At 68.6% G+C, this 112,592-nt stretch carries 106 protein-coding genes and 1 tRNA gene (1 of these 107 running past the window's edge); 63 read left to right on the top strand and 44 right to left on the bottom strand.

The window, feature by feature from the left end; translation table 11 throughout:
- Together glsA and WFH23_RS08485 are read left to right on the top strand one after the other, a co-directional pair.
- Positions 1–510, top strand: partial view of a glutaminase A gene (gene glsA, locus WFH23_RS08490; RefSeq protein ID WP_336662210.1) — the 3' portion only. 501 nt of this gene lie to the left of the window's left edge; only the last 510 of its 1,011 coding nucleotides appear in the window; the start codon falls outside the window, past its left edge; it ends in the stop codon at positions 508–510.
- The gene (locus WFH23_RS08485) at positions 507–2,138 is read left to right on the top strand and encodes an MFS transporter (protein ID WP_336662209.1); all 1,632 of its coding nucleotides are present in this window, start codon (positions 507–509) and stop codon (positions 2,136–2,138) included. The genes glsA and WFH23_RS08485 overlap by 4 nt, the downstream gene beginning before the upstream one ends.
- Before the next feature lie 30 nt (positions 2,139–2,168).
- Here the strand turns inward: WFH23_RS08485 and WFH23_RS08480 are convergent, their stop codons facing one another.
- Positions 2,169–3,761 (bottom strand): SDR family NAD(P)-dependent oxidoreductase, encoded by a 1,593-nt coding sequence (locus WFH23_RS08480; protein ID WP_442918727.1) that lies wholly within the window; start codon positions 3,759–3,761, stop codon positions 2,169–2,171.
- Positions 3,762–3,865: 104 nt separating this feature from the next.
- On the opposite strand from WFH23_RS08480, the gene WFH23_RS08475 reads away from it, so the two are divergent.
- The 4 genes from WFH23_RS08475 to WFH23_RS08460 are packed head-to-tail and all read left to right on the top strand — an operon-like array spanning position 3,866 to position 8,227.
- Positions 3,866–5,359 carry an APC family permease gene (locus WFH23_RS08475; RefSeq protein WP_336662207.1) on the top strand — a complete coding sequence of 498 codons (1,494 nt, stop codon included), beginning with the start codon at positions 3,866–3,868 and terminating at the stop codon, positions 5,357–5,359.
- The gene (locus tag WFH23_RS08470; protein ID WP_336662206.1) at positions 5,359–6,015 is read left to right on the top strand and encodes a TetR/AcrR family transcriptional regulator; all 657 of its coding nucleotides are present in this window, start codon (positions 5,359–5,361) and stop codon (positions 6,013–6,015) included. The genes WFH23_RS08475 and WFH23_RS08470 overlap by 1 nt, the downstream gene beginning before the upstream one ends.
- Positions 6,012–7,160 (top strand): P1 family peptidase, encoded by a 1,149-nt coding sequence (locus tag WFH23_RS08465; RefSeq protein ID WP_090145704.1) that lies wholly within the window; start codon positions 6,012–6,014, stop codon positions 7,158–7,160. Before WFH23_RS08470 ends, WFH23_RS08465 begins: the two co-directional genes overlap by 4 nt.
- Positions 7,160–8,227, top strand: a complete 1,068-nt coding sequence (locus WFH23_RS08460; protein WP_336662205.1) for a PQQ-dependent sugar dehydrogenase — start codon at positions 7,160–7,162, stop codon at positions 8,225–8,227. Before WFH23_RS08465 ends, WFH23_RS08460 begins: the two co-directional genes overlap by 1 nt.
- Before the next feature lies 1 nt (position 8,228).
- Here the strand turns inward: WFH23_RS08460 and WFH23_RS08455 are convergent, their stop codons facing one another.
- From WFH23_RS08455 to WFH23_RS08440, 4 genes are all read right to left on the bottom strand, one after another.
- On the bottom strand, positions 8,229–8,846 hold the full coding sequence (locus tag WFH23_RS08455; protein ID WP_336662204.1) for a TetR/AcrR family transcriptional regulator: 618 nt from the start codon (positions 8,844–8,846) through the stop codon (positions 8,229–8,231).
- Between the two features lie 130 nt (positions 8,847–8,976).
- The gene (locus WFH23_RS08450) at positions 8,977–9,762 is read right to left on the bottom strand and encodes an MBL fold metallo-hydrolase (protein WP_336662203.1); all 786 of its coding nucleotides are present in this window, start codon (positions 9,760–9,762) and stop codon (positions 8,977–8,979) included.
- Positions 9,755–10,324 (bottom strand): hypothetical protein, encoded by a 570-nt coding sequence (locus WFH23_RS08445; protein ID WP_336662202.1) that lies wholly within the window; start codon positions 10,322–10,324, stop codon positions 9,755–9,757. The genes WFH23_RS08450 and WFH23_RS08445 overlap by 8 nt, the downstream gene beginning before the upstream one ends.
- A 3-nt stretch (positions 10,325–10,327) precedes the next feature.
- Positions 10,328–11,476: a zinc-dependent alcohol dehydrogenase gene (locus tag WFH23_RS08440; protein WP_211649620.1), complete on the bottom strand. Its 1,149-nt coding sequence runs from the start codon at positions 11,474–11,476 to the stop codon at positions 10,328–10,330.
- A gap of 265 nt (positions 11,477–11,741) precedes the next feature.
- On the opposite strand from WFH23_RS08440, the gene WFH23_RS08435 reads away from it, so the two are divergent.
- On the top strand, positions 11,742–12,365 hold the full coding sequence (locus tag WFH23_RS08435) for a TetR family transcriptional regulator (protein ID WP_176698234.1): 624 nt from the start codon (positions 11,742–11,744) through the stop codon (positions 12,363–12,365).
- 10 nt (positions 12,366–12,375) lie between these two features.
- Here WFH23_RS08435 and WFH23_RS08430 read toward each other — a convergent pair whose 3' ends face one another.
- The 5 genes from WFH23_RS08430 to WFH23_RS08410 form a co-directional block, all read right to left on the bottom strand.
- The gene (locus WFH23_RS08430) at positions 12,376–13,560 is read right to left on the bottom strand and encodes a MarP family serine protease (RefSeq protein WP_336662201.1); all 1,185 of its coding nucleotides are present in this window, start codon (positions 13,558–13,560) and stop codon (positions 12,376–12,378) included.
- Between the two features lie 429 nt (positions 13,561–13,989).
- Positions 13,990–14,202 (bottom strand): heavy-metal-associated domain-containing protein, encoded by a 213-nt coding sequence (locus WFH23_RS08425; protein ID WP_090145687.1) that lies wholly within the window; start codon positions 14,200–14,202, stop codon positions 13,990–13,992.
- Between the two features lie 79 nt (positions 14,203–14,281).
- Entirely contained in the window at positions 14,282–14,911 is a 630-nt protein-coding gene (locus WFH23_RS08420; protein WP_336662200.1) for a Pr6Pr family membrane protein, read from the bottom strand.
- Positions 14,908–16,053, bottom strand: coding sequence for an AAA family ATPase (locus tag WFH23_RS08415; protein ID WP_336662199.1), 1,146 nt, complete (start codon positions 16,051–16,053; stop codon positions 14,908–14,910). Before WFH23_RS08415 ends, WFH23_RS08420 begins: the two co-directional genes overlap by 4 nt.
- Before the next feature lie 35 nt (positions 16,054–16,088).
- Positions 16,089–16,670, bottom strand: a complete 582-nt coding sequence (locus WFH23_RS08410) for a TetR/AcrR family transcriptional regulator (protein ID WP_336662198.1) — start codon at positions 16,668–16,670, stop codon at positions 16,089–16,091.
- 121 nt (positions 16,671–16,791) lie between these two features.
- Between WFH23_RS08410 and WFH23_RS08405 the strand changes: the two genes are divergently transcribed.
- On the top strand, positions 16,792–17,802 hold the full coding sequence (locus WFH23_RS08405) for an NADP-dependent oxidoreductase (RefSeq protein WP_336662196.1): 1,011 nt from the start codon (positions 16,792–16,794) through the stop codon (positions 17,800–17,802).
- Positions 17,803–18,093: 291 nt separating this feature from the next.
- Here WFH23_RS08405 and WFH23_RS08400 read toward each other — a convergent pair whose 3' ends face one another.
- Positions 18,094–18,768 carry a fasciclin domain-containing protein gene (locus tag WFH23_RS08400; protein ID WP_090145672.1) on the bottom strand — a complete coding sequence of 225 codons (675 nt, stop codon included), beginning with the start codon at positions 18,766–18,768 and terminating at the stop codon, positions 18,094–18,096.
- A 290-nt stretch (positions 18,769–19,058) separates the two neighbouring features.
- Here WFH23_RS08400 and WFH23_RS08395 point away from each other — a divergent pair, with 290 nt between their 5' ends.
- The 3 genes from WFH23_RS08395 (at position 19,059) to WFH23_RS08385 (ending at position 22,258) form a co-directional block, all read left to right on the top strand.
- On the top strand, positions 19,059–20,780 hold the full coding sequence (locus tag WFH23_RS08395; RefSeq protein ID WP_336662195.1) for a cytochrome c biogenesis protein CcdA: 1,722 nt from the start codon (positions 19,059–19,061) through the stop codon (positions 20,778–20,780).
- A 78-nt stretch (positions 20,781–20,858) separates the two neighbouring features.
- Positions 20,859–21,446, top strand: a complete 588-nt coding sequence (sigK, locus tag WFH23_RS08390) for an ECF RNA polymerase sigma factor SigK (RefSeq protein ID WP_090147257.1) — start codon at positions 20,859–20,861, stop codon at positions 21,444–21,446.
- Positions 21,443–22,258 carry an anti-sigma factor gene (locus WFH23_RS08385; RefSeq protein WP_200330835.1) on the top strand — a complete coding sequence of 272 codons (816 nt, stop codon included), beginning with the start codon at positions 21,443–21,445 and terminating at the stop codon, positions 22,256–22,258. The genes sigK and WFH23_RS08385 overlap by 4 nt, the downstream gene beginning before the upstream one ends.
- 135 nt (positions 22,259–22,393) lie before the next feature.
- Here WFH23_RS08385 and WFH23_RS08380 read toward each other — a convergent pair whose 3' ends face one another.
- Positions 22,394–23,440, bottom strand: coding sequence for a hemolysin family protein (locus tag WFH23_RS08380; protein ID WP_336662194.1), 1,047 nt, complete (start codon positions 23,438–23,440; stop codon positions 22,394–22,396).
- Positions 23,437–24,852, bottom strand: coding sequence for a hemolysin family protein (locus tag WFH23_RS08375; protein WP_336662193.1), 1,416 nt, complete (start codon positions 24,850–24,852; stop codon positions 23,437–23,439). Before WFH23_RS08375 ends, WFH23_RS08380 begins: the two co-directional genes overlap by 4 nt.
- A gap of 236 nt (positions 24,853–25,088) precedes the next feature.
- On the opposite strand from WFH23_RS08375, the gene WFH23_RS08370 reads away from it, so the two are divergent.
- Positions 25,089–25,739, top strand: a complete 651-nt coding sequence (locus tag WFH23_RS08370; protein ID WP_090145662.1) for a flavodoxin family protein — start codon at positions 25,089–25,091, stop codon at positions 25,737–25,739.
- Here the strand turns inward: WFH23_RS08370 and WFH23_RS08365 are convergent.
- Entirely contained in the window at positions 25,727–25,891 is a 165-nt protein-coding gene (locus WFH23_RS08365; RefSeq protein ID WP_176698233.1) for a hypothetical protein, read from the bottom strand. The two genes, WFH23_RS08370 and WFH23_RS08365, sit on opposite strands and share 13 nt — an antisense overlap.
- Before the next feature lie 174 nt (positions 25,892–26,065).
- Here WFH23_RS08365 and WFH23_RS08360 point away from each other — a divergent pair, with 174 nt between their 5' ends.
- The 3 genes from WFH23_RS08360 (at position 26,066) to WFH23_RS08350 (ending at position 28,812) form a co-directional block, all read left to right on the top strand.
- Positions 26,066–27,442, top strand: coding sequence for an NAD-dependent succinate-semialdehyde dehydrogenase (locus WFH23_RS08360; protein ID WP_336662192.1), 1,377 nt, complete (start codon positions 26,066–26,068; stop codon positions 27,440–27,442).
- A gap of 79 nt (positions 27,443–27,521) precedes the next feature.
- Complete coding sequence (locus WFH23_RS08355; RefSeq protein WP_090145658.1) at positions 27,522–27,998, top strand: hypothetical protein; 477 nt, start codon at positions 27,522–27,524, stop codon at positions 27,996–27,998.
- A gap of 28 nt (positions 27,999–28,026) precedes the next feature.
- Entirely contained in the window at positions 28,027–28,812 is a 786-nt protein-coding gene (locus WFH23_RS08350; RefSeq protein ID WP_336662191.1) for an alpha/beta fold hydrolase, read from the top strand.
- Positions 28,813–28,830: 18 nt separating this feature from the next.
- Here the strand turns inward: WFH23_RS08350 and WFH23_RS08345 are convergent, their stop codons facing one another.
- Genes WFH23_RS08345 through WFH23_RS08335 form a run of 3 tightly spaced genes read right to left on the bottom strand, consistent with a single transcriptional unit; the run spans position 28,831 to position 32,976 of the window.
- Positions 28,831–30,987 carry an iron ABC transporter permease gene (locus WFH23_RS08345; protein WP_336662190.1) on the bottom strand — a complete coding sequence of 719 codons (2,157 nt, stop codon included), beginning with the start codon at positions 30,985–30,987 and terminating at the stop codon, positions 28,831–28,833.
- A 16-nt stretch (positions 30,988–31,003) separates the two neighbouring features.
- Positions 31,004–32,056, bottom strand: coding sequence for an ABC transporter substrate-binding protein (locus tag WFH23_RS08340; RefSeq protein ID WP_090145653.1), 1,053 nt, complete (start codon positions 32,054–32,056; stop codon positions 31,004–31,006).
- Positions 32,053–32,976 (bottom strand): ABC transporter ATP-binding protein, encoded by a 924-nt coding sequence (locus WFH23_RS08335; RefSeq protein WP_336662189.1) that lies wholly within the window; start codon positions 32,974–32,976, stop codon positions 32,053–32,055. Before WFH23_RS08335 ends, WFH23_RS08340 begins: the two co-directional genes overlap by 4 nt.
- Positions 32,977–33,187: 211 nt before the next feature.
- On the opposite strand from WFH23_RS08335, the gene WFH23_RS08330 reads away from it, so the two are divergent.
- Positions 33,188–33,634: an MmcQ/YjbR family DNA-binding protein gene (locus WFH23_RS08330; protein ID WP_090145645.1), complete on the top strand. Its 447-nt coding sequence runs from the start codon at positions 33,188–33,190 to the stop codon at positions 33,632–33,634.
- 11 nt (positions 33,635–33,645) lie between these two features.
- On the opposite strand, the gene WFH23_RS08325 is transcribed toward WFH23_RS08330, so the two are convergent.
- The 4 genes from WFH23_RS08325 to WFH23_RS08310 form a co-directional block, all read right to left on the bottom strand.
- Positions 33,646–35,790 carry a YncE family protein gene (locus WFH23_RS08325; RefSeq protein WP_336662188.1) on the bottom strand — a complete coding sequence of 715 codons (2,145 nt, stop codon included), beginning with the start codon at positions 35,788–35,790 and terminating at the stop codon, positions 33,646–33,648.
- Positions 35,791–35,902: 112 nt separating this feature from the next.
- Positions 35,903–36,814 (bottom strand): methyltransferase family protein, encoded by a 912-nt coding sequence (locus tag WFH23_RS08320; RefSeq protein WP_336662187.1) that lies wholly within the window; start codon positions 36,812–36,814, stop codon positions 35,903–35,905.
- Positions 36,815–36,884: 70 nt separating this feature from the next.
- Positions 36,885–39,113 (bottom strand): acyltransferase family protein, encoded by a 2,229-nt coding sequence (locus tag WFH23_RS08315; RefSeq protein WP_336662186.1) that lies wholly within the window; start codon positions 39,111–39,113, stop codon positions 36,885–36,887.
- Positions 39,114–39,193: 80 nt separating this feature from the next.
- Positions 39,194–41,770, bottom strand: a complete 2,577-nt coding sequence (locus WFH23_RS08310; protein WP_336662185.1) for a LuxR C-terminal-related transcriptional regulator — start codon at positions 41,768–41,770, stop codon at positions 39,194–39,196.
- Positions 41,771–42,052: 282 nt separating this feature from the next.
- Between WFH23_RS08310 and WFH23_RS08305 the strand changes: the two genes are divergently transcribed.
- The 4 genes from WFH23_RS08305 (at position 42,053) to WFH23_RS08290 (ending at position 48,175) form a co-directional block, all read left to right on the top strand.
- The gene (locus WFH23_RS08305) at positions 42,053–42,952 is read left to right on the top strand and encodes an ABC transporter substrate-binding protein (protein ID WP_090145636.1); all 900 of its coding nucleotides are present in this window, start codon (positions 42,053–42,055) and stop codon (positions 42,950–42,952) included.
- Positions 42,953–42,963: 11 nt separating this feature from the next.
- Complete coding sequence (locus WFH23_RS08300) at positions 42,964–43,992, top strand: amino acid ABC transporter permease (protein WP_090145634.1); 1,029 nt, start codon at positions 42,964–42,966, stop codon at positions 43,990–43,992.
- Positions 43,989–44,768: an amino acid ABC transporter ATP-binding protein gene (locus WFH23_RS08295; protein WP_283242027.1), complete on the top strand. Its 780-nt coding sequence runs from the start codon at positions 43,989–43,991 to the stop codon at positions 44,766–44,768. Before WFH23_RS08300 ends, WFH23_RS08295 begins: the two co-directional genes overlap by 4 nt.
- A gap of 152 nt (positions 44,769–44,920) precedes the next feature.
- The gene (locus WFH23_RS08290) at positions 44,921–48,175 is read left to right on the top strand and encodes a M14 family zinc carboxypeptidase (RefSeq protein ID WP_336662184.1); all 3,255 of its coding nucleotides are present in this window, start codon (positions 44,921–44,923) and stop codon (positions 48,173–48,175) included.
- A gap of 57 nt (positions 48,176–48,232) precedes the next feature.
- On the opposite strand, the gene tagD is transcribed toward WFH23_RS08290, so the two are convergent.
- From tagD to WFH23_RS08270, 4 genes are read right to left on the bottom strand one after another with little or no spacing between them, the layout of a single operon-like run.
- Positions 48,233–48,631, bottom strand: a complete 399-nt coding sequence (tagD, locus tag WFH23_RS08285) for a glycerol-3-phosphate cytidylyltransferase (protein WP_090145630.1) — start codon at positions 48,629–48,631, stop codon at positions 48,233–48,235.
- Between the two features lie 35 nt (positions 48,632–48,666).
- Positions 48,667–48,882 carry an SCO4848 family membrane protein gene (locus WFH23_RS08280; RefSeq protein WP_200330861.1) on the bottom strand — a complete coding sequence of 72 codons (216 nt, stop codon included), beginning with the start codon at positions 48,880–48,882 and terminating at the stop codon, positions 48,667–48,669.
- Positions 48,883–48,938: 56 nt separating this feature from the next.
- Positions 48,939–50,126, bottom strand: coding sequence for an MFS transporter (locus WFH23_RS08275; RefSeq protein ID WP_336662183.1), 1,188 nt, complete (start codon positions 50,124–50,126; stop codon positions 48,939–48,941).
- Positions 50,113–50,796: a FadR/GntR family transcriptional regulator gene (locus tag WFH23_RS08270; protein ID WP_336662182.1), complete on the bottom strand. Its 684-nt coding sequence runs from the start codon at positions 50,794–50,796 to the stop codon at positions 50,113–50,115. Before WFH23_RS08270 ends, WFH23_RS08275 begins: the two co-directional genes overlap by 14 nt.
- A 100-nt stretch (positions 50,797–50,896) precedes the next feature.
- On the opposite strand from WFH23_RS08270, the gene WFH23_RS08265 reads away from it, so the two are divergent.
- The 7 genes from WFH23_RS08265 to WFH23_RS08235 all read left to right on the top strand — a co-directional run bounded on the left by WFH23_RS08265 (position 50,897) and on the right by WFH23_RS08235 (position 58,745).
- Positions 50,897–51,946 (top strand): amidohydrolase family protein, encoded by a 1,050-nt coding sequence (locus WFH23_RS08265; RefSeq protein ID WP_211649591.1) that lies wholly within the window; start codon positions 50,897–50,899, stop codon positions 51,944–51,946.
- Between the two features lie 83 nt (positions 51,947–52,029).
- Positions 52,030–53,679 (top strand): ABC transporter substrate-binding protein, encoded by a 1,650-nt coding sequence (locus WFH23_RS08260; protein ID WP_336662181.1) that lies wholly within the window; start codon positions 52,030–52,032, stop codon positions 53,677–53,679.
- A gap of 3 nt (positions 53,680–53,682) precedes the next feature.
- Positions 53,683–54,633, top strand: coding sequence for an ABC transporter permease (locus tag WFH23_RS08255; protein WP_336662180.1), 951 nt, complete (start codon positions 53,683–53,685; stop codon positions 54,631–54,633).
- Positions 54,630–55,514, top strand: a complete 885-nt coding sequence (locus WFH23_RS08250; protein ID WP_090145618.1) for an ABC transporter permease — start codon at positions 54,630–54,632, stop codon at positions 55,512–55,514. The genes WFH23_RS08255 and WFH23_RS08250 overlap by 4 nt, the downstream gene beginning before the upstream one ends.
- The gene (locus WFH23_RS08245; RefSeq protein WP_234037130.1) at positions 55,511–56,368 is read left to right on the top strand and encodes an ABC transporter ATP-binding protein; all 858 of its coding nucleotides are present in this window, start codon (positions 55,511–55,513) and stop codon (positions 56,366–56,368) included. Before WFH23_RS08250 ends, WFH23_RS08245 begins: the two co-directional genes overlap by 4 nt.
- The gene (locus WFH23_RS08240) at positions 56,365–57,201 is read left to right on the top strand and encodes an ATP-binding cassette domain-containing protein (RefSeq protein WP_090145615.1); all 837 of its coding nucleotides are present in this window, start codon (positions 56,365–56,367) and stop codon (positions 57,199–57,201) included. Before WFH23_RS08245 ends, WFH23_RS08240 begins: the two co-directional genes overlap by 4 nt.
- Positions 57,198–58,745 carry a chlorohydrolase family protein gene (locus WFH23_RS08235; protein WP_336662179.1) on the top strand — a complete coding sequence of 516 codons (1,548 nt, stop codon included), beginning with the start codon at positions 57,198–57,200 and terminating at the stop codon, positions 58,743–58,745. The genes WFH23_RS08240 and WFH23_RS08235 overlap by 4 nt, the downstream gene beginning before the upstream one ends.
- Before the next feature lie 121 nt (positions 58,746–58,866).
- Here WFH23_RS08235 and WFH23_RS08230 read toward each other — a convergent pair whose 3' ends face one another.
- The gene (locus WFH23_RS08230) at positions 58,867–60,498 is read right to left on the bottom strand and encodes a PucR family transcriptional regulator (protein ID WP_336662178.1); all 1,632 of its coding nucleotides are present in this window, start codon (positions 60,496–60,498) and stop codon (positions 58,867–58,869) included.
- A 51-nt stretch (positions 60,499–60,549) separates the two neighbouring features.
- Between WFH23_RS08230 and lysA the strand changes: the two genes are divergently transcribed.
- From lysA to WFH23_RS08205, 5 genes are all read left to right on the top strand, one after another.
- The gene (lysA, locus tag WFH23_RS08225) at positions 60,550–61,926 is read left to right on the top strand and encodes a diaminopimelate decarboxylase (protein WP_336662177.1); all 1,377 of its coding nucleotides are present in this window, start codon (positions 60,550–60,552) and stop codon (positions 61,924–61,926) included.
- 70 nt (positions 61,927–61,996) lie between these two features.
- Positions 61,997–62,956 (top strand): ABC transporter substrate-binding protein, encoded by a 960-nt coding sequence (locus WFH23_RS08220; RefSeq protein WP_336662176.1) that lies wholly within the window; start codon positions 61,997–61,999, stop codon positions 62,954–62,956.
- A gap of 8 nt (positions 62,957–62,964) precedes the next feature.
- Positions 62,965–63,918 (top strand): amino acid ABC transporter permease, encoded by a 954-nt coding sequence (locus tag WFH23_RS08215; protein WP_336662175.1) that lies wholly within the window; start codon positions 62,965–62,967, stop codon positions 63,916–63,918.
- Positions 63,911–64,726 (top strand): amino acid ABC transporter ATP-binding protein, encoded by an 816-nt coding sequence (locus tag WFH23_RS08210; RefSeq protein ID WP_336662174.1) that lies wholly within the window; start codon positions 63,911–63,913, stop codon positions 64,724–64,726. Before WFH23_RS08215 ends, WFH23_RS08210 begins: the two co-directional genes overlap by 8 nt.
- 50 nt (positions 64,727–64,776) lie before the next feature.
- Positions 64,777–65,184 carry an acyl-CoA thioesterase gene (locus tag WFH23_RS08205; protein WP_090145610.1) on the top strand — a complete coding sequence of 136 codons (408 nt, stop codon included), beginning with the start codon at positions 64,777–64,779 and terminating at the stop codon, positions 65,182–65,184.
- A gap of 6 nt (positions 65,185–65,190) precedes the next feature.
- On the opposite strand, the gene WFH23_RS08200 is transcribed toward WFH23_RS08205, so the two are convergent.
- The 3 genes from WFH23_RS08200 to WFH23_RS08190 form a co-directional block, all read right to left on the bottom strand.
- Entirely contained in the window at positions 65,191–65,661 is a 471-nt protein-coding gene (locus WFH23_RS08200; RefSeq protein ID WP_336662173.1) for a GNAT family N-acetyltransferase, read from the bottom strand.
- Positions 65,658–65,963 carry a cupin domain-containing protein gene (locus WFH23_RS08195; RefSeq protein WP_090145604.1) on the bottom strand — a complete coding sequence of 102 codons (306 nt, stop codon included), beginning with the start codon at positions 65,961–65,963 and terminating at the stop codon, positions 65,658–65,660. Before WFH23_RS08195 ends, WFH23_RS08200 begins: the two co-directional genes overlap by 4 nt.
- 65 nt (positions 65,964–66,028) lie before the next feature.
- Entirely contained in the window at positions 66,029–67,240 is a 1,212-nt protein-coding gene (locus WFH23_RS08190) for a PucR family transcriptional regulator (RefSeq protein ID WP_336662172.1), read from the bottom strand.
- 172 nt (positions 67,241–67,412) lie between these two features.
- Here WFH23_RS08190 and WFH23_RS08185 point away from each other — a divergent pair, with 172 nt between their 5' ends.
- The 3 genes from WFH23_RS08185 (at position 67,413) to WFH23_RS08175 (ending at position 73,049) form a co-directional block, all read left to right on the top strand.
- A complete protein-coding gene (locus WFH23_RS08185; protein ID WP_090145598.1) occupies positions 67,413–69,455 on the top strand; it encodes a hydantoinase/oxoprolinase family protein in 2,043 nt (680 codons plus the stop codon).
- Positions 69,452–71,455: a hydantoinase B/oxoprolinase family protein gene (locus tag WFH23_RS08180; protein ID WP_090145595.1), complete on the top strand. Its 2,004-nt coding sequence runs from the start codon at positions 69,452–69,454 to the stop codon at positions 71,453–71,455. The genes WFH23_RS08185 and WFH23_RS08180 overlap by 4 nt, the downstream gene beginning before the upstream one ends.
- Before the next feature lie 199 nt (positions 71,456–71,654).
- Positions 71,655–73,049 carry a permease gene (locus WFH23_RS08175; RefSeq protein ID WP_090147237.1) on the top strand — a complete coding sequence of 465 codons (1,395 nt, stop codon included), beginning with the start codon at positions 71,655–71,657 and terminating at the stop codon, positions 73,047–73,049.
- A 108-nt stretch (positions 73,050–73,157) separates the two neighbouring features.
- On the opposite strand, the gene WFH23_RS08170 is transcribed toward WFH23_RS08175, so the two are convergent.
- Positions 73,158–74,624, bottom strand: a complete 1,467-nt coding sequence (locus WFH23_RS08170) for a helix-turn-helix domain-containing protein (protein ID WP_176698232.1) — start codon at positions 74,622–74,624, stop codon at positions 73,158–73,160.
- Positions 74,625–74,716: 92 nt separating this feature from the next.
- Here WFH23_RS08170 and pxpA point away from each other — a divergent pair, with 92 nt between their 5' ends.
- The 7 genes from pxpA (at position 74,717) to WFH23_RS08135 (ending at position 79,929) form a co-directional block, all read left to right on the top strand.
- Positions 74,717–75,451 (top strand): 5-oxoprolinase subunit PxpA, encoded by a 735-nt coding sequence (gene pxpA, locus WFH23_RS08165; RefSeq protein ID WP_090145589.1) that lies wholly within the window; start codon positions 74,717–74,719, stop codon positions 75,449–75,451.
- A 95-nt stretch (positions 75,452–75,546) separates the two neighbouring features.
- On the top strand, positions 75,547–75,783 hold the full coding sequence (locus tag WFH23_RS08160; RefSeq protein WP_090145587.1) for an acetyl-CoA carboxylase: 237 nt from the start codon (positions 75,547–75,549) through the stop codon (positions 75,781–75,783).
- A gap of 50 nt (positions 75,784–75,833) precedes the next feature.
- Complete coding sequence (locus tag WFH23_RS08155; RefSeq protein ID WP_211649576.1) at positions 75,834–77,189, top strand: acetyl-CoA carboxylase biotin carboxylase subunit; 1,356 nt, start codon at positions 75,834–75,836, stop codon at positions 77,187–77,189.
- A complete protein-coding gene (locus WFH23_RS08150) occupies positions 77,186–78,079 on the top strand; it encodes a 5-oxoprolinase subunit B family protein (RefSeq protein ID WP_336662171.1) in 894 nt (297 codons plus the stop codon). The genes WFH23_RS08155 and WFH23_RS08150 overlap by 4 nt, the downstream gene beginning before the upstream one ends.
- On the top strand, positions 78,069–79,034 hold the full coding sequence (locus WFH23_RS08145; RefSeq protein ID WP_336662170.1) for a biotin-dependent carboxyltransferase family protein: 966 nt from the start codon (positions 78,069–78,071) through the stop codon (positions 79,032–79,034). The genes WFH23_RS08150 and WFH23_RS08145 overlap by 11 nt, the downstream gene beginning before the upstream one ends.
- A gap of 10 nt (positions 79,035–79,044) precedes the next feature.
- The gene (locus WFH23_RS08140) at positions 79,045–79,239 is read left to right on the top strand and encodes a tautomerase family protein (RefSeq protein WP_090145576.1); all 195 of its coding nucleotides are present in this window, start codon (positions 79,045–79,047) and stop codon (positions 79,237–79,239) included.
- A 120-nt stretch (positions 79,240–79,359) separates the two neighbouring features.
- Positions 79,360–79,929: a DUF308 domain-containing protein gene (locus tag WFH23_RS08135; protein WP_090145573.1), complete on the top strand. Its 570-nt coding sequence runs from the start codon at positions 79,360–79,362 to the stop codon at positions 79,927–79,929.
- Between the two features lie 12 nt (positions 79,930–79,941).
- On the opposite strand, the gene WFH23_RS08130 is transcribed toward WFH23_RS08135, so the two are convergent.
- Genes WFH23_RS08130 through WFH23_RS08115 form a run of 4 tightly spaced genes read right to left on the bottom strand, consistent with a single transcriptional unit; the run spans position 79,942 to position 82,456 of the window.
- On the bottom strand, positions 79,942–80,403 hold the full coding sequence (locus WFH23_RS08130) for an SseB family protein (protein WP_090145566.1): 462 nt from the start codon (positions 80,401–80,403) through the stop codon (positions 79,942–79,944).
- Positions 80,404–80,421: 18 nt separating this feature from the next.
- Entirely contained in the window at positions 80,422–81,105 is a 684-nt protein-coding gene (locus WFH23_RS08125) for an energy-coupling factor transporter transmembrane component T family protein (RefSeq protein ID WP_336662169.1), read from the bottom strand.
- Positions 81,102–81,851 carry an energy-coupling factor ABC transporter ATP-binding protein gene (locus WFH23_RS08120; protein ID WP_336662168.1) on the bottom strand — a complete coding sequence of 250 codons (750 nt, stop codon included), beginning with the start codon at positions 81,849–81,851 and terminating at the stop codon, positions 81,102–81,104. The genes WFH23_RS08125 and WFH23_RS08120 overlap by 4 nt, the downstream gene beginning before the upstream one ends.
- Positions 81,848–82,456: a biotin transporter BioY gene (locus WFH23_RS08115; protein WP_090145561.1), complete on the bottom strand. Its 609-nt coding sequence runs from the start codon at positions 82,454–82,456 to the stop codon at positions 81,848–81,850. The genes WFH23_RS08120 and WFH23_RS08115 overlap by 4 nt, the downstream gene beginning before the upstream one ends.
- 125 nt (positions 82,457–82,581) lie before the next feature.
- Here WFH23_RS08115 and WFH23_RS08110 point away from each other — a divergent pair, with 125 nt between their 5' ends.
- The 6 genes from WFH23_RS08110 to WFH23_RS08085 all read left to right on the top strand — a co-directional run bounded on the left by WFH23_RS08110 (position 82,582) and on the right by WFH23_RS08085 (position 85,184).
- A complete protein-coding gene (locus WFH23_RS08110; protein WP_336662167.1) occupies positions 82,582–83,220 on the top strand; it encodes a TetR family transcriptional regulator in 639 nt (212 codons plus the stop codon).
- The gene (locus tag WFH23_RS08105; protein WP_090145556.1) at positions 83,220–83,987 is read left to right on the top strand and encodes an alpha/beta fold hydrolase; all 768 of its coding nucleotides are present in this window, start codon (positions 83,220–83,222) and stop codon (positions 83,985–83,987) included. Before WFH23_RS08110 ends, WFH23_RS08105 begins: the two co-directional genes overlap by 1 nt.
- A gap of 35 nt (positions 83,988–84,022) precedes the next feature.
- Positions 84,023–84,310 (top strand): hypothetical protein, encoded by a 288-nt coding sequence (locus WFH23_RS08100; RefSeq protein WP_200330892.1) that lies wholly within the window; start codon positions 84,023–84,025, stop codon positions 84,308–84,310.
- Between the two features lie 20 nt (positions 84,311–84,330).
- Positions 84,331–84,627 (top strand): hypothetical protein, encoded by a 297-nt coding sequence (locus WFH23_RS08095; RefSeq protein ID WP_211649563.1) that lies wholly within the window; start codon positions 84,331–84,333, stop codon positions 84,625–84,627.
- Positions 84,628–84,788: 161 nt separating this feature from the next.
- Positions 84,789–84,935 (top strand): hypothetical protein, encoded by a 147-nt coding sequence (locus tag WFH23_RS08090; RefSeq protein ID WP_336662166.1) that lies wholly within the window; start codon positions 84,789–84,791, stop codon positions 84,933–84,935.
- 45 nt (positions 84,936–84,980) lie between these two features.
- Positions 84,981–85,184 carry a hypothetical protein gene (locus WFH23_RS08085; protein ID WP_090145551.1) on the top strand — a complete coding sequence of 68 codons (204 nt, stop codon included), beginning with the start codon at positions 84,981–84,983 and terminating at the stop codon, positions 85,182–85,184.
- Between the two features lie 98 nt (positions 85,185–85,282).
- Here the strand turns inward: WFH23_RS08085 and WFH23_RS08080 are convergent, their stop codons facing one another.
- A complete protein-coding gene (locus tag WFH23_RS08080; RefSeq protein WP_090145549.1) occupies positions 85,283–85,612 on the bottom strand; it encodes a DUF7882 family protein in 330 nt (109 codons plus the stop codon).
- 143 nt (positions 85,613–85,755) lie between these two features.
- Positions 85,756–85,923 carry a hypothetical protein gene (locus WFH23_RS08075; RefSeq protein ID WP_176698230.1) on the bottom strand — a complete coding sequence of 56 codons (168 nt, stop codon included), beginning with the start codon at positions 85,921–85,923 and terminating at the stop codon, positions 85,756–85,758.
- A gap of 295 nt (positions 85,924–86,218) precedes the next feature.
- Between WFH23_RS08075 and WFH23_RS08070 the strand changes: the two genes are divergently transcribed.
- Positions 86,219–86,647, top strand: a complete 429-nt coding sequence (locus WFH23_RS08070; protein ID WP_336662165.1) for a hypothetical protein — start codon at positions 86,219–86,221, stop codon at positions 86,645–86,647.
- A gap of 41 nt (positions 86,648–86,688) precedes the next feature.
- Here WFH23_RS08070 and nucS read toward each other — a convergent pair whose 3' ends face one another.
- From nucS to WFH23_RS08055, 3 genes are all read right to left on the bottom strand, one after another.
- Positions 86,689–87,381, bottom strand: a complete 693-nt coding sequence (gene nucS, locus WFH23_RS08065; RefSeq protein ID WP_090145545.1) for an endonuclease NucS — start codon at positions 87,379–87,381, stop codon at positions 86,689–86,691.
- A 24-nt stretch (positions 87,382–87,405) separates the two neighbouring features.
- Complete coding sequence (locus WFH23_RS08060) at positions 87,406–88,659, bottom strand: MFS transporter (protein WP_090145544.1); 1,254 nt, start codon at positions 88,657–88,659, stop codon at positions 87,406–87,408.
- A 78-nt stretch (positions 88,660–88,737) separates the two neighbouring features.
- Positions 88,738–90,078 (bottom strand): MATE family efflux transporter, encoded by a 1,341-nt coding sequence (locus tag WFH23_RS08055; RefSeq protein WP_336662164.1) that lies wholly within the window; start codon positions 90,076–90,078, stop codon positions 88,738–88,740.
- 47 nt (positions 90,079–90,125) lie between these two features.
- On the opposite strand from WFH23_RS08055, the gene WFH23_RS08050 reads away from it, so the two are divergent.
- Positions 90,126–92,102 (top strand): M13 family metallopeptidase, encoded by a 1,977-nt coding sequence (locus WFH23_RS08050; protein ID WP_336662163.1) that lies wholly within the window; start codon positions 90,126–90,128, stop codon positions 92,100–92,102.
- Positions 92,103–92,120: 18 nt separating this feature from the next.
- Here WFH23_RS08050 and WFH23_RS08045 read toward each other — a convergent pair whose 3' ends face one another.
- Positions 92,121–93,014, bottom strand: a complete 894-nt coding sequence (locus tag WFH23_RS08045) for a hypothetical protein (protein WP_141653184.1) — start codon at positions 93,012–93,014, stop codon at positions 92,121–92,123.
- A gap of 268 nt (positions 93,015–93,282) precedes the next feature.
- Here WFH23_RS08045 and WFH23_RS08040 point away from each other — a divergent pair, with 268 nt between their 5' ends.
- The 6 genes from WFH23_RS08040 to WFH23_RS08015 all read left to right on the top strand — a co-directional run bounded on the left by WFH23_RS08040 (position 93,283) and on the right by WFH23_RS08015 (position 99,134).
- On the top strand, positions 93,283–94,053 hold the full coding sequence (locus WFH23_RS08040; RefSeq protein WP_336662162.1) for a DUF1684 domain-containing protein: 771 nt from the start codon (positions 93,283–93,285) through the stop codon (positions 94,051–94,053).
- A gap of 44 nt (positions 94,054–94,097) precedes the next feature.
- A complete protein-coding gene (locus tag WFH23_RS08035; RefSeq protein WP_336662161.1) occupies positions 94,098–95,603 on the top strand; it encodes an ABC transporter substrate-binding protein in 1,506 nt (501 codons plus the stop codon).
- Between the two features lie 99 nt (positions 95,604–95,702).
- A complete protein-coding gene (locus WFH23_RS08030; protein ID WP_336662160.1) occupies positions 95,703–96,665 on the top strand; it encodes an ABC transporter permease in 963 nt (320 codons plus the stop codon).
- Entirely contained in the window at positions 96,662–97,564 is a 903-nt protein-coding gene (locus WFH23_RS08025) for an ABC transporter permease (protein ID WP_200330910.1), read from the top strand. Before WFH23_RS08030 ends, WFH23_RS08025 begins: the two co-directional genes overlap by 4 nt.
- Entirely contained in the window at positions 97,561–98,379 is an 819-nt protein-coding gene (locus WFH23_RS08020) for an ABC transporter ATP-binding protein (RefSeq protein ID WP_336662158.1), read from the top strand. The genes WFH23_RS08025 and WFH23_RS08020 overlap by 4 nt, the downstream gene beginning before the upstream one ends.
- On the top strand, positions 98,376–99,134 hold the full coding sequence (locus tag WFH23_RS08015) for an ABC transporter ATP-binding protein (protein ID WP_200330914.1): 759 nt from the start codon (positions 98,376–98,378) through the stop codon (positions 99,132–99,134). The genes WFH23_RS08020 and WFH23_RS08015 overlap by 4 nt, the downstream gene beginning before the upstream one ends.
- 172 nt (positions 99,135–99,306) lie before the next feature.
- On the opposite strand, the gene WFH23_RS08010 is transcribed toward WFH23_RS08015, so the two are convergent.
- Positions 99,307–100,242, bottom strand: a complete 936-nt coding sequence (locus WFH23_RS08010; RefSeq protein ID WP_336662157.1) for a tRNA uridine(34) hydroxylase — start codon at positions 100,240–100,242, stop codon at positions 99,307–99,309.
- A gap of 102 nt (positions 100,243–100,344) precedes the next feature.
- Between WFH23_RS08010 and WFH23_RS08005 the strand changes: the two genes are divergently transcribed.
- Positions 100,345–101,208: a MerR family transcriptional regulator gene (locus tag WFH23_RS08005; protein ID WP_336662156.1), complete on the top strand. Its 864-nt coding sequence runs from the start codon at positions 100,345–100,347 to the stop codon at positions 101,206–101,208.
- An 11-nt stretch (positions 101,209–101,219) separates the two neighbouring features.
- Here WFH23_RS08005 and WFH23_RS08000 read toward each other — a convergent pair whose 3' ends face one another.
- Positions 101,220–102,785, bottom strand: a complete 1,566-nt coding sequence (locus WFH23_RS08000; protein WP_336662155.1) for a carboxylesterase/lipase family protein — start codon at positions 102,783–102,785, stop codon at positions 101,220–101,222.
- A gap of 8 nt (positions 102,786–102,793) precedes the next feature.
- Positions 102,794–103,597: a FadR/GntR family transcriptional regulator gene (locus tag WFH23_RS07995; protein ID WP_090147232.1), complete on the bottom strand. Its 804-nt coding sequence runs from the start codon at positions 103,595–103,597 to the stop codon at positions 102,794–102,796.
- Between the two features lie 159 nt (positions 103,598–103,756).
- Between WFH23_RS07995 and WFH23_RS07990 the strand changes: the two genes are divergently transcribed.
- The 5 genes from WFH23_RS07990 (at position 103,757) to WFH23_RS07970 (ending at position 111,324) form a co-directional block, all read left to right on the top strand.
- Entirely contained in the window at positions 103,757–104,326 is a 570-nt protein-coding gene (locus WFH23_RS07990) for a YbhB/YbcL family Raf kinase inhibitor-like protein (RefSeq protein ID WP_336662154.1), read from the top strand.
- A 169-nt stretch (positions 104,327–104,495) separates the two neighbouring features.
- Positions 104,496–105,503 (top strand): ABC transporter substrate-binding protein, encoded by a 1,008-nt coding sequence (locus WFH23_RS07985; RefSeq protein ID WP_336662153.1) that lies wholly within the window; start codon positions 104,496–104,498, stop codon positions 105,501–105,503.
- Positions 105,504–105,563: 60 nt separating this feature from the next.
- On the top strand, positions 105,564–106,619 hold the full coding sequence (locus tag WFH23_RS07980; RefSeq protein WP_200330922.1) for an ABC transporter permease: 1,056 nt from the start codon (positions 105,564–105,566) through the stop codon (positions 106,617–106,619).
- Between the two features lie 4 nt (positions 106,620–106,623).
- Positions 106,624–107,415, top strand: coding sequence for an ATP-binding cassette domain-containing protein (locus WFH23_RS07975; protein ID WP_090145511.1), 792 nt, complete (start codon positions 106,624–106,626; stop codon positions 107,413–107,415).
- 114 nt (positions 107,416–107,529) lie between these two features.
- Positions 107,530–111,324: an aldehyde dehydrogenase family protein gene (locus WFH23_RS07970; RefSeq protein WP_336662151.1), complete on the top strand. Its 3,795-nt coding sequence runs from the start codon at positions 107,530–107,532 to the stop codon at positions 111,322–111,324.
- A gap of 4 nt (positions 111,325–111,328) precedes the next feature.
- Here the strand turns inward: WFH23_RS07970 and WFH23_RS07965 are convergent, their stop codons facing one another.
- The gene (locus tag WFH23_RS07965) at positions 111,329–111,790 is read right to left on the bottom strand and encodes a GNAT family N-acetyltransferase (protein ID WP_090147226.1); all 462 of its coding nucleotides are present in this window, start codon (positions 111,788–111,790) and stop codon (positions 111,329–111,331) included.
- Between the two features lie 116 nt (positions 111,791–111,906).
- On the opposite strand from WFH23_RS07965, the gene WFH23_RS07960 reads away from it, so the two are divergent.
- Positions 111,907–111,991, top strand: a tRNA-Tyr gene (locus tag WFH23_RS07960).
- Positions 111,992–112,592: the final 601 nt, after the last annotated feature.

Here is a 112,592-nt window from a genome sequence, read left to right as displayed (position 1 = left end):
CTCGCCGTCGACACCGAGGTCTACGAGTCGGAGATGCGGACGAATACGCGGAACCGGGCGATCGCGCGGCTCCTCGAAGGGTACGGGCGGCTCGAGCGGGACCCCGCCGCCATCGTCGACATGTACACGCGCCAGTGCGCGCTGGTGGTGACCGCTCATGACCTCGCGGTGATGGGCGCCACCCTCGCCGACGGCGGAGTGAACCCGATCACGGGCGTGCGCGTGGTGGCGGAGGAAGTCGCGCGGGATACCCTCACCGTGCTCGCCTCGTGCGGCATGTACGAGCGATCTGGCGAGTGGCTCTTCGAGATCGGCCTCCCGGCGAAATCGGGGGTCTCCGGCGGCATCGTCGCGATCTCGCCGGGAAAGGGCGCGCTCGGCTCGTTCTCGCCGCCGCTCGACCCGGCGGGCAACAGCGTGCGGGGGCAGCGGGCGTGCGCGTTCCTCTCTCGCGCGCTCGGCCTCAACCTTTTCGCGAGCGGGGTGTCACGAATGGAGACCGCAGGATGAGCAATTCGCAGCAGCTGAAGAACGGCGCGGCGGTCGACGAGCGCCGCTCGTGGACGCCGATGATCGGTCTCTTCCTCGCCCAGGTGCTGATGTCGTTCAACGTCGCAGCGCTTCCGATCTCGCTCGGCGGGTTCGTCGAGGATTTCGGCGTGCCGCCGACGACGGCGAGCACCACGATCGTCGTCTACGGGCTGGCGGTCGCCGCCCTGGTGATGACGGGGGCGAAGCTGGGCCAACGCGTCGGATGGGTGCTCATCTTCCGCATCGTCGTGGTGGCGTTCGCCGGTTCGTCGCTGCTCATGATCTTCGCGCCGACCATCGGGTGGGCGATCGCGGGGCAGGTGCTCGCCGGCGCTTCCGCCGCGATCATCGTGCCGTCGCTCGTGGCGCTCATCGCCGAGAACTATCGCGGCGATCAGCAGGCGACGGCGGTGGGTTCGCTGGGCTCCGCTCGCGCCTTCTCGGGCGTGAGCGCCTTCTTGATCGGCGGTACGCTCGGAACGCTGGTCGGATGGCGCCCGGTGTTCCTGATCACGCTGGCTCTGGCCGTCGCCGTGTTCGCCCTGAGCTTCGGTCTGCGCTCCGATCGGGGCAATCGCGCCGTGCGCATCGACCTCATCGCCTCGGTGCTGATCGGTGCGGCGATCGTGATGCTGACGCTCGGCTTCAACAACCTCAACGGGTGGGGGGTGCTGGCGGCGCGCGACACGGCGCCGTTCTCGATTCTCGGGCTCTCTCCGGCGCCCGTGCTCGTCGTGCTGGGCGTGATCTTCGGGCAGCTGTTCTTCATGTGGACGAGGCGTCGCACCCGCAGGGGGAGGACGCCGCTCGTCGACCTCAGCGTGCTCGACCGGCCCGAGGAGCGCGCGGCGATCTACGCGATGTTCATCATCGTGCTCATGGAGGCGGCGGTGAACTTCACGCTGCCGACCTATATCCAGGTGGTGCAGGGGCGAACGCCGTTCGACACCTCGCTCGCGATGATGCCCTTCAACTTGACGGTGTTCATCACGGCGACCCTCATCGTGCGCTTCTACACCCGGTTCACGCCGCGCACGATCGCGTTGTTCTCCTTTGCGCTGACCACCGTCGCCCTCGTGTGGCTCGCCTTCGTCGTCACGAACAACTGGGAGACGATTCCGACGATTCTCGGCCTCATCGTCTTCGGGATCGGCCAGGGCGCGCTCGTCACGCTCGTGTTCAACGTGCTCGTCACGTCGGTGCCGAAGGAGCTGGCCGGAGATGTCGGCTCGGTCCGCGGCACGACGCAGAATCTGGCATCGGCGGTGGGCACGGCGGTGATGGGCGCGGTGCTGGTGACACTGCTCACGACGGGGGTGACGCAGGCGGTCGAGGATCACCCGGAGCTTCCCGCTGAGCTCGTCGAGCAGGTGGATCTCGACTCGGTCAACTTCGTCGGGAACGACGAGTTGCGCGACGTGCTGGCTTCGACGACGGCGACGCCCGCGCAGATCGACGCTGCGGTCGCGTTGAACGAGGATCAGCGTCTGCGCACGCTGAAGCTCGGCTTCCTCATTCTCGCGGGGATCAGTGCGGTCGCTGCGCTCCCGGCGTCGCGTCTGCCGAACTACAAGCCCGACGAGATTCCGGATCCCGAGACCGAGTAGCGCTGCACGTCGATCGGCGTGCGGCTCGGCTCACCAGGGGCTGGGCGCGTAGTCCTTCAAGAAGCATCCGTAGAGATCCTCGCCCGCCTCGCCCCGAACGATCGGATCGTAGACTCGCGCTGCGCCGTCGACCAGGTCGAGCGGGGCGTGGAAGCCCTCCTCGGCGAGGCGGACCTTCGTGAAGTGCGGGCGCTCGTCGGTGATCCAGCCGGTGTCGACGGCGGTCATGAGAATGCCGTCGGTCTGGAACATCTCCTCCGCGCTCGTGCGCGTCAGCATGTTGAGGGCGGCCTTCGCCATGTTGGTGTGCGGGTGCCCCGGTCCCTTGTAGCGGCGCGAGAACTGCCCTTCCATCGCCGACACGTTCACCACGTACGTGCGGCGTGCTGCAGCTGCGACCATCGACGCGCGCAGGCGGCTGATCAGCAGGAAGGGCGCGGTTGTGTTGCAGAGCTGCACCTCGAGCATCTCGAGCGGATCGACCTGCTGCACGTGCTGCACCCAGCTGTTCACATGGCTGACGTCGGGCACGAGGCCGCCGGCATCGATCGCTGATCCGTCAGCGTGCTTCGCGAGCGACGAGGCGCCAGCCGACAGCGCGAGCGCGCTGAGCTCATCTCCGGTGAGCTGCTGCGAGAGCCCCTCTGCGATCGTGCCGACGAGGCCTCGCGGGCCCTCGGCAGCGTGCACCTCTGCATCGACCGACGCCTCGAGTGCGCGCGGGTGCAGCTGCGCGGACTTGCCGAGTACTCGCATCTCGGGCAGCGCCCCCTCGGGCAGCGGCTCCGACTCGGCCTCGGCGAGCAGCGAGTACGATCCGGGTGAGCGTCGCACCGTCTGCGCCGCGTTGTTGATGAGGATGTCGAGCGGGCCCTGCGCCGCGACCGAGTCGGCGAGCGCGATGACCTGAGCCGGGTCGCGCAGGTCGATGCCGACGACCTGCAATCGATGGAGCCAGTCGGCGGAATCGGGGAGCGAGGCGAACCTGCGCGCGGCATCGCGGGGGAAGCGCGTGGTGATGGTGGTGTGGGCGCCGTCGCGCAGGAGGCGGAGCGCGATGTGCATGCCGATCTTCGCTCGCCCGCCGGTGAGCAGCGCGCGCTTGCCCGAGAGGTCGGCGCTCGCGGTGCGCTTCGCGTGGCTGAAGCGCGCGCACTCGGGGCAGAGCTGGTGGTAGAACGCATCGACGCGGGTGTAGGGCTGCTTGCAGATGTAGCAGTTGCGCGGCTTGATCAGCTCGCCCGCGATCGGCGACTCGCTGCTCGACGAGAGCGGGAGGCCCCGGGTCTCATCGTCGATGCGGTCGGGGGCCCCGGTCGCCGTCGCGGCGATCACGGCGCGGTCGGCGGCGGCGACCGTTTCACGATTCTGACGTCTCCGCTGGTCCTTCACCGATTTGAACATGGTGGAGGTGGCGCGGCGCACTGCGAGGAAATCCGGGTGATCGGCCGGGAGCTCGTGCACCGCGCCGATCACGCGCAGCGCGGTCGCGAGCTCCTGCGGGTCGACGCCGAGCTCGGCGGAGGAGTCTGCCGAATCGGTCGTGGGTTCTGTCACCGGGTCAATGTTACGGCACGTGAGACGGCCCAGAACTGAACATGAGTAATAATCATCAATGCGCATTGAAGAACTGATTCTCAGCAATTTCCTCGAAAAGTGATACAGTCGTTCAGAAATCTCGAGCGTCAAGGGCGCTCGGTACTCGCACCGAAACAAAGGAGTTTCTCGTGTCACCAGATCTGCACCCCTCCCCAACGCACGACATCGGGGACGGCACCCTCGCCAAGGGAAAACTCGGCACCCTCGACATCGTCTTCTTCGTCGTCTCGGCAGCGGCTCCGCTCACCGTCGCGGTGAGCTCGGCTCCGCTCGCGTTCCTCGTCGGCGGGATCGGGGCGCCGGGCGCGATGCTGGCGAGCGGCGTGGTGCTGATCCTCTTCGCGATCGGCTTCACCGCGATGTCGCGATACGTGCGCAACACCGGCGCCTTCTACGCCTATGCTGCGGCGGGGCTCGGCAAACCGATCGGCGTCGGCGTCGCCTTCATCACGATCGTCTCGTACGCCTTCCTGTGCATCTGCTTCTACGCGCTGCTGGGCTTCTTCGCGCAACTCACCTTCGCGCACCTGCTGGGCCTCGACCTCCACTGGGGCGTGTGGTCGATCGCTTCCGTGCTCGCGGTCGGCGTGCTCGGCTATCGCCGGATCGACGTCGGCGCCAAAGTGCTCGCCGTGCTCCTCACCGCCGAGATCGCTATTCTCCTCGTGATCTCGCTCGCCGCGATCATGCAGAACGGGGCGAACATCGGAGCTGCGACCGCCGCTTCGTTCGACCCCCGGAACGTGCTCTTCGCCTCGGGCGCGAGTGCGCTCTTCGTCTTCGGCTTCGGAGCGTTTCTCGGGTTCGAAGGCACCGTGATCTACGCGGAGGAGGCGAAACAGCCGAGACGAACCGTACCGCGGGCGACGTACGTTGCGATCGCCTTTCTCGCCGTGTTCTACGCGTTCACCTTCTGGTCGCTCACCGTCGCATTCGGCGTCGACGGCATCATCGAGCTCGCGCAGTCGGAGAACTTCGAGGAGATGATGTTCCTCGCCGGCGAGAGCGCGCTCGGCGCCTGGGCGGGCGTGACCGTCGAAGTGCTCATCGTGACGAGCTTCTTCGCCTGCACGCTCGCATTCCACAACGCCTGCTCCCGCTACCTCTTCTCCCTCGGCCGCGAACGACTCCTGCCCGCGATGTTCGCCCGCACGCATCCCCGCATGCGCTCGCCGTACGTCGCGAGCGTCGTGCTCACCGCGATCAGCCTCGCTGCGATCCTCGCGGCCGCACTGACAGGGGCCGACCCGTTCCTCGGCATCGGGCTCTGGACCTATGCGATCGGCGTGGCCGGCCTCGTCTTCTCGCAGGGAATCGCCGCGGTCTCCGTCGTCGGGTTCTTCTGGAAGGACCGTCGCGGGCACGGCGTTTGGGAAGTGGTCGTCGCGCCGATCCTCGGGGCCGTCGGCCTGCTCGCAGCCTTCCTCGTCATCGCCACGCACTTCGACCTCGTCTCCGGCGTCGAAGGCCCGATCAACGGGCTCATGCTCGCCTGCGTGCCCCTGGTGTTCATCGCGGGCGTCGTCGTCGCTATCGTGATGAGACGGCGTTCGCCGGAGAAGTACGCGGCGCTGACCCAGTCGGTCAGCGTGGTGCCCCCAGCAGAAACGGAGTCCGACTGATGGCAGCAGCGAAGACCGCGCAGCGACGTCGCGATCTACTCGAGGCGACGTCGCGCATCATCAGCGAGCGCGGACTGTCGGGCGTCAGCGTGCGCGCGGTCGCCGAACGCGCGCAGGTGAGCGCCGGGAGCGTGCTCTACCACTTCGAGAGTTTCGATCAGCTCGTCGAAGCCGCCGTGCGCGGGGCGATCAGAGAGTTCATCGACACCCGCCGCGCCGTCGCCGAGGGGCACCGCGACCCGATCGATCGCCTGCGTGCGACCATCCACGCGGGCATTCCCGAGCGCATCAGCGACGACCTGCGCGTCGTCTACGAGGCCTCGGCGGTCGTCCGCGAGCAGCCGCGCTTTCGGCTGGACATCGCGCTGCTCCTCGAACGGCAGGTCGCGCTCTACACCTCGATCATCGATGTCGGTGTCGCGCTCGGCGCATTCTCACCGCGCATGGAGGTCCCGGCGATCGCAGCCAATCTCGTCGCACTCGAGGACGCATACGACCTGTACCTGCTCGATCCCGACAATTGGCAGCGCGAGACGTACCTCAGCAACACCCTGCAGTTCGCCGAGATCGCGCTCGGCTGCCGGCTCTCGGGCGAACCGCCCACCGCCTCCACCGCTATGCCTACCGCGGCCACCGATCCCGAGGAGACCGAATGACGACATCCGCCGAACCGCGCCGTGCGCGCGACCTGGGCGTGCCCCTCGATGGCGAGCCCGGGCGCTGGAACGCAATCACCGACGTGCCCGGTGTGACGGTCGGGTACACGACCCTCGTCGCCGACGACCCGGCGGTCACGCGCACAGGAGTCACCGCCATCCTGCCGCGCGGCGCCGATCTGGCCGGGGCGCCGTGCGCCGCAGGCGTCGCCGTGCTCAACGGGAACGGCGAACTCACGGGTCGCAGTTGGATCGAGGAGGCCGGCCAGCTGCAGACGCCCATCGCGATCACGAACTCCCACGCCGTCGGCGCGGTGCATCAGGGCGTCGATCAGTGGCTGGCTCAGCATCAGCCGGCCGTTGCCGCGCAGTGGATGCTCCCCGTCGTCGGCGAGACGTGGGACGGGTACCTGAACTCGATCAACGCCGGGAGCGTGCGGCCAGAGCACGCGCATGCCGCCCTCGATGCGGCGGCCTCCGGAGCGATCGCAGAGGGCAACGTCGGCGGGGGCACCGGGATGAACTGCTACGGATTCAAGGGCGGAACTGGCACGGCATCCCGGCTCGTGCCCGCGGGCGAGCGCACCTGGACGGTGGGGGTGCTGCTGCAGGCGAATTTCGGATCGCGACGCGAACTCCGTGTCGTGGGCCGGCCACTGGGGCGCGATTCCGAGGCTCCGTGCCCGATGGAGACGAGCGGGTGGTTCGAGGGCGAGGTCGCGGCCGCCGGCGGCACCGCTCGCGGGCCGGCGGTGCCGGGAGCCGGGAGCGTGATCGTCGTGGTTGCGACCGACGCCCCGCTGCTGCCCGACCAGTGCCGCGCACTCGCGCGCCGCGTCCCCCTCGGCCTCGCGCGCACGGGCACCACGGGAAGCCACTTCTCCGGCGACATCTTCCTCGCATTCTCGACGGCGAACAGCGGCGGGCTGGGCTCCCGGATGGGCACTCCGGCCGGAACCGTTGAATCGATCGAGCACGTCAGCTGGGGCGCGATCGACGGGCTCTACACGGCGGTCGTCGAGGCGACGGAGGAAGCCGTGCTCAACGCGCTCGTCGCTGCTCGCGACATGGTCGGCCGCGACGGCCACGCCAGCTTCGCACTGCCGCACGACGAGGTGCGCGACGCGTTCGCGTCGGCGAGCTGATGCCGCAGCCCTGGCCGCGACCCGCGCAGATGCGCAGACTGAGCGCGCTCGCCGCCGGTTGCCTCGCGATCGTGCTGCTCGGCGGGTGCGCCGGCACGCAGAGCGATGCGCCAGGGACCTCCGAGCCGAGCCGAGAGGTGATCGCGAGCGGGCTCGAGGCGCCGTGGTCGATCGCCTTCATCGCCTCGACGCCGATCGTGAGCGAACGCGACAGCGGCCGGATCCTCGCGCTCGACACTGCCGGAGCGACGAGCGAGCTCGCAACGATCGCCGGGGTCGGCGCGGGCGGGGAGGGCGGTCTGCTCGGGCTCGCGGCGAACGAGCGCGCGCTCTACGCATACGTGACCGCGGGCGACGAGAACCGCATCCTGCGTTTCGCGCTGCTCGACGGCGACGACGGGCGTGCGCTCGGCGATCCCGACGTCGTGCTCGACGGGATTCCGGCAGCAGGCACCCACAACGGCGGCCGACTCGCCTTCGGCCCCGACGGCATGCTCTACGCGACGACCGGCGACGCCGGTGTTCCCAGTGCTGCGCAGGATCCCGAGTCGCTCGCCGGGAAGATCCTTCGGATGGAGCCCGACGGCACGCTTCCCGCCGACAATCCCGTTGCGGGGTCGCCGGTCTGGAGCCTCGGGCACCGCAACCCGCAGGGCATCGCCTGGGCCCCGGACGGCACGATGCTGGCTTCGGAGTTCGGGCAGAACACCTGGGACGAGCTCAACGTGATCGAACCCGGAGGGAACTACGGGTGGCCAGAGGTCGAGGGTGCAGCGGAAGATCCCGAGTTCGTCGATCCCGTGCAGCAGTGGCAGCCCGCCGACGCGAGTCCGAGCGGCATCGCGGTGCACGACGGGAGCGTGTGGATCGCGAATCTGCGGGGCGAGTCCATCCGCGAGGTGCCCCTGGATGATCTGACGGCGTCGAAGCTGCACGATGCCGGCGCGCTCGGGCGGATGCGCGATGTCGTGGTCGCGCCGTCGGGCGAGCTCTGGGCCGTGACGAACAACACCGACGGTCGAGGTGCTCCGCGTGATGGGGACGATCGCATCGTCGTACTGGAGTGACCTACGCGGGATCTGGGGCGGCTGGGGCGACTGCGGCGTCGCGCGGCACATCGCGCAGCAGGGCGCCGAGCAGGCGGATCCCGCCGCGGAGCGTCTCGGTGTCAGCGCTGAAATGCCCGAACCACGTGCCGATGATCGTGGTGTGCACCAGCGTGACGAGTGCCGCGAACCCGCCCGGGAGCTGCGCATCCGCGCCGTCGCGCCAGGGCTCCAGCAGTTGCACGGCCTGCGCCCGAATCTGTTCGTGATTCGCATCGGCCAGTCCCGTTCCGCCCCGGCGCACAGAATGCGCGAGGATTTCGAACATCGCGAGATGGTCTTCGAGCGGCATCTCGATGGTCCGATCGAACAGCCACCCGATCTGCGCACCGAGATCGAACCCCGAGCCAGGGGTGCCGAGACCGGCATCCGTCGCGTGCTGCACGTGAGCGGCCACGGCGTCGAGGAGGGCCTCCTTGCTGGCGAACCAGTAGTGCACGCTTCCCAGCGGTGTTCCAGCCACTTCGGCGACACGGCGAGTGGTGACCCCCGCGAGGCCGTGCTGAGCGATGACGCTGATGGTCGCCTCGATGAGCGTGCGGCGCGTGTCGTTGGTGCGCCTGTGCGATTCTCGGTTCACCGGGTCAGTGTACGTACTTTCTGACGCGTTTCGAGGAGCGCACGCAGGTGATCGCGCACGAATCGGGGCCACGAGGGGCGCGGTGCTCCTGAATCGACAATGGAAACGCCGCCCTGTTGCTGAATCCCGCTCAGTCCACGCCGACCCGTCTGGCCTCCGATACCGCTCGCGCGGCTCCCCGAACGTCGGGCGCACCGTGCCCGGGGAGGAGCAGTGCGGCCCGCGTGCGCGCCAGGTCGTCGAGCGAGCGGAAGCCGAGATCGGCGTCCGCGGTCGCAGCCCGTGCGACCGTCCGCGGGCCGCGCTTCCCCGTGTAGGGGTCGTACGTGACGAGCGCGTCGCCCGTGAACAGCACGTCGACGGGTGCGCCCCCCTGCGAGCTCGAGTACCGAAGTGCGCAGTGCCCGAACGTGTGGCCGGGGCTGAACACGGAAGCGAAGCGACCCAGTGCGCCCGAACTCCCCGAGAGATCACCATCCGAGTCGACCCCGCGCACGCCCAGGGCGCCGGCCCCCACCATGCGGGCGAGCCCCGGGAGGGACGCCGGATACCGCAGCGGATACTTCAGCCGGACCGACTCGTGCGCGTACCGGTAGGGATGACGCAGCAGGGGCGCGTCGGCGTCGTGCACCAGGACGGGAACCCCATGCTCGCGCTGCAGGGTGCGGCAGAGCCCGACGTGATCGAAGTGCGCGTGCGTCAGCAGCACCGCCGTGAGGTCGCCGGGGCGGTGCCCGAATCGGGTGAGAGCCTTCCGCACGAGGCTCCAGCTGCCCGGCAGGCCGGCATCGACCAGCACCGGCCCGTCTGCGGCGTCCACGAGGTAGCAGTTGACATTGGCCCGCGTGATCATCGCGATGTCGTCGGTGACGAGGCGCACGCCGTCGCGCGGCGGCACCATCCCGGCCTCACCCACGCCGTCGTCCTCGAGTGAGCAGGGAGACGACGACCGCGGCCCAGACGACCCACGGGCCTGCCACGATGATGGGGTCGAGCCAGGCGTGCCGAAGATCGACGCGACCCCGCCCGAGGCGCGAGCGGACCGGGCGGCGGCGGGACTCGCTGAGCACGCCGGTCTGCGTGACCGGATTGTCGGGTCGCGCAGAGGCGAAGGAGCGCAGGTGCGCTGCGACGGCATCGACGCGGTCCCCGAGCACGAGCAGGAGCCAGCGGGTGTTCTTCCCCTCTCCGAACCGGCGATACGCCAGCCGTCGGATGACGCCCGACGCGCCGTGCAACGGCTGCGCGGTGCCGAACACCGGGGGCAGCATCTCATGCTCGATCGACCGCTCGCGGTCGCCGCGCTCGCGCTGGCGGTCGGGGAAGTCCCAGTGCGCACCGGTGGCCTCCGGTGCGGCGGTATCCATGGGCCAGGAGGGGCGGAGCGCGGTATCGAGATCGGCTCCCCAGCCGGGGATGCGAGCTCGCAGCGCCTCCGACGAGGGTGCGCGGTTCGGGTGATCGGCGCGATAGGGCATGGCTTACTCCGTTCCGGGGATGATCGCGGGCTTGATGCAGTCGTCGAGCTTCGAGGAGAACATGTGATACCCCTCGCCGATGTGCTCGAGGGGGAGTCGGTGCGTGAGCAATTCGCCAGGGCGCACATCGCCGTTCCGGATGTGCTCGAGCAGGCGCGGCCACTGCCGTTTCACGGGCGCCTGGTTCGCTCGGATGGTCACTCCCTTGTTCATCGCGTCTCCGAAGCGGATGGCGGACGGGAGCGGACCGTACGCGCCGAGCACGGCGACGCGGCCGCCCTTGCGCACCGAGTCGATCGCCCAGTTGAGCGCAACGGGGGAGCCCCCCTGCAACTTGAGCTTCGCGGAGGTGATGTGCTGCAGTGCGCTGCCATCCGCCTCGGCGCCGACCGCGTCGATGACGACGTCGGCCCCGAGCCCGTCGGTGAGTCGCTTCATCTCGACGACCAGGTCGCGATGCTCGCCGATTGCGACGGTTTCGGCGAACGCGAACGTTCGTGCCTTCTCGAGTCGGTAGTCGAGGTGGTCGACCACGATGACGCGACCCGCCCCCATGAACCACGCAGAGCGGGCGGCCGCGAGCCCGACGGGGCCGGCTCCGAGCACGACGACGGTCTCGCGTTCTGCGATCTCGCCGAGCTGCGCGCCGAAGTAGCCGGTCGAGAACGCGTCGGTCAGCATCAGGGCGTCGTCCTCGTCCAGCCAGTCGGGCATGATCATGGGTCCCACATCGGCGAACGGGACTCGCACGAGTTCGGCCTGGCCGCCGTCGTAGCCGCCGGCGGAGTGCGAGTACCCGTAGATGCCGCCGATCGCGGTCGCATTCGGGTTCACGTTGTGGCAGTTCGACAGCAGACCGCGGGAGCAGAAGTAGCAGGAGCCGCACGAGATGTTGAACGGCACCATGACGCGATCGCCGCGCGAGAGGTGACGCACCGATGACCCCACCTCCTCGACGACCCCGACGATCTCGTGGCCGAAGGTGTGACCGATCCGCGTATCTGGGATCAGTCCGTGGTACAGGTGCAGGTCGGACCCGCAGATCGCGGCCCGGGTCACGCGGACGATGGCATCGTTGGGGTGCTCGATTCTCGGTTCGGGCTTGTTCTCGACCCGCACCTTGTACGGCCCCCGATAGGTCATTGCTCTCACGTCATGCCTCCGCTCTCGTGTCGTTCCTGCACCTTCCACCTTGAAAGGTCTCCGCGTGAAGGGTGAGTGCCTTGCCAGTGCGAGTCGCGTGTAGTAGATCGTCGAAGTCGCGGCAGAGCTGATGCGCGGAACCCGGCACTCGCCGGCGTGCCGCGGCGCGGTGGTTTTCGACACGCATACCGATGGGCCGTATTCGTGGTCGCGGCGGCTATCTTGGAACCGGTTCGGCTGTTCGAGCCGAGGCAGGGATACCGAGGGGGCGCCGTTGGCACCACACATCGAGGGAGCTGGCACGAAGCAGCAGCGCGGCATCGAGACGCGTATGGCGCTGCTCGAAGCATCAGGGCGGGTCTTCTCGAGGCTCTCCTACGATCAGGCCAAGCTCAAAGACATCTCCGATGAGGCCGGCGCGAGTCAGGGGTCCATCTACTTTCACTTCGGCAACAAGTACGACATCGCGGAGGCCGTGCTCGCGGTGCAGCAGGAACGCATGCGCGCCGCACTCGATGAGGAGCTCGCGGTCGGCCGCAACGGTTACGACACGGTCATCGTCATGCTCCGGCGTCTCGCGGATCTCATGGCGACCGACCGACTCGTGCAGGCGGGCCTGCAGCTCGTCGACTCCCTGCCGGAGGCGCTCCGCGATCACGGTCACAACTCGTACGTCACCTGGCAGGGCAATGGCACGATGCTGATCGAACAGGGCATTCGCGACGGATCGATCACCTCGACCGAGTCGCCGCGACTGCTCGCCGAGATCATCAACGAGCTGTACGTCGGAGCGCAGATGATGGCGGGCATGGCGGATCGCTGGGGGTCCCTGCCCGACCGCGTCGACCGCTTCCTGCCCTTCGTGAAGCTGCTCCTCCGGCCGGAGCCCGAGCGCTGAGCCCGCGGCGTCAGTCGGAGAGGCAGGCCCCGGTCGATACCGGCGCCGTCGCCGTCTCGAGCGTCGCGAGCACGGGGAGCAGTTCGGCGAGGGTCATCGCGTAGCCCACACTCGCCCGCTCCGTGTCTCTCGCGAAGACGACTCCCGCGACGCCGCCCTCCTCGGTCAGGAGGGGGCCTCCCGAATTGCCGGGCCGCACATCGGCCGAGAGCACGTGGATCGAGCGCGGCGTCGACGACGTGCCGTAGATGTCCGCGATCGGAGCGTCGCGCGTCGCGAGCACTCCGGCGCCGACCGTCGTGAACGGGCCGCCGTACGGGTAGCCCTGCACCGCACCTCCGCTTCCCGGCACGAGCGAATCGTCGAGTGGAAGCGGGCCGGCGTCGACGTCCGCAGCGATCACCGCGAGATCGTCGATCGGATCGAAGTACACGACCCGGCCGTCGCGCGCCGGTTCGCCCGGCAGCTCCACGAGCGGGGTCTCGATGCCGGCGACGACGTGGGCGTTCGTGACGATGCGATCCTCTGCGACGACGAAGCCGGTGCCCGTCGGCATCGTGCCGCACCCGTATGCGAGACCCGAGATGCGTGCGACCGAGGCGGCCGAGGCGGCGAGTGCTGGGTCGTCGGTGTCGATGGTCGCCGCGGGGGTTTCCGTGCTCAAGTCTGAGTCGAGCAGTGTATCGACCGTCGGGATCACGGTGTCGCCGAGCACCGCCGCGTGCAAGCGGGCGGCAGCGTCGGTGAGCGGTTTCGGCGTCCACTGCTGCAGCGTGCGCAGCACCGTCGAGGAGGCGACCGCTGATGAGACGCCCGGCACGCCCGATGCTGTGATGGCGGCGCCGATGAGGGCCACTGCGGTGACCGAGGCGACGAGGCCGAGCGCCCCGCCGAGCAGGCGTTCGATCGCGCGCAGCTTGAGCCGGTCTGCACCGCGGCGCAGGAAGGAGCCGATCACGGAGCCGAGCCAGGCGCCGAGGGCGAGCAGCAGAATCGCCGAACCGATCACCGCGCTGCTGCGCCAGCCGTTCTCGGGCAGTTCGCGGGCGACGATCGGCAGCAACCAGGGCGAGACCGCCGCGCCCGCGACGAGACCGGCGAGCGCACCGACCACGGAGAAGAATCCCGAACGCACACCGGCGAGCGTGGAGACGATGAGCACGACCACGATGATGATGTCGACGATCGGCAGCACCCGGCCTCGTTCCTCTTCACGCTCGGGCCGCCTGCCCGTTGCTTCTCGGGAACTGTACTGACACGGCCTGGGAGCGCTCCGCAGAATCGCTGAGCACTCCCCGCGGGCTCTCGGTGAGAGATCGTGCTTCGGTGAGACGCCATCAGGGTTTCCAGCCTCACCGAAGTCCGTCTGCTCACCGAGTCCCGTCTGCTCACCGAGTCCCGTCTGCTCACCGAGTCCCGTCTACTCCCCGGCGCCGTCGACACCGGCTGCGTCAGCTTCTTCCCGATGCGCATGACGCAGGAGGCGCACGTCGTCCCGCCGATCTTGAGATCGTACGAGGTCGGGGAGAGGCTGTTCAGCAGGGTCATGGGGAGGTTCTCTCGAGGAGAGCGAGGTGCAGCCGACTGGGTCTGCCCGCGGGCCGCAGCACGTACCTGGCGCGGCTCAGGCGAGTTGCGCGGTGTACCCGGCTTCGTCGACGGCCGCGAGTACGGCAGCGGTGTCGACCGGGTCTCCTGCGGTCGTGACGCTGAGCTGACCGGAGGCCGCGCTCACCGAGATGCCGGTGACTCCAGCGATCTCGCCGACTTCCGATCGCACTGCGCGCTCGCAGTGATCGCAGGTCATTCCGGTGACGGTGAATGCAGTCGTAGCCATGCGTATGCTCCTTCGAGGTGAGGGACGGAGTGCTCCTTCACATCGACAGTATACCCTCTGGGGGTATGTTGCAAGGGTGTCAGGAGTCCATCCGGAGCGCGCGGCGGCCCGCCGAGAGCCGGACGCGGCTCAGCGACCAGACCAGCGCGCCGCTCGCGAGCAGCGCGATTAGCAGCCCCAGGATCGTGCCGACGAGAGCTCCCCCGCCGCGCTCCGGGAGGAGAAACCCGTACGGCACCCACCCGTCGGTCGCGCCGCGCACCAGTACGACCCCGATCCACGCGAGCGGATACGGCAGCACCAGCCATAACCGGCGCCACGGGAGCGGCGGGCGATCGCCGACGCCGATCCAGTCGAGCAGGAGGAGCGCCGGGAACACGATGTGCAGCACGGCGCTGACCCACGGAGGCGCCGCACCGGTGCCCGGTACGAGTGCGTTGTAGATCACGCCGACGATGAGCATGCACGTGACGGCGACCCCGCGCGCCGTCGCGGCCCAGCGCGGTGCTGGGCGCTTCCGCGCTCCGCTGCTACCGAGTGCGATGAGCAGGATGGCGGAGAGCAGGCTCGTGAGGTTCGTGAAGTAGCCGAAGAAATCGAATGGGTTCATGCCACCGACGCCCTGCAGGTACGTGGTGCAGAGAATGACGATGACGATCGCGCCGACGGCGATGCGCGCCCAGGCGACGGTCACGGGTGCCCGGCTCATCGCTTCGGCCATTCCCAGCGCGGCACGTCGAGCAGACCCTGGCCCGCGACTTCCGTGCCGTCCCCGTCGGAGACGAGTTCGATGGCGGAACCCGCGTCTTCGAGCGTACGGCGCAGTACGCTCGAGTGGGTGACGACGACGACCTGCGTGCGGTTCGCCGCGGTCGCGATCAGCGAGGCGAGCGCCGGGATCAGGCTTTCGTGGAGCGATGCCTCCGGTTCGTTGACGACGATCAGTGGCGGCGGATCGGCCGGCAGCAGCGCCGCGCAGAGCAGCAGGTATCGCAGGGTGCCGTCGGAGAGCTCCGCCGTCGAGAGCGGCCGGAGGAGGCCGGGCTGACTGAGCATGAGGCGGAACACGCCGCTGACGACGTCGATCGAGACGCGCGACCCCGGAAACGCGTCGGAGACGGCATTGGTCAGATCGTGATCCTGCGCCGCCTCGATCGCGGTCGCCCAGACCGCGGCCAGATCGGCACCGTCATCGCTGAGCCACCGCGTGCGCGTGCCGACCTGCGGAGCGCGGGCCGGGGCGTCACGGTCGGTGCGGAAGTGATCGTAGAAGCGCCATTGCGCCATGCGGTGCCGCAGGCGGAGCGTGTCGGGCAGTGCGGTCGCGTCCTCGAGATCGAGCAGCACGCTCTGCCCGGGGCCGAGGGTCTGCTGCAGCACGCGCCATCCGTCGTCTCGCACGCGCACCGCCGCACGCGTGCGATCGACGATGACGGATGCCGGCCGGGCGAACGGCCCGACGAAGACCTGCTCCCGCTTCACCTCCGGATCCTGCGTGAAGAAGCTGCGGCCGCGGTCGAGCTGCGGCAGGCCGAGATCGGTGAGGTAGCCGAACTCATCCGATCCGAAGCCCAGCCTGAGGGAGACCGGGCGCCCCGGGGAGGCGCCCTTGATCGGACCCGATGCGCGACGCGATACCTCTGGACCCGCCCAGAGCACGCTCGCGAGCCCGCCTTCCCGGGCGATCGACCCCACGATGCGACCCTCGCCGGCTGCCGCGAGCAGACGCAGCGCCCGGTACAGATTGGACTTGCCGGTGCCGTTCGCTCCCGAGACGATCGTGAGCCGGTCGAGTGGCACGATCAGGTCGACGAGCGATCGGTACCCCGAGACCGCGAATGTGGTGAGCATGGCTGCATTCTTGCAGCGGCCCCCGACAATCGCCGCTACGCCGCCGCGATGAGGGCGAGCGCCGTATCCACGGCCGCGGTCGCACTGCTCCGGTCGATGCGAGCGAGCGCGAGTGCCGCCACCACCTGGCCGGTGCAGGCGTCGGCGAGGCGATCCGCCGCACCCGGGTCGAGGCGGGGGAGCCGGGCGGTGATGCCGCGCTTGAGGGCTGCGCGCAGTTCGTCGCGGTACGCCGAGACCGATGCGGCGACCGCCGCGTCTTCGCCGATCGGAGCGCCGGCCGTGTTGATGAGCATGCACCCGCTGCGCGCGGCGAGCGACGCGGGATCCGCGAAGGCGTCGCGCAGTCCTGCCAGGTAGCCGATGACGGCATCGGGTGAGACCGGCGCTGCCGTCAACGGCTCCAGGCGGGGGCGGATGACGTCGTCGAGGTACTGCTCCACGGCAGCGTCGAAGAGTCCGCGCTTCGAGCCGAAACTGTTGTAGATGCTCGAGCGCCGCAGCCCGGTGGCCCGTTCGAGGTCGGCGATCCCGGCGCCCTCGTAGCCGGTCGTCCAGAAGGCGTCCATCGCGGCGCGCACGACTGCGTCGCGGTCGAAGGAAGCTGTACGTGCCATGAGTGCGCCTTTCAGGACTGATCGTTCCAGTATATATTGGAACGACTGTTCCATATAGCCCGGTTCGTTCCGAGCCGGCATCCGAGGGCGCAGGATCGCCCGCACACTCTGGAGGTTCCACGTGACCGCACCCGTCAGCACACAGATTCAGCTCGTCTCCCGCCCGAGCGGTTGGCCAACGCACGACGACTTCCGCACCGTGCAGGTCGAACTCGGCGAACTGCAGCCGGGCGAGGTGCGCGTGCGCAACGGGTTCGTGTCGGTCGATCCTTACATGCGCGGCCGCATGAACGACGCGCGCAGCTACGTCGCGCCGTACGCGCTCGGCGAGCAGATCCAGGGCGGCGCCATCGGCCGAGTCGTGGCCTCCGCCTCTGACGAGGTGCCAGAGGGCGCGGTCGTGCTCCACCAGCACGGGTGGTCGGACCTGGTGCAGGCAGACGCAGCGACGTTCCGCGTCGTCCCGGAGATCGACGGGGTGCCGCTCTCATTGCGCCTCCACATCATGGGAATGACGGGCCTCACGGCGTACGTCGGTCTCACCGCCATCGCCGGCCTGCGCGAAGGCGAGACCGTCTTCATCTCGGGCGCCGCGGGAGCGGTCGGCACAGCGGCGGGCCAGATCGCGAAGCTCCTCGGAGCGGCGCGGGTGATCGGCTCGGCGGGATCCGCTGAGAAGGTGGCGCTGCTCACCGAGAAGTACGGATACGACGCGGCCTTCAACTACAAGGACGGCGACGTGCGCGGCCAACTCGCCGCCGCAGCTCCCGACGGCATCGACGTCTTCTTCGACAACGTGGGGGGCGACCACCTCGAAGCGGCGCTCGATGCGTTCAACGACGACGGCCGCGCGGCGCTCTGCGGCGCGATCGCCGAGTACAACACCTCGGAGACCACCCCGGGGCCCGACAACATGGCGAATCTCATCACACGCGCCCTGAAGCTCGAGGGCTTCACCGTCGGCAAGCATCTGCAGCACGCGCCCGAGTTCCAGCAGCGGATGGGCGAATGGTTCGCCGCTGGGAAGATCGCGTACGACGAGACGATCGTCGACGGCATCGACCACACCGTCGACGCGTTCCTCGACATGATGCGCGGCGCGAACGTGGGCAAGATGCTCGTGCGCGTGTAAGGCGGCGAGATCCGCCGCGGGCATCTCTCCGAGCGAGCGATCAGCTCGAAAGCGCAGTTGATGCTCGCCGCTCAGTGCGAACGGTGCCGGATCGCGCTCTCGCGTCCGTCCCCATCCGCCGTCCGCAGACGACGCAGCGCCCGGACCCCATCCTCGGGGCCCGGGCGCTGCGTGTCACTGCGAACAACAATGTGCCCGCCTCTCCTGTGCGAGCGACGGACACATTGGCCTTGCGGGCGATCGAGCCGCGACTGCGCTGGCTCTCACGCCGGGATTACTGCACCGGCGAGATTACTTGGCCGGGGGCATCAGAACGGTGTCGACCAGGTACACGGTCGCGTTCGCGGTCTGGACTCCGCCGCAGATGATGTTCGAGTCGTTGACCATCATCTCGTCACCCGAGCCGGTCACCTCGAGGTCAGCGCCCTGCACAGTGGTGTGCATGCCTGCGATGTCAGCCGGCTCGATCTGGCCGGGCACCACGTGGTAGGTGAGGATGCTGCTGAGCAGGTCGCTATCGGTCTTCAGCGTATCGATGGTGCCGGCGTCGATCTTCGCGAAGGCGTCATCCACCGGTGCGAACACGGTGAACTCGTCGCCGTTCAGGGTGTCGACGAGGTCGACGTCAGGGTTCAGCTGACCGCTGACCGCCGAGACGAGCGTCTTCAGCATCGGGTTGTTGGATGCCGCGACTGCGACCGGATCCTGCGACATGCCCTGGATCGAGCCGTCGCCCTCTGGCACTGCCTCAGCGTATGCCGCGCAGCCGGGGCCGACCAGGTTCGCTGCCGGATCCATGGCGTCCGACGACTCCGCCGGCTCCTCCATGGGGGTCTCTTCCATCTGCTCCGTGGTCTGGTCTTCGGCGGCTTCGTCCGACGCTCCCATGGAGCAGCCGGTGAGCATTGCGGCGCCGACAAGCGTCATTGCGAACGCGGCGCCGAGGGTCTTCTTCTTGGTGAACATGGTTCCTCCTCGAGATGAGATCCGCAGATTTCCGCGGCTTGTAAACGTCTTCGGAGCCCTCCCGCGGTCGGATGGGAAATTGATCGAAAAAGTTTTCCGGGTGCCTTCGCGGTGTCGTGTCCGTGCGTGGGATCGCGGGAGCGTGCGCGCCCTCGCGCGCGCCCGCGCGCGGACAAGAACTGCTGGCCCGGCATCCGCAGTGGGGCCCGCACGAGACCCGAGCTCTCCTGGCCTCCGACCCATCCGATCGGCGCTCCGCTCCGAAGTACCTCGCAATAGGAAGGCTTCTCATGGACATCGTGCTTATCGGTCTGCTCGGCGGACTCATCACCGGCATCTCGCCGTGCATTCTCCCGGTACTGCCGGTGATCTTCCTGACGGCCGGCGCCCAGCCGGCCGCGCCGGGGAAGGCGCCGGAGGTCATTCCAGCGAAGCGCAGCCGCCCGTTCTGGATCATCGCGGGGCTCGTGCTGAGCTTCTCAGTGGTGACGCTGCTCGGGTCGGTGCTGCTCGGGCTGTTGAACATTCCGCAGAGCGCGATCCGCTGGGCCGGCGTCGCCGTTCTGCTGATCATCGGCGTCGGCATGCTCTTCCCCGGGTTCGAGCAGCTGCTCGAGAAGCCGTTCCAGCGGCTGCCCCGCCGCAAGGTCGGCGAGGGAGGCAACGGGTTCGGCATGGGTCTCGCGCTCGGAACGGTATTCGTGCCGTGCGCCGGCCCCGTGCTCGCTGCGATCATCGTGGCGGGTGCGACCGGCCAGATCGGCATCGAGACCGTCCTGCTCACCTTCTCCTTCGCGATCGGCGTCGCGCTGCCGCTGCTCGTCTTCGCGCTCGCAGGCAGCAAGGTCGCCCAGCGCATCCGAGGCTTCCGCAAGCGGGAGCGCACGCTGCGCATCGTCGGCGGCGTCGCCCTGATCGCCCTCGCCGTCGGGCTCGCGTTCAACGTGCCGCAGGCGCTGCAGCGTCTGCTGCCCGATTACACGGCCGGCATCCAGAAGGATCTGGCCGAGAGCGACGCCGGCAAGAGCGCCCTGAATCTGGGCGGTCTCGTCACCGACGAGAACCGCGATCTCGACAAGTGCGCGAACGACGCCGACGAGCTCGCGTCGTGCGGCAAGGCGCCCTCGATCAAGGGCATCGACACCTGGTTGAACACGGAGGGCGGCGAGGCGCTCGATCTCGACGAGTTGAAGGGCGAGGTCGTGCTCATCGACTTCTGGGCTTACTCCTGCATCAACTGCCAGCGCTCGATCCCGCACGTGGTCGCCTGGGATGAGGCGTACGGCGACAAGGGACTGAAGGTGATCGGCGTCCACTCGCCCGAGTACGCATTCGAGAAGGAGCAGTCGAACGTCGAGGCCGGCATGAAGGACTTCGGCATCGAGTACGCGGTCGCCATGGACAACAATCTCTCGACCTGGACGAACTACCGCAACCGCTACTGGCCCGCCCACTACCTGATCGATGCGGAGGGCACGGTGCGACACATCTCGTTCGGCGAGGGCAACTACGAGACCACCGAGAAGCTCATGCGAGAACTGCTCGAGGATGCGAATCCCGACGAGGAGCTGCCCGCTGAGACCAACATCTCGGATGCGACGCCGGAGGTCGGCAGCACCAGCCCTGAGACGTTCCTCGGCTCGTCCAAGGATCGCAACTTCGCGGGCCCCGGCGACTACCGGGCCGGTGAGGGCGAGTACGAGTTCCCGAAGGATCAGAAGCAGGACACGTTCGCGCTCGACGGCAAGTGGACGATCGAGACGCAGTACGTGACTCCGACCGACGATTCGGAGGCGAACATCCGCCTCGACTACCGCGGCCAGGAGGTGCGAGCCGTCATCGCGGGCAGCGGCACGATCGAGGTCGCGGTCGAGGGCGGTGGCACCCGATCCATCGAGATCGACGGAACGCCGCGCTCCTACCGAGTGGTGGAGGCGGATGATCCGGCCGAGGGCACGCTCGATGTGCAGGTTCCCCAGGGCGTGCAGGTCTACTCGTTCACCTTCGGGTAGGCCCCGATCGCATAACGGATTTGGACTCGAGGCACGGGACGAAGGCAGAGTGGAGGTGAATGAGGCATGCTGAGTGTGATGGTCATTGACGGGGTGGAAATACCGGAGGACGGCGCGAGCGTCGATCCGGCGGATAGGGCGCTCGCACGCGCCGCGGTGGGAGACCAGCGCGCCTTCGCCGAGCTGTACGATCTGCTCTCGGCCCGAGTGTTCGGTCTGATCCTCAGGGTCCTGGTCGACCGGTCGCAGAGCGAGGAGGTACTGCAGGAGGTCTTCCTCGAAGCGTGGCAGACCGCGGATTCGTTCAATCCGGAACGGGGCCGGGCTCGCACGTGGCTCCTCACGATCGCCCACCGGCGAGCGGTGGATCGTGTCCGCGCCTCGCAGGCGTCCCGTCGCAGGGACCTCGCCGCCGGTACGCGCGACTTGGCAGAAGCGCAGCCGGCAGTCGATGAGGAGGTGGAGCTCATGATCGACGGCACGCGTGCCGTGCACGGCCTCAGCGAACTCCCCGAGCCTCAGCGCCGCGCGATCGTGCTCGCCTACTTCGGCGGGTACAGCCAGAGCGAGATCGCCGTGCTCCTCGGAGCGCCGCTCGGCACCATCAAATCAAGAATTCGAGACGGTTTGACCCGTCTCAGGAAAGAAATGGAGGCGACGCGATGAACGAGCAACAGTTCCGCGAGCTCTCCGCTGCCCGCGCCCTGCATGCGCTCTCCCCGGAAGAGGAGCAGAGCTTCTCGGAGGCGCTGGCGGCTCATCCAGAATGGCTCGAGGTCGTCGACGAGGATCGCGAGACGGTCGCGGCCATCGCCGTTTCGACGCCCGAGGTCGCGCCGCCCGCTGGAGCCCGCGCCGCGATCCTCGATCTGATCGCGCGCTCGCCGCAGTTCGAGGCCGGTCACGAGCCCGAACCCCGCGCGGAGGCGACTCCGACGCCCCGTCCGACGCCCGCCCGCCCGGGCGATCTGGTGCCGGAGCTGATCGAGGAGCCGGATGATCCGGAGCTGGCGTTCAAGCGTTCGCGCCGCAAGGCGGCCTGGTTCGGGCTCGCGGCGTCGGTCGCGGTGCTGCTCGCGATCGCGCTCGCGCTGCCGATGGGTGGAATCGTGGCCCCGCAGGATCCCGTTTCGGTCGCCCTGCAGCAGGTCGAGTCGGCGCCCGACTCGCAGTCGACGACGGTCAGCGTCGGATCGGCGGAAGCGACGCTGCACTGGTCGGACTCCACGCAGCAGGCCGTGTTCATGACGGACGGCATGGAGGCGGCGCCCGAGAATCACGATTACGAGGTGTGGCTCGTACGCGGCGATCAGCCCATCTCGCTCGGCGTCATGCATGCCGACGCGAACGGCGGCGCTGCGGTGCTCGCCGAGGGGTTCACGCCCGGCGATGCGCTCGCGGTGACGGTCGAGGATCGCGGCGGGTCGCCCACGGGCGCCCCGACCACCGATCCGATCGTGGTGGTCGCTTCGGCCTGAGCCGGCCGCGGGCGCGCAGACACATGCCCACCGAGAGCGCGTTTCGTGCGCTCTCCTCACAGGAACAGAGCACGAAACGCGCTTTCGTCGCAGAAGTCCCCGCGATCCACTCGGATCGCGGGGACTTCGCGGTGGTTACAGCGCGTGCGCGGTGTCTTCGACCTCGCCCACGAGTTCCTCGACGATGTCCTCCAAGAAGAGCACACCGGTGAAGCCGCCCGCCTCTGAGCCGACGCGAGCGATGTGCGCACCGCGCTCGCGCAACAGCTCGAGTGCGTCCTCGACCTCGGCGCCCGCCGCCACGGTGGGCAGGTCGCGCGCGCGGCTCGAAGGAATCGGGGCGTCGATCTCCGCCGCGGAGGAGAGGTCGAGAATGTCCTTGAGATGCAGGTAGCGCTCGGGCTGACCGTCGGCGGAGTGCAGCACGTAGCGCGAGTAGCCGTGCTCGGACACCGCCTGCTGCACCTGGCGCGGGGTCGCATCGAGGGGCAGCCGCACGAGGGCGTCGAGCGGCACCTCGACATCGGAGACGTGCTTCTCGGTGAATTCGAACGCGGCGGAGATCGTCCCGCTCGTATCCTCCAGGGTTCCCTCGCGGGTCGACTGCTCGACGATGCTCGCGACCTGATCGATGGTGAACGCCGTGTTCGCCTCGTCTCTCGGCTGCACGCCGCAGAGGCGGAGGAAGCTGTTGGCGATCCAGTTGAGCGACCGGATCACTGGCCCGACGACCTTGGACACGAAGACCAGCGGCGGGGCGAGCAGGAGCGAAGCGCGATCCGGCACCGAGAACGCGAGGTTCTTCGGCACCATCTCGCCGAAGACGACGTGCAAGAACGTGACGAGCAGCAGCGCGACGATGAACGCCGTGACGGATACGGCTTCCGCGGTGAGCCCCGTCCATGCGAGCAGCGGGATCTCGAGCAGGTGGTGGATCGCCGGCTCCGAGACGTTCAGAATGACGAGCGAGCAGACGGTGATGCCCAGCTGGCTCGTCGCCAGCATGAGAGTGGCGTGCTCCATAGCCCAGAGCGTCGTCTTGGCGGACTTGCTGCCCGCTGCGGCGCGCGGTTCGATCTGCGACCGCCGAGCGGAGATGACGGCGAACTCGGCGCCGACGAAGAACGCGTTCACCACGAGGAGTACGACGAGCCAGATGAGCCCGGGAAGATACTCGTTCATCGTTCGACTCCCTGGTGTCGGCTCTGCTGATCGGTCCGGCCCGGCTGCGCGGGCTGGCGGCCCTGCTCGAAGGCGTCCATCACCTTGGTGCGCGTATTGAACGCTGGGTCGCTCTCTCGATCGGATGTGGTGTACCGCAACCGCGTGATGCGCGAGCCGTCGAACTCCTCGACGCGCAGCGTGCCGTTGGCCAGCGCGAGCTCCTCTCCGAGATCGGGGATGCGCTCCAGGGTTTCGAGCACGTACCCGGCGATGGTCTCGTACTCTTCGCTCTCCGGCACGCGGATCGCGAGCCGGTCCCAGAGCTCGTCGGGGCGCAGCGAGGCGGGGAAGAAGATCTCATCGCCGCTCACCACGACGTCTTCGAGGAGTGCGTCGTGTTCGTCGCGCACCTCTCCGAGCAGCTCCTCGACGAGGTCTTCGAGCGTCACGACCCCTGCGGTGCCTCCGTGCTCGTCGACGACGACCGCCATCTGGTAGCTGCGCTGCCGCAGCACCTCGAGCAGCGAGGCCACTCCCGCGGCTTCCGGGACGCGAACGGGCTCTGACATGAACTCTGACACGGAGGTGTAGTCGCGGCGATCGAAGTCGACCGCGTAGGCCGACTTCACGTGCACGATGCCCACGATGTCGTCGACGCTCTCATCGAACACCGGGTACCGGGAGTGGCCGGTCTCAACGCTGCGCGCGACGACTTCGGCCGCGGTCGCGGTGCGGGGCAGCATCTCGGCGATGACGCGGGGCGTCATCACGTCTTCTGCCGTGCGGGATGAGAAGGAGAGGGTGCGGTGCAGCATGGTGGCTTCGTCGTGGTCGAGGGATCCCTCGAGCGCCGAGCGGCGCACGAGGAAGCTCAGCTCTTCAGCGGTGCGCGCCCCGGAGAGCTCCTCCTTCGGCTCGATGCCCATCGAGCGGATCAGCCCGTTGGCGGTGCCGTTGAGCAGTGCGACCACGGGGCGGAAGATGAAGGTGAACGCGATCTGCAGCGGAATGACGACCTTTGAGGTCGCAAGCGGCACCGCGAGTGCGAAGTTCTTCGGAATCAGCTCGCCGAAGATCATCGAGAACAGTGTGGCGAGCACGATCGCGACGACCGCGCCGGCGCCGACGACGCCCGCCTCTGGCACCCCCGCGTTCATGAGTGGACCGCGCAGCAGCGCGCTGATCGCCGGCTCGAAGGTGTACCCGGCGAGGAGCGTCGTGAGCGTGATCCCGAGCTGCGCCGCCGAGAGGTGGGTCGACGTGATCTTGAGCGCCGAGATGGTGGGCCCGAGTCGCCGTTCGCCGCGCGTGCGGCGCTGCTCGAGCTCCGGCCGGTCCAGGTTCACGAGTGCGAACTCGGACGCCACGAAGACGCCCGTGCCGAGCGTCAAGAGGACCCCCGCGAGGAGGCCCCAGATTTCCCCTGTCATCGCTCACCCCCAACATGCGCTGAGAGGGTGAGCTTCGTACTATGACCGGGTCTGTCGTCCATGAGTACTGAAACTAGCGGTGGCAGCCGTGAAAGTGCCGTGACTGCAGGACGCTGAACTGCGGAGGATCATGCCGCTTTCGGCGGGTTGCCGCGATCCGGGGCCACGGCTAGCGCGAGCGCGCAGAATGCGAAACCCCCTGATGCCGTCTCGGCGCCCGCCCGTAGTCTCGGCCCATGTCAGGATACGAGACCACTTTTGATGCCCATGACGAATCCTTGATCGCCGCTCCCAGGGCGCTGCTCATCAACTGCACGTTGAAGCCGTCGCCCCAGCCCTCGAGCGGTGACGTGCTCGGCGGGCAGGTGCTGCAGCAGTTGCAGGAGCACGGGGTGCAGGGCTCGTCGATCCGCGCGGTGGATCACCGGATCCTCCCCGGCGTCGAGAACGACATGGGTGAGGGAGACGCCTGGCCCGAGATCAGAGAGGCGGTGCTGCAGGCCGACGTGCTCGTGTTCGTGACGCCGACGTGGCTGGGGCAGCACTCGAGCGTCGCGCAGCGCGTGCTCGAGCGGCTCGACGCCGAGATCTCCGCGACCGACGCATCGGGTCGTCCCACCCTCTTCGGCAAGGTCGCGATTCCCGTTGTCGTCGGCAACGAGGACGGCGCGCACCACATCTGCGGCATTCTCGCGCAGGCGCTCGGCGACACCGGCTTCACGATTCCGGCGCAGTCCTCGGTCTACTGGAACGGTCAGGCGATGGGCGGCACGGATTACCGCGAGCTCGACGAGACGCCGGAGGCGGTGGCGACGACCATCCGCACAGCGGCGGCCAATGCCGCGCACCTCGCGGAACTGCTGCGGGGCGAGCCCTACCCCGTGTGAGTCGTCGCGTCGTCGCGCTGCATCGCGGAGCGGCGGGCGCGCTGAGCGCGGATCGCGATGTTCCAGCGCTTCGCGTTGAGCGCGGTGACGACGGCGGCGACGACGCCGGGAACGGCGATCGTCATGATCAGGATGAGGGCCTGGGGTTCCATGGTTCGAGCCTAAGCAGGTTCGCGGCGCACCGCCTCCCCCGAGAGGATGACTCCCGGCGAGGTTCGCCGCGCACGCATTCCCGAGGGGCGTGGGTACAGTGGGACGCGGAGCCGCGTGATCTCATGCGGATCCTGGCGCGTCGACGCGCCGCCCTATCTGGAGGAAAGATAACCATGTCCAAGTACCGGGTGCAGAATCCTGCCACGGGTGAGGTTCTCGAGACGTTCGAGGCCGCGACCGATGCGCAGATCGAGGAGGCGCTCGCGGGCGCCGACGCCGTATACCGGGAATGGCGGGAGCGGAGCGTGCAAGAGCGCGCCGCTGTCGTCAAACGGGTCGCCGAGTTGTTCATCGAGCGCAAGGACGAGCTCGCTCGTCTGATCGCGCTGGAGATGGGCAAGTCGATCGCCGAATCGATCGACGAGGTGGAGTTCGCGGCCCAGATCATCGACTACTACGCGGTGCACGGTCCGAGCCTGATCACCGATTACGAGATCCCGAGCACGATTCCGGGGAAGGCGTACATCGAGCACCTGCCGGTGGGCGCGCTCCTCGGCGTGATGCCGTGGAATTTCCCGTACTACCAGGTGGCGCGCTTCGCAGCGCCGAACCTGGTGCTCGGCAACACGATCCTGCTCAAGCACGCCGACGTCTGCGCGCGTTCTGCGCTGACGATCCAGGAGATCATGGAAGAGGCCGGCGTTCCCGTCGGCGGATACCAGAACGTGTTCGCCTCGCACGATCAGATCGCGACGATCATCGCCGACCCGCGGGTGCAGGGAGTGTCGCTCACGGGCTCCGAGCGCGCTGGAGCGATCATCGGCGCGCAGGCCGGATCGCATCTGAAGAAGGCGGTGCTCGAGCTCGGCGGCATCGACGCGATGGTCGTGCTCGACTCCGACGATGTGGCCGATGTCGCGAAGCAGGCGTGGGATTTCCGCGTCTACAACGCCGGCCAGGTGTGCAACTCGAACAAGCGCCTCATCGTGATGGACGACATCTACGATGAGTTCGTCGCTGAGCTCGTGAAACTCGCCGAGGGCCTGGAGCCGGGCGACCAGCTCGATCTCCAGGAGGGCCAGTACGTGCCGCTCTCGTCGCGCACAGCTGCGGAGACCGTCGACGCGCAGGTGCAGAAGGCCGTCTCCGAGGGGGCGCGGCTGCTCGCGGGCGGCACGCTCTCCGAGGGGCCGAGCGCGTACTACTCGCCGGCGGTCCTGGTCGACGTGCCGCGGGATTCCGAGTCGTACGGCGAGGAGATCTTCGGGCCGGTCGCCACGGTGTACCGGGTGTCGAGCGACGAGGAGGCGCTCGAGCTCGCGAACGACTGCGCGCTGGGGCTGGGCGGTTCGGTGTTCTCGACCGACGAAGCCCGCGCCACTCGGGTCGCCTCGCGACTCGAGACCGGCATGAGTCACGTAAACATCATCGCCGCGGAGTCGGCTGAGATTCCGTTCGGCGGCGTGAAGCGCTCGGGCTTCGGCCGTGAGATGGGTCCGATCGGCATCGGGGAGTTCGCGAACAAGCGACTCTTCTTCGTCGCCGAGTAGCGCTCTCGTCGCGGTGCTGCGAGCGGGTCGGGGATGCGCCTCCGGCCCGCTCGCATGCGCGGGGTGCAGACTGGGATGCATGCGCATCCGCACCGAGTTCGAAGCCGCTTGCCCGCCTGACGTCGCCTGGCGCGCGCTCCACGATCCGAGCGTCGCGGCCGAGCTGTACGCGCCGTTCCTCGTCATGCAGCCCGAACGCGCGTTTCCGGTAGCGCTGACCACTGGCACCGAGATGCGCGCGCGGCTGCGCGTCTTCGGCGCGCTGCCGGTCGGCGCCCAGATGATCCGGATCACCGATCTTCCCTCGGCCGCGGGCGCCGACTGGCCCCGTACGATGCGCGATCACGGTCGTCCGCTCACGGGACCGCTCGCACTGCTCGCCGAGTGGCGGCACGAGATGACGATCTCGCGATCCCGCGCCTCGGAGCACCGTGCGGTCTGGACGGATGAGCTGCACATCGGCGGCGCGATCGCACCCCTCTTCCGGCCGGTGCTCGCCCTGATGTGGCACTGGCGTGGGCGCAAGCTGCGCCGCCTCGCCCGGAACTGGCAGTAGACGCTCACGCGAACGGGAGGGACGGGGAATGGCCAACGTGCGCATCGGCGGCGTCGACCTGTACGAGGAGGTCGCGGGCGCGGGCGAGCCCGTCGTGATGCTCCACGGCGGCTTCTGCTCGCTCGAGTCGCTCGCCCCGATCGCGGGCGCGCTCGCCGCATCGCGCCGCGTGCACGCCTACGAGCGGCCCGGGCACGGTCGTTCCGCGGATATCGCCGGGGGCTACTCCTACGAGAGCGGGGTCGCCGATGCGCTCGCCTATCTCGACGCGCACGATCTCGCCGACGCCCACATCGTCGGATACAGCGACGGAGCGATCATCGGGCTGCTCCTCGCAATGCAGCATCCGGAACGAGTGCGCACGCTGACCGCGATCAGTGCGAACCTCGACCCTTCGGCCTACGACCGAGACCCGGCGGTGAACGGGCCGATCCTGCCGGCACTGCCGCCGGCCGGCCGCGCGGCGCACAGCCCCGAAGCGCAGGATCGCGTGAGCCCCGAGCGCGAAGCCTTCGAGCGCCTGTCGCCCGATGGCGCCGCTCACGCCGACGCCGTCTGGGAGAAGTGCATGCGACTCTGGACGACCGAGCCGCACATCGACCCGACCGACCTCGCGCGCGCCACCTCGCCGGTGCTGGTGCTCGCCGGCGACCGCGACACGGTGCGACCGCTCCACTCGCTGCGCATCGCCGCAGCGCTGCCGAACGCGCGTCTCGGCTTCATCCCCGGCACGACGCACGGTCTCGTCGCGGAGAAGCCGGCGCTCGTCGCGGCGCTCATCGAGGATTTCCTCGGCGAGGCCGTCACCGGCTGAGCGGGGTGCGCCCCCGCCTCAGGCCGAGCGCCGCAGCAGCCACACGAAGTATGGGGCGCCGATGAGTGCGAGCATCAGCCCGGCGGGCAGCTGGGCGGGCGAGATGAGGGTGCGTCCGAGGGTGTCGGCCACGCAGACCAGCAGGCCGCCGAGCAGCATGGAGACGGGAATGATGCGCGTATGCCTGGCGCCGACGATGGCGCGCGCCAGGTGCGGGGCGACGAGTCCGACGAAGCCGATGACTCCGACCGCCACCACGCTGACCGCCGCGAGTGCGGCTGCGATGGCGAGCAGCGAGAAGCGCGTCTTCTCGAGCCCGATGCCGAGAATGCGCGGGGTGTCCTCGTCGATGGCGAGCAGGTCGAGATGGCGGCGCAGCCCGATGAGGATCGGCAGGGCGATCACCAGCGCGATCGCGACGGGCAGCACGTCCGGGAGTGACCGCCCGTAGGTGGTGCCGGAGAGCCACGTCAGGATGCGCGGGGCGTTCCAGGGGTCGGCGCGCAGCAGCAGGAACGTGGTGAGCGCCGTCAGGCCGTACCCGCAGCCGATGCCGATGAGCACGAAGCGATCGGGCAGCATGCCGCCGCGCCAGGAGAGCACTGCGATGAGCGCGAACGTGGCGAGGCCGAAGGCGAGGGCGAGCACCACGAGCAGCGGTCGCCCGCCCCCATTGGTCACGGCGATCACGGCGCCGAGCCCGGCACCTGCCGTGATTCCCAGCAGTCCGGGCTCCGCGAGCGGGTTGCGCACGGTCGACTGCACGACGCAGCCGGAGAGCGCGAGCGCCGCGCCCGCAAGCAGCGCAGCGGCCACGCGCGGAACGCGTTCGTCGATGGCGCGCGTGACCAGGTCGGGAGCGGCTCCCTGCAGCCAGAGTGCGAGGTCGCCCGTTCGCAGCCACAGGCTGCCCGCGAGGAGCCCGACGATCGCGGCGGCGACGAGGAGCACCCCGGCGATGGCGATGACGACGCCGAGACGGCGGCGGGAGCGCCCGGGGGCTTTCGCCTGTGGCGGGTTCCGCACGCCCCCCGCGTCTCGCATGCGGAGCGCGAGCACCACGATGACTACGGCGCCGAGCAGCGCGGTCGGAATTCCTGTGGGCACGGACGTCGCACCCTCCGCGCCGAGGATCGCGCGGAGCCCGGCATCGGCGAGGAGGATGAGGAGCGCGCCGAGCAGGCCGGAGACCGGGATGAGTAGCACGTGCCGTGCGACGGGCCGCACCTTCGCGGCGATGAGCCGGGCGAGCACGGGTGCTCCGAGTCCGACGAAGGCGATGGGCCCCGCCAGCATGACGGCGGTGCTCGTGAGCAGCACGGCGCAGGTCACCGAGATGAGTCGGGTGGCGCGAATCGGCACCCCGACCGCGGAGGCGGTGTCGTCGCCGAGGCCGAGCACGTCGAGTCGGCGTGCGAGCAGCAGCGCCACCGCGAGCACGACGACGATGAGGGGGATGGCGCGCAACGAGGCGTCGATGTTGAGCTGCGCCAGAGATCCGCTGCCCCAGGCGAAGAGGCCGGTGGTGTTCTCCTTGAACAGGATCAGCAGCATCGCGGTGCCGGCATCGAGTGCCATCGCGAGCGCAGAACCGGCGAGGATCAGTCTGGTTGTGCCGGTACCAGCGGTACTGCCGGCGAGGGTGAGCACGAGCGCGGCTGCCGCGAGACCGCCGACGAAGGCGACGCCGCCAGACGCCCACATGGGCAGCGACAGCCCGAAGGCCGCGACTGCAGTGAGCGCGAAGTACGAACCCGCGGTCACGGCGAGCGTGTCGGGAGAGGCGAGCTGGTTGCGCGTGATCGATTGCAGCAGCGCGCCTGCGACTCCGAGCGCGACTCCGACGGCGATGCCGGCCGCGAGACGCGGCAGTCGGGAACCGGTGAGCACGTCGCCCACCGGGACGCCGTTCACCGATTCTCGGGCGCCGCCCGCGTATCGCATGAGGTCCCAGACCCCGACGCCCGAGGTTCCCTGGGTGATGTGCCAGGCGCCGACGGCAACGACGCCGACCGCCAGTGCGACGAGCACCGCGACACCGCTCGCTCCACCGCGCAGGCCCAGGTTCCGCAGGCCGGGTCCCTGCGGCCTCGGGCCCTGGGATCCAGTGGTGCCGGCATCCGGAGCCGCGGGTCCTCGCGGCCCCGCGGTCACGGGAGCGGTGCTCGTCGCCATCGCGTTCCTGTGTCCGCTACTTCTCGAGGATCGCGTCGACGAATGCGTCGACGGCCTGCTGGCCCGAGAGCGGACCGCCCGCACCCCAGACCCCGGAGGGGAAGGCGCGCGCACGGCCCTCCTCGACGGCGGGGAGCGAGTTCCAGATCGCGCTCTTCTCGAGCTCGTCGGTGTAGCCGCCCTCCTCCGTGTAGAAGAGGTTCGCATCGCCGACGGCCGTCAGGCCTTCCAGATCGGTCTGCGCGAGGCCGTAGGCGGGATCCACCCCGCCGTTGCCGTACGCCTGGTCGATGTCGTCCGACCACGCCGGGGTGAGGCCGAGCTCTTCGCCGAAGGCGGTGAACAGCGCGCCCTCGCCGTAGGGGCGGATCACGAGGTTGCTGCCCTCGATCCAGCCGTCGAAGTAGACGAAGTCGGTCGTGGGCAGGTCGGCGGTGGCGACCTCCTCCTTCGCGTCGGCGAGGTGCTGGTCGAAATCGGCGAGCACCGCCTCGGCGCGCTCGGTGCGGCCCGTGGCCTCGGCGATGAGCGTGAACACGTTCTTCATGTTGCCGATCGGGTCTTTCGTGTCGGCTCCGACTGTCACGAGAACGGGCACATCGCTCTCCTGCTCGAGCGTCTGCACGATATCGGCGTCGGCCTCGAAGGCCTCGACGATGATGAGGTCGGGCTTCGCGCCGTAGAGCGCATCCAAATCGGGCTCGCCTCGGGTGCCCAGGTCGACCACGTCCTCGGGAAGCTTCTCCGCGCTCACCCACGTGGAGTACCCCTCGGGGTCGGAGACCGCGACGGGCGCGACGCAGAGCGTCATCGCGTCTTCGGCCTGCTGCCATTCGAGCACCGCGATGCGCTCGGCCGGTGCGTCGAGCTGCACGGTGCGGCCGACGCCGTCGGTGATCTCGATCGGACCGGTCGACGTCGTGGTCGAGTCGTTCTGGCAGGCCTCTGATGTCGCCTGAGGCGCGTCGTCGGCGCCTCCCTCGACAGAGGTCGTGCCGCAACCGGCTGCGGTGAACGCGACGGCGGTGACGACCGCGGCCGCGGCTGCGGTGCGAAGAGTACGGATCATGCGGGGTTCCTCTCGGAGGGGGTGGCTGGAGTGAACGAGACGTGGGGGATGCCGGCAGGGCTTCCGGCGCTGGGCGATCGTGGCGCGTGCCTGCTGATCGGGTCGACGCGCACGCGACCGGTCAGTTCGTCGACGTCGACCTCGACGGGGATGCCGTAGACCTCGCGGAGGTGCTCAGCGGTGAGCACGTCGGCCGGGGCGCCCGAAGCGCGGATGCGCCCGTGATCCATCAGGATCAGGTGGTCGGCGACGCGCGCGGCGTGGTCGAGATCGTGGAGCACGATGCCGACGGCGACACCGGTCTCTTCGACGAGATCGCGCACGAGGTCGAGTGTTTCGATCTGATAGCGCAGGTCGAGGTGGTTGGTGGGTTCGTCGAGGAGCACCGCGCCGGTCTCCTGCGCGACGCATGCCGCGAGCCACACGCGCTGCATCTCGCCGCCCGAGAGTTCGCCGACCGGGCGGGTGGCCATGTCGCGCACGCCCGTGGCACCGAGCGCATGATCGATCGCCCGTCGATCGGCCTCGGTGAGGCCGGCGAAGCGGCGACGGTGCGGATGGCGGCCGAAGGCGACGACTTCACCGACGGTCAGGCCCTGCGGAGCTGGGCGCGACTGCGAGAAGAGGGTCACCTCGTGGGCGAACTCGCGGGCGGTGAGCAGCGAGACGGGGCGGGCGTCTGAGGTCCCGGCGGCCCTGATCGTCACCGCGCCGCTGGGCGCCGGGTGGAGACGGGCGAGCGCGCGCAGCAGTGTGGACTTGCCGCTGCCGTTCGGCCCGACGAGGGCGGTCGCGCGTCCGGGCCGCAGCGTGATCGACACGTCGCGCACCACGTCGGTCTTGCCGTACGCGAGATCGAGATGCTCGCCGCGCAGGGTCACGGGTTCGCGCGACGCAGATGCTGGACTGGCTGGTGGCATGCGGTGGATCCTGAATCGAAAGGGGCGGGGACGAGGCGATTCCGACTCGGTCGCTCGTGCAACTTAGGACAGCCTTGCTTACATCAGACTAGTTGCGGGCGGTCCGCCTCTGCAATTTCCATGCAAACTCTGAACGCGCGGATCACCGTCCTGAACGCGTGAGTGCGCGCCGACGCTGGCGAGCATCGACGGGGTGCGCGAGAATCGACCCATGGACGGTCTGGTGCTGCAGGAGCGAGCCGCGGCGCGCACGAACGAGCTGCCGGGGGCCGCACTCGAGCACCCGTTCGGCCCCGAGTTCGACGTCTACAAGGTGTGCGGCAGAGTCTTCATGCTGGTGTCCGATCTGCGTGAGACGCCCATCGTGACGCTCAAGGCCGCCCCCGCCGACGCGACGGCGCTGCGCGAGGCCTACGTCGAGATCAATCCGGGCTACCACATGAACAAGAAGCACTGGATCACCCTCACGGGGGGAGGGGCACTCGAACCCGAGATGCTCGACGATCTGGTGACCGAGTCGTACCTGCTCGTGGTCGAGAAGCTGCCCCAGCGCCTGCGTCCGGTTGACCCGGCGACGTTCGGCCGCCGCGTGGAGAGCATCGCGGGTGACTCCGCTGAGCCGGCCCCGGACCCGGACGAGTCGCGAGGCCGGCCCTGATCGGTGCGATCTCAGCGCGTGGTGCGGCGAGCGGCGCGTGCGCCCAGCACGAGGACCCCGGCGAGCGCGAGGGAGGCCGCGAGCCCGGCCAACGGTGCGGTGTCGGCCCCCGTCGCGGCCAGTTCAGGAGAACCGGCCGTCTGCGCAGCAGCACGCGCCGGGGCACCCGTCGACGCACCCGGTTCGACCGCACCCGCCTCGCCGGCACCGTCGACGCCGCCGTCTGCGGCTCCGGTGGCCGTCCCCGCGCCGTCTGCGGCTCCGGTGGCCGTCCCCGCGCCGTCTGCGGCTCCCTCGGCACCGGTGTCGGCATCGGCTCCAGCCGCGGCTTCGACGACCGTCGCGGTCACGGAGAACGGCAGCGGCACCTTCTCGGAGTCCATCGCTGCACCGGTGGTCAACCACCAGGGCTGCAGTTGCGGATCGAGCCACTGCACGAAGTCTGCGGGGTAGGAGTCCGGGTAGGTGCGTCCGTTGAGTTCGAGCGCGCGCCCGGTGAAGTCAGGGGTTGCGGTCAGTGAGAGTCGGTCTCCCTCACGCGTGATCACCGCGTCGGAGAACGTCGCGAGAGCGACTCGTCGATAGCCGTCGCTCGCGAGTTCGCCGGACACCTTCCACGCCGCATCGAAGGTCAGCGATCCCGTGCCGTCGGCGGCGATCTGCAGGCGGGGGTTGCCCAGGGTGGTGCTCACCTCGGGCGCGAGGCCCGGGTAGTGCTGCACGAAGATGCCGTCGTTCCAGACGATGTCGGCCGCGCCGCTCACGGTGTCGTACCAGCCCGATCCGTCGGCGAACCCGAACTCCGCGTTCTCACGCGTGGTGGCTCCGAGCGGTCTCGGTGACCAGGCCAGCATGTACTCGTTGAGCGCCCACGCCAGGCCGCCGTCACTCGTCTCCGACGCGCCGGCGGGTGCCGGGCTCGCCGCTGGCGCCTCCGGACCCTCCCACGGGGCCTGCTCGCCCGGGGGCTCTTCGGTGTCGCCCTGACCGGGAGTCTCCTCGCGGATCATCGGGGTCACCAGGTCGCCCGTTCGAACGAGCTCGCTCAGCCTGTCGGAGTACGGGTGGCTGATGTAGGCCCGCGTGCCATCGGCATTCACGTCGAGCCCCCATGTATCGGCATTCCCGGCGCCGGTGCCGGCGGTCACTCCGGCAGCGGTGAAATCGACGGCCGTCTGCGCGGTCCAGGTATCCGGGCTGATGACGGAGACGGTGTTCGAGAATCCGTCTGTCGTGAAGACCTCGTGCGTCGTCGGATTGACGGTCATCTCGTAGACGTTCTCACCCACCTCGATGGGCGTGCCGACGAAGCGGCCGTCTGCGACGCGAAGGCTCACCACCTTCGTGCGGTCCCACGAATCGGTGAGCGTCGGCGACACGGCGATATGCAATTCGCCGAGGCGCTCATCCATCGCCAGCGCCGCGGCGCGGCCCCCCACCGGCTCCCCCTCGACGGCGAGAGCAGAGACGGGGAAGGCGAGCGAATCGACCCAGGTGCCGGTGATGGTGCTGTAGCCGGTGATCACCTTGGCGCGCCCCTCGGCGATCCAGATCATGTGGTTCGTCGAGTCGTAGACCGCGTCCTTGATCAGGGGGTAGCGCTCGGTGCTGATCGCGATCGGCGCGGAGACGGCGCCCGTTGCCACGTCGACACGGGTGAGGGCGCTCGAATCGTAGACGTAGAGCATTCCGGTGTCGCGATCCTCGACCACGCCGCTCGGGAAGGCGGGCACCCCTCCGATCTCGCGCACCTCGTGGTCGGCCGACTCGAGGTCGACGATGCTGATGGTGCCCGATCGGTTGTGCAGCACGTAGAGGCTGGCACCGTCGGCGCTCAGCGCGATGTCCGTTGGCTCTGCCTGCGGCAGGTCGATGCTCTCGGCGGCAGGAGATCCGGTCTGCATGTCGAACCACTCGATCCGGCTGAGCGGTCCTTCCGCGGAGTCGCCGTCGACGGTCACGTAGACGCGCTGGCGGGCGTCGTCGACTACTGCGGTGCGGCTCACCTCGCCGACGCTGTGCGTGCCGGCGATGGCGAACTGCGAGCTCGCGGCCCGGGCCGGTTGCGGAATGAGGATGAGCGCGAGGCCGGCGAGGAGCAGCGCGGCGAGCGCGACTGGGAGGAGGCGCAGAGGGTGTGCTGGAGCGGATCGCATAAGAAGTCGGTCTCCCTGAAACGGTGGTCTGGACAGACCACTCATCATATGAAACTTAGGACACCCTACACAACATCCGATCAATCTCGGCGCGTTGCCCGCCTTCGGTTCGTCAGCGGCGGGGAAGCCGCGGCGCGCGCGGCACCCAGCAACCCACGTCGCGCTCATAGGCCGCGAACTCCGAGCCGAAGCGCGCGCGCAGATCGGACTCCTCATGCGGTCGGATCAGCCAGTTCCACACGACTGAGCCTGCGAGCGCGTAGAGGACGACGAGCCACGATCCGAGCATGCACCCCACCCCGACGCCCTGCACCACGCCCGCGAGCGCCATCGGATTTCGCACCCACCGATAGGGCCCGGCGATGACGAGACGCCGCGCCGACGCAGACGGAAGCGGTGTGCCCTCACCTCGGGTCGACATGGTGAGCGCCGACCAGACGCCGAGCGCACTTCCGGCCGCGAAACACGCACCGCCGGCGACCGCTGCGAGCAGCGGAAACGCGATCCTCACCCCCCAGCGCGCCTCGATCACGGCGATGACGAGGGGCAGCACCCCGAGGAAGCACCCCCAGAACACGATGATCTGGCGCCCGGTCCGGGCGACGTATCCGCCGCTCGTCGCGTGATCCGCCTCACGGAACGCGAACGGACCGACGAGCAGCTCGTCGCTCGGAAGGCGCCCGTACCGATCGAGTGCTCCGGCGCCGATGCTGCCGAACGCAGCCGCCGCCATCGCGATGGCGCCCCACCCGCCGAGTCCTGTCACCGTCGCGTACGTGGACATGCCGAGGGCGACGAGCAGCGTCCAGGGGACGGCGACCCAGACTGCCGACCGCACGCCGGCCGCGACGAGCGCCGAAGCGCCGACGAAGAGCGGGATGTCGAACACCGCGATGGTCTCAGCGTCGAGGCCGCCGAGCGTCGCCTGCCGCACTCCAGGGACGGTGAACACGCCGACCCACCACAGCGCGCCGGCGCCTGCCTGCATCCCGAAGTACCAGCGAGCCATCGCGCGCGCGAACATGCTCCGAGTCTACGAGGCGGGCGCGATACCGCGTCTGCAGCAGCGCGCCGCGCAGGCACGCGGTCGCCCGTCACGCCCGCAACACCGCGGAGACCCGATCTGCGAAGGGATCTGCGAGCATCTCGGCGTAGGCCCAGCTGACATGGTGCGAATCGCGAAAGGCGAGTACCCCGCCGATCACCGGCGGGCACGAATCCTCGACGATGAAGTACTCGCTCATGTCGACGAGGTCGACGACCGGCGTCGCGTCTGCGGTTCGGCTGCGAGGCGTCGCCGTGGAGAGCGACTCCGCGGCGTCGGCGAGTGGGTCGGCGCCCAGCGCCTCGGCCATCGGCACCGCGCACGCGTCGGCCGCCGTCGTGCCGTGGCCGGATACGCACTGCAGCACGCGCTCGGCCATCTGAGGGGTGTCGCGGATCGCGAGGACCCGCTGCACGGAGGGGGGCAGCTCCCGCCACCGCTCGGCGTATCCGCGCTCCGCCGCCGCTCGCCAGTCACCACTTCCGGAGACCATCCGATTCGTCGACTTCGCCGCCGTCATCACCGTGTCGATCGACGGATCGTCGACGAGGCGCTGCAGGACCGCATCGTTCCAGGCCGCGCAGTCGGAGCGCAGCGCCACGTTCTCGGCCTCGGGCGAACTCGCGAAATCGCGCTCGGCGGCGGTGAACGGGCACGACGCCTTCGCCATCACGATCACGCGCCACCGCTGCTGCTCGGCCCGGTGCACGAGCGCCGGGAGCCACTGCTCCGCGTGCGAATCGCCCACGAGGGCGATCGTGTGCGTTGCGCGTGCGGCGTCCGCTCCGTATTCGCACGGCTCGACCGCGGTTCCCGCTCGCGGGCTGAGGCACCGCTCGGGGGAGACCGCCGCGAGTGCCGGCTCGGGAATCGGCAACTGCTCGGGCAGCGCTTCGCACCCCGACTGCGGGTCGAGAGCGGAGACGCCGAGGCACGGATCGGGATCTTCCAGCACCACGGCCACCCGATTCCGCTCCGCTTCCACCTGCTGATCGGCCGGGTGCACGCCGACGAGCGCGCCGGCGAGCAGCATCACCATGCCGGCGCTGGTGATCGCCAGCGCGCGAGCATCGGGCCAGTCGCGGGAGAGCTCCGCACGGAACGGGTCCTCGACCCAGACCTTCGAACCCCACGCCAGCAGAATCGTCGCACCGATCACCGCCATCGCGCCGAGCACGCCGGCGCTCCTCCCGAGCGCGAACGGCAGTAGCACGATGAGCGGGAAGTGCCAGAGGTACGCGCCGTACGAGATGTCGCCCAGCCACTGCATGGAGGGCGCGCCGAGCCAGCGCGTCGGAGCGGCTGCCCCGGCGGGCTCCTGCGCCGCGATGATGAGCAGGGTGGCGATCACCGGGAGCAGCGCGGCCGCGCCGGGAAACGGGGTGGCATCCGTGAACCAGAGGGCCGCCGCGGCGATGCCGGCGAGCCCCGCCCACGCCGCTGCGCTGCGCACCCGCACCGGCAGACGGTCGAGGATCGCGCGGCGCGATGTCGCCGCCCAGGCCAGCAGGCCGCCCGCCGCGAACTCCCACGCCCGGGTGGTCGTCACGAAATACGCCTGCGCCGGGGCGGCGGAAGTGAGCACGATCGAGGTGATGAGCGAGGCGACGCAGACGCACGCGATGAGCCACGCGAAGACGGGACGGAAGCGGAGCCGCGTGACACGCGCTGCGACCGCGACGGCGAGTACGGCGGCGAGCGGCCACACGATGTAGAACTGCTCTTCCACGGAGAGCGACCAGTAGTGCTGCACGGGGGAGACCTGGGATTCCGCCGCCATGTAATCGACCGACTGCGCCGCCAGCACCCAGTTCTGCACGTATCCCGCCGACGCGGCCACCTGCGCGAGGAACTCGGGAAGGTAGCCGCGAGGTGCGAAGCACCAGACCGAGACCAGTGTGACGGCGAGCACGAGGAGCGCGGCCGGCAGCAGTCTCCTGGCGCGGCGCGCCCAGAAGCGAACGAGATCGACGGTGCCCGAGGTCTCGGCCTCGCGGAGCAGCTGACCCGTGATGAGGAACCCGGAGATCACGAAGAACACATCGACGCCGATGTACCCGCCCGGAAGGGCTTCGGGGGAGAGGTGGTAGAGCAGCACGAGGGCGACGGCGATGGCGCGCAGGCCCTGAATGTCGCGACGCACGCGGTGCTCCGATCGAGGCGGTGCGCCGAACGCCGCCCCCGATGCGCCGCTCGCGCCGCCACGCTCGCCTCCGGGGGCCGCTACCGCTGCCGGTACCGGCGCCGCTGCCGCTTGCGCGGGCGTCGAACGGGACATTGCATCGCCTTCGCTTCACCTGTGAGCTCGTCCAGACAGGCTATGCAACGATTCGGCCACGATTCAAGGCCTTGCGCGACTCAGACCAGCCCCATCTGGCGCGCCCTGGCGAGGGCCTCCGTGCGGCTCGAGACCTTGAGCTTCTTGTAGATGCTGCGCGTCTGCGTCTTGATCGTGTTGGAGGACACGTGGAGATCGCCCGCGATGTCGTCGATGGATCCGCCCCTCGCGAGTTCGATCAGCACCAGCGCTTCGCGCTTCGACAGCTCTTCGAGCACGACCTCGTCGCCCGCGAAGGGGCTGCCCGGGGGAACGCGCCAGATATCGAGCGGCACGAGCGTCCTGATGATGGCCATCTCGCCCGACGGAATCCAGAGGAGCGGCAGTCGATTGTCGAGCCGGTCGAGTGCGAGGAACGCCTGCGTGGCGAGGGATGTCGCGCACTCCGCATTGCCCTGCCGTGCATACGCCGCCGCGCGGAGCAACTGCTGCTGCACGGCTTGCGCCGGAAACGGGCCGCTGTCGTTCGCGCTCGAATCGTGGGCGTCGCGCTCGAGCGCGTCGAGATGGGTGAGAGCGTCGATCGGCTGCGATGCGAGGATCGCGAGTCGTGCGCGCGCCAGACGAGACGAGGCGCCGATCCCCGGGTGCGCGAGGGCTGCTCGTGCGCCGACGAGATCTCCGGTCGCGAGCAGGAACTCGCCGCGGAGCGTCTGCAGCTCTTCGGCCCACCCGGCGCTGAGCGGCAGATGCTCGCGCGCGGCGAGCGCCCCGTCGAGTTCTTGATATCCGAGCGCTGCCTGATCCGCGACCAGCCGCGCGATTCCGCGCGTCCAGACGATCGCCGGCCACAGCTCCGACTCGTCGAGGTGCGTCTCGGTCGATCGCAGCGCCTCGAACGCCTCGTCGTGTCGCCCGAGGCTCGACGCCCGCAGCGCTCTGGCGAGGTGCCAGCCGATGCTGTGCGGGGAGTCCCACCAGTCGGCCCGCGAGGCGTCGACGGCGGCGAGTTCGCGTTTGGCCGCCCGCAGGTCGCCCATGCGCGCGTGCGCGAAGGCGAGCATCGAATGCTGGTGAGTTCGACGGGCCGGGTGCGCATCGTCGGCCAGCCCCTCGGCGAGTGCGAGTGCGCGAGGAATGCGGGCTGCGAGGAGTTCGGTGAGGACGACCTGCAAGCGGGCGGCGTGCATTCCCGACCGCCAACTCGGGGAGCCGAGTCCGCTCTGCCGTAAGAACTGCTCTCCAGCCTCAGCCGCTGCTTCGTAGGAGCGGCTCACGCGCAGCCCGGCGAACCGGGCGAGCTGCAGCAGGCGGCCCGCAGCCCCGCCCGCCTCCGCCACTCGATGCTCGAGCGTCGGCATGCCCAGCTCGAGCAGCTGCCGCATGCGCGGCGTCGGCACCAGGGAGTCCTCGCTCAGGGCGACGGCGATCATGATCGGGATCGTGCCCTCGCGCTGCTGCCGCTCCGCTGAGATGCCCTCCGTCACCGCGACGAGTTCGCGCGAGCGCTTCAGGTTGATCTCCGAGTAGTTGCGCACGAAGTGGGGGAAGATGGCGCGATCCATGTTTCCGTCGATGAGGAGTTCGAGGATGTCGATCGGATCGGCGTGCTCGTACAGGTGCTCGAATGCGAGTCGGCGCACCTCGGCGATGCGCTCCTGCGGGAGCTCGGTGAGCGCTCGAGGACGCAGGGCGCCCGCGATGAGCGTGTGCAGCCGAAACGCCGCGCGACCGTGCCGGGATTCCACGCGGCCGTATCCGAGCGCGTCGAGGCGCTCGAGATTCGCCCAGGCGTTGGCTCCCCCCAGTCGATCCGCGAACGATCGGTCGATCTCCGGCACCAGTGCGGCCATCAGGGCGAGCGTGCGGTTTTCGGGAGCCGGGAACTGCGGAGCGAAGTCGGCGAGCGCACCCTCGATGCCGTATTGCACCTCGTCGGGAGTGGGACGGCGCGCACCGTCTCGCGACAGGCTCGTCATGACGGACAATGCGAGGCGCACCGCAAGCGGGTGGCCCCGAGTCGACCGTCGCAGCGCGGCGAGCTCGGGCGTCGACAGCTGATAGGGCAGCGTCGCCGCGAGCGCAGCGATCTCGTCCGTCGTGAATGCGAGATCGCTGATGCTGAGGGAGGTGACGGCGAGCCCTGCCGCGGTCAGGGGAACCTCGAAACGGGTGCGCGATCTCGATGCGGCGAGCAGTCTCAGGTTCGGGGATCGGCGAAGCAGCGACACCAGTTGATCCTGCAGCTCGCCCGCGACGAAGTGCAGGTCGTCGAGCACGAGCGTGACGGGATGCGGGTCGCGCATCGAGGCCGAGGTGATGAGCGAGAGCGCTTCTTCGGGGCGAATGCGTCCCGCCAGGTAGTCGTTCGCGAGCGACGCGAAGGTCTCGGGGCGTGCGGCCTGCAGCGCCTGGAGGAGTCTGGACCACAGACTGTGCGGATCGCTCGCACCGGAATCGAGTGCGACCCATGCCGGTGCGGAGGGGCGGTGATACGCCAGCCACTGCGACATGAGCTCGGTCTTCCCCGCGCCCTGCTCGGCGTGGATGATGACCACGCGCCCGGAATGGCCGATCCGGTGGAGGAGGCGGTCGCGCCGTACGTGCCCGTGCGCGTCGACCGCGGCGCGCGCTTCGGCCACAACGTCCCCCGGCACTGAGCTTCCCCACTTCTTCAGCCCGGTTCGTTCCCGCGACCACGGGCTGAGGTGCTTCGCGTATCCTGCGGCTCCTGGTCGGGCCGGTCACAGCTTAACCGGAATGTTACCTCAGCCGCCCGGCCCGGGAAGCGGCGGATTCCAGCGCCGTACTGCCGGTCGCGGCAGTCGCTGTATGGACCGGGGGAGAGACTCTGTCACAGATCCGTTACCGGAGCGCAGTAGGCTCGGGGTCGAGATTCAGACCGGACTCCCAGTCCCTTCCGAAACATGGAGACATCAATGAAGATTCGTTTCGCACTTCCCGCTCTCGCCGCAGCGGCCGTGCTCACACTCACCGGGTGCGTCAACAACGCCGAGTCCGAAGGAGGCGCGGGATCGGGCGATGCCGCACCGGCGACCGAGATCACCGCGGATGACGCCGCGGTCGAACTCCTTCCGCAGGAGCTCAAGGATTCCGGCGAACTCCGCATCGGCACCGACGCGGAGTACCCGCCGAACGAGTACAAAGACGCCGACGGCAACCCCGTGGGCTGGGGCGTCACCCTCGCCGAGGCGGTCTCCGCGAAGCTCGGTCTCGAGCCCAAGTGGGAGATCCTCGGGTTCGACAGCATCATCCCGCGCATCCAGGAGGGGGCACTCGACATGGGCTCCTCCTCGTTCACCGACAACGTCGAGCGCCAGAAGTCGGTGGACTTCGTCGACTTCCTGAACGCCGGCACGCAGTGGGCCGCTGCCAGCGGCTCCGACGTCGACCCCGACGACGCGTGCGGACTCACCGTGGCTGTGCAGGCGACGACCGTCCAGGACACCGACGAGCTGCCGGCGAAGTCGAAGGCCTGCACCGACGCCGGTAAGGATGCGATCGAGATCCTGCGGTTCGACGGGCAGCCCGAGGTGACGCAGGCCGTCGTCGACGGCCGCGCCGACGCCTTCTCGGCCGACCTGCCCGTAACGGGCGACGCGGTCGCGAAGCTGAGCGACCAGCTCGAGACCGTCGGAGACGTGTTCGATGCAGCTCCGTACGGGTTCGCCACGCAGAAGGACAGCGACACCACGAAGGCGATCCAGGCGGCGCTGCAGTCGCTGATCGATGACGGCACCTACCTCGACATCCTCACCGAAGCGGGGATCGAAGACGGCGCGGTGGAGCAGGCCGACATCAACGCCGGCACGGAGTAAACGCGTAGATCATGTCGCATACCCACTCCTCTGATGCGGGGCCAGAGGCCCCGCATCAGGAGTCGGCGCCGATCGAGGCGATCCGACTCCGGCACCCCTGGCGCACGGTGTTCGCCGTCGTGCTCCTGCTCCTCGTGGCGCTCTTCATCTACGACACAGCGTTCAACCGTCCGGTGTTCAACTGGGGCGAGGTCGGCAAGTATCTGTTCGATGTGCGCATCGTGTCGGGCGCCGGCTACGCGCTGCAGCTGACGGTCTACTCGATGATCATCGCCGTGCTGCTCGGCGTCACCATCGCCGTGATGCGCCAGTCGCCGAACCCGGTCGTGAAGTCGATCGCCTGGGTGTTCCTGTGGCTCTTCCGCGGCACCCCGGTCTACGTGCAGCTCGTCTTCTGGGGCCTGGTCCCCACGATCTACAAGTCGATCAGCCTCGGGGTCCCGTTCACGGAGGCCGCCTTCACGCTCAACACGAAAGACCTGCTGAGCTACTTCACGCTCGCCGTCATCGGCCTGGCCTTGAATGAAGCGGCCTACATGGCGGAGATCGTTCGCGCTGGGCTCCTCTCCGTGGAGAAGGGGCAGAACGAAGCGGCGACCGCGCTCGGCCTCGGCTGGTGGCACACGATGAGTCGCGTGATCCTGCCCCAGGCCATGCGCGTCATCATTCCGCCGACCGGCAACGAAGTCATCTCCATGCTGAAGACCACGTCGCTCGTGACCGCCGTGCCCTTCACGCTCGACCTGTACGGGCGGGCGCGCGACATCTCGGCGGTGACCTATCAGCCTGTGCCGATGCTGATCGTGGCGTCCATCTGGTACCTGGCCGTCACCTCGATCCTCATGGTGGGTCAGTACTTCCTCGAGAAGCACTTCGCCAAGGGGGTGCTGCAGCGACCGGACGTCATGAAGCCGACCGTCGCCACGCAGTCGGTCCGCGTCGTCGGCGTCGAGGACCCGGCGCATCCGACCTACCCCAGTGCGAGCGGCGGCGAGAACATCGTGCCTCCCCACAATCGACCCGGAGGGGGCGGCGCATGAGCGTGCACGCGACAGATACGCCGATGGTGCAGGCGGAGGGCGTCTCGAAGTCCTTCGGCTCGAACCTGGTGCTCAAGTCGATCTCACTCGAGGTGCAGCGCGGCGAAGTGCTCTGCCTCGTCGGGCCCTCCGGCTCCGGCAAGTCGACGTTCCTCCGGTGCATCAATCACCTGGAGACCGTGAACGCCGGCCGACTCACCGTCGACGGGGTGCTCGTCGGGTATCGGCAGAAGGGCGACAAGCTCTACGAGATGCATCCCCGCGAGGCTGCGGCACAGCGTCGCGACATCGGCATGGTCTTCCAGCGGTTCAACCTCTTCCCGCACATGACCGCGCTCGAGAACGTCATGGTCGCCCCCACGCTGCTGAAGAAGGGCACCAAGGCAGAGCTGAAGTCGCGGGCGATGGAGCTGCTCGCGCGCGTCGGCCTCGCCGAGCGCCACGACTACTACCCGGCGCACCTGTCGGGCGGGCAGCAGCAGCGCGTCGCGATCGCGCGAGCGCTCGCGATGGATCCGAAGCTCATGCTCTTCGACGAGCCGACGTCGGCCCTCGATCCCGAGCTCGTCGGCGAGGTGCTCGACGTGATGAAGGGTCTCGCGGAGAGCGGCATGACGATGATCGTCGTGACGCACGAGATGGGATTCGCGCGGGAGGTCGCCGACAAGCTCGTGTTCATGGACGGCGGCGTCGTCGTGGAATCGGGAGACCCTGCAGAGGTGCTCGCGAATCCGAAGCGCGAGCGCACCAAGGCCTTCCTGTCGAAGGTGCTGTAGACGCCGAGAACCTCAGTGCTCGACGCCGCGGCGTCGGCGCGGGATCGTGGCGGGGGCCCGTTCGGGCCCCCGCCACGTGTGCAATACCCGGCCGCATCGGAGAAGTCTTCCGACGCGGTTGGAGTCAATGACGACTGAACAGAAAGGCAACGATGGTTACGAAACGGTCATCAACGGCCATGATCGGTGCGGGAGCACTGGTCGCGGCGTTGTTCGTGGGGGGGATTCCCACCGCGGCCACTGCAGCTCCGGGCGATGCGCCCACTCCCATCACCTATGAGATCTCCGACCGCGTGCAGGGGCCGGCCAGCTATCCGGTGCAGTCGCCGCTGCCCGAAGCGCCCGATGATGCGAACGATCGCTCCATCGCGCGCGGTGCCGTGCCGTACGCGGAGGTGGCCCGCACGGTGAACCGCCTGATGACCGAGAGCGATCGCGTCTCCGCGCAGGTCGTGGGCAGCTCCGTGCAGGGGCGCGACATTCAGCTCGTCACGCTGACGTCGCCGGAGACGGCCGAGCAGACCGCGCAGCAGCGCGCCTGGAAGGAGCGGATCAAGCAGGATCCCGCCGGAGCCTCGGCCGATACCGCCCTCACCGAGGGCTACAAGGTGCCGATCTGGTTCAACGGCAACATCCACGGCAACGAGTGGGAGGGCGCGGACATCATTCTCGAGTACATCGAGAAGCTCGCCACCTCCGAGGATCCCGCGATCGTCGAGATGCTCGAGCAGTACCGGTTCTACTTCACCGTGACCAACAACCCCGACGGGCGCGTCAACGGCACCCGCGCGAACGCCGACGGCTTCGACGCGAACCGCGACATGATCACCGGCGTCACCCCCGAGTCCCGCGTGATCCGCGACCTCGCAGGGATCATCCAGCCGACCTTCTACGTCGACCTCCACGGGTACACCGACGTGCTCCAGATCGAGCCCTGCGGCCCGCCGCACGGTGAGAACTACGAGTACGACCTCTTCCTGCCGCACGCCTACTCGGCAGCGCTCGCGATCGAGCAGGCCGTGGTCGGAGCGAACATCGAGGGCAACACCTACGTGGGCGCCGACGGCAACGCGACGACGGTGAACACGGGCAAGATCCTGATTCCGTACCGCGACATCCGTTCGGGCTGGGATGACTGGCCCCCGCTCTTCACGCCCCAGTTCCTCGCATACCAGGGCGCCGTCACCAACACGGTCGAGTTGCCTCTCGGACGCGGCGGCAACCCGGATCAGGCCGAGAGCCAGCGCCGCACCGACGTGAATGTCGAGGTCGGCATGGTCACGGTCGAGAGCGCGACGGATTACTTCGCCACGAACTCGGCAGCCCTGCTGCAGAACCAGATGGAGATCTTCCGCCGGGGCGACGCGGGCGAGCCGCTGAAGTCGATTCCGGCCGACCCGAATCCCGCTGACTACCCCGGTATGCCGCACGAGTGGATCGACGTCTGGGACGAGACCGACGTGTACGGCGCGGAGTTCCCGCGCGCCTATGTGATCCCGGAGAACACGGATCAGCAGCGCTCGGTGACCGACGCTGCGCGACTGGTCGACCAACTCATCGCCAACGGGGTCGAGGTGTCGCGCGCGACCTCGCCGCTGACCGCCGGAGACACGACGTATCCGGCCGGGAGCTATGTGGTCGACATGCACCAGCCGCTCCGAGGAATGGCGAATGTGCTGCTCGCAGACGGCTCGGACATCACGGAGCGCGTGCCCGACATGTACGACATGTCGGCGTGGAGCCTGTCTCTGCTGTGGGGCGCTGACGTCTTCCCCGTCGGCGCGTCGCAGGACGCCTCGCTGGACGGAGTCGGGCTGGAGGCCGTCGCGGCGGCCGCACCGACGGGCGTGCTGCCAGATGCAGCCGGCTACCTCGAACTCGAAACTCCCGGAGCCGCCGAGTACCAGGCGATCAACGTGCTGCTCGAGCAGGGCGTCGCCGTGTCGTCGTTCGCCGACGGATCCGTGATCATCGGCGGCGACGAGGCGACACGCGCCGCAGCGCTGGCCGTGGCCGACGCCTACGGCGTGCAGTTCACCGCGACGACGGGGGTGCGACTCCTCACCGAGACGAGCACCGCGTTGAAGCCGCTGCGGGTCGCCTACACCGGCAACCAGGATGACCGCGTGACGTTGAACCGGCTCGGGTTCACCGACCAGGTGCGCGTCGACGCGGCGTCGCTCACGGCCGACCCGTCGCTGCTCGACGACGTCGACGTGCTGTGGGTCGGCGGCAACCTCGCCTTCACCGCTGCCCAGACGGCGGGAGCCGACGCCGTGGCTGCGTTCATCGCGGCCGGCAACGGCGTCGCGGGCCGCGGCACGGCGGTCGCGAATGTCGCGAACGCTTTCGGGCTGACCCAGGTGACCGCGACGGCCGGAACGAACAGCTCGAACGGCATCGTCCGCGTGGACAACACCGAGGGCGGCCTGCTCTCGACCTATCCGCAGGACACGGCCTTCGTCACTCCGGCGGTCTGGTACACCGGGTTGGCCGAGAACGCCGTGATCGAGCAGAGCTACGCGGCGGAGAACCTCTTCGTCTCGGGGCACTGGGCAGATGGCGAGGGCACCGGCCGTGCAGCGGCCGCAGGCCAGGCGTCCGCGGTATCGGCGGTCGCCGAGTCGGGCAGCGAGCTCGTGATGTTCGGCACGTCGGTCAACTACCGCACGCACCCGGTCGGCAGCTACCCGTGGATCGCTCGCGCGCTCTTCGAGGTGAATGCGAACGTCGGCACCGCGGTCCCGGTGACGCTCGGCGAGGAGCACCTCACCGACGACACCCGCGGTGGCGTGCAGGCGCCCGATGAGATCGAGATCGGCGCATCGTTCGACGTGACCTTCGCGGACATCGCCGACGGCACCGAAGTCGCGCTGAGCTACTTCGGTGCAGGCGTGCCGGCCTCGGACTCGACGGAACCGGCCGCGATGTCACTCCTCGCGATGGGCACCGTCACCGGCAACACGCTCACCGTCGATGCGCTTCCAGAGGGCATCGAGCCCGGTGAGCTGCGGATCGCGGCGACGCGGGACGCGGGCACCGTGCTCATCGGCTGGGACGACACGGTCGCGGTCGCTGCCGAGGTTCCGGGCGGAGACCCGGGTGCTGAATCCGACGGCGCCGCGGCAGGCGGTGCTGCCGGTGCAGCCGACGGCGGCGCGAGCGGCGCGGCCGCTGGTGCGGCCGACGGCAGCGCGTCTGCCGGTGGAGCATCGGCCGGCGGGGCATCGGCATCGGCCGACGCCGCATCGGCGAATGGTGCCGCTGACGGCGGCCGTGGCGAGCTCAGCAACACCGGCGGCATGGAGCTCACCGGTGGAATCGCGCTCGCACTGCTGCTGGTGCTCGGTGGCGGAGCAGTGCTGGTAGCGCGTCGCAAGCGTCTCGCACAGGAGACCGGCGCCTAACCGGCGGGCAGGGTCAGTGCGGGGGCGGGAGCTGGTCTTCCGCCCCCGCACTGCGCGTTACGCGCCCTCGCCGAGGTCGTTCTTGATCTTGGTGGTGGAGACGCCCTCGGTGCGATCGAGGTAGACGACCTCGCAGTAGTCGCGCAGGATCTCGAAGCGCGGGTCGCCCTCCCAGTCGCCGCCCATCACGACGGTGTCGATCTCGTACTTCTGCACGTCGCGGATCTTCTGATCCCACGCTTCCTCCGGGATCACGAGGTCGACGTAGCGCACAGCCTCGAGCATGTTCTTGCGCGTCTCGAAGTCGTGGTACGTCTGCTTGCCCTTGCCGGCGTTGAACGCTTCGGATGATGCCGCGACGACGAGGTAGTCGCCGAGCGCTCTGGCCCGGCGCAGGAGTCGAATGTGGCCCCAGTGCAGCAGGTCGAACGTGCCATAGGTCAGGATCCGCTTCATCCTCCCAGTGTACGGTTCGCGGCGTCGGCGAGGACTCAGGCGACGAGCACCCAGACCCCCGCGATCGCGGAGGCGATCGCGATGAGCAAAGCGATGCCGATGAGCACGGCGTGCACCGTCAAGAATGTGGTGGCCCGGCCCTGCTCGTCGCGTGCGCGCGGATCCTTCGCGATGCGCGTCCAGAACCGCGGCCACACCACCACGTTGTAGAAGGCGTTGACGAGCAGCAGGATTCCGGCGAAGACGACCATCTGATCAGTGTAAATGCCCGCGGGCGCGCGTGCATCGTTGCGCACGCGGGCAGAATTCACGCGCTCGGGGGGCGGGAGGCGCGGGCGCTCGCGATCCCGAACCCGAGTTCGCAGAGGGCGACGGCCGCCAGCATGAGCAGCACCGCCGGCCAGGTCACTCCGGCTTCGACGAGAAGCCCGGGTACGAGCGGACCGGCCGCCGCACCTCCGTACCCGATGCCCTGGCTGACCGCGGAGAAGGCGGCGGTCTGCGCGACGTTCGGGGAGGTGAACACGATGAGCGCGATCGAGAGACCGAATGCGGAGCTCAGCGCGACGCCGAGAATCGCGATGGCCACCGGCATGAGCGCCACCGGTGCGAACCCGAGGCCGACGAGGCCAACGATGGCGAGGAGCGCAGCCGCGACGATCAGGCCGATGCGCCAGCGCGCACGCGAGGCGAAGCTGGGGGCGATCAGCGATGCGGGGAGGCCGGCGATGCTCATCCACGCGAGGAGGAGGCCCGCTTGAGCCGGATCCGCGCCGCGTGCGATCGCGATGGTCGGCAGCCAGGCGGTGAGCGAGAAGTAGATCAGAGCCTGGCATCCGAAGAACCCGGTGACCGGCCACAGTCCGCGTGCCGCGAAGATCGACTCGCGCGGCTGCGCGGTGACGACCGTTCCAGAGCGCCCGCCGCCGTCGACGCGACGCCCGAACGCGATGGCGAGGGCGCAGGCGATGAGGAGCGGTACCGCCCATGCTGCGAGCGCCGGGCCGACGTGCTCGCCGAGCGCGTGGAACAGCGGAATGGAGAGTGCGGCGCCCGTTGCGGCACTGACGCCGAAGGACGTGGTGTACACCCCGGTCCAGAATCCGCCTCGCGCGGAGAGGGAGTGGCGGATGATCTGAGGGGCCAGGATCCCGAGGAGTGCGATGGACGCTCCGACGGCGACGGTGCCGATGAACAGGGACGCCGGAACCAGCGGCCGCAGCAGCGTTGCGACGGCGAGCACGGCGAGGAGCAGTGAGATCGCCCGCGTCAGGCCGAGGCGCGACACCAGGACCGGTGCGAGGGGCGAGGCGATGCCGAAGAGCAGCACCGGAATCGAGGTCAGCACCGCGATCGCCGTGTGCGACAGCCGGTACGCGTCGCCGATCTCGCCGAGGAGCGGCGACACGCTGGTGATCGGGTAGCGTACGCTCAGCCCGACGGCGACGACGAGTATTCCTGCTGCGATCCCCTGACTGCGGCTAGGGCCGCTCATCGAGCAGACGTTCCTGCTGGGCGAGCACGCCGAGCGCGGCGTCGCGCGCCTGTTCGGGATCACCGGCGGCGATCGCCCGAAGCAGTGACTCGTGCTGATCCGCGCGATCCGGATCCCCGCCTGCGGCGAGGCACGAGGCATCCGAAACGGATTCGCGCAGGGAAGTGTCGAAGCTCGCGTAGATGTCGAAGAGCAGCTGATTGCCGGAGGCCGATGCGATGGCGAGGTGGTACGCCACGTCTGCCTCGGTGAAGGCCTCCGAATCGCGCGCCGCGATCGCTGCACGGCGCTGCTCGAGCAGCTCTGTGAGGCGCGCGAGATCCTCGTCGGTGCGTGAGGTCGCCGCCTCCGACGCTGCGAGGGCGTCGAGGGCGCGGCGCACGCGGATGACTTCGCGGCTGTCGGCCGAGTGGAGCGCCCGGCGCAGGGCCACCTGCGTCGGATCGGTCGCGACGACGTAGGTGCCGTCGCCCTGCCGGGTTTCGAGCAGGCCGAGCTGCACGAGGGCGCGAACCCCCTCCCGCACCGAGGGGCGACTGACGCCGAGCACCACGGTGAGCTCGGCTTCCGAGGGGATGCGGGTGCCGAGCACCCAGCGCCCCTCGCTGATCTCGCGCTTCAGCTCATCGACCACCGTGTCGACGAGTGAGCGCCGTTGAATATGTCGCACGTCACCATCCTTGCAGATTCGGGTACTTGTATGGTTATCATATGTCTTACGTTTAACCGGCGCTATCCCGAACCTGCACGGACGCATGAAAGGCTCTCCAATGACGGCGACCCCCACTCCGACCCGGCTCCGCACCCCCGGCCTCGTCGATGGCCACGTCCACCCGGACAAGTCGTCGTGGGGCGCTCCGTGGATGTCGCGCCGGCCGGCCTCGACGCTCGCGGAGCTCATCGAGAACGACCGGGCGACGCAGTTCTCGTACGCGCGGAGCGTCGAGGAGCGCGCGTACGCCCTGCTGTCTCACGCGCTCGCCAACGGCACGCTCGGCATGCGTGCGCACGTCGATGTCTCCTCCGAGCTCGGCACCGCGAACGTCGAGGGCGTGCGCGCCGCGGCCGAGCGGCTCCCCGGCCTCACGGTGCAGATCGTCGCGTTCCCCCAATTCGGCCTGGTCACCAACCCCGGCACGCTGGAGGCGATGGCTGCATCGCTCGACACCGGCGCCGATCTCGTCGGAGGCATCGACCCGGGCGGTATCGAGGGAGATCTGCACGGGCATCTCGATGCCGTGTTCGGTCTGGCCGACCGCGCGGGGCGCGACATCGACATCCACCTGCACGACGGCGGTGAAGACGGCCTCGCGCAGATCCGCGAGATCGCCCGCCGGACGACAGCCGCCGGGCGTCACGGTCGCGTGACGATCGGGCACGCCTTCGCGCTCTGCGACACCGAGCTGCCGAGCCTCGGCGAGACGCTCGATCTCGTCGCAGAAGCCGGTATCTGGATCGCGACCTGCGCACTGGGGCCGGATCCGGTGCCCGAGCTCGACCGCTTCGAGCGCCACGGCGTTCGACTGGTCGCCGGCTCCGACGGAGTCCGCGATTCGTGGAGCCCCTTCGGCACCGGCAGCATGGTCGATCGAGCGCACCTGCTCGCGTATCGCACCGGCGCGATCACCGACGCCGAACTCGAGCGCGCTTTCAGCATCGCGTCCGTTGCGGGCGGGGCCATGCTCGGACTCCCCGAGATCGCCGAGTGGACCCCCGAGAGCACCACGTACCTCGAATTCGAGGCTGAGAATCTGGCGCAACTCGTCACCGATCGGCCCGCACCTCAGCGCGTGGTGCGCGGCGGCGTCTCCGTCGTCTGACGCGCCGGCGCGCACCCACTCACACTCGAACCACGCTTACCGCAACACTCATCGCAGCACCTCGCAGGAACAAAGGAGTCCCCGTGTCCAAACGACCTCTCACGCTGATCGGCGCATTCGCCGTCGCAGCGCTGACCCTCACCGCGTGCGCCGGAGGCGGGGGATCCGCTTCCGGTGGAGACGGCGCAGGCGCAGCCTTCGACATCGACGCCGCGAACCTCGCGACCACGACGGAGCCGGGCACGGCCCCCGTCGATGAGGTCACGTGGAACCTCCCGTACGAGCCGCTCTCCCTCGACCCCATGCTCTCGTTCAACTACGCCGAGAACACAGTCGACGCGAATCTCTGCGAGGGCCTGACCCGCATCACGCCCGACCTCGACATCGAGAACGCGCTCGCCGAGTCGGTGGAGTCGCCCGACGACACCACCTACGTCTACACGCTGCGCAACGACGTCACCTTCTGGGACGGCACGCCGCTCACCGCCGACGACGTGGCCTACTCGCTCGCACGACAGGTCGGGCCCGACTCGGCGACGTACTGGGCCGACTACTTCGCCAACGTCGCATCGGTCGAGAAGACGGGCGACCTCGAACTGACTGTCACGCTGACGCAGCCGGATGCGCTCTTCGAGCAGGGCATGTCGAGCGCTGCCGGGGCGGTCGTCTCGAAGGCCGCAGCCGAGGCCGCCGGCGAGCAGTTCGGCACCCCCCAGGGGGGCCTGATGTGCACGGGACCCTTCTCGCTCGAGAACTGGGAGCCGGGCAAGGCCATCACCCTCGCGAAGAATGCGGACTACTGGGACGCCGAACTCGTGCCGAAGGTGGAGCGGCTCACCTTCAGCTTCATCGCAGACGAGTCCACCGCGGTGAACGCGCTGCGCACCGGCGACGTCGACGGTCAGTTCTTCTACCTGCCCCCGGCCGGGCTGACGCAGCTCGAGGACAGCGATGCGACGATCACGTTCGGCGAGTCGTACATCTTCTGGTCGCTCCGCGCGATTCAGGAGACCGGAACCTTCTCGAACCCGAAGGTGCGCGAAGCGCTGCTCGCGGCGATCGACACGGAAGCCATCGCCGACGTCGTGTTCCAGGGCGCGGCCATCCCGTCTCCCGTGCTCACCGGCCCCGCCTACTACTCCGACGACGAGGCGGGCGAGCTCTTCCAGGAGGCGTACGACAGCTACTCGATCGAACCCGACATCGAGCGGGCCAAGTCGCTCCTCGCTGAAGCGGGCGACATCTCGGCTCCGATCGTGCTCGGCGTGCAGGGCTCGTCGGCGGTGCACGAGCAGACGGCCAACCTGATCCAGGCCGCCGGTGAGGCGATCGGGATCACCATCGAGACGAAGGTGATCCCGGTCGAGCAGTTCGGCAACCTCTACTTCGACGAGACGGCGCGCGAGGGTCTCGACGGCTTCTTCACGACCTACTACGGCAACGTGACGGATCCGCTCGACGTCTACACCACCTTCACCCCCGACAGCACGAACAACTTCATCAAGTACGACGGGGCCGCGGAGGAGCTCGCCGATGCCCGCAGCACGCTCGACCCGGTCGAGCGCGCGGAGCACACGATCGCCGCGCAGGAGAAGATCACGCGCGACCTGCCGTGGCTGCCCATGGGCGATCTCCCGGTGATCCTCGTGCAGAACGAGGCGATCTCGGGCGCCACCGCATCATCGGCCTACCTCGGATACCCGTGGGCCGCGACCATCGGGGGCGTGGAGTAACCCGTGTCCATTCCCGCATTCCTGCTGAAGCGAACGGGTGGGCTCCTGCTCGTTCTGCTCGTCACCTCGTTCGTGGTGTTCGGCATGCTCTATCTCGCTCCCGGGAGCCCGCTCAGCTTCGTGCTCGGGCCCCGGGGCGGCACGGCCGAGCAGATCGCGCGGGTGACCGCGCAGTACCACCTCGACGACCCGTTCTTCGTGCGGTACTTCGCCTGGATCCGCGACATCCTCAGCGGTGACCTCGGCGACTCGGTCGTGTACCGGCAGCCCGTCTCCGATCTCATCGGCGGCCGCATCGGCACCACGGTGGCGCTCATCGCGCTCGCGACGCTCATCATCGCCGTGGTCGGCGTCGGCCTCGGCCTCATCGCCTCGTTGAAGGGCGGCTGGGCCGACCAGGTCATCACGACGCTCTCGACGCTCGGCCTCGCCACGCCGGCATTCGTCGTCGGTGTCGCGCTCATCAGCGTCTTCGCGGTCGGACTGGGATGGTTCCCGACGAACGGCAGCGGCAGCGGGGGCGTCGATACGCTCTACCACCTCGCGCTCCCCGCCATCGCGCTCGCCGTGGCGAGCGCCGCCTACCAGACCCGCATCACGCGGGCCTCAGTGCTCGAGGAGGAGGGGCGCGAGCACGTGCAGACCGCGGTCGCCCGCGGACTGCGACCCCGCATCATCATCCAGCGGCACATCCTCCGCAACGCGCTGATCCCGATCACCACAGTGCTCGGCCTGACCGTGGCGACCCTGATCGCGGGCGCCGTCGTGATCGAGAACGTCTTCGCGCTCGACGGCCTCGGGTCGCTGCTCGTGCGGGCGATCCTGCAACGCGACTTCGCCGTCGTGCAGGCCGTCATCCTCGTCCTGGTCGTCGCGTTCGTCGTCATCAACGCCGTCGTCGACTTCCTGTACACGATCATCGATCCGCGCATCCAGCTGGGGAGCAAGCAATGACCGCGCCGCGCACGACACAGATCGCCCTGCGGCGATCGCAGACGAACGACCCCGGCCGCCTCGTGCTCGCCGGCCGCAAGCTCGGCCCGACCGGCATCATCGCGGTCGTCGTGCTCGCGGTGTTCGTCATCGCCGCCGTCTTCGCGCCGTGGCTCGCGCCCTACGATCCCGACTTCCCCGACCTCTTCGCCGCGCTCTCCGGGCCGAGTGCCCAGCACCTGCTCGGCGCCGATGCGCTGGGCCGGGATCTCCTGTCGCGCCTGATGTACGGGGCGCGCATCACCCTGCTGGGGCCGACGCTCGTGATTCTCATCGCGACCGTCGTCGGCACCGCGCTCGCGTTGATCGCCGCCTGGAATCGGGGCCGGGTCGACACCGTGATCTCGTGGGTGCTCGACGTGCTCTTCGCCGTGCCCGGCATCGTGTTCGCGCTGATCGCCGTCGCGATCTTCGGACCCAACCTGCCCACGGTCGTCGTCGGCCTCTCGATCGGCTACATCCCGTACGTGGCCCGCGTGGTACGCGGTGCGGCCCTCCGCGAGCGAGGCATGCCGTACGTGCAGGCGGCATGGTTGCAGGGCCAGTCGGGCGTCGGCATCAGTCTGCGCCAGATCTTCCCCAACGTGCAGCCCATCGTCGTGGCGCAGGCCGTCTCGTCGCTCGGCTTCGCGGTGATCGACCTCGCGGCCGTCTCCTTCCTCGGTCTCGGGGTGCAGCCGCCGACCGCAGACCTCGGTCTCATGGTGAAGAGCGGCTTCGACTCCCTCCTGCGCGGCCAGGCACTCGAAGCCATCGCCGCGGGTCTCGCGATCGTGCTCATCGTGTGGAGCATCACCGTCATCGGCGACCGGCTCGCCTCGAACGCAAGGAGCATCCGATGAGCGCGCCACTGCTCGAAGTGCACGACCTCCACGCCAGCCTCATCACGAAGTACCGTCGCCTCGACCTGCTGAACGGTGTGAGTTTCACACTCGACCGGGGCGAGGCGCTCGGCCTCGTTGGCGAGTCGGGATCGGGCAAGTCGCTGACCACCCGCGCGATCACCCGCATGCTCGCCCCCGGATTCCGCACGACGGGGACGGTGCGCTTCGACGGAGAGTCGGTGCTCGACATGAAGCGAGAGCGGCTGCGCGGCTACCGGGCCCGGGACGTCGGCATGATCTTCCAGGATCCCCGCGCCCACGTGAACCCCGTGCACACCGTCGGCGACTTCCTCACGGAAGCTCTCGTGCGCGACCGCGGGGTGAAGCTCGACGACGCGAAACGCCGAGCCGTGCAACTGCTCGACGAGGTGGGCGTGCGGCACGCGGAGCGCCGACTCGCGCAGTACCCGCACGAGCTCTCGGGCGGGCTGCTCCAGCGCGTGATGATCGCGAGCGTGCTGCTCGCGGAACCGCAGTTGATCCTCGCCGATGAGCCGACGACCGCGCTCGACGTCACCGCGCAATCCGACGTCATGGCGATCCTCGACGAGCAGCGCAAGGCGCGCGGCCTGTCACTGCTCTTCATCACGCACGATCTCGAACTCGCGAACGCCTGCTGCGACCGACTCGCCGTCATGTACGCCGGGGAGATCGTCGAGCAGGGTGCGCAGGTCTACGAGGCGCCGCAGCACCCCTACACGGTCGAGCTGCTCGGAGCGCGGCCGAGCATCGCGGAGCGGCTCGATCGGCTGCCCGTGCTCGAGTACAACCTGGAGATCCACGAAGCACTGAAGGCGAGGGCCGACGCATGAGCGCACCCATCATCACCGTGAGCGACCTGCGCAAGGTGTTCGCCGCCCCGCGCGGCTCGAAGGGCGAGGACGTGGTCGCCGTCGACGGCGTCTCCTTCGAGCTGCACCCCGATGAGTGCCTCGCGATCGTGGGGGAGTCGGGGTCGGGAAAGACCACGGTCGCGCGCATGATCGTGGGCCTCGAGACCGTCACCTCCGGCACCGTGACGGTGCTCGGCGCGGATCGCACTGCCGCACCGCGCAGCCTCGCCGCCCGCCGGGAGCGCGCGCGCGAAGTGCAGTACGTGTTCCAGGACCCGTACTCGTCGCTCAACGGGCGGCAGCGCATCGGCGAGGTCATCATGTCGAATCTGCGGCTGCACGCCAAGGCGGTCGGGGCGCGGCCGACTGAGGGCACGGTCAAGCAGCGCGCGCAGGGCATTCTCGACTCGGTCGGGCTTCCGCAGCGCTTCTTCGACCGCCTCCCGCGAGAACTCTCCGGCGGGCAGCGGCAGCGGGTCGCGATCGCGCGTGCGCTCGCCGCAGATCCGAAGGTGATCGTGCTCGACGAGGCCGTCGCGGCCCTCGACGTGTCGATCCAGGCGCAGATTCTCAATCTGCTCGCCGACATCAAGGCGGAGCGGCAGGTGAGCTACCTCTTCATCTCGCACGACCTCGCGGTCGTCAACCAGATCTCCGACCGGATGGTGGTGATGGAGAACGGTGTGATCGTCGACCACGGCGCCACGGCCGAGTTGCTCGCGCACCCCGCGCATCCGTACACCCGGTCGCTGCGCGCGGCGGTTCCGGGGCCGGGGTGGAAGCCGACCCGGCGCGAGAAGCTGGCGTCGTGAGCGCCGCCGCACGCATCGTGGTGCGCGCCGCGCACGCCATCGTGTTCGACGAGGGGCGCGACGGCGGCCCGGGCTTCACCCTGATGCGCGACGCGACGGTGCTCGTGACCGGCGACCGCATCACCGCGATCGCGCACGGAGGCGCGGGAGAGGAGCTCGTCGCGGAGGCGGCCGAAGTGATCGACCTCGGCGAGAGTCTGCTGATGCCCGGCCTCATCGACCTCGAGGGGCTCGTCGACATCGACCACCTGCTGCTCGACTCCTGGTGGAGTCCCGAGCACGAGGCGCGCCTCGACTGGTCTGCCGACTACGCGAGGGCGCCCCGCGAGGTGCTCTCCCCCGCTGATCGCAGCCTGCTGCGCCGATACGGTCTCGTGCAGCTGATCCTCCACGGGATCACGAGCGCGATGCCGATCTCGTCCGAGATCCACGGCGCCTGGGCTGAGACGCACGACGACCTGCTCGATACGGCCGGCATCGCGAGCGAACTGGGCATCCGCACATTTCTCGGTCCCTCGTACCGCTCCGGGGTGCACGTGACCCGTGCCGACGGATCGACCGGAGTGCACTGGGATGAGGCTCGAGGCGAAGAGGCCTTCGCCGGGGCCGTGCGCTTCCTCGACACCGTGGACGCGATCGCCGACCCGCTGGTCACTGGCGTGCTCGTGCCGTGCCGCATCGAGACGGTGACCGATGCGATCCTCGCCGAGACCGGGCGCGTCTCCGCGGAACGCGGCGTGCTCGTGCGCGCCCACGCGACGCAGGGACTCGATTCCGAGATCGGGGTGCTCGCGGGGGATGGCCGAGGAGCGCCGCTCGACGTTCTCGATCGCGCTGGCCTGCTCACCGATCGCCTGATCCTCGCCCACGGCGTCTACCTCGACGTCCACCCCGACGTGCACGGGGAGGATCGCGGTGACCTCGCCAGGCTCGCCGCAGCAGGCGCGTCGATCGCCCACTGCCCCCTCACGAATGCGCGCTACGCGTTCTGGCTCGAACGGCTGTCGCAGTACCTCGACGCCGGGGTGAACATCGCCCTCGGCACCGACTCGTTCCCACCCGACCTCATGCGCGCCATCGATGCCGGCGTGCAACTGGCGAAGGCGCAGCACGACGACCTCGGACGCGGCATGCTCGCCGAGTACGTCGAGGCCGCGACGCTCGGCGGGGCCAGGGCGCTGCACCGGCCCGACCTCGGACGCATCGCACGGGGCGCGGCCGCCGATCTCGTCGCCTTCGCGCTCGACGACGTTCGGATGGGAGCGGTCGACGATCCGATTCGTACGCTCGTGCTCGCGGGGTCGGGTCGCGATGCGCACTTCAGCATGGTGGCGGGCCGCGTCGTGATGCGGGACGCGGCGATTCCCGGGGTCGATCTCGATGCGCTGCGACGCGAGGGCCAGCGCGTCTTCGAGCAGTTGCGAGCCGCGTATCCCGAGCGCGACGCACTCGCCGGGCCGAACGGGTCGAGCGAGGCCGAGCTCTTCCCGCCGGTGTTCCCGGCGTACCAGCCCACCCCGTCCACCCCGCTGAGCGGTCAGTGACGTGCGCTTCGGGGGCGAATAGCGCATCGTGCTGACCGCTCAGAGAGGCGGGGTGGTCACTTCGGAGCACTTCCCGTGCGTACCTCAGTGATCGCTCGCCATGCGGGGGTCTCTCAGCAGGTCAATCGCGGAGTGCCCGCAACTGCGCCCACACGGTCAGCAGATAGTCAGGCCCTCGTGAGTCGAAGGGGAGATGCTCGCGAATTCTCCGGAGTCGATAGCGCACTGTTTGCTCGTGCACTCGGAGGCGGCGCGCGGTGCGTCCGACGTTGCCCGACTCCTGCAACCAGCACTCCAGCGTTTCCGAGAGATGCGCGGTCGCAGCCCCGTGATCGAGGAGGGCGCGGACCTCGGGCAGCACGAGTCGATCGTCGACCTCCAGGCGTGTGCGGCATGCTGAGAGGAACAGTTGGGCGCGCGTGCGTTCGACCGTGCCGATCCGTTCCCCGAGGTGCTGAGCGGCGGCGGAGACTTCCCGCGCTTCGTCAGTCGCGTACGCGAGTCGAGTGCCGATCGGATGCGGATCGCTGAGACCGATCGTCACGCTATCCGCCGTCTCGGGCGGCAGTTCTGAGAGTGCGGACGCCACCCATTCCACGACGGTCGAGACCTGTCCTGTCGGGCACAAGGCGACGATCTCGTGACTGTCGAGCACCAGCACGAGCTCGGGCATGTACATTGCGAGATACCTGCTCAAGACCGCACGAACTTCTTCGAGTCGCACCCCCACCCAGTGCCCTCTTGCGACGGTCGCGACAAGCATCACCGCGGTCCCTGAGCCCGTCGGATCCAGGGTGTGCTCATCACCGGGTTGACTCGCCGCCACGAGCACGCGCTTGAAGGATTCTTCACGGCGGGAACTGCTTTGGCTGCTGAGCCGCCACGATTCGAGCAGCATGTCGGCGGCGAGCGCGGCTCCCGACGTCAGCAACTGCGCTTTTTCGGCGTCGAGCTCATGCTCTTCGGGGTGTTCGCCTGCAGGATCGACCGCCCAGATCGTACCGAGCGGAATCGTGCCGGCGCGCACGGCGATGGCGGCTCGGGGGAGGTGGTCGCCAAGACGGTCAAATCGCACGATGCCCTCGTCGGCGAGCACGTCTCGGTACCGCCGCTCGTTCACCGGAGCATCACCTGCACGGCGGAACAGAATGCCCGCTGTGCGCAACTCATCGATCGCTTGATCGGGAACCGATGAGTGGGCGAGGATCCCGCGCTGGTGATCTTCGATCGCGACTGAGCCACCGAACCCCCGCGCGATGGTATTCGCAAGCGCGAAAAGCTTGTCCCCGGTCGAAGGCATCGGAGCGAGCGACTGTGCGCTTTCGCCCAGGATCCGGGTCAGCAGTGCGTCGAACTCCCGCCAGCTGACGTGCGCTGCGAGTACCACCGCTGCCACTCCAGCAGCATTGATGCGCTCCATGAGCGCCTCAGATCGTTCGGAGCCGATGTTCGCTTTCAGTGCGACGCCCGCGCACCCGCTGCCGACCGCGACCTCCAGCGCTCGCTGCACCTCGGCTGGCAACATCGCATCAGCGGATATCAAGCTGAGAAGCACGCCCTCGCCCCCGGTGTCCGAACTGCGCGCGTCGTAGATGTCGAGTGCGCGAACTACCGGGTCAGCGAGCCCATCCGGAATGACGATGCGGATCAGGTCGCTTCCGAGGCGTTGCTCGAGTTCATGCAGACGCAGGCCGAATCGGTCCTCCCACGCGAGCGAAGCGTCGGGTGACGTTGCCGTATCCGATAGTTCCATGTTCAAAACTTATCGAATCCGACAATCATTGGGAACGCTGGCGCTCCTAGTGTGGGTGATGCACGACACGTTCATGCCTCAGACAAGGAGTCACCGGTGACCCACGCGCACGTTCTTCCGCCCTCGGTCGCGAGAGTGTTTCCCCGTAACAGCGGGGTGGGCGCCGCGGGAGAACTCACGGTTGGAGGCTGTTCGGTGCCCGAGCTCGCCCGACGATTCGGAACGCCGCTCTACGCATTCGACGAAGCCGGCCTGCGTCAGACGATGCGCGAATACCGCGATGGCCTCGCCTCCCGCTGGCCGCGGTCGCGAGTCTGTTTCGCCTCAAAATCGCTGCCGTGCATCGCGGCCTACGCGATCGCCAATGCGGAGGGCCTCTCAGTCGATGTGGCAGGTGAGGGCGAATTGCGCCTCGCGCTCGCGGCAGGAGTCGAGCCGGGTCGCATCACGCTGCACGGCAACGCGAAGAGCCGCACGGAAGTGCAACTCGCGCTCCGGTCTGGAGTCGGCATCATCGTGATCGACAATCTGCATGACGTCGAGATGCTCTCCGAATGCGCAACAGCTGATCAGGATGTGCTGATCCGTGTGATTCCCGAGATCGACGCGCAGACGCATCCGGCGATCGCAACGGGAGGCCACAGGTCGAAGTTCGGGCTGCCGATGGCAGATGCGCTGCAGGCGATCGAAGATCTCCGTGAGCATCCGTTCATTCACGTGCGGGGCGTGCATCTGCACATCGGCTCCCAGATTCTCGATACCGAACCATTCGCGGAGGCAGTCGCCGTACTGGCGGAACTCGGAAACTTCGATACGTACAACCTCGGAGGTGGTCTGGGGGTCGATTACTCCTCGGACGATGATGCGCCGAGCATCGGCGCCTATCTCGATGCCATCGTGAGCGCTGCGCGTCGATCGCTCCCGGAGCATGCCGAGTTGATTATCGAACCCGGGCGGTCGTTGGTCGCTCGCAGCGGCATCACCGTCTACGGCGTGCGAAACGTCAAACATTCGAACGACGTCTTCGTGGCCGTGGACGGGGGAATGTCGGATCAGCTCAACATCGCACTCACCCGTGAACGTTTCACCGCCGTCGTGGCGGATCGGGTGACCGCAATCCCTGACACGGTGGCACAACTGGTGGGTCGACAGTGCGAATCGGGGGATCTGCTCGTAGACCAGGCGCATCTCAGCGCCCCCCGAAGTGGCGACATCATCGCGCTCGGCGCAACGGGCGCATACGGGTTCACGTTCGTCAACAATTACAACGGCGCACTGCATCCGCCGATCGTGTTCTGCAACGAGGGCACGGCGCGCATCGCCGTGCGCCGGCAGACGTATGCGGAGCTCGCCGATCGGCATGCGCCTGCGCTCGACACAGATTGGCTCGAAGCGGACCCCCGTGAAGGGCTGTCACCGCCGCTGTAACCGCGGATCGCACGTCCGCCTCATGTGCTCCCATGAGCGCACTGACATTTCAATGAAGAAAGGCAGTTCCATGAACAGCACACGTATTCCCCAACTCCTCGCAGTGGTCGCGGTCGGCGCTCTGACGCTCTCAGCCTGCAGCGGGGGCGGAAGCGCATCCGCGGATGGCCCGAGCGACACGGAGCCGGGAGGCATGTCGCTTTCGGTCACCACGGAATTCAGCACGGAAGCGAGTGAGGACGCGGTTGCGCTGCTTCCCGAAGACGTGACCGAGCGCGGCGTCATCCGCATCGCGATGGGGGTGCCGTACCCGCCGTTCGTCGAGTACAACGATGCTGATGAGCTCGTCGGAGTCGACGTCGACATGGCGACCGCGTTGAGCCAGAAGCTCGACATCCCGATCGAGGTGAACCACCAGCCGTTCGAATCGGTGATCCCGTCTCTGCAGGCCGATCGCCACGACCTCATCATGATGGGCATGAACGACTCCGAAGAACGACAGCAAACGCTGAACTTCGTCGAAGAGATCAAAGCGGGGTTCGGCATCGTCGTTGCGAAGGGGAACCCCGAGGGGATCACGACCTTGTCGGACCTGTGCGGCCTGAGCGCTTCTACGCAGAAGTCGACGCTGCAGGCCGAGTTGCTCCAGGAGCTCTCCGATGAGTGCATCGCCAACGGCGAGGCCGGAATCGACGTTCAGGCGCTTCCCGTGGCGCAGGACTCGCAGACCGCGCTACGGGCTGGCCGCGCGCAAGCGTACATCGTGGATGCTCCGGTCGCGGCCTATACCGTCGCCACCGCGGGCGACGGAGAGCATTTCGAGATGATCGCCGATCCAGAGAATCCTCAGGGCTTCAACCCGGTGTACACGGGGTTCGGATTGCTGAATTCACGAACAGAGCTCACCGACGCCTTGCAGCTCGCGATGCAAGAGCTCATGGATGAAGGTATCTACCAAGACATCCTCGACGAGTACGGCATGGGTTCGCTCGCCTTGGATGAGGCGCTCGTGAACGCGGCGAAGGAGTAGAGCGCCTCATGGCATCGACGGCTCCCAGTCGCGAGTTCGACAACGCGGTGCGTCCGCTCCGGCGGCCGGGCCGATGGGTCGGCGCGGCGGTGATCATCGTCCTCCTCGCCGCCTTCGCGCAAGCGATCGCCACCAACGAGAACATCGATTTCGCCACGATTGGCGAATATCTCCTCAATCCGCGCATCCTCTCCGGCGTGCAACTCACGCTGCTCATCACCGTCATCGCCATGACGTGCGCCGCGATTCTCGCGGTGATCATCGCGGCCATGCGCATGTCCGGCAATCCGGTCATGGTCGCTGTTGCGGCCGTGTACGTCTGGGCGTTCCGCGGGACACCGCTGCTCGTGCAGATCGTGATCTGGGGCTACTTTGGGTTGATCTTCGACAAGATCACGCTCGGGATCCCCTTCACCGACATCGTGTTCGTGCAGGCCGACACCAACACTTTGATCACAGCGCTCGTGGCGGGAATCATCGCGCTCACCCTGAATGAGGCGGCGTACTCCTCGGAGATCGTCCGGTCGGGCATGCTGTCCGTAGATGAGGGTCAGCGCGAAGCGGCCGCTTCGCTGGGCATGAGCCCTGCCTACTGCTTCATGCGGGTGCTCCTGCCGCAGGCGATGCGGGTGATCATCCCGCCGATGGGCAATCAACTCATCTCGATGATCAAGAACACGTCACTGCTGTCGCTGATCGCGGTCCTCGAACTCTATACGCAGGCCACTCAGATCTCGGCGCAGAACCTGCGTCAGGTCGAACTGCTCATCGTGGTGAGCATCTGGTACCTCGCGATCGTCTCGGTGCTCTCGATTCCGCAGCACTACCTCGAGCGCTACTTCGGTCGGGGAAGTACGAAGAATCAACCGCAGACGCTGGCGCAGAAGGCCCGCGAATATACCGGGTCGATCCAGGTGCAGCGGGAGCACAAGCGCAAGCGAAAGGCACAGAATCATGTCTGACTCCACGGTTTTCGGCAGCGGCAGCGAGTCTTCGATCGCACTGAATGACACCGCACTGGTGCAATTACGGGGCGTGCGGAAACGCTTCGGCACGCTCGAGGTCTTGAAGGGCATCGACATGGATGTGCACGCGGGTGAGGTGACCTGTCTGCTGGGCCCATCTGGCTCGGGCAAATCCACGCTGCTGCGGTGCATCAATCATCTCGAATCGATCAACGGGGGCAGGATCACGGTCGACGGAGAGCTCGTGGGCTACCGCGAGCGCCGGGGTGAACTGCACGAGTTGCATCCGCGCGAGGTGGCGAAGCAACGGCGGAAAATCGGCATGGTGTTCCAACGCTTCAATCTGTTCCCGCATATGACCGCGCTCGAGAACATCATGGAGGCTCCGATTGGCGTGGCGAGACGGCCGAAAGCCCGAGTGCGCGCCGATGCGATGGAACTTCTCGCGCACGTGGGTCTTGAGGATTGGGCCGGTCACTACCCGGCGCAACTGTCGGGTGGCCAGCAGCAGCGCATCGCGATCGCCCGTGCGCTCGCGATGAAGCCGAAGATCATGCTGTTCGATGAACCGACGAGCGCCCTCGATCCTGAACTGGTGGGCGACGTGCTCGAGGTGATGCGAGACCTGGCGCGAGCGGGAACCACGATGGTGGTCGTCACCCACGAGATCGGGTTTGCGCGCAGCGCGGCAGACACCGTTGTCTTCATGGATGACGGTGTCGTCGTGGAATCCGGTACCCCGGAGCAGGTCTTCGACTCCCCGCAGAACCTGCGCACGCAAGGATTCCTGGAGAGCGTTCTCTAGCAGGGCGCGGAGAGGCGGGGTCGGCTGAGCGCCCCCATTAGGCTGACGGCATGAACGAGTACCGCCAGATCGTCCGCAAATGGGTGAAGCCGGAAGACCTCAATCAGCACGGGGCGCTGTTCGGCGGCCGCCTGCTCCAGTGGGTCGACGAGGAGGCGGCGATCGTCGCCGTCGCGCAGCTCGGCACCATCGACGTCGTGACCAGGCACATGTCGGCGATCGACTTCTCGGCGCGCGCCGACCGGGGCGACCTGCTCGAGCTCGTCTACTCGATCGTCGCCTACGGCCGCACCTCGATCACCTTGGCGTGCCGTGTGGAGAACGCGGTCACCGGTGCCGAGATCCTCACGCTCGAGCGCATCGTCTTCGTCGCGGTCGATGCGACGGGCGCTCCGGTCGTGCACGGGCGCACCGCCCCGACGCCGGGCACTGAGCGCCTCCGCGAGTCGTCGAAGTGACGCCGACTACTCGGCGGGTCGCAGGTCGTAGGTGACCCACGGCGTCAGCGTCGCGACCCGATCGTAGAGGCTGCGGGCGGTCGTATTGCTCTCGTCGGTGATCCACCGCACGAGCGATGCGCCCTCGTCTCGCGCGATCTCGGCCAGGCGGTGCAGGGTCGCGGTGCCCGCTCCCGTGCCGCGCGCATCCGGCGCGGTGAACAGGTCGTCGAGGTAGAGGCCGCTGTCGCCGTAGATCGGGCGGGCGTAGGCGCGGTAATGGGCGAGCCCGACCGGCGTGCCGTCGACCTCGGCGATGAGCCCGCGCGTCTGGTGGGCCGGGTCGGTGAGCCACCCCCAGACCGTGTCGTACACCGCTGGGTCGTGCGGTTTCTCGTAGAAGTCGCGATAGCCGCGGTACAGCTCCGCCCACGTCTCCCGGTCGTCGGGTGCGACATCGCGCACGCGGACGCGGCCGGCGGGCGCCCCGTCGCTCATGCGAGGCGCTCCGTCTCGACGAAGACGATCGGCGCGCCGTCGCCGCGATTCTCGACGCGGTGCTCGGAACCGGCGGGTCGCGTGTAGCTCTGCCCGAATACCAGTTCAGCGACGATCTCGCTGCCGTCCGCGGCGACGACGTGCATCGTGTCGGTGACGAGCGGCACGACGACGTACTCGAAGTCGTGCCGGTGCATGGGGATCGCGCCCCCGGGCTGGATCGTCCATCGCGTGACTCTGAAGAACTCGTTCTCGAGCTGCACCTCGCCCTGTGATCCCGTGCCGTGTGCGTCGCTGCTCATGCATCCTCCTCGAACGTGGTGCGGTCTTCGCCGGGAGGCCGGCACCGCAGAACCTGCTCCTCAGCCTACGCCCGCTCGGCGTCGCCGAGACTGGATCGGAGTCCGATGAGGTCGGGATACAGGGCGAGGATCACGTTCGAGAGCACGAACGACGACGTGATGGGCTGCCCGAGCGCCTGCTCGACGCGCGACAGGCGATACCGGACGGTGTTGGGGTGCACGAAGAGTGCTGCAGCGGTGCGGGTGACGTTCTGCTCGGTGGCCAGGTACGTGACGAGGGTCTCCCGCAGCTGCGGTGCGGCGACGGGGGCTAGCGTGGTGCGGATCCGCTCCTCCAGCTGGCGCGCGTCGACGTGCGAGAGCAGCCAGGTGGCGAGGTCGATGCGGTCGATGAGCACGGGGCCCAGCCCTTCCGGGGCGGTGGCCGCTGCGGCCCATTGACGTGCGATGCCGAGACCCGTCTCCGCTTCGCGCACGCACTCGGAGATGCGGGAGAGCGCGGAGAACGGCGCGGAGACGCCGACGAGATATTGGCGTGAGATGTCTGCGAGCCATCGCTCGCTCGCCGGCGTATCCGGCACGATCGCGGAGAGCGTCGCCGGGGCGTCCATTCCGACCCGTCGCAGCATCGCGAGGAGCGGCAGCTCCTCCGACCGCGCCCGGGCGTGGAACTGGGTGACGTGCCCCTCCGTGGCGGTCGTGCCGTCGATCGGCGCCGCCTCGATCGTGCGGATGGCGGCGTATGCGGGGAACCGGAATTGCGCGAGCCGACTCCAGAAGCGGTGCTCGCGAGCGGGGAGCACCCCGTCGTAGAGCGATGAGATGAGCTGCTCGTTGTCCCGCCGATCGCGCTGGGTCGCGCCGTACTGGATGCCGTGGACGGCGCCGAGCAGTCGCTCGGAGGTGTCGAGGAGGAGTTCGCCGAGCTGGTCGAGCGTGTCGGCGCCCCGGCTGGCGATCGCGATGACGTGCACGCCGTCCCTGAGCGCGACCCGCCGCGTGCGCACCGCCCACCGCCCGATCGACAGCTGGAGCTCGCGGCGGTGCGTCGCCGCCACCTCGTTCCAGATGAGCTGGGTGGGTGCCTCGCCGGTGCTCGCGACGATCGTGCCCTCGAAATCGTAGATGACGGCGGTGCCCTTGCAGAGCGTCGCGATGCGGGACGTCAGGGCGTGCACCGGGTCGGTGGAGGCGACCGCGGAGAGCAGGGCGTTCGTGATGTCGAGCGTGGTGCGGAGGCGATCGATCTCGGTGATCGGAACGGACGGCGTCGTCATGCGGTACTCCGAGCATTGTGTGAACGGGAGATTTCAGGGAGGGTTTCGATGCAATTTTTGGAGATTCTACAAGAGGGCGCTCTGAAAGCTTCGTATTCTCTAGTGACCCCGGCGACAAGGCGCAGCAAGGTTGAGGCATCCGGAACTCAACGATGAACTCCAGGAGGAGCCCATGAACCATGTCCGTGTCGCAGTCGACGTCGGAGGCACGTTCACCGATGTGTGCATCTTCGATGACGATACGCAGCAGATGCGCATCACGAAGGTCCCCTCGACGCCGAGCGATCCGATGGAGGCGGTGATGCACGGCGTCGCTCGCGGAGAGATCGATCTGTCGCAGGTCGTCCAGTTCTCGCACGGCACGACCGTCGCGACGAACGCCCTCATCACCCGGAACTTCCCGGCCGCCGCTCTCGTCACCACCCGCGGGTTCCGCGACGTACTCGAAATCCGGGACGGCACGAAAGACGATCTCTGGGACGCATACAACGACGTCTCGGAACCGTACATCAGGCGCCGGGATCGCTTCGAGGTCACAGAACGCATCGACTACAACGGCCACACCATCACCGCCCTCGACGAGGGCGAGGCGCGCGCACTCGCCGAGCTGCTGCATCGCCGCGGGGTGAAGACCATCGCCGTGTGCTTCCTCAACTCCTACGCGAACGCCGCTCACGAGACCCGCATGCGGGAGATCATCGAGGAGACCATTCCCGATGCGACCGTCTCAACATCGGCCGAGGTGCTCCCCGAGATCTTCGAATACCCGAGGTTCAACACCGCCGTCGCGAACGCCGTGCTGGCCCCCCTCGTCTCGGGGTACGTGAACCGCCTGGCCGCGCGCCTCACCGACGGCGGCTACCGGGGCGATCTCCTGCTCCTCCACTCGGGCGGCGGCTCCATGACGCCTCGACTCGTCGAGAAGTTCCCGGTGCGGCTCGCCGCCTCCGGCATCGCAGCCGGAGCGATCTCGGCGAAGCACATCGCGCAGCAGTGCGGGTACGACAACGCGGTGAGCCTCGACATGGGCGGAACGTCCACCGACATCGCGCTCGTCGCGGACGGCGAACTGCGCGTCTCCCAGGAGTGGCAGGTCGAGTACGGCCACCCGATCATCTTCCCCTCGATCGAGGTGCTCACCATCGGCGCGGGCGGCGGCTCGCTCGCGCACATCGACATCGCCGGCTCGCTGCGCAACGGCCCGCAGTCCGCTGGGGCCGACCCCGGCCCGGCGTGCTACGACACGGGCGGCGACGCACCCACGAACACGGACGCCAACGTCGTACTCGGCCGGCTCGGCACGTCGCTCGCCGGTGGCGCGAAGCACCTGCAGAAATCGCTCGCCGAGGCCGCGATCACCCGCGCGATCGCCGAGCCGCTGGGCATGGAGCTCGCAGAGGCGGCCCACGCGATCGTCGCTGTTGCGAACGCCAATATGGCCGACGCGGTGCGGTTGGTCTCGATCCGACGCGGGTACGACCCCCGCGACTTCGCCTTGCTCGCCTTCGGCGGCGCCGGAGCGCTGCACGGTGCCGACGTGGCCAGAGAGCTCGGGATCCCGACGGTCGTCGTCCCGCCCAGTCCCGGTGTGACCTCCGCCATGGGGTGCCTGCTCGTCGACATTCAGCACGACTTCGCGCATATGTACACCGGTCTCGCCTCGGGGGCTGATGAGGAGGGCATCGAGCAGGAGTTCGTCGCACTCGAGAACGAGGCGTCGGCCCGCCTGCGCCACGAGGGCGTCGCCGAAGCGGACGGGCTGCTGCAGCGCAAGATCTCGATGCGGTACCAGGGGCAATGGCGGTCGCTCCAGGTGCCGATGGGCTCGGGTCCGGGCGCCGTTGAGCAGGCGGTGCGCACGTTCCACGAGCAGTACGAGCGGGAGTTCGCGTTCCGGCAGGACGACGCGCCGGTCGAGGTGTATCAACTCCACCTGACGGCCGTCGGCAAGATCCCGAAGCCGTCGTTCAGGCCGGCGGAGGTGGTCGAACAGGCTCCGGGTGAGCCGGAGGATCGCCGCGACGTCTACTTCGGGTCCGACGGCTGGCTCGATACGCCGGTCTACGATCGCGACGCGCTCGCCGCAGGCACCGTGTTCAGCGGGCCCGCCATCATCAACCAGCTCGACTCGACCACCGTCGTGCCCCCGCACACGAACGCGGAGATCGACGAATGGCTCAACATCCGCATCCACCTCGAGGAGATCAACTCATGAGCGACACCCTGATCCAGGCGCCGGCGACGGGCGCCGCTCCCGCCCGGAGCACCACCCTCGACCCGGTGACCTTCGAGGTGCTGAAGAACGCCTTCGCCACCAGCGTCGACTTGATGAGCGAGCAGATCCTCCGCACGTGCTATTCGTTCGTCATCTACTCGCGGGACTTCTCCTCCGCGCTCTGCGATGCGCGCGGCAACACCGTGATGCAGGGCTCCGGCGACATCGCGGTGCACGTCGGCACCCTTCACTTCCAGGCGAAGGCGGTGATCGAGCAGTTCGACGGGGACATCCACCCCGGCGATGTGTTCGCGATCAACGACCCCTATCGCGGCGGCACGCACTTCAACGACGTCTCCTTCGTGCGTCCCGTGTTCTCCCAGGGGCGCATCATCGCCTTCGCGCAGAACAAGGGTCACTGGGCCGACATCGGCGGGAAGGTACCGGGCTCCTTCGACGTCTCGGCGTCCGAGCACTTCGGGGAGGGGCTGCGCATCCCCCCGATCCGCGTGTGGTCGAAGGGCGTCTTCCTGCACGATGTCGCGCAGCTGCTCGTCGCGAACACCCGCGCGCCCGAGCAGGCGCTCGGCGACCTGCACGCTCAATCGGAGGCCACGGCGGTCTGCGAACGGGAGGTGCTGCGGCTCGTCGAACGGTACGGCACCGAGACCGTCGAACTCGCGATGCAGGAGACGCAGGACTACGTGGAGCGGACCGTGCGGCGCCGTCTGGCCGACCTGCCCCGCGGCCGGTGGGAGACCGTCGACTACCTCGACCTCGATCCCGGCAAAGCCGAGGGGCTCGTGCCGGTGAAGATCGTCATGACGCTCGATGGGGAAGGGATCCACTACGACCTGGAGGGCAGCGCCGGCGTCGTCGACACCTTCTTGAACTCCGGCTACGGCACGACATTCTCCGCGATCTACGCCGGCACGAAGACGTTCTTCCCCGATGTGCCGCTGAACTCCGGTTTCTACGCGGCGGTCACGGCGGAGATCGGGCCGGAGGGCACGGTGGTGAACGCCGGCTGGCCGCACGCCGTGACCGGCTTCTGCTCCGGGCCGTACGAGAAGCTGATGAACGGGATCTTCGAGATCTGGTCGCAGATCATGCCGGAGCGGGCGATGGCGTGCGCCTTCAACCTCGAGTATCTGCTCGTGGGCGGGCGCGACTCCCGACGCGAGGAGAACCCGTACTTCATGTGGTACGACTGGATGGCCGGCGGCTGGGGCGGCCGCTCCTCCAAAGACGGTTCGACGGCGACGGCGCCAGTGTTCGGCGTCGGGCTCGCAGTGCAGGCGTGCGAGGGTCAGGAACGACTCACCCCGGTCCTCACCACCATGCACCGCATCGGCACCGATTCAGGCGGCCCAGGCCGGTTCCGCGGCGGGTGCGGCGTCGAGAAGGGCGGAACGCTCACCGATGCCGACGCCTCGGTGATGAGCTACTGCTGCGACCGCGCACGCTCCATCACGTGGGGCATCGAGGGCGGCCTGCCATCGATCCCGCACGGCGTCTGGCTCAATCGCGACACCGAGAACGAACGGTTCCTCGGCTCCATCTTCTCCTCGGTCCCGGTGCAGCCGGGCGACACCTTCTACCGGCCTTCGGCGGGCGGGGGCGGCTTCGGAGATCCCCTCGATCGCACGCCGGATGAGGTGCTGGAAGACGTGATCGACGACTACGTCTCGATCGAGCGAGCAGCGGCCGATTACGGCGTCGTCGTCATCCCGATCGATCCCGATCTCGACCAGTACGAGATCGATCGGGAGCGCACCGCCGAGCAGCGAGCGCACATCCGCACGCATCGCCGGGGGTGGCTCGAGGAGGACCCCGAGCGCATCGCCGAGCAGTACCGCGCCGGGGAGATCGATCTGCTCGATGTCATTCGGCGGCACGGCGTGATTCTCGACTGGGGCACCGGCGAGCTCTTCGTCGAGACCACGCGACAGCACCGGGAGCAGATGGTGCGGCGATCCGCCTCGCACTGGGCTGCCTAGCGCGCTGCTGCGGCGCGTCTGATCCCGGAGGGGAGGGAAGGGCCGGTATTCGATGGGGCACGCCGCTCGTTGCGGTTTGTGCAAATGCCAGAGAATGTCCCGGCCCTTCCGGCTCCTGCACAGTACTTCATCGGGTCTCGACTTATCACAATGAGATGGCGACGCCCACTCACACCCAATACCAATGGAGGTACGGACCGTGACAATCAACCTCACCGGGAGCAACGACGACGTCGAAGCGACCGATGCACTCGCCCGAACAGGCGACGACCAAGACCAGATGAGCCGTGGCCGATTGACGATGGCGTGGTACGGCACGGCGAGCGCCTTCTTCTTCGTCTACATCGGCGCCGCGATGGCTTCGGCGTACGGCACGGTGAACGCGATCATCGGCATCGTGCTGACGATCATCGCCTACGGCCTCATTAACAGCGTGCTGTCGCGCTACGCGATCAACAACCGCACAACGGTCGCCCAGTTCTCGCGGACGATCCTCGGCAACGCCGGGTCGGCCATCGCGATGATCATCTTCGCGCTCATCGCGATCTACTACGCGGTCTTCGAGGGCTCCATCGTGGCCTACGCGTTCATGACCGCGTTCGGCGGCGAGATGTGGGTGTGGAGCCTCGTCGTCGTCGTCTACTCGACACCGCTCATCATCGGCGGAGTGCGACGCTTCCTCGACAAGATCAACGGCATTCTGATGCCGATCTACTTCTTCGGGCTCGTGGCCGCCGTGATCTGGGCGGGGGTGCAGTACGGGTTCACGGATACGTGGCTCACGCAGGCGCCCGACGTTCCCGTCCCGCTGTCGATGGGCGGCCCCGGCTGGCTGGCGACCTTCGCCGGGTACATGGGCGTCTGGATCATGATGATGTTCACCATGGACTTCGCCTCGCTCGGCAAGCGCAAGGACATCGCGTACCACCAGCGCGTCACCTTCGGCCCGTTGTTCTACGTGCTCGCCTACGGATTCTCGGCGTTCGTCGGCATCTTCCTGACCTTCACGATCCCCGGGCTCGAAGCCTCGGAAACCGGTCTCGCCGGCGGCCTCGTGAGCCTCATGGGCATCCTGGGCCTGATCGTCGTGATCGCGACGCAGACCCGCATCAACACCGCGAACTACTTCCTCGGCGCCGCGAACCTGCGGGCGTTCGGGGAGAAGGTGTTCAAGATCAACATGCCGAACATCGTGTGGGTGCTGCTGTCGTCCGTCATCATCTTCCTCTTCATGCTGCTGCCCGTCGTGGAGTACCTGCTCATCGCACTCGCCTGGCAGGGCGTGCTCGTCACGGCCTGGGTCGCGATCGCGCTGACCCACATCCTGCTCGGTCGCTGGCAGAACGAGGAGCACTCGGCGATCGGTGACCAGCACTACAAGGCGTTCAACAACAACGGTCTGATCGCCTGGGTGGTGGCGACGCTCGTCGGCATCGTGATGCTGCAACTCGGCACGTTCAACCCAGACCTCGCCGGCATCGGCGCGACCTGGGGGCCGATCCTCACGGCGGTCTCCGCGGCGCTCGTCTACGGGATCCTGTGGAAGACCAACCCGGTGAGCCGCACCGGCCTGATCAAGGTGGTCGGAGCCTGAGCATCGCGGGATCCTGACTCCCGGGAGTTCGACTCGGAGAGCGCGTGCCGTGCTGCGACAGAGATGCGCAGTGCGGCACGCGCTCCCGTGTGCGTCCGGAAGGAGCGGCTAGTACGGCTCGATCTCCACCAGCCGCAGCGCCATGAGGCACGTGGCGCGGCCGTCGAGCGTGTCGAGCGAGATGCCGAGCAGCTCCTCGATGCGGCGCAGCCGGTAGCTCAGCGAATTGCGATGGATGTAGAGCTCCTCGCAGGTTCGCGACGGCTGAGCGTCGTTGCGCAGCCAGATCCGCAGCGTCGGCAGCAACTCGGTCGCGCGGTGCTCGTCGTGATCGAGCAGGGGGGCGAGAAATCGCTCCGCCGCCTCACGGGCCCCCCGCCCGGCTGCGGCGGCCACGACCGCGCTGAGGCCGAGCACGGGCGCCAGCACGGGAGCCGACACGTGCCGGATCAGGTTGAGCGCATGGACGAGTGCGATCCGCAGCTCGTCGATCGTGCGGGCCGGCCCGCGCAGCACGAGCGGCAGCACCGGCTCGATTCCGAGCAGTCGTTTCGAGACCTCGTCGAACGCCTCCCGCGGGAACTGGGCCAAGGCGATGAGCTGCTCATCGAGTTCGGCGACGCGAACGTCGTGGAACGTGTCGTGCAGTGCGACGCGGAGCTTCCAGGCTGCTGCGGCATGCTCACCGCTCATGTCGGCGACGAGCAGCGTCGTCTCGGCGCGTCGGCTCAGCCCGAGTTCGTGGAACGCGTTCGCCACGTCGCTCCGCGTCGACTCCGACCAGGCGACGCACCGGTTCACGAAACGCAGCATGTCCTGGTGGCTGCTCGCATCGACCACGACCGAACGGTTCAGCTGCAGGGCGAGGATCGAGGTGACCGGGGCGAGGAGCGCCTCGACCTCCGCGGATGAGCCGTAGAGCCGCACCGCGAGCTGGCAGGAGTTGCTGAGGCCCATCGGCAGCGGCACGGTCACGGTGTCCGGCTGCGACGCTCGTGCGGCGCCCGTGCGCCACGTCACCGTCTCCGGGTACTGCGCGATGAGCGAATCGAACGCGTCGTACACGGCGATGGGGAGCTCGAGCGCGGCGTACATGGCCGCGAGCAGCGTCGAGATCTCCGCGCCCTGGCTGGCGAGGCGCGCGCATTCGTCGGCGAGCAGCCAGCCGCGGTCGAGCAGGGCGATGCGCTCCGCCTGCAGCATGCCCTCGACGTGCTGATCGATCTTGAGGAGGGGGACGGTGGTCGGCACTTCGAGCAGCGGCAGGTCGTGAGCCGTGCAGGCCGTGATCAGGCCTTTGGGCAGCGAATCGTGCGCGGCGCCGACCGCGAACGCCAGTGCGGCGACCGGCACGCGGGTGAGCCGCTCCACGTAGCCGTCCCAGATGCTCTCCTCCGAGAAGTTCATGCCGATCCCCGAGGTCAGGAGCAGCACGTTGGCGTCGAGAAACGGGGTCGGATCCAGGTGCTCGGTCGGCGCGCAGCGCACGATCTCCTGGCTCAGTCGGTCGGGTCCGGTCGGCGTCTCCAGCCGCAGTTGCAGGGAGTGCTCGGTCAGCAGGTCGGCGACGCGCATCGGGCATCCTCTCGCGCTTGCACAAATCACATCAGAAATTTCTTGCAACTGCATAATAACGTTCGCTTGACGCTCCGCGTAGCTTGGGGGCTATGACATCACAGCGAAGTGACTCGGTTTCGGTGAACTCGGATATGGGCGAGGCCTTCGGTCTCCACACCTTCGGCAACGACCCGGCCCTCATGTCGCTCATCGACGTCGCGAACGTCGCGTGCGGCTTCCACTCGGGCGATCCGGGAACCATGGATGCGACGGTGGCGCTCGCGCAGCAGCACGGCGTTCGCGTCGGCGCCCACCCCGGGCTCCCCGATCTCGTCGGGTTCGGACGCCGGGAGATGAAGCTCACGCCCGACGAGGTGGAGAGCCTCATCCGGTACCAGGTCGGCGCCCTCGCCGGATTCCTGCGGAAGTACGACCTGCCCCTCAACCACATCAAGCCTCACGGGTCGCTCTACGGGATGCTCGCGCGCGATGAGGCGCTCATGCTCGGCGCCGTCAAGGTCGCGCGCGACTTCGGCGTTCCCGTGTTCGGGATCGCGGGTTCCGCGCATCAGCGCGTCGCGGAGCGCGAGGGCGTCGAATTCGTCGGCGAGTTGTACGTCGACCTCGACTACAACGCCGACGGAGGGCTGATCATCCTGCGGCAGCCGCACGAGACGAACATCGTCGCGGCGTCGGAACGGGCACGTCGCGCGCTCGATACCGGAACCATCCTGGCGATCGACGGCACCGAGCTTCCGATCTCGTTCGGCAGCATCTGCGTGCACTCGGACACCCCGAACGCCGTCGAAGTGGCGACGGCCGTGCGCGCCGTGGTCGACGGGTAGCCGCGCGCCGCCACTCGGCCGCCGCCCACCGGCGACGCCGCGACCCCACGGTTCCGCCGCGACCCCTCCTCGACCCCCTGAAGAAAGCAGATTCCATGAGTTCACAGATCATCGCCCCCATTCCCGGCATCTTCTATCGCCGCCCCGCCCCCGACAAGGATCCGTTCGTCGAGGAGGGCGACTCGGTCGAAGCCGGTCAGACCGTCGGCGTCATCGAGATCATGAAGCAGTTCACCGAGGTGCGCAGCGACACCGCCGGCGTGCTGGCATCCTTCGCGGTCGAGGATCTCGGCATGGTCGGCCCGGGCGACGTCATCGCGACGATCGACTGACAGCCGCCGCTCGTCCACCGAAGACCTCCGAATCGAGTGAAGGACACACCTTGAAGAAACTGTTGATCGCGAACCGCGGCGAGATTGCTGTGCGGATCATCCGAGCGGCGAAGGAGATGGGCATCGCGACCGTCGCGGTGGCGAGCGAGGCCGACCGGGAGTCGGACGCGGCACGGTACGCCGACGCATGCGTGGTCATCGGCCCCGCTCCCGCCGGGCTCAGCTACCTCAACCAGGACGCGGTGATCGCCGCCGCCGTCGACACCGGCGCCGACGCAGTGCACCCCGGATACGGGTTCCTCTCCGAGAACGCGGGATTCGCGCGCAAGGTGCAGGAGGCGGGCCTCATCTGGGTCGGCCCGAACCCGGATTCGATCGACCTGATGGGAGACAAGGCGCGCGCACGCCAGGCCGCCATCGAGGCCGGGGTGCCCGTGCTCGCCGGCACGGACGGAGTGCTCGACGTCTCAGGGGATCTCGAAGCGCTCGCAGAGGGCATCGGCTATCCGCTGGTCGTGAAGGCATCCGCGGGCGGAGGGGGCCGGGGGATCCGTCGCATCAATGCCCGCGCCGATCTCCGGAGCACGGTGGAGGTCGCGCAGGCCGAGGCGCTCGCAGCATTCAACTCGAGCGACGTGTACTTCGAACGCTTCGTGACGCACGCGCGGCACGTCGAGGTGCAGATCTTCGGCGACGGCGAGAGCTGGGTGCACCTCGGCGATCGCGACTGCTCGATGCAGCGTCGGCAGCAGAAAGTCATCGAAGAGGCTCCGGCCCCCGGGCTCCCGGACGATCTGCGCGAGCTGATGCGCGCGACCTCGGTCCAGCTCGCGCGTCAGACGGCCTACACCGGCGCCGGCACCGTCGAGTTCCTGTACGATCCCGAGCGTCAGGAGATCGCCTTCATCGAGATGAACACGCGACTGCAGGTGGAGCACCCGATCAGCGAGGCCATCACCGGCATCGATCTCGTGCGCGAGCAACTGCGCATCGCGGCGGGCGAGAAGCTCGGGTACACCCAGGCGGATATCCGTCTCGACGGACACGCCTTCGAGTTCCGCATCAACGCCGAAGATCCGAACAACAACTTCATGCCGAGCCCCGGCCGCATCGAATCGCTCGATCTCTCGGGCGGGCCGGGCGTGCGCGCCGACTTCGGATTCCGGGCGGGCCAGACCGTCGTGCCGTTCTACGACTCGTTGCTCGGCAAGCTGATCGTGTGGGACGTCGACCGCGACCACGCGCTCGCGCGCGCCGCTCGGGTGCTCGATGAAACGGAGATCGCAGGAATCAACACGACGGTGCCCCTCATGCGCCGGCTGGTCGCCCTCGACGACTTCCGCTCGGCCACGCATCACACGACGACCATCGAATCGGTTCCCGGCCTGTTAGGAGAATCCGCATGACGCTCACCGAGCACGCGCGATACAGCTGGGGCGGCGACGAGTTCCTGCTCGTCGAAATCGCCCCCGACATGTCGCTCGAGGCGAACTTCGTCGCGAACGCCATGGCAGCGGGACTCGAAGAGCAGGAGCTCGACGGCATCGTCGACATCTGCCCCGCGAACGCATCACTGCTCATCCGCTTCAACCCGGACGAACTGCCGCACGCCGACCTCGAGCGCGCTGTGCGAGCTCTCGAAGCGGAGGTCAAGCAGGCGACGGTGCAGGAGCTGGAAACCCGCATCATCGAGGTTCCCGTCTGGTACGACGACCCGTTCACGAGCGAGACCGAGACCCGGTTCCGCGAGGGCTACCACCAACGACCGGAGGGGTCCGACCTCGATTACAGCGCCGAGGTGAACGGACTCTCGAACGCGGCCGAGTTCATTCAGCGCCACCACGAGACGCCCTGGCTGGTCTCCATGGTCGGCTTCGTCGCCGGCCTCCCGTTCCTCTTCCAGCTGACCCCGAGGGAGCGGCAGCTGCAGGTGCCAAAGTACCTGAGCCCGCGCACCGACACGCCGCCGCTCACACTGGGGTACGGCGGCTGCTTCACCGCGCACTACTCCGTCCGCGGAGCCGGCGGATACCAGATGCTCGGCATCACCCCGAGCCCGATCTTCGACCCGGAGCAGAAGCTCGCCGACTTCGCCGACTTCATGGTGCTGTTCCGCACCGGAGACATCGTGAAGTACCGTCCGATCGATGAAGCCGAGTACGCCGAGATCCAGGCCGAGGTCGAGGCCGGAACCTACCGGTACAAGCAGGCGCCGGTGCGCTTCACCCTGGCCGAAGCGCTCGCCGATCCCGACGCGTACAACCGCACTCTCCTGGAGGCTCTCGATGTCGCTTGAGGTACTTTCCCCCGGACTCGCAACGACCGTGCAGGATCGCGGTCGCTTCGGCTACTACCGCTTCGGGATCCCGCAGGGCGGCGCGATGGATCAGTACGCGGCGGCACTCGGCAACCGTCTCGTCGGCAACACCGCTGATGCCGCCGTGCTCGAGTGCACCTACCTGGGACCCCAGCTCAAGACGGATGCCCGGGCGGTGGTCGCCGTCACCGGTGCGCCCGTCGAGGTGCTCGTCAACGGTGAACCCGCGCCGCAGAACGCGCGTCTCGTGCTCGAAGCGGGAGACGAGCTCTCCTTCGGCATGCTCCGCGGCGGTTCGAAGTTCTTCGTCTCGGTGGCCGGAGGCATCGATGTTCCCCGCGTGCTGGGCTCGAGATCCACCTATCCCATCGGCAAGCTGGGCGGGTTCGAGGGGCGCGCCGTGCAGGCAGGAGACGTGCTGCCGGTCGGCGACGCGATGCCTCGCGAACTGGCCGTGATGGAATCGATTCCCGAGGATCTGCTGCCGACGTACGACCGCGAGGTGACCGTCCGAATCATGCTCGGGCTGTACGACCACAAGCTCACCGAGGAGGGGCTCGCCAATCTCACGGGGGCGGAGTGGACGCTGACTCCGGTCGCCGACCGCATGGGGCTCCGCTTCGACGGCCCGGGGGCGGAGTGGAAGCGCGAGGAGCAGCCGTTCGGCGCCGGGCAGGACCCGTCGAACATCACCGATGCGGGGTACGCGGTCGGCTCGATCCAGATCCCCGGCGGCACGCAGCCGATCGTGCTGCACTGCGATGCCGTTTCGGGCGGCGGGTACGCGCAAGCGGCGACGGTGATCAGCGCCGACATGGACCTCTTCGCGCGCATGGCTCCGGGTACGAAAGTGCGCTTCGTGGCCGTCACGATGGACGAGGCGCTCGCGGCTCGAGCCGAACGGAACGCCCGCTTCGCGCGGGTCTGGGAGTGAGGAGCGCACGATGCCACTGGTGAACGTGAAAATGTTCGAGCACCGCCTGCAGCAGGACCCGGACCTGGCGAGGCGACTCGCCGTCGCCATCGACGACGTGGTGGCCGAGTACTGCACCGGGCCCGACGGCAAGCGGCCGGACACGTGGGTGACCGTCGAAGGCGTGCCGAGGGAGCAGTGGACATTCAACGGCGACACGCGATGAATGGGCGTGCCCGGGCCGAGATCCGCCTCGGTGCACGCTCGTGCTCGAGGTGATGTTCGGTCACAATGGGCTCAGGGAGCGCTGATCGGCGTTCCCGCACCTCGGGTAGGGGAGGCCGTTATGTCCACTGAAACTTCCGCCAGGTACGCACCGGGCAACGGAATCCGAACCGCGCTCGGCATCGGCGGGCTCATCGCCATCGTGCTCGGCCTGCTCATCATCTTCTTCCCGGCGAAGTCGGGTGCCGTGACCATGCAGATCGTCGCGGCACTCGCGGCCGCCTACGCCCTCGTCGTCGGCGTCGTGTACATCGCTACGGCGGTGTTCACCCGGATGATCGGCGGATGGGCGAGGACGGGCCGCATCGTGCTCGGCCTGCTCTACGTCATCGGCGGCGTCGTGATGCTCGTGAACCTCGGCGCGACGGCCGCTCTGCTCGCGATCTTCCTGTCGGTCACCATCGGCGCGCTCTGGCTGTTCGAGGGGGTGCTCGCATTCAGCACGGTGAAGCAGTCGCCGAACCGCGCGTGGAGCATCATTCACGGTGTGATCAGCGTCCTCGCGGGTGCGACGCTCATCGTCACCCCGCTGCTCGCCGCTGTGACGCTCTGGCTCCTGCTCGGCATCTCGATGCTCGTGCTCGGCATCGTGCAGGCCGTGCGCGCCTTCGGCATGAAGCCCGCGGTGTGACGTCGGGGCGCCTTATCTCATGCCCTCGAGCAGCTCGGCGGTGATCTCCTCGTCGCCGGCGGCGAGCGAGACGTACTTGCGCAGCAGCACGAGTGACGCCGAAGCCTTGTCGAACTCAGCTGCGACGAACCGGTCGCTGGAGATGAGGGCGAGCGCATCGCGGGCCGGCATGACCGCGCCCTTCACCTGGTCGCCGCGGCTCGTCGGAGCCACGGCGCGCAGTTCGGCCATCGAGGTGAAGATCGGCAGCACGGGCTGACCCGTCGTCGACCGGATCATGCGCACGCGGTGCCCCTTCTTCTTCGACGGTGCACCAGTGACGTCGACCACCAGGTACCCGTCGCGCAACGCGGTCAAGAACGACGCGAGGTGCGCATAGTCGGGCTGCTGCTGCAGCGCGGTCAGCGCTTCGCGCACCGCTTCGTTCGCATAGTCGGCGTGCACGTCATCAGGAATCGGCGACTGCTCGGTCATGCGCTCTAGCCTACGGGCTCATTCCTCGCCGATGCCCCGCGCGGCGAGGGCCTCCCCGGTCGATTGCGCATGCGCCACCGTTCGCAGTACGAGCGGCACGACGCGGGCCCGCGGGTCCCGTTCGAGGCCGCGCGCCCGCGCCGCGAACGCTGTTTCCCGAGCGATGCCGAGAATGCTGGGGATGGCGCGGATCACCAGGGAGAACGCGAGTGCGGCGCGCTCCGGTTTGGCGCCGAAGCGTTGCAGCGGGCCGAGGGCCCGGGTGATCGTGTCGAGCATGTCCTCGACCGCCGTGCTCGCCGTCACCGCGCTCGCGACGAGCACGAGGGCGAAGAGGTCGCCGATGACGGAGTACCCCCGCGCGAAACCCGACGCCCACGCAGCGGCGTTCGGCGGCTCGACGCCTCCCGGCCCCCAGCCGCCGTCCTGGCCGAACGCCGCGCTCGCCGCGGTGAATACGAGCAGTGGAAGGGCGATGAGCGAGAATCGCCGCGCCGCTCGCCAGAACTCCCGTCCGCGCAGGCCCGCGATGAGCGCGAGCGCGACGGCGGCGAGCAGCCCGAGCGTGGTCGAGATCGGGCCGCCCGTCGCCATGACGACGCACGCGAAGACGAAGAGGCCGATGAGTTTCAGGCCGGGTCGCACGCGGTGCAGGGGCCCCTCGCGGGCGATGTACTCGCCCAGCGGCGACGACGCGGTCACTGCGAGACCGTGTCCCGGTAGTGCGCGATCGCCGCTGCCGGGTGACCGTCGAAGACGATGCGGCCGTCGTCGACCACGAGCGTGCGGTCGGCGCGAGCCGCGAGATCGAGGTCGTGGGTCACCACGACGACCTGTTGCGGCAGTGACATCAGGAGATCGCCGATCATGCGCGCATTGCGCAGGTCGAGCAGGGTCGTGGGCTCGTCGGCGACGAGGATCGCCGGGTCGGTCGCGAGGACCGAAGCGATGGCGAGCAGCTGCTTCTGGCCGCCGGAGAGGGTGTGCACGCTGTGGTCGGCGAGGTGCTGCAGTCCGAACCGCTCGAGGGCGGCCGATGCCGCCGCCTGCCGGGCCGCGCGGTCTCGGTGGCTGCGACGGAGCGAGAGCGAGACGTCTTCGATGGCGGTCGGCATGATGAGCTGCGCGGAAGGGTCGGTGAAGACGAAGCCGACGTTTCGCCGCACGGCTGCCCCGTCGCGACGCGTGTCGAGGCAGCGCCGGGCACCGCCCTCGGCGAGCTCGATGCCCACGGTGCCGGCGCTCGGCTCGACGAGCCCGTTCACGAGCCGCGCGAGCGTCGACTTGCCTGAACCGTTGCCGCCGATGACGGAGATGCGGTGCTCGCCGAGCGAGAGCGAGGTGGGGTGGAGGATCGTGACGTCATCGTTCGCGGTCGGCGCCGAGACGACGACGTTCCGCAGTTCGATCGAACTGCTCGCGATGGGGCCCGTTCCCAGGGCGGTCATCGTCGCGGGAGGAGGGCGGGGAACGCCCGGTGCACGGCGGTCGCGACGATCGCGACGATGAGCGTTTTCACCAGGTCGCCCGGCCAGAACGCGAGATCGAAGACGAACGCGGCCCCGATGCCCATTTCGGCGCGCCAAGCGAGGCCGAGCGGGCCGAGGGTGTGCACGAAGACGAGGTTCGCGATCAGTCCGGCGACGAAGATGAGCGGGATGCTCGTGGCGACCTTGCGGCGCGGCAGCCGCTCGACGATGAAGCCGATGAGCCACGCTGCGAGCGGGAAGCTCACGAGGTAGCCGACGGTGGGGCCGGCGAACGGCGCGAGCCCTGCTGATCCTCCGCTGAACACGGGAAGGCCCGCGGCGCCGACCGCCATGAAGAGCAGCACGGCGAGCAGGCCGCGGTTCGCCCCGAGTACGGCGCCCGCGAGCATCACCGCAAGTGTCTGCAGCGTGATCGACGCGGGTCCGAGGCTGATGCCCGGGATGATCGAGCACACGGCGATGAGGGCCGCGAATGTGGCGATGAGCGCGAGATCGGTGGCGACGTGGCGACGCGGGGCGTTGGGTGATTCCTGTCGTGCGGCGGTGAGGTCTGCAGCGGTCACGATGCCTCCGTGGTCTGGCCGTCTTGCGGCGGTGTCGATGCCGGCGCGACCCGGATATCTCGCCGGCGGTCGAACCTGAACAGTGTTCTGGTGAACGCTGTTCAGGTTAGCGCTAGGCTGAGCGGATGCGCAACACGCTCGCCGACGTCGTCTCCGCGGCACTGCGCGTACTCGACGAGCACGGGCTCGAGGGATGCTCGATGCGCCGCGTCGCAGCCGAGCTCGACGTGCAGCCGAGCGCTCTGTACCATCACGTGCCCAACAAGCAGAGCCTGCTGGCGCTCATGGCCGATGTCATCGTCGACGGGGTGGGCGAGCGGGACGCTGGCGTCCCGGGCGAGGACGGCGGAGGGCACTCGGGAATGGCCCTCGCGCGGAACGCATGCCTCGCGATGCGCAGTGCGATGCTCGCCGTGCGAGACGGGGCAGACGTGGTCGCGACGGCAGCCGCCTTCAGGCTCGGCGCGTCCGCGGTCGAGCAGCGGCTCGCCGAGTGGGTCGGGGCCGACGGGGCCCGCACGCTGCTCTTCTACACCTTCGGGCAAGCGCAGTCGACGCAGACCCATCGGCATGCGGCATCGCTGGGAGCGCTCATCGGGCCGGAGAGCGGGCGCGCCGGTCAGCGGAGCGGAACGGACGGAGCGCCATCGGATCCGGTGCTCGAACTCGACGCATCGTTCGAACGCGGTCTCGACATCATCCTCACCGGACTCGAATCGGAGCACCGAGCAACCGGGGCGCCGACGAACGGTATTCTGCACTGATGACCTCGCGCGACCTCACGTACGACCTCGGCCCGGTGGCGATGTCGTACGGCGAGACAACCGCGCCCTCCGACTCCATGCACCGCACGTTCGTTCTCGTGCACGGCATCGGGATGGGGCGGGTCGTCTTCGACGGAATCAGCGGAAAGCTCGCTGCCGCAGGGCGGGTGCTCGCGGTCGACCTTCCTGGCTTCGGCAACTCGCCCGAGCCGGGCACGGCAGCGACGCTCGAGCAGACCGCGGAAGTCGTCGCGCAGTTCGTGCGAGATCGCGCCACCGGCCCCGCTGTGCTCGTCGGGCACTCGATGGGCACGCAGATCGTCGCGGAAGTGGCCTATCGTCATCCCGAACTCGTCGAAGCCCTCGTGCTCATCGCGCCAACGGTGAATCCGCGCGAGCGCAGCGCGATCCGGCAGGGCCTGCGCATGGCTCAGGATCTGGTGGGGGAATCGCCCAGGGTGCTGCTGCTCGGGCTTCGCGAGTATGTGAAGACGAGTCCCCGCTGGTTCCTCAACAAGCTCCGATTCATGCTCGCCCATCGCCTCGAGGAGATATGCCCCGACATCGAGGCGCCGGCGCTCGTGCTCAGCGGAGAGACCGATTGCGTGAGCCCGCGCGAGTGGGCGCGTCAGGTCGCGTCCGCCCTCCCAGCAGGCACGTTCGAGCCGATCCCCAAGCGAGGGCATGAGGCGATCATCCGCAGTCCAGAGCCCGTGGCGTCGATGATCCTCGATTTCGTGCGGAGCCGGTGCCCCGAGCGCGAATAATCACAACGTCGGAGGTCGCTCGTACGCTGCTGCCCGTGGGGGAACGGTCGAATCTGATCCAAGTGGCGAGCGACGAGTGGATCGTCATGCGAGAGTTCGCGCAGTATCCGAAGGCCGTCATTCGCGGAATTCGCGACACCTCGGGAGAAGCGCGCTACCTGCTCTTGGCGTGGCATCCGGTGCGTCATCGGCAACGAATGGTCGGCATCTACAGCTCGCGGGAGGAGGCCGAAGCGGCTGTGCCGTGGCCGTCGCGCTCGCCGCAACTGCCCGGCCTGCCGCCGTCGAACGCTCGCCGAACGCCCGCGCGCCGATCCCGATGACATCGTCTACAATCGAACATATGTTCGAATCAGTCATCGGCCCGAAGATGCCGCTTCACGACGACACGGTGGTCGTCTGGATGGTCGACGGCAGGCCGGCTCGCCTCGTGTTCGAGCGCGCGCGATGGCGGGTGGAGGGCGAACCTCGCCCGATCGTCGAGGTGCCCGACGAGCACATCCACCCCCTGATCACGCACGTCGCCGAGCGGCACACGGGGTGGCGATGCACGGTGCGGCGCGACGGCGGGGCAGAGTGCGTCGAGCTCGCAGTGAGACGCGACGGGGTGCGTTGGATCGCGGAGCGCCTCGCGAGGTGAGCCTCTGGGTCGCTCTGCGACAACGGCACCCAAGAACTCGCGGTCATGGTCGTCGAGGCCGCCCCCGCTCGCCGATCCCCTGCCAGCACCGGCGACGCAACCCCCTGTTCGAAACGCGCCGGGCGACGGAGGCTGGAATTCCAACCGGAAAGGAGTTCACCATGAGCATGCTCGATGACGCTGCGGACGACACCAAGAACGCCGTGAAGCACGCACGGAACGAAGCCGCGGAGGACCGGAAGAAGGACCAGGGCGTTCAGCCCGGGGAGTCCCCGCGGGACGCCGAGCCCGAGACGACGACCGACTGAGCGCAGATCCTCATCGATCGTCCGTTTCTGGAGAGGAGCAGCATCATGTCGACGAATCTGAATGATCCGGACCGCGCGGACGCCGAGGGCGCTCACCTGGGAGCCGAGGGCAACGGGCCGCTGGTCGATCCTGATTCCCCCGAGCAGCCGCTCGCGCAAGAGCACGAGGAGGGCACCGGCTTGGACAGCCCGGTCGCCCCGGGGGTGCCCGATCAGCAGGACCCGGGCGCGGCAACCGAATCCGAGTAGCCGCCCGACACCGCGCTGACGCGGGGCGGAACGCGATCGCCCTCTTCGCCGAATATTCCGGCGGAGAGGGTGATCGCGTGTGGGTCACCGCTCACCGCTCAGCTGAGGTCGGGGTTCTTCTTCGCGTACTTCTCGGCCTCCTCCTCGGAGATGACGACCAGGCCGCGAGGCGTGTGCGAGAGGGCGTTCAGCACCTTCAACCATCGCTGGTTGTACTCCGGTTCGCGGCCGCCCGAGAAGCGGAAGGCGAGTTCGGCGTAGGGCGACATCCAGAGGGAGAATCTGCCGCTGCCGTCAGCGGCGCCTCGATGCCAGCTCAGGAAGAAGCACTCCTGCTTTCTCAGCTTCTGCCCGATCACGAACTTCAGATGCAGTAGCAATCGGTCTTCGAATTCGAACTCTTGTCCCCCGAAAATCAAATACCCCATGCCCGAAGCATTGCATATCCCGACGCGGGGAGGCCGGAGTTCAGTCAAACTCGAGGGTCAGCTAGTGGTCTCCATGCTGGAACATGCAGTCCCTGGGGGAGATCGGGTTGGATACCGGGCGCGCGTCGACAGCGCTCGGGTGATCAGGGCTTCTTGACGCGACCCTTGATGGTGCCGACGATCAATGTCCCTAGGAAGAGGATGATGCCGATGATCGCGAGCCAGAGCAGCCCCTTGAACACGAATCCGATCACGGAGAGAATCGCCCACAGGACGAGAAGGATGACGACGACAGTCCAGAGGTTCCTCATGGACGAAAGCGTACTCGTGCGTGAAGGCGATGGGATACCCCTTGCGCGGTTTCTGTCGCTAGCCCAGGAGTGAGCGCGGCGACGGGTAGAGTTGTCCCCGGGCGTGGGAACGCCTCCTCTATCCGGCGCCGTGACATGTTCTCTGCACGACGAAGTCAGCGATCGCTGCGGCGCACGGATTCATTCACGAGAAGCACCCTGCAACGTTCGTTAGCGCACCGAGGTCCCGTGCTACCGACGCCCACTGGGGATACGACCATGGAACAGGCGGGCTCGCGCCCCCGGATGGAAACACATGAAAACTGACCACGAAGACAAGCGCACGTTCTCGACGCTGGCGGAGATGTTCCAAGCCCGCAACACGCCCGCGGCCAACCGCGACTTCATCGCTCATGCCTTCGACGATGTCGAGGTCATCGAGATCGTTGAAACACGGTCCTACGTGAAAGTCGTCCGCGGGCACGGAGCGGATCTGCGGATCTATCGCAGCCTCATCTGCGGCTACTCGACGGAGAAGGAAGCTCTGCAGCTCTCCGGCGCGCCGCATGCAGTGCTGAGCAAGTCGCGACCCGGATCCTGGTCGGTGGAACTCCCGGAGCGGGCCGGCAACGGCGGTGCCGTCAGAGCCGGCGCGCGGGAGAAGAAGCCCTCATGGATGCGCACGCCGTGCCCGAAGTGCCGCTACCTGATGAACGAACAACGAGAGTGCACGAACTGCGCCTGAGGTCACGCGTCCCCTGACGCGGCACCCGCGCGCGGCGTGGCTCAGAAGAGGGTGTTCTGGTCTTCCATGCCGCGCATCGCGTCGTAGTCGAGGAGCAGGCACCGGATCCCGCGATCCTCTGCGAGTGTTCGCGCCTGCGGCTTGATCTCCTGCGCCGCGAAGACCCCGGTCACGGGAGCGAGCTTCGGGTCCCGATTCATGAGCTCGAGGTAGCGGGTGAGCTGTTCGACGCCGTCGATGCCGCCCCGTCGCTTGATCTCGATGGCGACTGATCCGCCGGCGGCGTCTTTCGCCAGGATGTCGACGGGGCCGATCGGGGTCATGTACTCGCGGCGCACGAGGGTGTGGCCGGCGCCGGCGAGCTCGATCTGATCGGCGAGCAGCTCTTGCAGGTGCGCTTCGACGCCGTCCTTGATGAGGCCGGGATCGACACCGAGATCGTGCGCGCTGTCGTGGAAGATCTCGAAGATCGAGACGATCAGCTTGTCGGCGGTCTTCTTGTGGGTGACCTGCCAGGCCTCGACGATTCCAGCACTCGTCTGCGTCTCGTCGAGTTCGAGCTGTGCGTGCGAGCACGGCGGGCTCATCCAGTTGAGCGGCTTGTACGACCCGCCGTCCGAGTGCACGAGGATGCTTCCATCGTTTTTCAACATGAGCACGCGCTTCGCACGCGGCAGGTGCGCCGAGAGGCGGCCTGCATAGTCGACTGAGCAGTCTGCAACAACGATTCGCACCCGCAGGAGTTTACCGGGTCGGGCTTAGTGCGCGGACCCGGACCCCTGACGCGGCTCGCGAGCGGCGCGGGCCATGATGAAGACGAACACGGAGAACGCCGCGAGAGGCCAGAAGGCCTGCAGCAGACCGAGGTGCTCGCCGAGAAAACCGATGCCCATCGGGCCGAGCAGGAACGCGGTGTAGGCGATCGCCGACACGGCCGCGACGTCACGGGTCGCGGTCGCCTGGTTGTCGGCGGCCGCCGAGATGCCGACCGGGAATCCGAGCGAGCATCCGACGCCCCAGAGCACGGCGCCGACCACCGACGCCCAGGCGAATGGGACGAGGATGACGAAGACGAGCCCGACGATGACGAGGATCGCGCCGCCGCGAAGCACGCGTACGCGCCCGAACCGGATGAGGAGCCAGGAGCCGGCGATGCGCACGAGCGTCATCGAGACGAAGAAGACGCCCAGCGTGAGCGCCGCCGATTCGTTCGCGAATCCGCGCCCGTCCGCGAGCGCGAGAGGCAGCCAGTCGCTCGCCGTGCCCTCGGCCAGCGCCATGGACATGGCGATGAGACCGATCACGAGGATGCGCGGCTCTCGCCAGGGCGAGTAGCGCGCGCCCGGGGTGGGAACGCCGCCCGTCGCCGGAGTCACGGGGATCGGACCGGTGTGCACGTTCGGCAGGCTCTCGGATGCCGAGTCCTCGAAGTTGCCCCGAGGCAGGTTCGGAAGCGCGAAGATCGACACGATCAGGATCAGTGCGTACGTCGCTCCGAGGTGCACCGGAACGATGATCCCGGCCGATTCCGAGATCGCGGAGACACCCATCGCGCTGACACTGCCCAGGCTGTATGCGGCGTGCAGCAAGGGCATGCGCGGCTTTCCGAGCGCGCGCTCGGCCCCAGCGCCACTGACATTCATCGCGACGTCGGACGTGCCGAACATCAGGCCGTAGACGACCAGGCACGCGATCGCCGGAGCGGTCGCGTCGACCCAGAAGAGGGTCGCCGCGGTGGGCAGCATGAGTGTCTGACCGATGATCCCGATGACCAGCGTGCGACGGGGCCCGAGCCAGGAGACGGTGCGGCCTGAGAAGACGAGGCCGGTGAGCGAGCCCAGTGCGAGTGAGAGGCCGAACCAGCTCATCTCGAGCGTGCTCGCGCCGAGATGGTCGCGAAGCGCCGGGATGCGCCCCAGCCAGCTGCCGAAGCCGAAGCCGAGCAGCGCGAAGATGACGAGCACGCCGGAGGTCCAGCGCACCGCGAAACGATTGTCGAACGAACGAGGCAAGCTGCTCCTGTGCGAGATGAGGGGGCGTGAAAAGCTCAGATTATCAATTGCGGGGCACTGCACGTGCGGTTCCACCCGCTACACGCCGAGCCGCACCCAGCTGTCGCCCCTGGCGCGAACGCCCAGCGTCACGGCGCGCGCCGCCATGAACACGATCGTGAAGGCGGCGGTGAGTGCGATGAGGCCGCCCGTGCCCGTCGGGACGAGCACCGTGAGCATCCAGAGCACCGGCAGGTAGGCGGCGAGGTTCACGAGACTGGTCCACGCGAGGTACCGTGCGTCACCGGCGCCCATGAGCACGCCGTCGAGCACGAAGACGAACCCGGCGAGCGGCAGCGAGAGTCCGAGTACGAGAATCGCAGCTGGCAGGATCGACAGCACCGTTGCGTCGTCCGTGAACACCCGCCCCACCACGGGGCTTGCCGCCGCCAGTGCGCCGCCGAAGACGACGCCGCAGCCGATGCCCCAGAACACGCTGCGCCGCACGATCAGCCGAGCACGACGCGAGTCGCCCGCGCCGAGCGCGTCGCCGATGAGTGCCTGAGCCGCGATGGCCAGCGCATCGAGCGCGAACGCGGCAGTGGAGAAGATCGTGAAGACGACCTGGTACCCCGCCGTCGCCGCCGTGCCGTGACTCGTCGCTGCGAAGACCGTCGCGAGGAGTGCGGCGCGCAGGCCGACGGTGCGCACGAAGAGCCACCCGCCGCTCTGCCCCGCCCGGCCCAGGCCCTCGCGGCGCGGGAGGAGACGCGCTCCCGCACGCGTCGCGTGGCGCAATACGACGACCAGATAGACGGCGACCATCGACCACTGCGCGATGACCGTGCCCCATGCGCTCCCGGCGATGCCGAAGCCCAGACCGTAGATGAACCACCAGTTGAGCAGTGCGTTCAACGCGAACCCGACCGCGGCCACCGCGAGCGGGGTGCGCGTGTCCTGCAACCCGCGCAGCAGCCCGCTGGCGGCGAAGACCACCAGCATCGCCGGAATGCCGAGGCAGGAGACCGTGAGGTAGGCGAGGGCCTGCCGCGTCGCCGCCTCGGTGGCCCCGAAGGCGGCGACGACGGGGCCGCTCGCGAGCCAGAGCGCTCCGCCGACCGCGACGCCGATGCCGAGGGCGAGCCACAGGCCGTCCACGCCGAACTGCACGGCGCCGCGCAGGTCGCCGGCGCCCCGCGTACGGGCGACGAGAGGCGTCGTCGCGTAGGCGAGGAAGATCATGAGCCCCACGGTCGTCTGGAGCACCGCGCTGGCGACGGCGAGACCTGCGAGCGGGACGGCGCCGAGGTGGCCGACGAGCGCGGAGTCGACGATCAGGAACATCGGCTCCGCGATGAGCGCACCCAGCGCCGGTATGGCGAGATGCGCGATGCTGCGATCGACGCTCCTGCGCTGCATTCGTGGGCCGTTTGCGGTCATGCGACAACGGTAGCCCCCACCGCGGACACCACCAGTAGGGTGGTCGCATGAGCAACGCAGCGCCCGTCTCCGGCATCGACATCTCCGAACTCGATCCTGCGGTTCGGCCGCAGGACGACCTCTATCGTCATGTGAACGGCAAGTGGATCGACCGTACCGAGATCCCTTCGGATAAGGCGCGATACGGCTCGTTCGCGGTGCTCGCCGAGAACGCCGAGGAGGCCGTGCGCGACATCATCACCGGGACGGAGCCTCCCGAGGCGGGCGCGGAGGCGGCGACCGAGGCGGACAAGGTCGCAGCCCTCTACGCGAGCTTCATGGACGTCGAGCGCGCTGATGCCCAAGGGGCGGATCCCATCGCCGCAGACATCGAGCGGGTGCGGGAGATCGGCTCCGTCGGCGAGCTGCTCACCGTCGTCGCGCAGTTCGAACGACAGGGTCTCGGCGGGTTCTACGGCATGTACATCGACAACGACCCGGGCGACCCGGCTCGGTACATCGTCTTCGTCATGCAGGGGGGCCTGGGACTGCCCGACGAGTCGTACTATCGCGAAGAGCAGTTCGCCGAGATCCGGCAGCAGTACCAGGCGCACATCGCGCGCATGCTCGGGCTCGCGGGCGTCGCCGATGCCGATCGCCTCGCCGGTCTCGCCTACGACCTCGAGCGCCGCATCGCCGCGACGCACTGGGACAAGGTGGCGAGCCGCGACATCCAGAAGCTCTACAACCTGCGCACGTTCGCCGAGCTGCAGGAGCTGACGCCGCAGCTCGACTGGAAGGCGTACCTCGCTGCGATGGGCGCGCCAGAATCCGCGTTCGCGGAGGTCGTCGCCGCGCAGCCCGACGCGATCGAGGGGCTCGCCGCGCTCTTGGTCGACGCAGAGCTCGACGCCTGGCGGGCGTGGCTGATCTGGAGCCTCGTGCGCTCGTCGGCCGCGCTGCTCTCGCAGGAGATCTCCCGCGCCAACTTCGACTTCTACGGCACGGCACTCACGGGTGCGCCTCAGCAGCGCGAGCGCTGGCGTCGCGGCGTCTCCTTCGTCGAGGGCGCGATGGGGGAGGCGGTCGGGCGTCTGTACGTCGAACAGCACTTCGACGAGCGCGCCAAGGCCGCGATGGACGGGCTCGTCGAGCATCTCATCGAGGCGTACCGCGACTCCATCGAGCAGCTCGGGTGGATGAGCCCGGAGACCCGCGCCCGGGCACTCGACAAGCTCGACCGGTTCACACCCAAGATCGGATACCCGACGAAGTGGCGCGACTACTCCGCGCTCGCCGTCGACGCTGGCGATCTGGTGGGGAACTCCCGCCGCGTGTCAGAGGTCGAGTTCGCCCGGGAGATCGGGAAGGTCGGCAAGCCCATCGATCGCGACGAGTGGTTCATGACCCCGCAGACCGTGAACGCCTATTACAACCCGGGCTTCAACGAGATCGTGTTCCCCGCCGCGATTCTGCAGCCGCCGTTCTTCGACGTGAGCTGGGACGCCGCGGCGAATTTCGGTGCGATCGGCGCCGTCATCGGCCACGAGATCGGCCACGGCTTCGACGATCAAGGCTCGCGCTACGACGGCGACGGCCGCCTCACGGACTGGTGGACCGAAGACGACCGCGCGGCGTTCGAGGCGCTCACCGGTGCGTTGATCGGACAGTACAACGAGCTGTCACCGGAGGGGGCGGACGGCCAGACCGTGAACGGCGAGCTCACGATCGGCGAGAACATCGGCGACCTGTCGGGCCTCGAGATCGCCTGGAAGGCGTACCTCCGGTCACTCGAGGGCGCCGAGCCTCCCGTGATCGACGGGCTGACCGGCGCCCAGCGCTTCTTCCTCGCCTGGGCGCAGGCGTGGCAGCAGAAGTCGCGCCCCGAGGAGACCGTCCGGCTCCTCACCATCGACCCGCACTCGCCGAACGAGTTCCGCTGCAATCAGATCGTGCGCAACCTCGATGCGTTTCATGAGGCGTTCGACACGCGGGCGGGCGATGGCCTGTGGCTCGATCCGGCGGAGCGCGTCTCGATCTGGTAGCGCTCAGCCCGGCTCTCGTCACCTGCCGGGCGGCAACGACGTGATGTCGTAGTGGTCGGCGCTCGCGCTGGCGGGCTCCGGATGCGGCAGGGGCGGCGCGTACCTGGGTGCGGCCGGTGCCGGGCTCGCGCCCGCGTCCGGACCCGCTGCGAGCGGGCCGGGCACGAACTCGAGTTCGATCGGCAGCGCGAACGGCGCGGGGCCGAACGCCTGACGGGCCGCCTTGGTGACGCGTCGCGCGAGGAGATGATTGCCGGTGCCGCCGACGACCGCGCCGATGCCGAACGGAAGCGCCTTGCCGACCACGGAGGCGCCGCCGACTCCGGCGAGCCGGTGCATGAACGAGGTCTTCAGGCGATCGAGCAACGGCCCCATCGCGTACCGCGGAATCGCGGAGGTGAGCATCTTGCCCCAGTAGTCCCGGCGTGTGCCGCCGCCTCCGACGGCCTGCATGGTGACCTGGCGCACGAGGTCGGCTCCCTCGTTGCCGAGCATGAGCGCGAGCACCAGCGCTCTGGTGCGCTCGCGGTCGGTCATCGTGATGCCGTGCACCTCGGCGACGGAGTGCGCGAACAGCGCCGTCGCCTCGACGAAGCCGAGCGTCTCGGCGCCGGCCAGCCCCAGGGCGATGCCGGTGCCGACGGCCGGGATCACCGCGGCGGCTCCGACTCCAGCACCGCCTGCGGTGACGGTCGCGATGTAGCGCGTTTCGAGCACGTGGATGATCTGCTCCGGCGTGGCCTGCGGGTACTTCTTGCGGATGCGGCGGAGATGGGCGAGCACGGGCGGGCGCTGGACCGCGAGCAGTCGGTCGAGTGAGCGTTCGACGACGGGGCGCGGTTCGCCGCTCGCGCTCGTGCGCGGCTGGGTGAAGCGCGTGATCATGCGTTCGCGCCGGGGAGGTCTGCTCATGCGGGAATCGTAGAGCACCACCCTGCGCGATCGGCGCATGCGCATGCCAGAAGCGAACAGGGCTTGCGCCAGCGCACCCGGTGCCGGCCGGCCCGGAGCACTCAGGGGGAGCCGACGGGCTGGAATACCTCCGCACCATGTGTCGTTCGACTGCACAAGCGTTCGCGCGCCTCGCGCGAATGCGAGATACTTGCGGATTGTGAATGCGTCGCATTCGGGGAGCTTCATTGCGGAGCGCACGACCGTCGACGTCAGAAGGAGAGACACCATGAACGCAGCCTCGCAGCCCGCCGCGGTTCCGACGCCCGAGTCGGCGCACGAGGCCTGGCGGGCGGGTCGGCGCGCGTCGGTGACCTCCGCCACGGGCAATCTGAGTCTGATCGAAACGCGATGGTTCCCCGGCGACGTCGACGAAGAAGCGGCCGCCCGCCTCGTCGCAGCCGAACGCGATGCCGCGCCCGAGGGCGTCACGGTCACCTCCGTCGAGCGGAAGAACATCGCGAGCGGCCGTGCCGAGCACGGTCTGCGCGTATGGGATGCGAACGCACCGGCGATCCGCGCCTTCGAGGAGATCGAGACGTTCCCGTTCGATCCGAGCTGGATCATCGAGGCCGAGTTCACGCCGGTCTCGTCCGACCGCACCGTGCCATTCGAGCACATCCGCGACGCCGGTGGCAGCCGCGACCTCGTCGTGCCGGGCGACATCACGTTCGAGCGCGACGGGCAGCGGTTCACCCTCGCTGCGTTCGACGACGCCGGCCAGCTGCTGCTCGTGTTCGGCGACCCCACGAACGGGCTGACGGACGACACCGGCACGTACGGGTCCGGTCGTTTCCTCTTCGTCGAGCGCGACGCTGCCGAGTTCGGAGAAGCGGGGCACGTGCGCCTCGACTTCAATCGGGCGTTCGTGCCGCCGTGCGGCTTCTCCGCCCAGTACAACTGCCCGATGCCGCCACCTCAGAACCGCCTGCCCTGGCCCGTGCACGCGGGGGAGCGCTTGCCGCGCTTCACCGATGGCTTCGACATCTACGCGATCTGACGACGCCAGACCCGAAGCTCCACCCCACCACTCGAAGGAAACCCATGCCCTCCCTCAAGAAATCAGCGCTCGCAGCGATCGGCGCACTCGCTGTCACTGCGCTGGCGCTCACCGGGTGCGCCTCGAACGGCGGCGCCTCCGCCGGCGGCGCCGACGCCACGATCCGCATCGGGTCGCTGTACGAGCCCGTCAACCTCAGCAACACCGCGGGCGGCGGGCAGGGCGTGACCGAGGCGCTCACCGGCAACGTGTACGAAGCGCTGTACCGCCTGAATGACGACGGCACGACCGAGCCGCTGCTCGCGACCGGGTACGAGGTGAGCGATGACGGGCTCACCTACACGTTCACCCTGCGCGACGACGTGACCTTCCACTCGGGCAAGGCGCTCACCTCGGCCGATGTGAAATCGAGCGTCGAGGCCGTCGTCGCACCGGAGTCGCAGTCGGCGCGCAAGTCGAGTCTCGAGGTCGTCGCCGATATCGCCACGCCGGACGACCGGACGGTGGTCTTCACGCTGAACGAGCGCTCGATCTCCTTCCCCTACCTGCTCACGTACATCTGGATCGTGAACTCGGAGGCGACCGACCTCGAGAACTCGGAAGACGGCACGGGGCCGTACACCCTCGGCGAGTGGAAGCGCGGCAGCACCCTGACGCTCGAGCGCTGGGACGACTACTGGGGCGACGCGGCGAAGAACGCCGAGGTCGTCTACAACTACTTCACCGACGCGACCGCAGAGGACACGGCGCTGCAGAGCGGCCGCATCGATCTCATCACGAGCGTGCAGAACCCCGACTCGCTGCCCCAGTTCGAAGACTCGGGCAACTTCACCATCACCGACGGCCAGTCGACGACGAAGGAACTGCTCGCGTTCAACGACCGCGTGGCGCCGTTCGACGATGTGAAGGTGCGCCAGGCGATCTACTCCGCCATCGACCGCGAGAAGCTGCTGGGCGCGATCTGGGGCGATTACGGCACCGTGATCGGCTCCATGGTGCCCCCGACCGACCCGTGGTACGAAGACCTGAACGACCTCAACGCCTACGATCCCGACCGCACGAAGAGCCTGCTGGAGGAGGCCGGCCTCGGCGACGGATTCGAGTTCACCCTCGATACGCCGAGCTACGATCCGCACCCCGCCGTCGCCGAGTTCTTGCAGTCGGAGCTGAAGAAGGTCGGCGTCACGGTCGACATCAACACGATCAGCGCCGACGAGTGGTACACCAAGGTCTTCCAGGAGCATGATTTCGAGGCCACGCTCCAGGAGCACGTCAACGACCGCGATGTCGTCTGGTACGGCAACCCAGACTTCTACTGGGGCTACGACAACCCGCAGGTCGCGCAGTGGATCGACCAGGCGGAGCAGGCGGAGACCGAGGCCGAGCAGACCGAGCTGCTGAAGCAGGCCAACCGTCAGATCGCCGGAGATGCCGCGAGCGCGTGGCTCTACCTGTACCCGCAGATCGTGGTCGCGGCCGATACCGTGTCGGGCTACCCGGTCAATGGGCTCAACTCGCAGTTCTTCGCCTATAACATCGTCAAGGAGTAGTGGCGTCGGCGCCCGGCACGTCGGCCGGGCGCCGCGCGCACCCGCGATCGAGGCGGCACGCCGCGCACCGCCGTTACAGACACTGCAAGGGGAGGGCCGATGACCGGATATGTGATCCGGCGCGGCCTGCTGCTCATCGCCTCGTTCGCCATCGCGATGGTGCTCATCTTCGTGCTGCTCCGGCTGCTTCCCGGTGACCCGGCGAATGCGCTGCTCTCGGTGAACGCGACGCCTGAGCAGATCGCCGCAGCACGCGCGCAGGTGGGGTCGGATCAGCCGATTCTGGTGCAGTTCGGTGCGTGGGTCGCGCAGATGCTTCGGCTCGACCTCGGCGAATCGCTCATCACGGGCGCTTCGGTCGGCGATGAGATCTCCGCGCGCCTGGCCGTCACCCTCCCGCTCACGGTGTTCGCCTTCGCACTGGCGGTCGTCGGCTCGCTGCTCGCCGGCGTCACCGCCGCCGTGCGCGCGGATCGCTGGTACGGCGTGGTGCTCTCCGGGGTGGCGCAGCTCGGGATCGCGGTGCCCGTGTTCTGGGTCGGCATCATCCTCGTGTGGGTGTTCGGCCTGCTGCTCGGATGGTTCCCGACCGGCGGCTTCCCGATCGACGACTGGAACGACCCGGCGGGCGCGGTCTCGTCGCTCGCGCTCCCCGCGATCGCGATCGCCTGCGTCATGGGCGCATCGCTCACTCGTTACGTGCGCTCGGCGACGCTCGATGTGCTCGGCAGCGACTATCTGCGCCTGGCCCGCGCGCACGGATCTGGATTCGGCGAGGCGCTCTGGCGTCACGGGCTGCGCAACGGCTCCGTGCCGGTCATCTCGGTGCTCGGGATCGAACTGGCGTCGACGCTGCTCGGCGCCGTGGTCGTGGAGAGCGTCTTCGCGCTTCCCGGCCTGGGGAGCTACCTCGTCGACGGCATCTCGCGCCATGACTTCTCCGCGATTCAGGGTGTGCTCGTGGTGACCACGCTGCTGGTGCTGCTGGTCGGCTTCGTCGCCGATGTCGCGCAGCGCATCGTCGATCCTCGGTTGAGGCGAACGGTAGGGGTGGGGGCATGAGCGAGCTCAGCGGCACGGTCGCACCCGGATCCGCGGATCCGGGTTCCGAGACGGCTCCGACTCGTCGGCGCGGGGGCCGGAGCGTTCGGCGCAGTGCGACGCTCACGGCCGGACTCGTGCTCGTCGGCATCGTGGTGCTGATGGCGCTGGTCTCCCTCGTCTGGCTGCCGTATCCGCTCGACGACACTTCGGGCGGGCGGCTCTCCGGCCCGAGCGGCGAGCACCTGCTCGGCACCGACAAGCTCGGGCGCGACCTGCTTAGCCAACTCATGGTCGGCGCGCGCATCGCGCTCCTGGTGGGGGCCGGATCCGTGCTGATCGCCGCCGTGCTCGGGGTCGCCATCGGCCTGCTCGCCGCGCTCGCCGCGCCCTGGCTCGACGATGCGATCTCGGCCTTCATCGACGTGGCGATCGCGTTTCCCGTGCTGCTCACGGCGATGCTCATCGTGGCGCTGCAGCCGCCGTCGCTCGGGTCGGCGATCCTCGCCATCGGGCTCGCCATGTCGGCGATCGTGGCGCGGGTGTCGCGGATCCTCGCCAAGCGCGCGGTCGGATCGCAGTACGTGATCGCTGCGCGCACGAGCGGTACGCGCACCCTCGGCATCATTCGCCGTCACCTGCTGCCGAACATGGCTCCCACGCTGGCGGTCACCCTGGCGCTGCAGTTCGGCGCCGCGGTACTCGCGGAGGCGAGTCTCTCGTACCTCGGCCTGGGCGCCCCGCCTCCCAACGCCTCGTGGGGGCGCTTGCTCCAGGAAGCGCAGGGCACCGTGCTCACGGCTCCGATCGGCGCCATCGCGCCTGGCGTCGCACTCGTCGTACTGGTGCTCGGCGTGAACTTCGTCGCCGATGGTCTGCGCGATGCGGCCGACCCGACTCGACGCGGGAGGAGCGCATGACCGAAGCACTGCTGCGCGTGAGCGCACTGCGCGTGCGCTCACGAGACGCCGCGCTCGTCGATGGAATCGATTTCGAGGTCGCCGCCGGTGAGCGTCTCGGGCTCATCGGGGAGTCAGGATCCGGCAAGTCGTTGACCTCGCTGGCGATCACCGCGCTGCTCCCCGACGGCCTCCGCGCAACGGGATCGGTGCGGCTCGCCGGAGTCGAGACGGTGGGCGCCGACGAGCAGAGCGTGCGTCCGCTCCGAGGGCCGGCCGCCGGCGTCGTGTTCCAAGAGCCGCTCACGGCGCTCGACCCGCTCATGCGCGTCGGCAGGCAGATCGCGGAGCCGATCCGGCGCCACCTCGGGCTTCGGGGCAGCGCACTCGACCGTGCGGTCGCCGAGGCGCTCGACGAGGTGCGGCTCGGCGAGCAGCGGTTCGCTCGTGCGTTCCCCCACGAACTCTCCGGCGGTCAACGACAGCGGGTCGCGATCGCCATCGCGCTGGCTGCGCGCCCCCGACTGCTCATCGCCGACGAGCCGACCACCGCGCTCGACGTGACCGTGCAGTCCGAGGTGCTCGATCTGCTCGACCGGCTGGTGGCCGAGCGCGACATGGGGCTGCTGTTCGTGAGCCACGACCTGGCCGTCGTATCGCGCATGACCGACCGTGTGCTCGTGCTGCAGCGGGGCGCGGTCGTCGAGGAAGGCGCGGTGCGTCAGATCCTGCGCGCGCCGCAGCATCCCTATACGGCCCAGCTCGTCGCGCACGCGCGCGTCCTCGACGCGGCGCTCGACGGTTCTGGTCCGACCGACGCGGAGGGCAGGCGATGACGGTACTCGAAGCGAGCGGCGTCGACTTCTCGTACGGCGCACGGAGAATTCTGACCGGCGTCGACCTCGCAGTGGCTGCGGGTGACTCCGTCGGCATCGTCGGAGAGTCGGGGGCGGGCAAGTCGACGCTGCTCTCACTCCTGCTCGGGCTCGCGGCACCAGCGCGCGGCGAGATCCGGTTCGACGGCGCTCCGCTGCGCCTGCGGGATCGCACGCTCATGCGCCGGTTCCGCAGCGGCGTCCAAGCCGTCTTCCAGGATCCGTACTCGTCGCTCGATCCACGGCAGCGGGTCGATCGCATCATCGCAGAACCGCTCGAATCCCTCGGCCTCGCCCGAGGGGCGGAAGCGGGCGCACGCGTGCGCGCCGCGCTCGCATCCGTCGGGCTGCCAGCAGACGCCGCTTCCCGCTACCCGCACGAGTTCTCGGGGGGCCAGCGTCAACGCATCGCGATCGCTCGCGCGACCGTCGTTCGGCCGCGCGTGCTCGTCGCCGACGAGCCCGTCAGCGCGCTCGACGTCAGCACCCGCACCCAGGTGATCGAGCTCATCAACGAGCTGCGCGCCGAACACGGGCTCGCGCTCGTCATGGTCTCCCACGACCTCGGCGCCGTTGCGGCGACCTGCGAGCGCACCGCGGTGCTCGAAGGCGGCCGCGTGGTCGAGACGGGCGCCACCGGTGATCTGCTGGCGAGGCCGCGAGAGGCGTACACGCAGCGCCTGATCTCGGCGATCCCGCGCCTTCCGACGGACTGACCCGTCAGACGGCGCCCGTCCGTCGCGCCCGTCCGCCACTCACTCGAGCGGGGGGGGGCATGGGGGGGGGGGTGGGGGCACCCCCCCCCCGGGGGGCGCCCCGCGCCCGGGGGGGGGGGGGGGGGGGGGGGCCCCCCCCCCCCGCAGGTGGGGGAGGGGGCGGGGCGCTCCCTCACACCGCTGCGTGCTCCTCGCAGGGGGCCCCGGCGTGCTCGTCGCACACCACGAAGCGGTGCTTGCACGCAGGGTCGGCGCAGTTCGCCACGATGTTCGAGGGGGCGTCGCACACACGGCACCTGCCGACGACAGCTGCGCCGGGCGCGAAGTCGAGCGCTTCGCGGCCGTCGAATACGGCAAGCGATCCTTCCCACAGTCCGTCGTTGCCGAAGGCCTCGCCGTATTTCACGATGCCGCCGTCGACCTGGTACACCTCGCCGAAGCCGCGATCCCGCATCGCGGCAGAGAGGATCTCGCAGCGGATGCCGCCGGTGCAGTAGGTGACGACGGGCCGGTTCTTGAGCGCGTCGAAGTCACCGGCGTCGATCTGCGCGATGAAATCGTGCGTCGTGCGCGTGTCGGGCACCACCGCGCCCCGGAACCGACCGATCTCGGCCTCCCACGCGTTGCGCCCGTCGAAGAACACCACATCGTCTCCGCGCTCGGCCACGAGTTCGTTGACCTCATGCGGGGAGAGATGCACGCCGCCGCCGACGACGCCGTCGTCGTCGACGCGGGTTTCGTCGGGGATTCCGAATGCCACGAGCTCGTCGCGCACCTTGACGCTGAGCTTCGGAAAGTCGCTGATGCGCCGCCATCGCGGCCCGCGCTCGGTGCCGTGCAGTCGCTCATCCGGGGCATCGACCAGTGCCGTTCCCATGCTCCACTTCGGCTCGAGCCCGGCGAACGGGGCGTACTCGCGAGTGCGCCGCACATACTGCTTGCAGGCGTCGAGCTCGCCGCCGACTGTGCCGTTGATGCCGTGGCGCGAGATGATGATGCGTCCTCGCAGGCCCAACGATTCGCAGAGCTGCCGCTGCCACAAGCGCACGGCCTCGGGATCGGCCACGGGGGCGAAGACGTAGTACAGCAGGATCTTGGGCTCGCTCACCCGTCAATGGTACGCGGGAGGCGCGCAGCGAACCGCACCAGCCCAACGCTTGACATTGACGCGGCGTCAACGCGTAGCGTGACATCTGGAACGGAGAACACCATGACGACCACGAATACGCGTGCGTTGCACAGTGTGCAGGCGGTGGCTCGCGCGGCGAGCACGACCTCGCGCACGCTGCGGCACTACGACCGCATCGGTCTGCTGCCGCCCACGTGCATCGGCTCGAACGGGTATCGCTACTACGACGACCGGGCGCTGCTCCGCCTGCAGCGCATCCTGCTGCTGCGCGATCTCGGTCTGGGCCTCGACGCCATCGCCCGGGTGCTCGCGTCGCAGGATGCCAGCAGCCGCAGTGCGCTGTCGGATCGCACGGCGCAGACCGCCGAGACCGAGATCCTGCAGTCGCACCTCGCGATCCTCCACCGCGAGCGAGAGCGCATCACCCGCCAGATCCGCGCCGTGGAGCGCACCATCGCCGCCCTCCCGGGCATGACCGACACCGCACCAGCAGGAGCACTGATGACTGAGAACATCTTCGACGGATTCGACCACGCACAGCACCGTGAGGAGGTGGAGCGGCGCTGGGGAGACCGCGCGTACGCGGAGGGCGACCGTTGGTGGCAGGGGCTCGGCAGCGGTGCGCGCGAGGCGTGGCAGCGCCGCAGCGCCGACCTCGCCGCAGCGTGGCGCATGGCCGCCGAACGCGAGCTCGACCCGGCGGGAGCCGAGGGGCAGGAACTCGCCGCCCAGCACGTGGCCTGGTTGCGGGGGATACCTGGGACCCCCGCCGCCGACCCCGCGGGTGATCTCGCCGGATACGTGCGCGGGCTCGGCGAGTTGTACGTCACGGACGAGCGCTTCGCCGCGAACTACGGCGGAGCGACGGGGGCGGAGTTCGTGCGGGACGCGCTGGTGCACTACATCGCCCACGATCGCGCAGAGGGCGCGAACGGCGCGCGGTGATCTCGCGCGCGTCAGCGCGAGGGGTGCGCGCTCGCGTCGCGCGAGTGACTCGCTTCGAGCAGGGCCGCGGCTGACGCGTACGCATCGCGCTGCTCACGCACCGGAACATCGAAGATCCGTGCGGGGCCGGTTCCGTCGCGGTCGGCTTCCCACCCCGGGTCCCCGTCGCGCGCGAAGCGCACCAGGGCGCCGTGCACGGCGTCCGCGAGAGCTTGCGGAGGGGCGGTGCCCGCGACGCGCTCGACGCCCACGGCATCGAGGCGGTCGAAGACGAACGGCACATCACTGCAGTGCCCCGCGAAGTGCGGTGCGCCGGCCTCGGTATCGGGTGCGTGCCAGGAGTAGCGAGACGTCCAGGTGGTGCCCGCAACTGCAGACGCTCCGCGGGCACGGGCGACACGGGGCACCCATGAGCGGAACACGGCGTCCGTGGCGTACCGCCCGACGAGCGCGACGCTGCTCGCGGTCGCCTGGACCTCCGGCGTCTCGAGCCAGCGATCCGCAACCGCTGCGGATGCTCCGAGGGCGCGCAGCACGGCGCGGCGCGGCGCACGGTCGAGGATGGGGCGCGGTGTGAACATTCCCATGAGCTCGTCGTCTGCGGTGCTCAGCGCCAGGGGCACGTGCGCGCTGGGCCCGTGCGATGTGCCCTGCAACGCGTCGAGCGGCACCACGTCACCGTCCGGGAGCGGGCCGATCATGAGCCCGTCCCGGAGCATGCCGTGCACGTCGCGAAGGATGCGGGGCGCGGCAGGCGCCGTGATCCGGCGCTGCAACTCGATGATTCTCGCCTCGGGCAGCGACCCGAGACCGGCGAGATCGGGAGTCACTCCGCCCAGACGGGCCAGGTGCCGGGTGCGAGCCGCAGCGGCGTCGAGCGACGGCGCGGCGACGGCCGCCGACATGGCGTAGCCAGCGGCGAAGAGCCCCTCAGCCGCTGGAACGCCGAGCAACGTGAGCACCGCGCCGCCTCCGGCGGATTGCCCCGCGATGGTGACGCGATCCGGATCACCCCCGAACCCCGCGATGTTCTGCTGCACCCATTCCAGCGAGCGCACCCAATCGAGTGCCCCGCGGTTGGCCGGAGCGCCGTCGACGGAGCCGAACCCGATGAAGCCCAGCCGGTACGAGATCGTCACGAGCACCACTCCGTCGCGGGCGAACGCGCGGCCGTCGTACCAGGGGCTCGCCGGGGAGCCTGAGATGAAGCCGCCGCCGTGGATCCAGACGATCACAGGCAGTTTCGCCGATGCCTCCGGCGCAGGTGTCCACACGTTCACGTTCAGTGTGTCGTCGCCCGGAATCGAGTGCTCGGGGATCAGCGTGATTCCCGTATCGCCGCGCTGCGGGGTGGGCCCGAACGCCGATGCGTCCCGGATCCCGTCCCACGCCTCGCACGGCTGCGGAGCTGCGAATCGCAGGGCGCCCACGGGCGCAGCCGCGTACGGGATGCCTCGGAATACCGCGGCGCTCGGCCCCTCTGCCGCGCCCGGACTGCACGGCTCCCAGGTCCCCCGAACCGCTCCGGCGGCTGTCCGCACGACGGGGCGCGACGCGCGATCGCTGACGGTCTTCACCGGACGAGTCAGAGTCGCGACTGGGCTTCCGCCCGCGCGAGCACGTGATCCTGCGCCATCTGCGCTTCATTGATGCGCTGCTGCTGCTCTGGCGTGCGGGCGAGCGGAGGGATGACCTCGTGCTGATCGTTCACGATCACGACATCGTGGTCGACGTGGTTCACCATCGCATGGACGGCGTCGATGAAGTCCTGGCGTCGGATCGCGTCGAGCACGCGGGCGTGGTCGCGCTCCATCTCCGCTCCGGTCGCGACGTTCGCGAGACGGCCGCGGTGCTCCGGAGTGCGCAGGCGATCGTTGATGCCGGCGTAGAGCGCGGCGAGCAGGCGGTTCTTCGCGGCGTCGAACACGAGACGGTGGAAGCGGCTGTCGAAGGCCGTATCGACGTCGCCCGCGAACCCGAGCACGGGGCATCGGGTGCATCCGACCTCTTCGATCGCGGCTCGTTCGAGCGCCGCGATGTCTTCATCGGTGCGGTGCAGGGCGGCCTGCTGCGCGGCTTCGATCTCGAGGGCCCGGCGATAGCTGAGGATCTCCTCGAGGGTGAAGTCGGTGAGGAACTCGTTGAGGAGGGTGCTCGTCGGCGCGGCCGAGCGCACGAACGTGCCGCGACCGGGCAGCGTCTCGAGCATCCCGATGCTCGCGAGCGACCGCACGGCTTCGCGCACGGTCGAGCGACCGACGCCGGTCTGCTCTGCGAGCTCGGGCTCGATGGGAATGCGCCCGCCGACCGGCCATTCGCCGGTGGTGATCTTGCGACGCAGGTAGGCGAGCGTCGCGCGTGCTCGATCTGACCCTGTGGTCGCTGCCATGATCACTCCGATTCGTCGGGCGCCGTGTGCGCCGATGCCGAGAACTCAGTATATCGAGCGTCTTCGAGGGCGTCGGGGCGCGAAAGATCGGTTCGCGGAGGCCATTGGAGCAGCCAGCCGCTGACCGTAGTCTGGAGGTCAGATCACCAGGGGGGTGCCATGACGAACAAGAATCCGAGCCGCGGCGACATCGACCCGTATGCGCGCATGCGGCAGGTACCCGGCTTCACGTTGCGGAGTGCCGACATTCAGGACGGCGAGCCACTGCCTGCCGAGCAGTACGCAGAGGCGGCAGGGGGATCCAATCGCTCGCCGCAGTTGAGCTGGGCCGACTTCCCGGCGGGCACGAAGAGCTTCGCCGTCACCTGCTTCGACCCGGACGCGCCGACGGGGTCGGGGTTCTGGCACTGGGCCGTTGCGAACCTGCCGGCGAGTACGCACGAGCTCCCGGCCGGTGCCGGCGCTCTCGCAGACACGCCGGGCGGCGCGCTGCTGCCGGCCGCTGCGACGACGATGCCGAATGAACGGCGCGAGCGCGCGTTCACCGGTGCTGCGCCGCCGGAGGGCACCGGCGTGCATCACTACTGGTTCGTCGTGCACGCGCTCGGCGTCGAGCACCTCGACATCGACCCGGATCTCACACCGGCGGTCATGGGGTTCATGATGCGCGATGCCGTACTGGCCCGGGCAGTCATCGTTGCGACCGGAGAGTTCGGCCAGGCCGACTGACCGATCGATCGGTCAGGAATTACAACGCCTCGGTCACGAAGAGGGCCCCGAGTTGCTCCCGCGGGGGGATCCCGGTCTACGATGCTTGAATCGGCGTAAGTTCTCGCCGACTCGCTCAGTTCGCCGAAGCACTGACCCGGCGACGTCCCCCACAAAGGATTCGATACCCATGCGACAGACCTCGTTCCGCCGCCGCGCCCTCGCTATCGCCGGCGTCACCGCAGCGGCAGCACTCACCCTCAGCGCCTGCTCCTCACCCGACTCGTCAGGCGAGGGAGGATCAGCGGAGACCTTCAACATCGGCATCAGCCAGTTCGTGCAGCACCCGGCACTCGACTCCGCGACCGAGGGCTTCAAGCAGGCGTTCATCGACGCGGGATACGTCGATGGCGAGACGGTGAACTTCGACGAGCAGAACGCGAACGCAGAGCAGGCCACGGCCGTCACCATCGCGCAGGGCTTCGCGACCTCCGACAACGATCTCGTGCTGGCAGTGGCGACACCGGCAGCGCAGGCGGCCGCTCAGGCGATCACCGACAAGCCGATCCTCTTCACCGCGGTGACCGACGCGGTGTCAGCAGAGCTCGTCGACTCCAACGAGACCCCCGGTGGCAACGTGACCGGAACCAGCGACCTGGCCCCGCTCGACGAGCAGCTGAAGATGCTGCAGGAGATCGTTCCCGACGCGAAGAAGGTCGGCATCGTCTACGCATCGGGCGAGGTGAACTCCGAGGTGCAGGTCTCGGCGGCCGAGGAGGCCGCGAGCGACCTCGACCTCGAGATCGTCACGAAGACCGTGACCACTGCCAACGACATCGCTCAGGCGACCGAAGCGCTCGGAGACGTCGACGCGATCTACGTGCCGACCGACAACCTCGTCGTCTCGGGCATCGCCTCGCTCGTGCAGGTCGCGGAGGAGAAGCAGATCCCCGTCATCGGGGCCGAGGCCGGCACCGTCGAGGGCGGCGCCGTCGCGACACTCGGCATCGACTACACGGATCTGGGGCATCAGACCGGTGAGATGGCCATCAAGATCCTGGAAGACGGAGCCGACCCTGCAGAGATGGCAGTCGAGGTCTCCAAGAGCTTCACGTACGTGGTGAACCCGGGCGCCGCAGAGCGCATGGGCGTCGAGATCCCGAAGGATATCCTCGACCAGGCGGAAACCGTCGAGTAACCCCGGGCCCCCGGCCCGCACGGTTTCTCCAGCACACGACACGAACAGGATGACCATCGCATGATCGGCGCGCTCGAACTCGGCCTCATCTACGGGGTGATGGCACTGGGCGTCTACCTGACGTTCCGAGTGCTCAACTTCCCGGACCTCACGGTCGACGGCAGCTTCACCACCGGCGCTGCTGTCGCGGCCGCGCTGATCACGAACGGTCACAACCCCGTCCTCGCCACCCTCGCCGGTGGCGGGGCGGGGATCGTCGCGGGCATCATCACCGGCCTGCTGCACACGAAGGGCCGCATCGACGGCCTCCTCTCCGGAATCCTGACGATGATCGCCCTCTGGTCGATCAACCTGCGAATCATGGGCACCGCGAAGGAGGGCACCGCGGTCGCCGCCAACCTCCCGCTGCTGCGGGCCGACACGGTCTTCACCCCGCTGCGCGAAGGAGAGCTCCTCGGCACCTGGGGCGGCGTCGCCATCATTCTCCTCGCCGTGCTCGTGCTGAAGGTCGTGGTCGACTGGTTCCTCTCGACCAACCTCGGGCTCGCCATTCAGGCGACCGGAGACAACGGGCCGATGATCCGCAGCTTCGGCGTGAACACCGATCGCACGACGATTCTCACCCTCGCCATCTCGAACGGATTCGTGGGGCTCTGCGGGGCGCTCGTCGCGCAGTATCAGGGCTTCGCCGACATCAGCATGGGCGTCGGTCTGATTCTCGTCGGGCTCGCATCCGTCATCCTCGGCCAGGCCATCTTCGGCCAGCGCTTCATCTGGCTCGCGAGCCTCGCGGTCGTGCTCGGCGCGGTCATCTACCGCCTCATCATCTTCTTCGCTCTGCGCGCCGGTCTCGATCCGAACGACATGAAGCTCATCACCGCGCTCCTCGTGATCGCGGCGCTCCTGCTGCCGCGGTGGGGGTTCCTGCGCAAGATCCCGATGCTGCGACGCAAGGACGGCCGCGTGGTGCTCGAGGAAGTCACCGCCCCGGCCTCCGCCGACGCCTCGCCGAGCGGTGCTGCGCCCGCCGGCGCCACGACCGCGCGCGTCGGCGCTGATCCCGCGTCGCCCGCGGCCGGCACTACGCCCGAACCCGACACCCAGGCCGGAAGGTAGCCGCATGCTCACCATTGAACGCATCGAGAAGACGTTCTTCCCCGGCACCGTCAACGAGCGCCGCGCACTCGGCGGCCTCAGCCTGCGCCTCGACGAAGGCGACTTCGTCACCGTCATCGGCTCCAACGGCGCCGGCAAATCGACATTGCTGAACGCCATCTCGGGTCGCTACAGCGTCGACTCCGGCAGCATCGAGATCGACGGCCAGCGCGTCAACAAGCTCAAGGAGTACCAGCGCGCCAAGTTCATCGGCCGCGTGTTCCAGGACCCCATGGCGGGCACCGCTCCCGATCTGACGATCGAGCAGAATCTTGCGCTCGCCGAGCGTCGGGGCAAGAGCCGCGGGCTCGGGCTCGCGCTCAGCCGTACGCTCCGCGAGCGCTTCCGTGAAGAGCTCACCGCGCTCGAACTCGGACTCGAGCACCGGCTCACCGCCAAGGTCGGCCTGCTCTCCGGCGGCCAGCGGCAGGCGTTGTCGCTGCTCATGGCCGGATTCACGCGTCCCAGCATCCTGCTGCTCGACGAGCACACCGCCGCACTCGACCCGCAGCGCGCGGCACTTGTCACCGAGCTGACCGACCGAATCGTCTCCCAGGGCGCGCTCACGACGCTGATGGTGACGCACAACATGGAGCAGGCGCTGCGACTCGGCAACCGCCTCATCATGATGCACGAGGGCAACATCGTGTTCGAGGCGTCGGCGGAGCAGAAGCGCCAGCTCACCGTGCCGCTCCTGCTCGAGGAGTTCGCGAAGATCAAGGGCGCGCAGCTCGACGATCGCGCCCTGCTGGCCTGAGGCGCATCGCCGACGGGGTCTCCTGCGGGATCTCCAACGGCCGAGACAACCGGGAGATCTCGGCTTCGGCGCGCGCTCCCGCCAAACATGCGCGACCACTCATACAGTGGGGTCATGGCAGCTGAACCCATCGCCCCGGCGTCGGTGTGGGACGCCGTGTCCGAACGATCCGAAGCGCTGGCGCACGCTTGGATCTCAGCTTTGCGCGATCGGGCGCCGGATGAGACGGTGGACCCTCGCGGATCCGGGCACCTGCTCGAGGGGCTGCGCCGCGATCCCGAGAGTTTCGAATTCACACGGAGGCTGCTCGAGCTCGTCGCCGGAACGGAAGACGCGTTCGCTTCGGCGGTCGGACTCCATGCCATGTCGCAGGAAGTACCGGATTCCATGCCCGCGCGTGACCGGTTCGCGGTACGGGCGGGTGGAGCGACATCTCTCGGGCTCCCCTGGGCAGTCATGCCGGTCGCTCGCCGCTGGCTCCGGGATCGCGTCTCCGGGCTGGTGCTCGCCGCTCGGCTGCCCGGCGCAGCGGGCGGAACCGGAACCGCGACCTGGCTCAGCTCGGCCGCGGGAGCAGCGCTCGCCGACGCGCATCGGAGGTACTCCGACGCCGGACTGCGGGCAGTCACGCGGCCGCTCGGCAACGGCGTGCACGGGCCCGACGGCGCTGCCGGGGAAGTGGCGCGACTCGCCGCGCTCGCAGCCCATCCAACCGTCGCGCATCTGGTGGTCGAACCGGAGCGCATCGCCCCCGGCGGCACGGAGTGGACGTTCGACGACGACGTCGCGCGCGCCGCATCCGCACTCGAACCCGTGCTGCGCGCCTCGGCTGAGCACGGAACCACGATTCATCTGTCCGCTCGAAACGTGCGGTGGGCGCGCATGCTGCCCGAGATCGCGATTCGTGCACTCGTCGACCCCGCGCTCGACCGGGCGCGCATCGGGGTGCAGTTGCTCGCCGAACTGCCGGAGTCGCGCGAGTACTACGGCCGCCTGAGTCGTTGGGCGCAGCGCCGCGTCGCCGAGGGCGGGGCGCCGGCCGAAGTCGTCATCGGCGTGGGCGGCGTGGCCGGAGGCGAACGCATCGCGTCGATCGAATCGGGGCTCCCGGTGCCGGTGCTGGAAGAACGCGTGGACGTGCTCGCACAGCTGCTGCGGCTGACGGAACTCGCGCTGCACCCGGGACGAGCGGCGGTGCTGCGGCCCGTGATCGCCACAGAGGACGTGCTCGTGCTCGCGGCCGCGGTCGCCCTGGCTGACGAGCTCGGATCGCGAGAACTCAGCGCGGTGCAGTTGCGCAGCGGCGTCGCCCCCGGGCTCGCATCGGTGCTTCGCGAGACCCTCCCCGATGTGCGCGTCGTCGTGCCCGTCGTCCCGCCGAAGGAATTCGGCGGTGCCGTCGATCTGCTCGTCGGCATCGCAGCTGAAGCTGCCGATCCAGACTCGGGACCGTCCAGACTCGAGGCGCTCATCGCACGGGAACCCGAATCCGGGGGAGGTGAGGACGACGCCGAAGAGATCGCGAGCGAACCCGCTGAGCTGACGCGCGAACGGGCGCTGTCGCAAGCGTTCACCGAGTTCGGCACCGCACTCGCACGGGCAGCGGAGCCGGCTCCGGCGTCGCACCGCACCCAGAACCGGGCGCGCGAATGGGATCCCTCGGAGCGCGACAGTGCGTTGTTCTACCGCGCCCCCGACGAACCGGCGCGATTCGAGACCGGTGGCCTCACTGCTGCGGTACTGGGGCTGACGAGGGGGTCGACGGGAGAGTTCACCCTCGAGGCCGTCGCCCCGCCGCGCGCGATCCCCGCCGTGTCGGAATCCGGTTTCGCGAACGAGCCGGCCACCGACGCGACCGTGGCGGCGAATCGCGAGTGGGCGCGAGACCTCTTCGCGGAAGCTCGAGCACGGACGGGTCACGACGATGCCGCGAACGCCACGATTGCCCTCTCGGCAGCCGATCTCGATCCGGAACTCGTCGCGGAGGATGCGCGTTCTCGAGCCGAAGCGTGGTCGGCCCAGTCGACCCGCACGCGGGCGTCACGGCTGCGCCGCTCGGCACTCGCGATGGTCGCCGCACGGGATCGACTGATTCAGCTGCTGGCCGCCGACACGGGCGCCCCGATCGCCGAGCTCGACGCCGAAGTGGACGACCTGGTGGATGCGGCCCGATACAGCGGCCAGCTCGCCGAGGCGCTCGGTGCGGTGCGCGGCGCCACGTTCGTCCCGGAGCGGCTCGTGCTCGTCGCCGCCGATGCGCCCACCCCGCTCGCCGTGCAGGCGGAAGCGGTCTTCGCCGCGCTGGCAGCGGGAAGCGGGGTGCTCTGGCTCGTGCCGCACCGCCTCCTGGCATCGGCGTCGGCCGTGATCGAAGAATGCGAGGTCGGTGGCCTGACGCCCGGTGTGGTGCGGCTCGAAGCCGCAGTCGTCGGCCGAACCATTGCCGAGCTCGCGGCACATCGAAGCGTCGATCGCGCGGTCGTGATCGGATCCCGTGCTGACGCGACCGACCTCGCGCGTCGTCGGCCCGACCTCCGGGTCGAAGGGCAGTTCCGGTCGCGCGGCTTCGTGCTCGTCACGCCGTCCGCCGACCTGGATCGAGCGATCGACGACGTCGTCGCCTCGGCGCTCGGCCGCTCGGGAGGCAGTCTTCGCGCCGCCAGGGGCGTGATCCTGCTCGGCAGCGTGGCGCGATCGCGGCGTTTCCGAGAGGGGCTCGCCGATGCCGTACGAGCCCTCCGGGCCGGCGACAGCGCGCGCGAGTCCGACGCCACGGTCTTGGGCCTCCGGGTCGGCCCGCTGCATGCCCCGGCCGACGAGGCCGAGCGGCGTGCGCTCTCCGAACTCGCTCGCGGAGAGGAATGGCTCGTGCAACCCGAATCCCTCGATTCGGAGGGACGGGTGTGGAGCCCGGGAGTGCGGGCAGGGGTCTCGGCGAATGCGACCTTCTGGGACGACGCGCGGACGGTGCCCGTGATCGGCATCACCACAGCGCATTCGCTCTCCGAGGCGTTGGCGCTGCAGAACCGTGAGGGCACCGGCGGCGTGGCGGCGATCCACTCCAACGACGGGGACGAGATCGGTGCCTGGCTGGAGGGCATCGAAGCGGCCGCAGTGTCTGTCAACCGTGCGACGACGCACGTTCGCGTGGAGCGGCACCCGGGCGGAGGGTGGAACGATGCCGGCATGGGGCTCTCCGGCCTCGCCGGCGGGCCGAACCGATTGATCGCCCTGGGCTCGTGGCGCGTTCGGGAGGGGAGCCGGAGCGAGACCCTGCATCTGCGCGGGCTCGAACCCGAGATCCGGTTGCTCATCGAGACGCTGCAGCCCGTGCTGCCCTATCAGGCGTTCGACGAGCTCAGGCGCGCCGCGCTCGCCGACGCCTTCACGTGGCGCACGTCGTTCGGCGTCGATCGCGACACGATCGGGCTCGGGATCGAGCGGAACCTCATCCGGCACCGACCCGTCGCCACGCACGTGCGTCTCGCGGAAGGCGGAGCCCTCGTCGCGCTCGCACGCGTCATCGCCGCCGCGCTGCTCGCTCGCGCACCGATCACGGTCTCGACCGGAGAGGTGCTCCCCGTCGAACTCACCGAGTTCCTGGAGCACCGCGACATCGAGCTGTCGCTCGAGCGCGATGAGGACTGGCTCGAGCGACTGGCGGTGGCCGGGGCGGTAGCCGCTGACGGGACCCGGGCCATCCGGGTGCGCCTCATCGACGGTGACCGTGTTCGGGCGGCGGAGTGGCTCGGACCGCAGGATCGCGTCGCCATCTGGGCGGAGCCAGTGACGATGGCGGGTCCGGTCGAGTTGCTCTCCCTGGTTCGGGAGCAAGCAATCTCTGCCCGGGCGAACCGGCACGGGCTCGCGGTGACCGTGCCGGGGCTCGATGACGCGATCGAGCCGTGAGGCGTTAGTTCAGGCGCATGGGAGTGTGCGGAATGCCGTCCTCGAGATACTCGGCGCCGCAGCTGATGAAACCGAAGCGCGCGTACCAGTCGACCAGGTGCGATTGCGCGTGGAGCATGATCGGTCGCCCGGCGCACCGTTCGATGGCCGCTTCGAGCAGCACCGCGGCGACACCGTGACCCCGCCATGTCGGGGCGGTGACGACACGACCGATGCTGCGGGTGCCGCGCTCGCCGGGCTCTTCCACGAGGATCCGCACGGTTGCCGCGATCGCCCCACTGGCCTCTTCCGCCCATATCTGAACTGAGCCGCCCTCCAGATCGCGTCCATCGAGATCGAGGTACACGCAGTCCTGCTCGACCACGAAGACCTCCTGCCGAAGTGCGGCGACACGGTAGAACGTCGTCGCGGACATGTCGGCGACGTGAGCGGCCTGCAGCGTCAGTTCCTCGGGAAGATCTCTCATGCACCGATACTCCCATGCGTCGGCAGCGCGTGCGGGCTCGTCTCGGTGCGTCCAGGATTTCCGTTCGCGCACTGGAGCCGCTAGGGTAGATTCCTGGTTGCGTTCGCGCGACCGATGGCGGGTTACCCGAGCGGCCAAAGGGGGCTGACTGTAAATCAGCTGGCAACGCCTACGGGGGTTCGAATCCCTCACCCGCCACCAGTACTGAAGGCCCCGGCCTCATTGAGAAATCGATGAGGCCGGGGCCTTTCGCTTTTCCCGGGGCGAGTGGCCGTGGGATCGGGGGAATCGAGATCCGGCGCCGCTCGCAGCAGACACGCCCGGGATGTGGGCGCTAGTTGCCCTGCAGCCAGGATCCCCGTAATGTATTCCCTTGTCAGCGAAACGGAAAACGGCGCGAAAGCGGCCGAGATTCGAATCGGACATCGGCTCTCTCGAGATCACCGAGAGCAGGACTTGCCAAAGTCTGGCTCGGGCGTGTAAAGTGAGAGACTCGATCTCACCGCAAGGTGGACGCCCCAAGGGCGGTCCAGCTGGAGCGCGTATTGCTCCCAGCGGTAGATGACAGGTTGCTGTTCGGAGCTTCCCTTGGTTGGGTGTGACGGGTGGTGTCTGGTCTTTGAGAACTCAATAGTGTGCACTTAAATTGTCATATGCCAATTTAATTTATAATCCCCGACATCCAGGTTTATGGGTGTGGGAGATTCCTTTTTTGGATAACAAGAATCGTCAGTATTGATGGTTCTGTTGCCAGATTGAACTCGTTGCATGTTCCGGTTTTTCCCCGGGGCGTGTGGCAATC

Origin of the sequence: Leucobacter sp. USHLN154 (assembly GCF_037145595.1) — a bacterium.
GTDB classification, from domain to species: domain Bacteria; phylum Actinomycetota; class Actinomycetes; order Actinomycetales; family Microbacteriaceae; genus Leucobacter; species Leucobacter alluvii.
The sequence above is the reverse complement of the archived record's forward strand: the minus strand, read 5'-3'. Positions and strand labels throughout refer to the sequence as shown.

Excerpts from the sequence above, each read along its gene's own strand:
- WFH23_RS08365 (WP_176698233.1), bottom strand. The coding sequence starts at position 25,891 with ATGGAACCCCAGGCCCTCATCCTGATCATGACGATCGCCGTTCCCGGC.
- WFH23_RS08480 (WP_442918727.1), bottom strand. The coding sequence starts at position 3,761 with ATGCGCATTGATGATTATTACTCATGTTCAGTTCTGGGCCGTCTCACG.
- WFH23_RS08150 (WP_336662171.1), top strand. The coding sequence starts at position 77,186 with ATGACGCTCACCGAGCACGCGCGATACAGCTGGGGCGGCGACGAGTTC.
- WFH23_RS08180 (WP_090145595.1), top strand. The coding sequence starts at position 69,452 with ATGAGCGACACCCTGATCCAGGCGCCGGCGACGGGCGCCGCTCCCGCC.
- WFH23_RS08370 (WP_090145662.1), top strand. The coding sequence starts at position 25,089 with ATGTCAGGATACGAGACCACTTTTGATGCCCATGACGAATCCTTGATC.
- WFH23_RS08470 (WP_336662206.1), top strand. The coding sequence starts at position 5,359 with ATGGCAGCAGCGAAGACCGCGCAGCGACGTCGCGATCTACTCGAGGCG.
- WFH23_RS08185 (WP_090145598.1), top strand. The coding sequence starts at position 67,413 with ATGAACCATGTCCGTGTCGCAGTCGACGTCGGAGGCACGTTCACCGAT.
- WFH23_RS08230 (WP_336662178.1), bottom strand. The coding sequence starts at position 60,498 with ATGGAACTATCGGATACGGCAACGTCACCCGACGCTTCGCTCGCGTGG.
- WFH23_RS08300 (WP_090145634.1), top strand. The coding sequence starts at position 42,964 with ATGTCGCATACCCACTCCTCTGATGCGGGGCCAGAGGCCCCGCATCAG.
- WFH23_RS08380 (WP_336662194.1), bottom strand. The coding sequence starts at position 23,440 with ATGAACGAGTATCTTCCCGGGCTCATCTGGCTCGTCGTACTCCTCGTG.
- WFH23_RS07985 (WP_336662153.1), top strand. The coding sequence starts at position 104,496 with ATGCGACAGACCTCGTTCCGCCGCCGCGCCCTCGCTATCGCCGGCGTC.
- WFH23_RS08295 (WP_283242027.1), top strand. The coding sequence starts at position 43,989 with ATGAGCGTGCACGCGACAGATACGCCGATGGTGCAGGCGGAGGGCGTC.
- WFH23_RS08355 (WP_090145658.1), top strand. The coding sequence starts at position 27,522 with ATGCGCATCCGCACCGAGTTCGAAGCCGCTTGCCCGCCTGACGTCGCC.
- WFH23_RS08460 (WP_336662205.1), top strand. The coding sequence starts at position 7,160 with ATGCCGCAGCCCTGGCCGCGACCCGCGCAGATGCGCAGACTGAGCGCG.
- WFH23_RS08020 (WP_336662158.1), top strand. The coding sequence starts at position 97,561 with ATGACCGAAGCACTGCTGCGCGTGAGCGCACTGCGCGTGCGCTCACGA.
- WFH23_RS08410 (WP_336662198.1), bottom strand. The coding sequence starts at position 16,670 with ATGGCACGTACAGCTTCCTTCGACCGCGACGCAGTCGTGCGCGCCGCG.
- WFH23_RS08145 (WP_336662170.1), top strand. The coding sequence starts at position 78,069 with ATGTCGCTTGAGGTACTTTCCCCCGGACTCGCAACGACCGTGCAGGAT.
- WFH23_RS07995 (WP_090147232.1), bottom strand. The coding sequence starts at position 103,597 with ATGGCAGCGACCACAGGGTCAGATCGAGCACGCGCGACGCTCGCCTAC.
- WFH23_RS08105 (WP_090145556.1), top strand. The coding sequence starts at position 83,220 with ATGACCTCGCGCGACCTCACGTACGACCTCGGCCCGGTGGCGATGTCG.
- WFH23_RS08415 (WP_336662199.1), bottom strand. The coding sequence starts at position 16,053 with ATGCTCACCACATTCGCGGTCTCGGGGTACCGATCGCTCGTCGACCTG.
- WFH23_RS08420 (WP_336662200.1), bottom strand. The coding sequence starts at position 14,911 with ATGAGCCGGGCACCCGTGACCGTCGCCTGGGCGCGCATCGCCGTCGGC.
- WFH23_RS07980 (WP_200330922.1), top strand. The coding sequence starts at position 105,564 with ATGATCGGCGCGCTCGAACTCGGCCTCATCTACGGGGTGATGGCACTG.
- WFH23_RS08050 (WP_336662163.1), top strand. The coding sequence starts at position 90,126 with ATGAGCAACGCAGCGCCCGTCTCCGGCATCGACATCTCCGAACTCGAT.
- WFH23_RS08210 (WP_336662174.1), top strand. The coding sequence starts at position 63,911 with ATGTCTGACTCCACGGTTTTCGGCAGCGGCAGCGAGTCTTCGATCGCA.
- WFH23_RS08085 (WP_090145551.1), top strand. The coding sequence starts at position 84,981 with ATGTCGACGAATCTGAATGATCCGGACCGCGCGGACGCCGAGGGCGCT.
- WFH23_RS08110 (WP_336662167.1), top strand. The coding sequence starts at position 82,582 with ATGCGCAACACGCTCGCCGACGTCGTCTCCGCGGCACTGCGCGTACTC.
- WFH23_RS08075 (WP_176698230.1), bottom strand. The coding sequence starts at position 85,923 with ATGAGGAACCTCTGGACTGTCGTCGTCATCCTTCTCGTCCTGTGGGCG.
- WFH23_RS08350 (WP_336662191.1), top strand. The coding sequence starts at position 28,027 with ATGGCCAACGTGCGCATCGGCGGCGTCGACCTGTACGAGGAGGTCGCG.
- WFH23_RS08395 (WP_336662195.1), top strand. The coding sequence starts at position 19,059 with ATGGACATCGTGCTTATCGGTCTGCTCGGCGGACTCATCACCGGCATC.
- WFH23_RS07975 (WP_090145511.1), top strand. The coding sequence starts at position 106,624 with ATGCTCACCATTGAACGCATCGAGAAGACGTTCTTCCCCGGCACCGTC.
- WFH23_RS08280 (WP_200330861.1), bottom strand. The coding sequence starts at position 48,882 with ATGGTCGTCTTCGCCGGAATCCTGCTGCTCGTCAACGCCTTCTACAAC.
- WFH23_RS08425 (WP_090145687.1), bottom strand. The coding sequence starts at position 14,202 with ATGGCTACGACTGCATTCACCGTCACCGGAATGACCTGCGATCACTGC.
- WFH23_RS08140 (WP_090145576.1), top strand. The coding sequence starts at position 79,045 with ATGCCACTGGTGAACGTGAAAATGTTCGAGCACCGCCTGCAGCAGGAC.
- WFH23_RS08245 (WP_234037130.1), top strand. The coding sequence starts at position 55,511 with ATGAGCGCGCCACTGCTCGAAGTGCACGACCTCCACGCCAGCCTCATC.
- WFH23_RS08120 (WP_336662168.1), bottom strand. The coding sequence starts at position 81,851 with ATGACCGCCCTGGGAACGGGCCCCATCGCGAGCAGTTCGATCGAACTG.
- WFH23_RS08335 (WP_336662189.1), bottom strand. The coding sequence starts at position 32,976 with ATGCCACCAGCCAGTCCAGCATCTGCGTCGCGCGAACCCGTGACCCTG.
- WFH23_RS08485 (WP_336662209.1), top strand. The coding sequence starts at position 507 with ATGAGCAATTCGCAGCAGCTGAAGAACGGCGCGGCGGTCGACGAGCGC.
- WFH23_RS08445 (WP_336662202.1), bottom strand. The coding sequence starts at position 10,324 with ATGCCCTATCGCGCCGATCACCCGAACCGCGCACCCTCGTCGGAGGCG.
- WFH23_RS08095 (WP_211649563.1), top strand. The coding sequence starts at position 84,331 with ATGTTCGAATCAGTCATCGGCCCGAAGATGCCGCTTCACGACGACACG.
- WFH23_RS08200 (WP_336662173.1), bottom strand. The coding sequence starts at position 65,661 with ATGAGCGACGGGGCGCCCGCCGGCCGCGTCCGCGTGCGCGATGTCGCA.
- WFH23_RS08375 (WP_336662193.1), bottom strand. The coding sequence starts at position 24,852 with ATGACAGGGGAAATCTGGGGCCTCCTCGCGGGGGTCCTCTTGACGCTC.
- WFH23_RS08070 (WP_336662165.1), top strand. The coding sequence starts at position 86,219 with ATGAAAACTGACCACGAAGACAAGCGCACGTTCTCGACGCTGGCGGAG.
- WFH23_RS08250 (WP_090145618.1), top strand. The coding sequence starts at position 54,630 with ATGACCGCGCCGCGCACGACACAGATCGCCCTGCGGCGATCGCAGACG.
- WFH23_RS08005 (WP_336662156.1), top strand. The coding sequence starts at position 100,345 with ATGACGACCACGAATACGCGTGCGTTGCACAGTGTGCAGGCGGTGGCT.
- WFH23_RS08360 (WP_336662192.1), top strand. The coding sequence starts at position 26,066 with ATGTCCAAGTACCGGGTGCAGAATCCTGCCACGGGTGAGGTTCTCGAG.
- WFH23_RS08265 (WP_211649591.1), top strand. The coding sequence starts at position 50,897 with ATGACGGCGACCCCCACTCCGACCCGGCTCCGCACCCCCGGCCTCGTC.
- WFH23_RS08400 (WP_090145672.1), bottom strand. The coding sequence starts at position 18,768 with ATGTTCACCAAGAAGAAGACCCTCGGCGCCGCGTTCGCAATGACGCTT.
- WFH23_RS08190 (WP_336662172.1), bottom strand. The coding sequence starts at position 67,240 with ATGACGACGCCGTCCGTTCCGATCACCGAGATCGATCGCCTCCGCACC.
- WFH23_RS08160 (WP_090145587.1), top strand. The coding sequence starts at position 75,547 with ATGAGTTCACAGATCATCGCCCCCATTCCCGGCATCTTCTATCGCCGC.
- WFH23_RS08320 (WP_336662187.1), bottom strand. The coding sequence starts at position 36,814 with ATGTTCGCGCGCGCGATGGCTCGCTGGTACTTCGGGATGCAGGCAGGC.
- WFH23_RS08465 (WP_090145704.1), top strand. The coding sequence starts at position 6,012 with ATGACGACATCCGCCGAACCGCGCCGTGCGCGCGACCTGGGCGTGCCC.
- WFH23_RS08275 (WP_336662183.1), bottom strand. The coding sequence starts at position 50,126 with ATGAGCGGCCCTAGCCGCAGTCAGGGGATCGCAGCAGGAATACTCGTC.
- WFH23_RS07990 (WP_336662154.1), top strand. The coding sequence starts at position 103,757 with ATGACGAACAAGAATCCGAGCCGCGGCGACATCGACCCGTATGCGCGC.
- WFH23_RS08205 (WP_090145610.1), top strand. The coding sequence starts at position 64,777 with ATGAACGAGTACCGCCAGATCGTCCGCAAATGGGTGAAGCCGGAAGAC.
- WFH23_RS08330 (WP_090145645.1), top strand. The coding sequence starts at position 33,188 with ATGGACGGTCTGGTGCTGCAGGAGCGAGCCGCGGCGCGCACGAACGAG.
- WFH23_RS08240 (WP_090145615.1), top strand. The coding sequence starts at position 56,365 with ATGAGCGCACCCATCATCACCGTGAGCGACCTGCGCAAGGTGTTCGCC.
- tagD (WP_090145630.1), bottom strand. The coding sequence starts at position 48,631 with ATGAAGCGGATCCTGACCTATGGCACGTTCGACCTGCTGCACTGGGGC.
- WFH23_RS08385 (WP_200330835.1), top strand. The coding sequence starts at position 21,443 with ATGAACGAGCAACAGTTCCGCGAGCTCTCCGCTGCCCGCGCCCTGCAT.
- WFH23_RS08170 (WP_176698232.1), bottom strand. The coding sequence starts at position 74,624 with ATGCGCGTCGCCGACCTGCTGACCGAGCACTCCCTGCAACTGCGGCTG.
- WFH23_RS08015 (WP_200330914.1), top strand. The coding sequence starts at position 98,376 with ATGACGGTACTCGAAGCGAGCGGCGTCGACTTCTCGTACGGCGCACGG.
- sigK (WP_090147257.1), top strand. The coding sequence starts at position 20,859 with ATGGTCATTGACGGGGTGGAAATACCGGAGGACGGCGCGAGCGTCGAT.
- WFH23_RS08345 (WP_336662190.1), bottom strand. The coding sequence starts at position 30,987 with ATGGCGACGAGCACCGCTCCCGTGACCGCGGGGCCGCGAGGACCCGCG.
- WFH23_RS08315 (WP_336662186.1), bottom strand. The coding sequence starts at position 39,113 with ATGTCCCGTTCGACGCCCGCGCAAGCGGCAGCGGCGCCGGTACCGGCA.
- WFH23_RS08055 (WP_336662164.1), bottom strand. The coding sequence starts at position 90,078 with ATGACCGCAAACGGCCCACGAATGCAGCGCAGGAGCGTCGATCGCAGC.
- WFH23_RS08325 (WP_336662188.1), bottom strand. The coding sequence starts at position 35,790 with ATGCGATCCGCTCCAGCACACCCTCTGCGCCTCCTCCCAGTCGCGCTC.
- WFH23_RS08030 (WP_336662160.1), top strand. The coding sequence starts at position 95,703 with ATGACCGGATATGTGATCCGGCGCGGCCTGCTGCTCATCGCCTCGTTC.
- pxpA (WP_090145589.1), top strand. The coding sequence starts at position 74,717 with ATGACATCACAGCGAAGTGACTCGGTTTCGGTGAACTCGGATATGGGC.
- WFH23_RS07965 (WP_090147226.1), bottom strand. The coding sequence starts at position 111,790 with ATGAGAGATCTTCCCGAGGAACTGACGCTGCAGGCCGCTCACGTCGCC.
- WFH23_RS08130 (WP_090145566.1), bottom strand. The coding sequence starts at position 80,403 with ATGACCGAGCAGTCGCCGATTCCTGATGACGTGCACGCCGACTATGCG.
- WFH23_RS08045 (WP_141653184.1), bottom strand. The coding sequence starts at position 93,014 with ATGAGCAGACCTCCCCGGCGCGAACGCATGATCACGCGCTTCACCCAG.
- WFH23_RS08135 (WP_090145573.1), top strand. The coding sequence starts at position 79,360 with ATGTCCACTGAAACTTCCGCCAGGTACGCACCGGGCAACGGAATCCGA.
- WFH23_RS08040 (WP_336662162.1), top strand. The coding sequence starts at position 93,283 with ATGAACGCAGCCTCGCAGCCCGCCGCGGTTCCGACGCCCGAGTCGGCG.
- WFH23_RS08340 (WP_090145653.1), bottom strand. The coding sequence starts at position 32,056 with ATGATCCGTACTCTTCGCACCGCAGCCGCGGCCGCGGTCGTCACCGCC.
- WFH23_RS08090 (WP_336662166.1), top strand. The coding sequence starts at position 84,789 with ATGAGCATGCTCGATGACGCTGCGGACGACACCAAGAACGCCGTGAAG.
- WFH23_RS08195 (WP_090145604.1), bottom strand. The coding sequence starts at position 65,963 with ATGAGCAGCGACGCACACGGCACGGGATCACAGGGCGAGGTGCAGCTC.
- WFH23_RS07970 (WP_336662151.1), top strand. The coding sequence starts at position 107,530 with ATGGCAGCTGAACCCATCGCCCCGGCGTCGGTGTGGGACGCCGTGTCC.
- WFH23_RS08080 (WP_090145549.1), bottom strand. The coding sequence starts at position 85,612 with ATGGGGTATTTGATTTTCGGGGGACAAGAGTTCGAATTCGAAGACCGA.
- WFH23_RS08035 (WP_336662161.1), top strand. The coding sequence starts at position 94,098 with ATGCCCTCCCTCAAGAAATCAGCGCTCGCAGCGATCGGCGCACTCGCT.
- WFH23_RS08215 (WP_336662175.1), top strand. The coding sequence starts at position 62,965 with ATGGCATCGACGGCTCCCAGTCGCGAGTTCGACAACGCGGTGCGTCCG.
- WFH23_RS08290 (WP_336662184.1), top strand. The coding sequence starts at position 44,921 with ATGGTTACGAAACGGTCATCAACGGCCATGATCGGTGCGGGAGCACTG.
- WFH23_RS08025 (WP_200330910.1), top strand. The coding sequence starts at position 96,662 with ATGAGCGAGCTCAGCGGCACGGTCGCACCCGGATCCGCGGATCCGGGT.
- WFH23_RS08220 (WP_336662176.1), top strand. The coding sequence starts at position 61,997 with ATGAACAGCACACGTATTCCCCAACTCCTCGCAGTGGTCGCGGTCGGC.
- WFH23_RS08305 (WP_090145636.1), top strand. The coding sequence starts at position 42,053 with ATGAAGATTCGTTTCGCACTTCCCGCTCTCGCCGCAGCGGCCGTGCTC.